Raw genomic sequence first — 113,604 nt, 5'->3', positions numbered from 1 at the left:
GTTGACTACCTATTTAGGCCGAGATTCGGCGACATGGATGGAATATGATGCCAGTATCTTGATGCGCCAGGCGACCCAATTGTACCGGCTCTGGTAGACCAAGGTGACGCTGATAACTTTCTTATTGAGCAGTTGAAGCCCGAAGTGCTCGAGGCTGCTGCTAAGGTTAAGGTTACCTCTAGAGCTTAATTATCGAGAGGTTATGATCATAGCTACTATTTCATCTCCAGCTTTATCGAAAACCATCTGCGTTTTCATGCCGAGCATCTGGGCAAGTAATTAAACTTAAACCAGTAACTTATTTTAACTAATAAGATCTGACTGAAAAGGTTGTCATTTGTGGCGAGACCTTTTTTTTTGGGTACCTATCTTTATTACAAATGGGTAAAAGTCATTTGTTATTTTACCCGATTACCATCTAAGTCAATATCAATAATAGCCGCAACAAATCATTATTTCTATCAAAGCAGCGGACTTATTCTGTCGAACATTTTAAATTTAAGGCTTATATTATGAGTTGGATCTTTCTATTACTAGGTGTCATGGCTGAAGCCTTATCTCATGTGGCGCTTAAGGCGACGATGGTTTCACGCGACCACTCCCTGCTGTCATGGTGATTTTGGGGCATTTGACGGCTTTTATTTTCTTGGGCCAGGCGATGAAGGGAATGCCTGTCGGCGTAGTACATGCGCTCTGGGCTGGAATGGCTATTGTTACAGTGACACTTCTGTCAGCACTCTTCTATCGTCAGCATCTGGACATGACAGCTTGGATTGGCATGCTGTTGGTTGCCCTTGGTGTGATAATGATCAACCTATCTCAGGGGCATAGCCACTAATCCATATACCCATCTCATAAAAAACCTATTATCCGTTTAGATAATAGGTTCCGTTTTAATCAAAAATGTCATTTATCAAAAAGATGTTACTCACATTTACAGCTGGACAATGTGCTAACTCAGTTCAGAAATATATGGCTAGGCTTATAAATCGTAACGCATACCTACATTAACTATCGGTGCTTTTCAAGATAGCTGCCACTCTTTGCTTAAATATTAAGCTGTATTTATAACGTCTTCGGTTGAAGCTTTATCTGGGTTTAACGTCATCGGTCCCACCGCCTGGCGTTGTTGAACAAATCCTTGAACTAATCGGTGTTGCCATGATCAGAGCTCCTGACTCACCTTCAGGACGGCAACATGGGCAAACCAATACGTAAAATTGTTAATTGGAAGCAATGCAACCAAGCGTTAGTGAACCGTGGTTCGCTCACCTTCAGGGTGGATGAAGCTGCAGTAAACGCGTGGTACTGCCATGAACATCATGGCGGGCGTGGACGCGGGTTTAGCTATAGTGATGTGACGATTGAAACCGCGTTGATGGTCAAATGCATCTTTAATTTATCGTTGCGTGCGCTAGAAGGCTTTCTCCAACGCTTTGTTTACGTTGATGAGTGTGCGACTTAAATCCCCCGATTACACTTCTATCAGTAAACGCGCTAAGACAGTCAATGTTCAGTACCGCAACCCCAGTCGCAATCCCATAACGCATGTGGTTGTCGATGCTACAGGACTAAAAGTGTTTGGTGAAGGCGAATGGAAAACCCGCAAGCATGGCAGCGAAAAACGCCGCACATGGCGTAAGTTGCACTTAGCCATCGATGCAAGCACTCACGAAGTCGTTGCCGCTGAAGTCAGTCTTGTGTCAGTAGGCGATAATGAAGTACTGCCGACCTTACTCAATCCTTTACGGCGAAAGATAATGCAGGTATCGGCAGATGGGGCTTATGATACAAAGGGTTGTTATCAATTACTGCGACGTAAAGGCTGCAAAGCTACCATCCCACCGCGCTCAAATGCGGGTTATGGGAAAAGGGGCATCCACGCAATGAAGCGGTAGAAGCACTGAAAGCGGGTCAGCTGAAACAATGGAAAATCGATAATGGCTATCACCAGCGCTCTCTAGCAGAGACCGCCATGGGCCGATATAAACAGTTGAATAGTCCAATGCTGAGTTTACGTGATTACAATGGGCAAGTCGCAGAGGTATTGGCCGGTGTGAAGGCGATGAACAAAGTCATTAGACTGGGTATGCCCATTCGTCAGCAAGTTGCTTAATCAGCCAGAAGCCTTGGAACGATTACGTTCTATGAAATGATTTAATCAACAACGCCGTGTTTATACAGTATTATTGAGCTTTTGTGACACATAGTAGAAATCAAGCCTGTTCAGTTCACGAGGTACTATTAAGAATAAGAAACAATATGCTAAATTCAATCAACTAAAATCGTTTTTGCACAGCTTCAGGAGATACGAGGGAACCAAAGTATGCATTCTCGTTTTGATAAAAGGTGAATTGAGGATGATGGTTAAAAACTGTTGTGGATTAAACAATTATCATTATACGTTTTACTGATCTAACCTGAATAAACGCGCAAGACGTGTATACAAAGCTTAGAGTTCTTCAAGATTTATTATCACAATTTGGAGTATATATATGCCCTATGAGTTGGGTAGCAGGTTAGTTATTGGCTGTAGTGGTTGAGTGCGCTATATCGCCATCATTTTGATGGTTTGGCAGAGAAGGTTGTTTCGGTGTCCGTTCAATATCAAGTTGACACCATTACTCAAGAATTAATCGATTTACTTGAAGCGGGAAGTGAACAATGAAACCTCTTTTATTGTTAGTTAGTGTTTTGGTGTTATTTGGTTGTGCTGAACGATCTAAAGAGCCGGTGTCATATAAAGGTGTATATACATACGGCTTTGAAGTCAGCGTGTTCTCACCAGATAAAGAAGCTAAAGAGTATTGGCTATATTCTGAAAACCAATCGCTCGAAGAAGTACAAAACATGTTGACGAATACCATCATTGAAGCAAATGGCGATAATCCATACCCAAGTGTCCACATTGAGTTTTATGGGGTTGACGAGGGACAGCCCTCAATAAATGATGGTGAAATCCCTTCTTCTTATGATGCGTTAATGAACGTATCAAAAGTCGTTAACATAGGAAAAATTTAACGATTTGGTTAGTACCAAGGTCAGTGCTTTTTAGGGGACTGTCGCAAAGCAGACGAAGTAAACTAAAGTGTTGATGATGTGCAGGCATTAATTTGGAGCATGCCACGGCATGACACTTCCCATCAGATATCATCATGCAAGCGCTACGATATTACCTAGCCAATAAACTTAGTTACCGTGAAATTGAGGAAATGTTCGCGGAGCGAAACATTCATTTTGACCACTCAACCTTGAACCGCTGGGTTATCAAATATGCACCGCAGTTCGAAGCCATATTCAGGAAGACAAAGCGTCGAGTATCTGGCTCGTGGCGAATGGATGAAACTGTTCTGGTCTAATCCCATCGGACACTTAATTTTGAGACAGTAGGGTCAATAAATTAAGAGGTCTATATGAGTCTGAAGAAATCACATAAGAGTTATCCGCAGGCATTTAAAGATGAAGCTGTCTTGATGGTGCTAGAACAAGGTTATAGCGTTGCCGATGCGGCAAAGTCTCTTGGAGTTAGCACGAGCCTGCTTTACAGGCTGGAAGGAAAAACACCAAGCCCTGTAACAAGGTATCACCTTAGAAGAGTCTGAGTGTGATGAGCTAAAGAGATTGCGTAGAGAAAACAGAGAATTACGCATGGAGAAAGAAATTCTAAAAATACCCAAGGGGCACGCCGAGGCAAGCGCCTTCTTTGCGAGAGAAATGAAGTAAGATTTCGTTTCATCAAACTGCAATCTCAACTGTTTCCCATAGCACTGTTATGTCGAGTAATGAGTGTCAGTAAGTCAGGCTATTACGATTGGCATAAACGCCCTGCAAACGTGATAAGCGTTGAAACACTGAAGCTTTATCGCCTTGTTCGACAGCTATTTAAACAAAGTCGAGGCAGCTTAGGTGTAGCGGCTTGCACACATAATCCCTTCGGCGCGATTACATCCGCCAAACTGGGTTCACATTAATTGATAATAAGCGGTGCCGCCGACTCACATTAACTGCCAATGGGGGCAGATTAACTAACAACGGGCTTGCATTCATCTAGGCGGACTCACATTAATTGCCACTAAACTGCCATGAGCCAACAAGCTCGTAGAGAGTCGAGATATGCTGTATCAGCGGACAAGCAACAAGGCCTTAATGTAGGTTAACTTTACATTTTTGGCGCGTTGGGCAAATTCGGTATAATTAAAACTGCTCCCTGAAGCCTTCGGCTATTTTCTCCAGTTGGTTCATTAAGCCGGTATCACGATCAGTATTATCGACATCATTCGGCTTGTTCTTATCCCAATGTTTAATGATGGCTATCAGTAGGTAACAATGACTGTTGAAGAAACCAGGGCAATACACCAGCACATAACCGCTGGTCCGTTTGAACTGCACAAGCTTGAGCGGAAAACCTGCAGCTTTGAAATGCAGATGTTGTAATTCAAGATAAGAGCGGTTATGGGTAAACAGGTAGAAACCATTGACAATCCAGGGCGAGAGTGGTTTATTTTTAAACGCTATGTATAGAAGATAATCCACTCTATATACTACAAAGCGATTCCTGTTTATTTAACACTCAATTGCCGTCTATTTTGCGAACGAGTTTAGATTGTAAAACGTTCACGCTCTTACCCTAATTGACAACCATGGTTTCCATACTATTATAATTTAAAATCTGACATTTTGGATTCTATTAGCGATATCCATTATTATGCCTGTGGAGCAAACTCTGCTGCAGCTTTACGGTGAGCGGTATAAACGGCTTCGCCATCACTTTCAGCATCAAAGATAACCGTCACATCTGGTGAGAAAATAATAACATCGCCTACTTCGGCAACATATTTATTACCTTGCTGGTCTCGCATAATAATTTTACCTTTCGTCACAACTTTATATTCTACAGAATCATAGATGTATTCAAATTCGACGCCTGGTTGCATGATGAAGTGACCAATTGTCAGTGCGTTTGAATTATTGGTAACAGCAACTTCAGCCATTTGGCTTCGCAAGCCTTCAATTTTAATAATTTCATTTAGTTCATTCAATTTTAATGAGCCTGCTTTAAATAGCGATATCCCAGGCTTATCTGTCAATGTGGTCATATGTTGTTTTTCCATTTAATTTAACATAACCCACCAATAAGGGTGCTTTATGCATTATTTGTGTTTGTTTTGCATTTACATACAGGCTATTAAAAGTAGCAATTATATATTCAAGGCTTTCTTTAATTCTTTCAATGCTAATTTCGCACCTATAAATTTAATTTCGTTCCATCAATGTATATATCGATCATGGCTACCGCTAAAATCTGACATAAAAAGTGTCGTAACAATTTTTTATTAAATCCTGTACCTCCCAGAACGGCAGGGCGAGGGCGTGAGTGGTTGATTTTTAAACGCGATGTATAGAAGATAATCCTATCTACATATTACAAAGCGATTCCTGTTTATTTAACACTCAACTACCGTCTATTTTGCGAACGAGTTTAGATTGTAAAACGTTCACGCTCTTGCCCTGCCCAGAACGGGAATTGATTGATGAAACAGAAACGAACTTAGCCGTTATTCGCTATATGAGTAGCGATGGCATCCATCAATACAGGAGATAAGCAGTCGTAAGGTTCCAGTCCCAACTCTTTAAGGGTGTTACGTACATCCCCCATGGATTCAGGCGCTGCGCCCGACTCGATGATCGATGACACAAACGCCGCAAACTCTGGTGCAGACCAACCTTGTTCTGAAGATAGTTCCGTATGGACGAAATCTAAACCATGGAAGGGGTGGCCCGTGTTTTCGATGCGGCCAAACATATGCGTGCCGCACTCTTTGCAGGCATAACGCTGAATAGTTGCCGATTCGTCGATAATGATCAATTTGTGAGAATTTTCAGTGACGCTCACCTTGTCACGTGCGACAACGGCGACTTGAGAAAACAAGGCTCCTTCTGGCTTCCAACATTTGCTACAACCGCAAACATGATTGTGGGCAGTCTGAGCACCAACGGTAACTTCAACGGGCTTACTGCTGCACTTACAGAATAAATAACCGCCAGAAAAGCCATCACGACCGGCAACAATACCGTTATCGACTTGAGGGTGAATTAAAGTTTTAATAGTGATTACTCCATGGATATTTAGTTAAGACAACCTCCACCTGAGGCTGTTTGGTTTGAATTACATAGCTTTCTTGAAAATATTAATAATATCTTCAGTGGTTGCCTTTCTTGGATTTGTTAAGGAACAGGCATCATTCAGGGCGTTGATTGCCATAAGCTCAAGCTTGCCCTCCTTAACACCAAGATCAGACAGTTTCTGATCTGTGCCAACCGAAGCAGATAGTTTCTCGATAGCAAGGATGCCAGCTTCAGCTGCATCGACTAACGTCATGCCCACAGTATTTACACCCATTGCTTTCGCCACTTCGGCAAAACGCTCCACTTTTTCAACCGCGTTAAAACGTGACACTATCGGTAACAAGATGGCGTTACAGAGGCCGTGCACCAGATCATAGACACCACCGAGTTGGTGAGCCATCGAGTGTACATAACCTAATGAAGCATTAGAGAATGCCATACCTGCAAGGTACTCACCGTATTGCATAGCCTCACGAGCCTCACGATTTTCACCATTGTTAACTGCCGCCTTCAGGTTTTGGGCAATAAGCTCAATAGCTTTAACTGCTGAGGCATCGGTTATTGGCGTTGCTGCCGTCGACACATAAGCTTCTATCGCATGAGTCAATGCATCCATGCCTGTCGCTGCCGTGAGGAACTTAGGCATTGCAACCATCAACTCTGAGTCGTTTACTGCAATTATTGGAGTTAGGTTTTTATCTACAATCGGGTATTTAGTTTCATCTTCCTCATTGGTCACGATGGCAAATATCGTCATCTCTGCTGCAGTACCAGCTGTAGTATTCACAGTCACCAGAGGTAGTTGTGGCTTAGCCGACAGATGAACCCCTTTAGAGTAATCACGAATGTGGCCGCCGTTGGCTGCGACCAATGCGATGCCTTTAGCACAGTCGTGTGAAGAACCTCCGCCGAACGAAATAACGAAGTCACATTTTTGCGCTTCGAGCAGAGCCAAACCCTGTTCAATATTTTTTTCTGTCGGGTTCGGCTTAACGCCATCAAAAATTACGAATGCGATATCGTGAGCAGATAACTGATCTGTCAGCTTATCCACCAACTTGATATCTACTAATGCCTTATCTGTAACAATCAGTGCCTTGTTGAAGTTTCTTGCCTGCAGTTCTGTGCCTAACAATTTGATAGCATGTTGTCCCATCAGAGACATTGGAGGCATATAAAATGTAGTACTCATTTGTCTTTCCTCGTATTGAATAAAAAAGGGTAAATTTGCTAATGGGTCAGTAGTTTTGAGGCGATAAACTGGCCTGGGTTGATGTCAAAGCCTGAAGATCTTCGCCTGTATTACTTGGATAACGAGGATTATATTCCACTCAAAAGTAATGATAATCCCATAATTTCGGAAATATCTTTTCCTTCTCAGTAACAATTTTGAATGTGAAAAGCGCTACCCCTATGTGGTGTGAGAACAAAATGAAATTCACTCTTATTTAGGATACAAATTGCATCCACAATATTTTTGACGATAATGAGTATTATTGAAGACCTATAATTACTGGGAAGCAACAATGTTTAATTGGGAAGGCGTTAGCGAATTTGTAGCCGTTGCAGAGGCAGAGAGCTTTACCAAGGCCGCAAAACAGCTTGGGATATCTACCGCGCAAGTCAGCAGGCAGGTCAGCGCATTAGAAACCCGAATGGCTACTAAGCTGTTTCACCGCACCACACGTAAAGTGTCGGTGAGCGAAGTGGGTCGGATCTATTATCAACACTGCAGGCAAGTGCTGAATGGATTAGAAGAGGCCGAGCGCGCGATTACCAATTTACAGAGTACACCGAGAGGGCTGTTAAAAATTACCGCTCCAGTAACTTATGGTGAAAAAACGCTTGCGCCGCTGGTGAACGATTTTATCGCTAAATACCCAGAGCTTGAAGTAAAGATAAATCTGACGAATCAGAATGTCGACTTAATCGATGATGGGTACGATCTCGCCATTCGACTCGGACAGCTTAAAGACTCGAGTATTATGGCCAAAAGACTAGGCTCAAGAACTCAATATGTTTGCGCCTCCCCAGATTATGTTTCAACTTTTGGAATACCTCACTCACTGTCTGAGCTGGAACAGCATAACTGTCTGTTGGGAACATTAGATTACTGGCGATTTCAGGAAAATGGAAAGACGAGAAATGTCAGGGTTAAGGGTAATTTGACCTGTAACAGTGGCTATGCACTCGTTGATGCCGCGATAAAAGGCATAGGCATCATTCAGCTACCTGAGTACTATGTATTGCCTTTTTTAGAAGATGGACAGCTTGTTCCACTGTTGGAGCAAAATCGTCAACCTAAAGAGGGGATCTGGGCACTCTATCCTCACAACCGGCACTTATCACCTAAAGTGCGCATGCTACTTGATTATCTGAGTGAAGCTCTGAGTTAAGTTCTGAGTCCGTGGGAACTTGAGCATCCACAGCATGACACTCAACTTTGCTACAGAACCCCTATTTCGCCCCGTATCTTCCTTCCAGCGGGGCATGTTTTTGCCTTAGAATGAATCAAATCTTTAGAGAATTGATTCATCGGTTTTTAGCTCATTCAACTTAGCTGCTTTGGCAATGGTAGAACGACTGCATTTAAGCAGACTCTGCACTTGTGACCAGCTTTTCCCTTCATCGAGTAGTAACCGAATATTTTGCCTTAATCCATGGTCAGGCTGACGTCCAAGGTATTTGCCTAAGGTTTTGGCCTTTTCGATGCCTTGCGCTTGTTGCTTTCTTCTTGTCTCGTAATCATCTCTGGCCATTGCCGCGGCTAAATCAATCATGAACTCAGTTAGTACCTTTGCGATCATGGTATGTTCTTCTGTGCCACTTAAGATCCCATGTGTCATTGGCTGGTCAACGACCACAATATGAATATTGGCTTTTACCAATTTACTTTTTAGGACCTTCCATTGCTCGAAGGGGAGGCGAGACAATCTATCGACTTTTTCTATGAGTAAAACATCGCCAGGGTGAGAGTCTATGATTAAGCGCCCAAGTTCAGGCCGTTCAATTTTCGTCCCTGATTGCGTCTCAGTATAAAAACTGGCAATGCGAACATTTTTACTGTCTGAAAACTGAACCAACTCATTTCTGGCTCGATTGGCATCTTGTTCATCTGTTGATGCGCGTAGGTAGGCCCGCCCGAATAAACATTTTGCCTCATTTGGTGTTTTTAGGATGTGGTTTACGATGCTAGTGCGAGTAGGGTTTTAAATCAATATATAGCGAACCAATTGGCAATGTGATGTAGCTAGTTTGCTTGGGGTATACCCTAAGTGAGCTAGTCTCATTATCATATTGAGCCAATGTAGACTTAATTAAGGGGAGGACATATTTAGTTTGTATTATTTTGGCTTGGTAAGTGTTAAGGAGGTCATCCTAAGCCATTTCTGCCCCATTCCTTCTTTCAGTTCGTTAGATCAATCGAAAATTCCCATTCCTGTTGCCATAAAAATTCTTATGTATTTACCTATGTTTTGCCTTACCAGAAATCAACTAACAATGTATGGGTATACAGTCGTATTTAAATTTAGGTGTTTTGGTATGATTTTCAGACAAAATTAGTGCCATTAACTCCATCTGCAAAAAATAAAACTCTATAAAATCAGGTGACTATAGTAGCTGACTTTTAGTTAATAGGTTTGGAAAACGCGCATGCGCGTTTTTCCAGATGGTGTATTTGGCAGAAAGCTGATAAGTTCTTTGCATACAGATAGTTAACCGTGCGCGTTTTCACTGGTCTAACGAGGTAAACACGCATGCGCACGAATAAAATGTTACATTCACAAGGTCTGTCGCACATGGTAATTAAAGTAAAATATTTAAGTGGTGTAATAGCTTGTTTGTTATTAACTGCCTGCTCAGTTTCTTCAAGTATTCAAAGGGCAGAAAAAAGTAAATCAGGTTTTGATGGCGCAGTATATGAAGGTGAGGAAACGATAATCCGTAACGACATCCCTGACTCAGAAGCATATAGAATTTTTCATCAAGGAGCTACAGGATTTGTATCTGTTCAATCTGTACGAAATAGTGCGGAAAATAGAGCTGAGAGTTTCTGTGAAAATAAAGGGCTCCGTTATGAATTGCTTCGAGAAAGAGTTTCTGTAGGAGCGCATGTTGCTGGTAACTTTCCTAGATCAGAGTTGGTATTTACTTGTGTTGCTATTAAGAAAGAACAGAGCGCTCAAAATAGCCCAACGACACCAACAAATAAATATGATGAATTAAGAGAGTTAAAGTCATTACTTGATGACGGAATTATATCCCAAGAAGAATATGAACAGGAAAAGGAAAAAATTCTCCAAAAGTGAATGTAACAAGTTGCTTAAATGGACAAAAAACAGTTGGCTTTTGCTCGTTCCTCGCTTATTTTAGCCAACAATTTTTCGCGCGCTTAGCAAGGCGTTAACCCATAGAAATTTTTATCCGAAACTGACGAGTTAGAGTTAAGGCTTTATCTCGGAAATGTCCAAAAATGAGCCATTGAATCACTCTAAGACAGAGTGATTCAACGAATCAGACTTGGCTAGTCTGATTCATGCATACAATCCTGCCATTTTTCGCTTGCGCTATTTTTCATTATTTGATGCTTTCGCTCCTTAAATACGATTACAGTGAGTAATCGTAATGCTTTAATTGGATTAAGGTGGGTGATTATTGCTCATCATCGTGAACTAACTTGGTATTGCTGTGAACTAACTTTGTTTTTAATTGCTATTTAATTAGACAGTAAAAACATAAGTTTAAAGGATTTAAATCATTTTTACTCTCTAGAAAGACATTGCGTCCAGTTATAGACATCTTTAATCATTTACTCAATGATGCACTTATTGGGGACACTTAGAGGTTTATATCATGGGCATAGTTTTGAAATATCTTGATGAGTTTATAACTCTTCTTGAGAGGCTAGCAAAGATTCATAAGGAACTGATTTTATTATTAATAACAGTCATTGCATTGGTCAGTGGATATGGTGTTGAGTTTATTGGTTCAATATTAGGAAAACTCTAAATATGCCAACTTTACTGTGGGTTAAAATGCCTTCGGATTGGCTTGGTAAAGGAATACTTCGTGAACACTTTAGTTCACGAAGAGAGAAAGATATTTCCGGTGAAATTTCAGCACTAAAAATTTATATCTGTTTGTGCTTATATAGTGACCGAAAAATGATTCCGTACCCGCCAATATTACAGGTTCACTTGAAAGTGTTGAGGGAAAGGGAGTTGATTGGGTCTAGTTTGACGTATGATCAACTTTCAGAATACTGCTCTTTAAGTCGGGTTTTAGTGTCAAGGGGCCTTAAGAAGTTAATCTCTTGCGGCTTAATTCATAAACAAGGTACTACAAGGAAGGTAGTATATGAGATTGTAGGCTTATCAATTTCAGGATGGTGTAAGTTACCTTGCCGAGCGTTATTAGGTCCAAACGGTCGTGTGGTTTCCTTTACAGGGTTGAAGAATCGATACCCATCAGAAAGAGATGCGTTAAAGTTGTTTCTCTATCTTTTGTCTATACGCCAAAATAGCCTCAGTGAAGTATCAGTCTCCAGAGGGAAAATATCTCAAACTACAGGACTAAGTGTATACGATATCGATTCTTCTATAGGAGTGTTACGAGCAATAGAACTTATTGAAGATGTAAAAAGTTTGGGGTACAAAATGAACACAAGTTCTCTTCCTCAAGAAAGTGATAGGCTCGCTCAGTACTTAGTTAAAGGAGGTAAAAGTTTAAACCTAAAAAAATAATATTTTGATGGTTTACTCTAGCTGTATAAAGACAATCTAAAAGATGAGCGTACTAATCTAGATAAAGATTCGGACATTAAAATTGAGCCCGCGAATCACTCTACCCCAGAGTGATTCAACGAATCAGACTTGCCTAGTCTGGTTCACGTGCTAAAACCCCGCGCATTTTTGCGCTGGCTTCGGGCTAGCGCGCTTTGGTTCAAACTCGTGTCAGGCCGATCAGTTCTGGCACGTTTATGCCCCAAAACAACTCAGCTCTTTAGCTCTATAAAGTCTTGGTTGTTCGTTTACCGATATTTTTGCTAATGATTGCAGATATTCTGGGGAATTAGTGAGCACTACCGATTGCTCTCACCTCCCTATAAGATTGTCGAACATTAGATGTTAAAACCATTGATTAAAAACACAAATGTATAACTTCAACCTGTTAAGTTGGCGAAAAACCCTATAGAATTTAATTATTTATCGATAGGAAAGTATATGCATGAGTTTTTAGCTTGGTATACCAGTCCTCTAGGGACGACAATTGCTTGGTTTTGCACGGTTGTTGGTTTCATTTTTTCGCTATCACAACGAAACGAAAAGAAGAAGCTTAAAGTTCAGTGTGAAAGCTATCAAGCCAGTAACTATGAATTTAAGGTTAAGTGCGAAAAGCTTGAAGCGAATAACTACGAACTACAACAGCAGATTATTAGCATCAAAAACAACAGCACCCATGACAACCAACAAGATGTCAAGCAAGAAGGTACTACCAACATCAATACAGGTGTATTGAATGGTAACTTCAATCTCAATCAATGAGATAGGTAAAGTAAAGGTATGACAGGAACGTTAGTTCAAATCCAAGAGGTGAACGGTGACTTCAATAACTCGGAGCCACCAGAGTCTAAGGTTGACTCTATCATCAATGACGTCATTAGCGAGCTCTCACAAGTTCAAGTTACTATAGACATCAAGGATCGTACATTTCCCTCTAAAGTCTCTAAGAAGATCAAACATAATCAGTTGAGGAACAATAGAAGCATTGTTCTAAAGTACAAGAGCTATTCATCACATATTGAGTCTGCGTATGGTACGGTTGAGAAGAACATTGTTAATGGTAAACAAACGGCTTTGCTGATTCTTCATGATATGTATGAAAAAGCACTACATAAGTTCAACATCGATGTTTGGGAACCTGACATGGACGCTATTAAGCAACATGCAGACGGAATAATAGATGATATCAGAACTCAACTAACAAAATTCCTGTACAAGTCTTCAAACATCAATTTCACCAAAGAACAGATGGCTCTTGGAGTTGACATAGTAATTGCTCATGCTTTTGTTGAGTGTTACGTGTTGGAGAACCCTAATGATACTGACTAAAGGTGCTAATCCAGAAATCAACGTTGTCTATATTGGAGCATTCGTAATAAAACGACTTCAAGAGTCAAGAGGTCGTAAAATGAAGATTACTCGCCTAATGAAGCTGGGAGAAAGTGAGCTTTCTATTTCCATCGACCATATGATCCTAACTCTTGACTGGCTATACACTATTTCTGCTATTAAACAAAATAACAATGAGGTTTCCATCAATGAAACTGCTCAAATTAACGACAAAGGTTGATGGATGTATAATTCGAGAGATCGAATTCAAAGATACTCTAAATATCATCACCAATAAGAGAGATTCGAGTTTATCAGGTAACCAGATCGGTAAGTCTGTGCCTGGTCGTATCATCGATTTCTTGTTAGACGGTTCTATTGGCCCTATTTATATTGATGAAGAATTCGACACAGCTGAACCGCACATTCATAAGTTATTTAATGAACACAATGTGACCTGTACCCTTGCGTATATTGGGTTGGACGGTAACATCGCTGAGATCAAACGAAACCTTGCCATTGAAAGTACTGACAGATCTTATTATGTTAACGATGAAGTTAAGAGCAAAAAAGAGTACAACAATCATATATTGAATACTATGTTCAATGTATATTCTGACAAGCCTACCCTTAGAAAGCTAGCTCCAAAGTTTCTGAGAACAGATACTCATCGAATGACAAAGACAGTCAAGTTCAATGATGATAAGTTTAAGATATCTCAAGCAGATAGAAATACTCTGTTCTTGTACCTATTTAACTTTGGTGATACTGAAATTCTGAGTGCAATTCAGAGTATTAAAACCTTCCTTAGTAACTATGATAATAAGTTAAAATCATTTAATGGCATTATAAAGGATGATAAAATCCTTAGTACTATTAATAGCACTCAAAAAGAGCTCCGAAAGCTAGAAAGATCACTACTACTGAGCGAAAACAATATAGATAAGCTAGCGATAATCGGTGAAATTAATCACATCGATAATGAACAAAATAAATTATCTGACCAGATTCTATCGTTAGATCTAAAAGTAAATAATATAAAGAAGACTCAAAAACTACTTGAAAGCAACAAAAACCATCAACTACTTAGTGAACTCGAGACTATCTATGGCTATGCATCTGTTAAGCTAGGGGCTGTTATTAATGACTATGATAATGTGCTTAAATTTCATAATTATTTGGTCGAGACGAAAACAGAATTTGTTACTGATGGTCTTGATAAGCTTGAAGATCAACTTCTTGATAATACTCTTAAACTCAAGGCTTTAGAGCAAAATAAATCTTCGCTTTACCATGAACTGAAGTCTAAGAAGAAAATTGAAGAGATCTCAGAGTCCGTCAAGACTATTGGTGAGCTAAATAAAACGCTAATTGAGCTAAATGCTATTGTCGAGAAGAAGAATAGTATAGAAGACAGATTAAAAAAAGAGACTGAAAGACTAGAAGGGCTTTCAGGAAGGCTCGCTGCTGAACTTCAAAATGTTCACATATTCGAAACCGAGTTTAAAAAACACTTTAAGGCTTACACCAATACCTTCTATGGGGTCGAATATAACTTCAATCTGAACTTAGATGCTACAAATGGCAATTGCCAACCAACTGTAGATGATATCCAGTCAAACAATGATGGAGGATTGAAACGTCTTGAAGTAATCACTTTTGACTTGTCCTATATAAAAACAGTTGATTCACTTGGTCTTAAAAGACCAACGTTTGTTGTACACGACTCTATAGACGAAGTTGACATTAAGCATATACGTCAATTGTTCGATGAGTCGATAAAACTGTCTGGCCAGCAGGTCGTATCGATGTTGGTGAGTCAACTCGAAGATAATGATTATGAGAAGTACAAAAATTATATAGTTCTAGAGCTATCTCAGGAGGACAAGTATTTCAAAGTCTAGGTTAATGTATAGAAAGTCTTGTTTTTTTGCTTTGTATATTTCCCCATACTTGAAGTAATCCATCGATAGTTAATTTAGTAAGGCCGATAACTCATTCCTGTCCAAAAATGAGTAGATGAATCAGATTTACCTCGTTTGGTTCATATGCAGAAGCTAACCTTTTTAGTTTGTTGTGAGCCAACTCGCATTCGCACTAATGAAATGTAAGGCAATAATAATGAAGCTAGAAACTCAGGTAACTGGAAATATAGGAATGTATTACGCGTGCTATAAGCTTTCTTGCATGGGTTGGAATGTTATGCCAACAGCAAGAAATGCTAGAGGCATAGACATTATTGCTTACAACAAATCAGGTACCAAATTTATTGGAGTTCAGGTCAAATCACTTACCAAAAGAAATCCAGTACCACTAGGAAATTCTCTTGAAAAAATTATGGGAGATTTTTGGCTAATAATAAACAATGTTGGTAAGGAACCAAATGTTTTTGTAATGTTTCCTGAGGAAATTAGAAACTTAGCTCATCGTGGCGAGAAAAATGGGATTGTTTCATATTGGTTGCAGCCAACATCATATGACTCTTCAAATTTTAAAGAAGCCTGGCATAGAATTGGCTTTGGGCATGAGCATCAAGAATAAAATGCGTTTAAGAGCTATTCCGAAACGCTTGCCAGATTCGCTTCGTAGTATGGTAAGCATTGCGTCATACCTTAGTGTGTCGTTATTTTTTACAAGGAGATATGAAAATGTCGAGTGATAACTTATTGATGAAAAAACAGCAAATAGATCCGTTTTCAGCGTCATTTTCATCCTTGTTAGTAATTGTATTTTCTAAAAGTAATTCGAAAAACTTTCCTTTAGCACTGAACATTGCTCAAGGAGCAGAAAAATTCGTAGAGACCACAGTGTCAGGAAAAACAACATATAGCGTTTGTTTTGGTGGCAATCAGGTAGATGCAGCAAGGGCAATCGCATTTTTAGACTATGCAGCTTCTTGGAAAGGAGTCCAAATTTTCTCACAAGGAAAATTAATTCCATCAAGTTATCATATTGTTGAAGTTCTGAATTGCTACCTGAAATCACAATCTTGTAGGGATTATAAAGCTCATTGCCAAACCGTCATTGATGATCCATTTAATACCGAAATTGAAAAAATTGGTGGTATCGCATTTGTAATAAAAATCACAGAGACGCCAACTATTAAGCAAGAAATAGAAATAGACCGGTATGCATTTCCTTGTAAACATATATTCCATAGATTTAGGTTTCAATGTGATCATCCTTCTTGTCCAGAAGATCAAATTCAAGCTAAAGCTGTTGACCTAGGTTGTGATTGGTGTCCAAATTTTGATGCTGATAGCTGGAAAAAAATTGGTACCAAAACGGTATTGAAAGAGTTTTTTGAGCAAATAAAGGCAAACGTGACTGCTACGCAGTCCCATAAGTAAAAGTTAATCCATCAAAATTGTTATCCGAAACTCACTACCAAAGTTGAACTTCTAACAAGTTTCTGTCAAAAGTGAGCCATTTAATCACTCTACTGCAGGCTTTGCCTAGTCTGGTTCACAAGCTAGCATATGCAATATTATGGTAAGGCAGTGGCTATATTCAGTTGGTCACGACATCATTTTTGAATAAATGAATCAATCACTTATTGCAAGTAGTGCTCATGTCTTTGAAGGTTGATATGTAGTTTTCTAGTTTTCTCGCGAAAGTATAAGGAATTTCTTCCGTGTCTATTTGGCTATCATTATCATCAAAGTTACAGACAAAGAAGAATCGCACTTTCTGCGGTGCTTGAGCTTTTTCCTTGATATCAGCTACGATAGAGTGAAACTGAGTTAGCTTATCTTCACAGGAGTTGTATAGTTGCAAAAACAACTTGTTAGCTACATCTCTATAATTTTTAATGTGGGGCATTAAATCAAACATGTCTTCCATTCTATTAAGCGCCTCCAAGCCATGAGTTTTCCACTCATATCCCCCTTTAAGAAGCTTATTTTTTGCAATTGATACAGTTAAAACAGGTTGCTCACCTGAAATATAATCGATAGCTAATTTATTAGACGGTATTCCGTAATGCTGCGCATAGTTCCTTAATTCATAACAAAACCTGTAACTAACACTTGCCTTGTGCAGTTGCTTTCTTAGGCATTCGAATTCTTGGTACTCTTCCGAATTTTCTCCGAATTGATCTTTAACTAATTGCCTAGCTTTTAATAAAAATAAACTTTGTGAGGTAAGTATATTGAGTAGGCATCGATTTAACTCCACCATCAATTCAATGGCTTGGTCATATGGGTCGAGGGTAATTAATGGCTTGCTTGATTGTAAGTCCAACTCTCGTTGAGCACGATCTACAATATTATCAAGTTCTTCATAATTTGAGCTCACTACCTTATGTATTAGATACAGAGGATATAAGAAATCAGTTAATATATGACTATTGTCGTCATAGACTCTCGAAACGTCCTTACTAATTGCAGCTTTTGCAACATGAAAATCTACATTACCGTCGTCTTTAGAAGTAACAAAGGCTAGTTTTCTACTCATTTTATTCCTTTAATAATATAGGCTTACCATTCAATCTACCAAAAAAGTGAGGTCAGTGTTCTTTTCGACGCTTAACTAACAGTCAGAAAGTCTCATGTCTCCATAAATTTGTGAGAGCCTTAGGGCCAGTTCTTGTACTTGGTAAGACAAAAGAGGGCGTAAGAGATTATGGTTTTAAAATAAATTTTCGTACTTTGTCTAATCCAAAACAGATTAACTAGATTCAATACTCTAACGCAATTATGTCCATTAAAATGACACGAAGATATTCACTCTTAATAGTCATTTGTTTCTTTTGTCGTCTCTTGGCGTTTATAAAGATGGAACGCCCCCTTGCGGGGGCTGGCTGTCTAGGAGTTGTTCACCGTGGATCTAGACAGTTGGCATGAGATTACCAAGTATTCTGCAACAAGTGGTCAATAATCTGTGGGTATTGACCAGATTTATGTAATAAAAGCGGCTGTCAGAAATTGTTTACCGGTTTTCCATCACTTATTACCATTTCAAGCGAAAAGCCACTCGCCACCGAACCCTGATTTTTTGTGGATAACACCGCAAAGAACGCGGTGATTACCCACCGAAAAAAGTCAGGAACCGGCAGCAGGATCGAAATTTTAGATTTTTATTTTTTTACTGCTATTATTACTGATTATTTATACAGTGGTTTAGTGATATGAAACTCATCACATGCAATGCGAGTGCGGGAATTTCGGGGTTTCCAAGCCCTGCGGCTGATTACGTAGAATTACCCCTTAGTCTTGATCAACTGCTGGTTGAGCATCCTAGTTCTACGTGGTTTGGCCGCGCAGCGGGCCGTTCGATGGAGGGGGTAGGCATTTTTCATGGTGACATTTTAGTGATAGACCGCGCCGCTCAACGTAGCAACATGGCTATCGTCGTGGCGAGTTATAACGGTGAATTTACTGTAAAGCTCCTCGATGAAAAACGCCGTTTACTTGTGTCTATCGATCAACTGCAAAACATGACGTCCGTTGCTATAGATGATGCCGATACATTCTCGGTTGAAGGGGTGATCATCAAGTCAATCCGACTTCATGAGCATTCAAGCTTACTTGAACAATATCTGAGTCAATCATGTACGGACTGATTGATGCTAATTCATTTTATGTGTCGTGCGAAATGGTGTTTAGACCCGACTTGCGCCGACTTCCCGCGATTGTACTCAGCAACAACGACGGTTGTTGTGTGGCAATCAATCGAGCGGCTAAGTCCGTTGGCGTGAAAAAATTTGTCCCTTACTTTGAGCAGCAACATTTGTGCAGACAACATAATGTGCAGGTGTTTTCATCTAATTATGAATTGTACGCAGATCTTTCTGCAAAAATGATGCAAGTGATCGGGCGATTCGCACCCGAGCAATACGTGTACTCCATCGATGAGTCTTTTGTGTCGTTTAAAGGCTGTGCTGCAATTGCTGACTTAACGGCTCATTGTGCTCAGCTGCGCCGAATAGTTTGGCGTGAGTGCCGTTTGCCGGTGTGTGTGGGGGTTGGTGAGACATTAACTTTGGCTAAGTTGGCTAATCATGCCGCGAAACAATTGGCTCAATATAAAGGTGTTTGCGTTATTGATAATGATGCGCAGCGTATTGAGATTTTAAAATCGATGCCAGTTGATGAAGTTTGGGGAATTGGCCGCAAACTAACGGTCAAACTGGGATTACTGGGTGTGCATACTGCCTATGATTTGGCACAACTGGCGCCGAAAGTGGCGCGACAACATTTTTCCATCGATGTAGAGCGAACTGTGCGAGAACTCAATGGGCAGATCTGTAAAACGTGGGATGTCACCAAAGCAGATAAGCAGCAAATATTTTCCACCCGCAGCCTAGGCGAACGAATATGTACCCGGGAACATTTACACCAAGCGTTAGCAAAGCATGCCGCAATTGCCGGTGCGAAGGTTCGAGAACAAGGCTCATTGTGTAAAGCAATGGTCGTGTTTGCCGCCAACTCGCCACATGATCCACAGCCTGTGTATTTTAAAAGGCTTGTTCAGTTTACTTGTGCCACTGATGACAGTCGTGAACTGTGCGCCGCGGTTAGCAGCGAGCTATCAAACCTTTATCGCCCAGGTGTGCGCTATTACCGAATTGGTGTAGGCCTGATTGATCTTTGCCCTAAAACGTCAGTGCAATATGACTTATTTAATGCGCCAAAGAGCGATCCTAACTTAATGAAAATCTTTGATAGTCTGAATAATCGCTATGGCCGTGATGTGTTGTATATTGCTGCACAGGGGAGTGATCAGCATTGGACTATGCGCCGTCAGTTTTTATCGCCGCAGTACACCACCCGTTGGTCCGATATTCCGATGATTAAAGCGTAATAGGATTTTATGCTGCTTTATCCAGGCCTTATTCAACGTATACAAACCTAAAACGTCTGTCATAGGTTACAATTTTTGAGAATAATGGGAAAAATCAAATGTCTAGGAACTTAGAAGTTAAAAAGCAACAAGCGCTAATGGTTAAAGAGCAAGTGGACATTATTTTATGAGTGATGCTGACAAGGACAAAATAGCAAAGGATGTTGCTGATGTTATCTTGACTGCTTGGGATCTACAACTCAGTGATTTGAGCTTTGGTAATACTTGGTGTAAACCTGAAATTTAACACTAAACAGTATTAAATATTTCTCTAGGTCGGCGTTGCGTACATCGTTCTAACATCACGGAGACTTGGTTAAAAGGAGTTTCAAATGGGAAAGGCAAAACCAGTAACAATAGCAGGCAAGTTATATCAAACTAAAGGTGAGGCTTCTAACTATTTTAAAAGTCAAAAATCGAGTCAATATGCACAAGGAAAAATAGTCTCTGGTGAATTATTTAATGCACTTAAAGAACTCTTTGAACGTTACTGTGAAAACGAAAATGGATGGGATTTGAATGGTCGCCTAGTTGTCTCTTTTGTTGTTGAAAATGAAAAACGCTTTGTCGAACAGATCTGGGTTACAACTGCTTGCTATAAAGTCCACTTGTCTAACGGTGAACTACGCCCCTTCTCAATTGATAAAGCCCTTACATCCATTACCAAAAATACATAGAACGGAATTTAATTGCACAGAACGTCGAATTACATCTAGAGCTACATCTATATAAGGTATAAACAATGAGAACAAAAGAAGATTTTTTCTTTGGTAAGGCGTATCAAGGAAGCAAAGGTATAACACTTCAATTGAGTGATATGGAGTCTCTTGCGGAAAAAGTGTCAGATAATTTCTTTACTGCACAACTGAATCGAATGCTGCAGGAGCATGGGGGACGGTTGACGATAGCAGATGAATCCTCCCTTCCTCATTTTTGGGGCCTCATCGATAAAATTGACATTGAGCAAGTGGGGTTCGTGGAGATTTATGCTCGCTATGACGTCAACGATAGTGTTAACGCTACGCTTGCCTGTGACATTGTGTTGTTACATGGTGTTATATCTATTAAGACGCATTGGTGCGCGTACAAGGAGATTAGGGTTGGTGAGATTATATCTACATTACTTGTGCCTTTACATCTTAAAGCTCTTCAGAACAAAACTCATATACGCTGGGATAATGGGACAACAGAACCACTGTTGTGGAATGATGATTATCAAACCGAACTAGAAAATGTGTTTCTGCTTGCCAATTACCCATCCGCCATTAATCGTGATAGGTCGTATAAAGTTGATCTAGAGTGTGCTACAGATGTCGGTAGGCGTGGTTTTTCGTCAGAACAGGCATGGGATGCTTATCATGAGCTACGAACAGAACGATGTGCTGGAAACTCATTGTAATAGAGGTTTGGATTATGAAAGTAAAGTTGACAAAAGACGATATAGAGTTAATAAGCAAGGCGTTAATTAGGCTTCGTTGGGATATTGAAAAAAGTGAAGGTCAAAACGCAGAATTTCAAAAGTGTGCATCTTTGGCTGATCGTTTGGCTTGTAATCACGACGGAGGAGAACTGAATTTTCTGTCGCCACCTAAAACAGATTGAAAGCGGCATTAACAAATAAAAACGGAAATGGCAAAGGTGGAAGCCAATTGAAACTAAAAACGTACTACGTTTACCCAAGTGCGGTTATTACCACTATGACGGGCGTAAGCCCTTCCTCCCTCGGGTGGACGTTCCAGCCACCCAAGGGGGCTGCATTGAGCAAGAAACTTTTACGGGGTAAAACCCTGTCCGAGCTTTATGCTGCAATGGAAAGCCACGGTATTACTGTTGACGATCGCTGTGAGGAATCAGAGTTCGTCAACCCGTGCCCGAGTAAGTTGACCATTACCGCCGATGCCGTTACGGCTCGAATCATCATAGTAGATGATCACGGCGCTAGGAGTATGCCAGCGATTAGGTTTGAGTTTACCGCTGATAGTATTCCCTCATTCACTGGTGCCGTAAAAGGGGCACTAAAGGTCTTGGACATTGAGCAGATGAACAATCGTTTAAACCAGCTTGTTAAATACCTCGGCGACCGACAGAATTAAAAGCCGATGCTGTGAAGCGCTTGAGCAGGAATACAGTGGTAGTTAATTAACGGAACGGAAAATTGTAGGAGTATTTTTAATGGCTGATTTAAAGAAAGGACAAAGAGTAACCCATCCAAGTGTGAATGCCGTATTGATAGTTAATAGTCCTGCTTCAATAGGGGGGATGCGAACCAGCAACGGTATTTATAAAACAGCGACTAGAAAAGGTCACACAAATTGTAAATATCAAGCTAATGGTCGGATGTCTCAAGCTGATTTTCCCACTAATGAGTTAGTGCCAGTTGCAGATGTTTAGATTCGTTCGCTTATTTATGCATGTCCACAACGTTTTAGAACAAGCAGTTTTAAAGTTAATGGATAGAGGTATAGAGCAGGATAAATCCATTGAAAGGGTTAGGCATAATTTTCGCGTTTAAATAGCTCTAACTTATTAGTTACTTTAGAGGCTCTTTGCTCTGAGAACCCATTTGATCAAGATTGGAATTGAGCTAGTCAAGGCTGTCACTACAGAACGGAAACTCACGAATGTTCAATTTCTTAAGAAGAAAACCGAAGATATCAATTCCCACTATAGATAGGGTTTCAGAAGAGATTCAAGGTTATCTTCCTGACTACCAAGGCCCGACTATAAATTATCGTTTTTTCTCCAATTCAAAATGTATCGGTTCAGTGAAAACTGAGTTATGGAAAGAGGATAATCTCTTATTGGTTCATGATATTAGGGCTTCCACTACAGGGGTAAAAAATGGCACTGCTATGGTCAGTTGGTTGGTGGCTAACTCTTCTGAAATGATACAACCCGTTCATGTTATCAATAATGGTTTAGGTTTCTGGTTTCAGTTGAAGAAGATTTGGCCTGAACGCATTATTGACCTCGATTTGCGAGCTAGTTAATATTGGGATTTGCTTGAAAAAAGGAAAGATATTTGAATCGTTTTTTAATTTCTATCATTGCGGTAATTCCCCTTTTTGCTGTTGCTTCCAATACGACGAATCAGTCGTTTAATCTGGCTAAAAAACAGCTGTTATCAGTCTATCAAGACCATCGTGAAACCCTTTATTGCGGTGCTGCATTTGACGCAAAAGGGCAGGTAATATCTCCGCCAGGATTTACTACTAAAACGCATTTAGCGCGCGCTAAAAAAATCGAATGGGAACACGTTGTACCCGCCGAAAATTTTGGCAAAGCATTTACTGAGTGGCGTGATGGCCATGGGCAATGTGTCGATAGCAAAGGTAAGTCGTTCAAGGGCCGCAAGTGTGCCGAAAAAATGAATATTGAGTATCGATACATGCAAGCTGATATGCACAATCTATTTCCGGCCATTGGCGCTGTGAATGCGCTGCGCAGTAATTACAATTTTGCCCTGTTACCGTCGGCTAAATCGGATTTTGGTGCTTGTGATATGCGTATTGAGGGCAGCAAAGCTCAACCTCCCGAAGCCGCTAGAGGGCGCATTGCTCGGTCCTATCTGTATATGAACCAAAGTTATCCTAAATATTCGATGAGTAAGTCGCAGCGCCAGCTTATGAGTGCGTGGGATAAGCAATATCCGGTGAATGTCCAAGAGTGCCAGCGGGCTAAAAAAATTGCCGCCATTCAGCTCAATGATAATGAAATCGTCAAAAGTCGCTGTCAGCAAGCCAATATTTGGTAAATATACGAGAAGCTATGAATTATATTGATAATAACACCTTGTCAGAGTTGGATTTGGTTTGGCTGCGTAAGTTTAAAGCCAGTAAGAATTTAGATACGCTATTAATCCAAGTGACCGGCGCTGAGCGTAAAATCGATCAAGATCCTGCGCTCACTCAACGTGAGAAGTTTGATAATCTAACGTCGATTAATACGGCGTTTTGTCTTCGCGAAACGGAAGTAAAACAGCTCACCGGAGATTGGTCTTAAACTGGGCGTTCCCTTCGGTCGGGCTTTTCGCTTCGCTCCCCGCGATAACGTGATCCACTGATGGCAAGCAAGCTTGCCGTGGCTCTACGTTCCTGCTTGCCAATCCCTAACGCAACCACCAAGCCCCAAACCAAAGCAAACATCAACGTCCTAAAGCACTGTCCGGTTCATTGCCGGCTAAAGTGTGAGTAAGCGTGCGCTTCTCTATCGCTTATCATCGTTTCCCTGTCAATACCGTTCACGTCTGCGCTGTCACTTCTTATCTGTCTCATTTCACAACCTGCCCGCCAAGGGAGGCTTCGCCGCTGCGCGCCCTTGTCTGTCAGAACGTGAAATGAGTCAGGAAGTTAGGCGAAGACGAGAACGATATTTAAACGACAGGAAAACAAGCAATGACAAACTCAATTCAAGCGCAAGCAACTCACACTAAAGCCACCACTATACCTGCCAGCCCAAAGACTCAAGCAGGCTCTCACAAGCCCGATATTGCTCAAAAATCGGCAACAGCGGCTAACGCTGTGGTGGCATTGGCCTCAACAGCAAAGCCAGTGTTACTGCAATTGCAGATTAACCAGTTGGTGTTGTCTGAGAAGAACGTGCGTAAAGAAAATGCGTCCAAGGCTGACGATGAACAGTTGTATGCCTCCATTTTGGCGCATGGCATTTTACAAAATTTGATCGTCGAGCCCATGAACGCGCAAGGCTTATACCCAGTTTTGGGCGGTGGCCGTAGACTGAGACAGCTCATTAAAGCGGTCAAAAATAATAAGCTGAAACCGAAAACGCTTGTGCCTGTTAAGTTGCTGACAGCCGAAGAAGTAGCCAACTATGCCACCGAGCTATCAATGACTGAAAACTTCACACGCGCAAAGATGCACCCAGTCGATGAATTTCACGCTTTTGCTGACATGGTGAATAAGGGCGCGAGCATTGCTGATGTTGCGGCGCGGTTTGGCGTAACAGCGAAATTCGTGCAGCAGCGCATGAAGTTAAGCATGGTCGCCCCTGTTGTGCTCGATGCGTACAAAGCGGGGAACGTGTCGCTTGATGTCGTGATGATATTCACGATTGCCAGTGTCGAAAAACAAGTCGAAGTGTGGGAGCTGGCAGGCGATAGACGTTACAACGAAAACCAGTTCCGCAATATGCTTAAAGATGCCGCGGTGAATGCTGATCACTATTTGGCTCAGTTTGTTGGCCAAGAAGAATACGAAAAAGCGGGCGGGGTTGTGACCTCAGACTTGTTCAGTGACGAAGTCTATCTTGATGATAAAGCCCTGCTCGAATCATTAGCGACCGCAAAATTGGAAATCGAAGCAGCAAAGTTAATCGCGCGTGGCTGGAAGTGGACACAGATAAAGTTAGTTTCTGAATACGATGAACTTGCAGGGTTTGGGCTTCTAGACTCAAAAGAGGGTGAGTATGATCCCGCTGAAATGGCGCTAGCGGGGTGTATGCTCGTGTTAAAAAGTTATGGTGAGCCTGTCAGTATCTATATTGGGTTAGTGCATAAGGACGATAAAAAGGCACTGGCACAATTAAAAGCCAGTGTGCAATCAGACCCACTCAACGTGGGTGACGTGAAAAAAATTGAAGAAAAGGATACTAGCGGTTATTCCGCTGCGCTTAATGACGACTTACGGGCGCAGCGTTTGATTATCACGAAACATGCGTTAATGAGTGCGCCAAGCGTTGCGCTTGATACGTTGCATTTCTCTGTCTGTGTAAGCGCGTTCACTGATTCACATTATGGCAGCCGTCCACTGCATATCAGCGTTAACGACACCACTTGCCATCCTAAAACGGGAGCGCTCACGGATAACAAAGCGGTGCAGTTAATCGAGGGTGTAAAAGCCAGCCTAAATTTAGCGTGGGTTGGTCTGCCAACGGTCGCTGAACGCTTTAACGCTTTTTGCGCCCTCGATGTAAAAGAGAAAGAAAAGCAGGTGGCTTACGCCACGGCTTCCATGTTCGAGGCGTCAATTGATAATAGCCATTGTGCCGCTGAGGCCGTTATTTCGAGCCTCGATGTGAAATGGTCTAACTACTGGCGACCTACGGCGGAAACCTTCTTTAAGCGCGTGAGTTTGTCTTGTTTAATTGATATGGCTCAGCCTGTCATGGGGGAGCAGTGGGCATTACAAGCCGCCGCACTCAAGAAAAAGGATTTAGCAAATCAGGTTGATAGCTTAGTGAACGGGGAGCGAAAAGGGCTAGATGATGCACAAAAAGCCTACTTTGATGCGTTGATGCCCGCTGGATTTTAAACCGCATACTGATGCAGATTTACCCTGTTAATTCAGGGTGAATCTGAGCAAAAATTAACTAAATAAATTGAGTTGTGTGTATGCGTGTGTATAATGGTTCAACGGTTAACGCAGAGGTTTTACCATGCTATTTATGGTCGGGATCGAAAGCCCTGCTGATGAAATGCAGGCGTTTGGTATCGTTATCCCCGTGTTTGAAAAATTAGGCTATGGCTGTTTTTCGGCGGCGGATAGCCAAGAAGAAATCTTGTTTAAGGCTAAAGAAGCCATTTTATTAATGGCTGAGGAAGTGATCAACGATGGTCATTTAGTCGATAGCTTGAATGAAGGTTATCGCGACTATCAGGCATTACATCCCACGTTCGACCAATGGCTGGCCTTAGAGGTGCCACTAGAGGCGCTTAAAGCCAAACAAAAACGCCTCAATATCACATTGTCAGAATCGCAGATTGTACGTATCGATAGCTTTGTGGCGTTTCACCGCGAGTTCAAAGACCGTTCGGACTTCTTAGCCAAGGCAGCTGATAAGTTAATGAACAGCGCAGACTCAGTAAGATCGTGTTCAAAAGTGGGAGATTGATATGGGCAAAGTAACCGGTATTCCATTTTCAGAGGTGAAAGCGCAGCTTATGGACAATCCCGAGGTTGTCGCAGCCTATGAGCAAGCCGTACAAGCCGATGAACCGATCCACATTATTCCAGTGCAACACAGTGAGGGCGTTATCATGCCAATCAACAATATCGTGAGTTGTACTCGTGAAGGTCATCATGTTTATTTTTCCTTTGTGAATCTGTTTGGTGGCCATCACTATCCAGTGACGATGATTTTTATGCCCTCTGGCACGGTGAATGTCGTTGTCGGTGGGGCGCGGTATCGATGCCAAGCCAATCAAGTGCAGCGCGTGATTGATGAGTCTGGGCTTGAGCATGAGGGCTTAGCGTGTTTGAAGTATTTGATTGAGGCGGGGAGTTGAATTTTCACATCCCCGCAGATGTTCACGAGCAGCTTAAAGTGCATCCAGAGTTTCAAAAATACCGCCTCATCGAGTGGGAAGATGAAGAAATGTGAGTGTTGCGATAACGACAAGAAGGATTAGGCATGTCTCAACGTGCGATAGAGATTGTAAAGATAAGTGATCTCAAGTCCGTCAAACAGGGTGAAGTGTTTGAGTGGTGTATTGATTATGAAGAATTTCAATGGCGCAAGGGAGATGACTTTCTAAGGAGTCGAACAGGCGTCGATTCTCCTTGGGAAATTTGGCCGTTGACTGATAACACCAAAACCGCTGCTAATCGCAAAGTCTTTAAGCTGATAAAATGAAAGGACAAAATGATGATGGCTTTATTGAATAATTTACTATTGGTGATTTGTTGGCTGTTCATTGCCATTTCTGTCCTTTATTTCGGCGCCGCCGCATTCAGGCTCGTTTTTATTGGCCGCCGATAGTCGCTATTCCCTGTTAGTTCCCCGCAAAACGCGAAACAAGCGGCGGCTGCGCCGCCCTTTTCCGTTTATCTGACAATACCCCTTGGTGTGCTTTGAAACGTGCCTCGGTGGTTAATCTATTTACTCTGAGTGTCTATTGGCTGCTGTCGCGCTATGTCATCTAAATACCACTGATGAACTTGGGCGTTCCCTTCGGTCGGGCTTTTCGCTTCGCTCCCCGCGATAACGTGATCCACTGATGGCAAGCAAGCTTGCCGTGGCTCTACGTTCCTGCTTGCCAATCCCTAACGCAACCACCAAACCGTCAAGCACTGTCCTACTCACTGCGCGGCAAGTGTGGCTAAGCTGGTCGTTTCATTCGGCATCATGGCCGCTCCTGGTGCTATCCCTTTCGTTTACGCTTCCGTCTTATCTGTCGCTCACCACAACCCGCTTGCCAAGGGTTCGCTTCGCCGCTGCGCGCCCTTGTCAATCAGAACGATGGCGAGCGAGCAGGACGTCAGGCGAAAACGAAGATGATAGACCCCAAACGGAGCAAGCAGCCATGACACACTCAATCACTACCCCAGCAAGCCACACTAAGCCTTTCAGCGAGCAAGCCAGCTTACAAGCGACAAGCAGGCTCTCCAAAGACGATATTCAACAGCAAAAAAGGGGCGAGTTAACGATCATTGTTTTAACTGAAATGAATTTCTTTCACTTCTGCGGCCTCGGACTTGAGGGCGTGGCTAATGAGGCATGGTATCCCTATTCACAAGGGTTATTGTTTGAAGCGGTCGAGCGGTACTTAGTCGCGGCAAAAGTGGCTCAAAATGTCGTATCAATCGATCAACCTCGACGCAATGGCGCAAGTATTGATTATCGCGTGCGTTTTAATGTGTTTAGCACTGACAAAAAACGGGTTTCGGTTCGTTTTCCTGTGATGATTAAGAATTTTGGCAACGATACGCAATGCCTCTCACTTGATGAACTAACGAGGGCGTTAAGTCTGAACTATCGAAATAAGCACGTTTCAATCATGTGGTCTTTACCCTCGGGGATCATATCAACGGTTTATGTGTCGGTGGCGGCTGACGGGGGGATAAGCGATTGCTATACACATCATGCCCTTTGGTTTGTGATGGAAGGGGGCTGCATTGAGTTGGCCACTAACACGGGGGCGGTATGATATGTGCAAACCCTCAGTGACGTTTGAAGAAATGAACACCTATTTACAAGGGCAATATAAACATGAACGTTTATATGGTCGCACCCCTGCAACGGGTTGGCCTGCGGACTATGCAACATCGGTTGTCAGTAGCCACATGGCTGATTTGAATGCTAACGGGATCGGGTACATTGGCCATCACGAATCCGCGACAGGTCAGGCGATCCGTTATACCGTGGACGAGGTTAAATATTCCCCTCGCTTTTTTATTGTTGGCTATGACTCCGAAAACGATATTGCCCAAAAACAATGCTATTTTATTGATTCAGCGATCAATATCGAAAGGGCTCGCGCTAAATGCTTAGAGAGTGCTAATCGCTATCCGATAGTGAGAATTAAGGATCTACAAGGGCAGTTTGTGTAAACAGCCTGAACGTCTTACAGGGGAACATGCGTTCCCCTTTCTCGTTAATTCACATCATGACCCACTTCGTTTTTTTCGTCTTAAGTTCAAACCGTTCGATAGGTTAAGTCTCGAAAATATCCTTTTTGCAACTATATATAGTTGCACTTTTTGCGGTTGATTTGGTATAATGATCCCCTATATAGCAGGGGCATTATGACGAAAACGGATAAATTATTAGCAAAGCTCAAATCGTCCAAAACACTGACTTGGAATGAATTAGCGGGGCGTTAAAAGTGCTCGGCTATCAACAAGTCGAGGGTGATGGTTCGAGGGTTAAGTTTGATAATGGCATTCCGAAGGAGTTAATCAACCTGCATAAACCGCATCCTAAAAATGAATTAAAGGCTTACGCATTGCGCCAAGTGAGAGACAAATTAACCGAATGGGGGAAACTATGATGCAAAATACAATGACATATAAGGGTTTTCACGGCTCTGTAGAAATCAGCCCAGAGGATAATATTCTGTTTGGGCAGGTGCTATTCATTTCACCGTTGATCAACTATGAGGCCGAAACAGCCAAAGGGTTAGAGCAAGCCTTTCAAGAGGCGATTAACGCTTATCTTGCTGACTGTGCTCAACAGGACATTCAACCAGAGAAGCCTTGCAAGGGATCGCTTAATGTCAGATTAGGCCATGACTTGCATTTGGCTGCGTCTATCGCGGCATTTCAGGCATCGACTAGCACGAATGAGTTTATCAAAAGGGCAGTTCAAAAAAGCGTGGGTTTGTAGGCTGCAAATCGTTGTCGAGCAATGATATCAGCCTGAGCCATGTGATCTACTTAAACTGAACATTACCCCTGATAGCTCCCCGCAAAACGCGAAACAAGCGGCGGCTGCGCCGCCCTTTTCCGTTTATCTGACAATACCCCTTGGTGTGCTTTGAAACGTGCCTCGGTGGTTAATCTATTTACTCTGAGTGTCTATTGGCTGCTGTCGCGCTATGTCATCTAAATACCACTGATGAACTTGGGCGTTCCCTTCGGTCGGGCTTTTCGCTTCGCTCCCCGCGATAACGTGATCCACTGATGGCAAGCAAGCTTGCCGTGGCTCTACGTTCCTGCTTGCCAATCCCTAACGCAACTACCAAACCGCCAAGCACACTCCTACTCACTGCGCGGCAAGTGTGGCTAAGCTGGTCGTTTCATTCGGCATCACGGCCGCTCCTGGTTCTATCCCTTTCGTTTACGCTTCCGTCTTAATCTGTCGCTCACCACAACCCGCTTGCCAAGGGTTCGCTTCGCCGCTGCGCGCCCTTGTCAATCAGAACGATGGCGAGCGAGCAGGACGTCAGGCGAAAACGAAGATGATAGAACCCAAACGGAGCAAGCAGCCATGACACACTCAATCACTACCCCAGCAAGCCACACTAAGCCTTTCAGCGAGCAAGCCAGCTTACAAGCGACAAGCAGGCTCTCCAAAGACGATATCTCAAAAAGCAAAACAAAAAGTAAAAGTGCAAAAGCATTTAAAAAAGTAGATATGTATCAGGTCGTCACTGATCAAATCATTGCGGCATTAGATAAAGGCGTAAAGCCTTGGGTGTGTCCGTGGCAGAGAAATTCAATCGGTGCAGGTTTGCCGATTAATTTCGATACTAAAAAAGCCTATAGCGGTATTAATGTTTTGTTGTTATGGGCGGCGGCATTTGATGCGGGATTTTCATCAAATCAATTTTTAACCTATAACCAAGCGAATAATTTAGGCGGTCAAGTTCGCAAAGGCGAGAAGGGCACCTCAATTATTTTTTATAAGAGTTGGGAAAAAGAAAATGAACAAGGTGAAAAAGAAGTTATTCCCATGCTTAAAAGTTTCACTGTCTTTAACGTTGAGCAAATCGACGGGTTAAATGTTGAGGAAGTGAAAGGTTTCAACGTAAACAACTCATTTGATGCAATTGATCATGTTGAAAGCTTCATTAATAAAACAGGTGCGAATATTGTAGAGCAAGGAGATAAAGCATTTTTTAGACCCTCTACCGATAACATCGTTTTACCCACTCGCGAACGTTTCTCAAATAGCCTTGATTTTTATTGTACGGCATTGCATGAGTTAACGCATTGGACAGGCGCAAAAAGCCGATTAGACAGAATAAAGGGATCTCGGTTTGGTTCGGATGATTACGCCTTTGAAGAATTGATCGCTGAATTAGGCGCAAGTTTTTTAATGGCCGAGTTAAATATTAGCGGTGACGTTCAGCATGAGTCTTATATCGCAAGTTGGTTAACGCAGTTAAAGAATGATAAGCGCTATATTTTTAAAGCCGCCAGTGCCGCGTCTAAGGCTCATCAGTATTTAATGCAAGTCACATGCGAACAGTTAAAGGCCGCTTGATTTTATAGGCTTAGTTTTCACTAAGCCTTTTATTAGATAGGAATAGATATGTCGGATAAAACAATAGAAGATAAATTGAAGTGGCTTGGTGCATTATATACATCTAAAGGGATAAATGAATTGGTCAAAAACGGCCATGGTAATGGTTTAGCGTTAGCGTCTTTGTTCTATCGTCACGCGATCGGAGATTGGGGAGATTTAGAGAATGAAGATTACCAGCTTAATAATGAGATGTTAATTAAGGGCGGTCGTATCCTTTCAGCTTATCAGTTTGAAGGTGTAGAAATATGGATCATCACCGAGGCAGACAGAGCACGAACCACCGCATTATTGCCAAGCGAATATTAAGCCGCCACGCTTGCAGAAAACGCACTCATTGAGTGCGTTTTTTTGGCCTGAAAATCCCCCGATACCTTTGCCGCTTCATACGGCAGCAGCCTAGCAAAAATCGAAAATTCCCAAAAAATCCCCAAAAAATGAAAAGTGCAAAATCCTGGCGAAATAGTGAAGTTGGAACCTTGAGAAAAGAACCACACCCCACGCCCCAAGGTAATGGTTGTTTGTTGAATTTAGTGTATTGATTTTAATGTGTTTTGTTGGTTTTCGCTCAGTGAAATTTAATGCGTTTTTTACGTGTTTTTAGCCCGAAAATGGTTCGAAAACACCTCATAAATGCCACCTTACTGAACGAGGAAAACCTATGCCGAGTATTAAACTGCAACAGTCAATGATTGATAATTTACCCACACCACAGAAAATAACGGTGTTTTACGATAAATATTTTCCCGCTTTTTTTATGCGAGCCTATCCCTCTGGTATTCGGTGTTATTACGTTCGCTTCCAGTATCAAGGCTTGCGGCAACTTCATGTTATCGGCAATGCAAATGATATCACGCTTGATGATGCGCGACTTGAGGCAAGAAAGCACATCGATGCGTTACGTTATGGGGTGGTGCGTGAACCTGCGCCCTCCCTTACGCTCTGTGCGTTCGCAGAAGAGTTTTTTCCAAGATATGCCCGTCATTGGAAGCCCTCAACATTACTCAATAGCCAGCGTGGTTTTACGCGGCATATCGCCCCTGTGTTGGGTGATGTTCCGCTTGCAGCGTTGACACGACAACACATAGAACAGTGGTTTGATGGTATGCATGCCTCGAAAGGCATGGCTAATCGCTTGTTGCCGTTGTTGTCGGTAATGATGCAGCAAGCCGAAGTATATGAGTATCGTCCAGCGCAAAGTAACCCTTGCAAAGGCTTTAAGCGGTATAAGTCTACGCACAGTGAGCGTTATTTATCTGAGGAAGAACTCAAGCGGTTATGGTTGGCTTTAGATAGCCACGAAAAAGCGTCACCCGTTGCGGTGATGGTTTTACGGTTATTAATCTTAACGGGCTGTCGCTGTAACGAAGTTTGCTCTGTTAAATGGACTGATTATCGGCAAGGGCATTGGTATTTGCCCGACAGTAAAACAGGCGCGAAAACGGTGTTTCTGTCTTCCTTTGCGCGGGAGTTGCTGAGTGATTGGCCACAAGTCAGCGAGCATCTTTTTTGGCATCAATCACCTTCACAGCCTTTTACCCCTGCTTGTTTAGACCGATTTTGGCGGCCATTGCGCGAGACAATTCATCTTAATGATGTTCGCATTCATGACTTACGCCACACCTACGCCAGTATCGCAGTAAAGCACAATATCAACATCCTCACTATTGGCCGCTTATTAGGGCATGCCTTGCCTGAAACAACCTTAAAGTACACACACCTTGCTAAACGTGATGTTCAACAGGCGGCAAATGTCGTTTCTCAACTCATTGCAGGGGAGATGCAACGATGAAAACAGTGAAATTAACACAAGTGTTTATTCGGTCATTAGCCCGTCAAACACGCGCCTACACCATTCAAGACAGTCTCTGTCATGGCCTTGGCGTTAAAGTGATGCCCGATAAACCGATGCAGTACGTTATTAGCCGCCTTATTGATAATCGGACACGCACACGCATTCTTGCGCCAGTTAGTGCGCTAACGGTTAAAGCGGCACGGGAGAAAGCAACAGAACAACTTCAAGCATGGCGAGAGGAGTACACTCAACCGAGCATGAGTGCTTCATCTCGTTTTGATGTGTTTGTTGAACAAACATGGAAGCCGATGATTTTTGAACACTGGAAACCCAGTACAAAACTGTCCGTATTGCCTGCGCTGAATAGACGCTTGTTAGCTCATTTTGGCCGTTACCCGTTGCACATGATTAACCATAAAATGGTGCAAGCATGGTTTGATGAGATAAGTAAAACGCGCAAAGGTGCCGCTAACCGTAACCTTGATACATTACAATCCGTCTTCAAGTTAGCATTGAGGCAGGGGCATTGCCTGACGAACCCCTGTATTGGTATTCGGCAAAACAAAAGGCGGGTATTAAATCGCTTTTTGAGTGTTGCAGAAATGCAGCGTTTATCTGTGGCGCTTGATAAATGTGAAGAGGTCGGCGGCAGTATTGCTCAATGTGCTGATATTTTGCGGCTGTTATTGCTAACGGGCTGCCGATTATCGGAAATCACTTTTTTAAAAGGGGAGTACGTGCGCGGCAATGAATTGCATTTACCTGATAGTAAAACAGGGGCAAAAGTGCTTTATATTGGTCAAGCCGCAGTTGACATATTAAGTCGCTATCACTGTAAGGCCAATACAGAACTTTTTCCGATGAAACAAGGCGCTTCCACTTCATTGGTACAGTCGCTATGGCTAAGGTTGCGAAAACAGATAGGGATTGAAGATGTGAGATTGCATGATTTAAGGCATACCTTTGCAAGTTATGCCGTCATGGACGGATGCAGTATTCCGATGGTGGCCTCTTTACTGGGGCATAAAAAAGTCACAATGACGTTACGATATACCCATGTTGGGGATGATAGCGTAGAGCAAGCCGCTGAGGTTATAGGGGCTGTCTTCAAAGGCATTTTCACTCAGCTTTACCCCCTCAAGCCCTATATACCTCAAACTAATGAGGCTCCAACGCTAGCCGTAAAAGTAAAGCAAAAGCGTCTGCCAGAAAGAAAACCAACAGCGAAGCCAAAGCCCAAAGCGGTGAAGAAAGTGAAGCAGGTTAAACCATTACAGATACTGCCCACTTTAACGAAAGAGGAGAGCCGAGCGGTACAACGATTTAGGGATAGTCAGTTATTTTTGTAGGTTTAAACGTTGTTAAATGATCATAAAATAAACTTAGTTTTGTATATTTTCTAGTTAGATATTTATCCCTAATTTGCGGGTTTGTTGTGCAGGCGAAGCCGCAACGGAAAGTTAACGCTGTGATTGGCATTTTTAGGCAATTTAATCTTGCTCTACTTCTCAAAACTATTTTCTATTTATCCCTAGCTCAGGTTATTTAGTTAATTCGTTTAGTTACCTCCTCAAATGTTTTTTTCATCTTTTCCTGTTTTGGCTTTATTGTTGGTTGTAAAGCTCTTTGTTACCCCTGAATTTAGATAACAACTGTGACATTTTACTCGTATCGAGGTGTAGAAGAAGCCAACGACTGAAAAGTAGTGCGCTTTATCTTGCCAACGTAATGGTTTTTTAAAAAAGCGGCTGTATTTATTGATAGATAAATTGCAGTTCACTATTCCAACCCAATGTTAGGTGGGCTTTGTTTCCTAAAAGCACAAATAACTACAGAGTGCTTCCTGAGCGCCAGCATGGCGCTTAAAACCCTTGTTTCATCGTCAGTCGTTTATCTGTAATCAGAATATTATTTTGATTTAAACCCAAAAAACATTGGATTTCACTATTAGGAAACAAAGCCTGTTAGGTGTTCTAAATGAACGCACTCTGTGCGGAGCTGCATGCAAGATTGTGTGGAGTCGATATTCCTCCAGTGAGCCAATTGCAGGATTGGTACTTATAGTCTGTGGACTTATAGTCCCCTATAGCTAATCATAATTCCATGAAAAATATTATTAACACCTCTATTACAATCACATTCGGCACTAAGATTCGAGAGCTAAGAAAATCAAGAGGGCTTTCTCAAGAGTCACTTGCTGATCTTGCTGAACTTGACCGTAGCTATATCGGTGGAGTAGAGCGCGGCGATAGAAATATCAGCTTGATCAATATCCAAAAATTATCAATCGCGCTAAATGTTAATATTGCTGAATTTTTTAAGGAACTAAATGACTAATTTATCCGATACGTTTAAGTATATCTCTCATTTTCGTCATGCAGGACATCAAGTCGGTCGGAAAGTGGGTGACATGTTAGAAGTACTTACGTATGCAGCTATCGCCAGAGATGATGAAATGCTTGCACGCCTACAGGTTGAGCCTAAGTTACATGGATTCTCTGGTGCTGGTCACAAGGTAGAATTTATTTTACTGTCTACCACTAACTTTGATGAACAGAACAATCCTCAAGTTATTAATGGAGGTGAAATTACAGACCCTTCAGAAGTTATTAGTTTCATAGAATGCAAAAAGGTTGGGGTAGAGCAAACTGTAAACGGGAGATTTAAAAAAATGTTCCCTAAGAATGGAAACAATAAGGGTTATAAAGTGCTATTTGATAACACCTTTCCAATCTCTTTTGCCCCAAGAGGAGGCGAACGGCATACTTATAGCGTGACTTTCACGCCTAATCGAAAAGTTAGAATAACAAAAGCTGAAGATACAAATTTTCTTTTTGAAGAGAACTTGGTAGACGAAGGTAGGATCATTTTCACTCTGTGTACAAATGGGCTTTCCGAAATAATAGGTAACAATAGAAGTTTAAGAGATTATGAGCCTACTTTAGCACACTGCCGGATTTTAGAAATAATTTCAATTAGCGACGCTGGGGTAATAGCTCTGTTGAACGATTGTCTGTCAGGCCCTCAAACTCCCGAAAAAGCTAAACAATCTTCTTTTGTTGCACTGGATGTAAGAAAAAATAGATTCAACAGTTTTGACAAAAGAGAACCAGAGACAGAGATGGTTAGTGTGTTGGTCCTAACAGAATTCTCTCACTGGGAAGAAAAAAGTCAGAATATGATAAAATCATGCATTGATAAAAACTTTGTTGTTAGCGACGATATTATAGTTGAAGCATTTGAGGCCTTTGAGGATCACTTTGGTGAGTCTTTTTACGACAAAATAACTAAAGAAAATTTTGAAAATGATGCTGATGTACGAAGAATAGCTTTTGAAATCGTAAATCAGCATGATGGTAAAATATTTTTAGATATCAAAGATCAAACATATAAAAAATTTCTTGTAAGAGATAATCTTTTTATTACTTTGTAAATATTATTATACCGTCTTTCTTTTCTTCTTGATCGCCGTGATAGTCTGCACGGTGATTATAGGCATATTTACCTAGGCCATAATGAGTTGTCCTATAATTTATTTCTTTCAGTTTGTAGCCGATAGACACAATAATTTCGATCGATTTATCAACTACTGGGACTAATTGACCATTCCTTGTGCAATCCCCTATCACTACGGCCAAAACACCTCCCTCCTCCTGAATTTTGAAGATTTCTTCATAACAAATTTTTAAATGATTAAAATATTTTTCTGTAATACTTTCATTGGCAGGATGTGCTTTCATTTCAGTTTTATATAGCTTGCTGTTTCCCTGCGTATATTCATCTTCGAAGACGTTACCCCAATAAAATTCTAAGTTAAATACAGCAGCATAGTTAAAACTATTAAGATATGGAGGATGGCTTATAGCTAAATAGCATTTCCCATCATTAAACTGCTTAGGTAAATGTAGGTTATCGGCTAAGATGCACTCAGAAGTAATATCTGTAATGTTATGTTGAAATTTATCATGATCGTTACACATGTCATTTACCTTCTTAGAAAAGGCAGAAATGACGTCTCGTTGTTTTTTCTTTTTATTAATATGCGGTCTTACTTCACCATCATGTGCTTTTGATACCCTTCTAACTATACCTATAAAAGCAATGATTAAAAAATTTCGTATGTGGGAATCAGTTAGATTTAGAAGATAAGTCTGTATAACCAATAAATCCCTTGCTGTACTAGAATCAAACCATTTTTTAGAGAAAACATCATTTGGCTCACTAAATGAACCATTATTTTTTTCAAACCATAGAACTAAGTTGTTAAGTTCTTTTTTTAAAGCATTAAGATCTAAAACCGTAACTTTTACATTTGAGGCCAAGACTGATAGCCAGCTTATATCTACACCAAAAGACTTTATTCCTCTCAACTTAGCCTCAACCAAAGTTGTACCTGAACCACAAAAATTATCCAGAACATAATGATCTTTTGAAGGGGGTAAGTATTGTTCAAGGATTTGGCCAGCTACAGCAGAAGGGAATTTCCCATAGTATCGATAATGGCTGTGGACATAGTAAGACAGTTCTTTAATGGTATATGGAATATCCCATTCATTAATTATGGGTGAATTTTTATTGATTGGAGTAATTTTAGGAAGGTATTGTCTGAATATGGGTTCGTTTTTAGACAATAAATCAGAAGGTTCTGCTTGCTTGATCATATATATTCGACTTTAAGTTGTGGTACTTAAAGTAATCATAACATCATGAGTGATTTTGGCAATAGCAAACATGTGTATATTAAAAAATATAACGCCTCAGAATTTACGTGCAGTTTGCAGTGTGTAAATAGCTTGTTGAATTCGGGCTTATATAAATGGGTATGAATTATGCCGCGACTCTAACTTGATGATCTTATAGCCTTAGCTTATTTTGCATTGTCCATACTTTACACCGCTATAAAATTCAGTATTTTTGGGGGGGGATTGCCACCTTAAGAGAGGTTTTGTCTGTAAAGTTGGTTGCGGGAAACTACTTTTTTGCACAACTTTATTATTTATGCATGTTCTATGTATCTGATATAATTAGTTTAGTTTTAAATATATATTTGTAAAAAATTAATGAAAAAATGCCACCTTGGTATGTTCTATATTCTCCACACTTCACGCCGCTAAAAAATACAGTATTTTTTGGGGAAAAATTGCCACTTTAAGAGAAGTTTTGCCTGTAAATTTGATTGCGGGAAACTACTTTTTTGCACAGCTTTTATTTTTTATGCATGTTATATGTGTCTGATGTAATTAGTTTAGTTTCAAATATACATCTGTAAAAAATTAACGCAAAAATGCCATCTTAGCTCGTCTTGCATTGTCCACACTTCACGCACTCAAAGATCTTACGTTTTTTGCAGAAAATGACACAAAAATGCCACCTTAAAGAGGTTTTTTGCCCGAAAATTGGTTGCGTAGGACTACTTTTTTACACTACCCAAGCCCCTTCAAAGGGTTCTAAGTTGCTGATATACTTACCCTGAGCGGAAATAACTGAACACGTAAAATTAACGCAAAAATGCCACCTTGGCACGTCCTATATTCTCCACACCCCACGCAAGAATCGATAAATCAATTCTCATGGTTGTTTGTGGTGTAAGTGATTGAATTTAAAGTACGTAATTTAAGTTTTATATAAAAATTATTTTTTAAAAATTCGTTTGAAATTTACCATAAAGTGTATTTCTCGCGTATCGCTTGTCAGGTGCATGTGTATTAGAACCCTATTCACGTTGGGTTGCAGAGGTGTGTATTTCACTTGTATTGCAAATTGGCGGGTTTTATAAGTCACTGTTTTAAAATTAATTATTGTTTTGGTGTATTACTCGTGAAATACTTGGAAATAGAGCGCAATACATGTGAGATACACTCTTTATTGTGAAGAATCATTGTGTATTGCCGTTGTATCGTAGTTTTTTTCCTATTGAGGTATGAATAATGGCTAGAAATAAAGTGATCCAAGTAGCGTGTCCTCCTGATCTATATTCAAAAGTCCAAGATTACAAAGGGCTAAAAATCTGGCGAGTGATGCAGATGCAATGAGGGAGTTAACCTTGTTTGCTCTGCGGGTCATTGAGCATTCAAGTGACGAAGATGAGGGGATTTCAACAAGGGAATTGCTCGAAGTTCTTCTTGGTAATGTGATAAAAATCCATCATCAAACCTCTATCAACTACTATCAAAATTTCAACGAAGAACAATACAATAATAATATGAAAGAGCCTGATGTTGTTCCCTCATATAAAAGGTTAATGGCTAAGGCTGAGGAAAGAACACAACAAATATTGGAGGGTGATAAAAATTAGAAATATATCGTGCGACAATTAAAAAAGGAGGTTAACACCTCCATTTTTATTTACATTGTTTTTTCCCCAATATCCAATTTAGGATTGTCGATGTTGGGGGAGTATTCTTTCGTCGTTGAACGGTGGCTATCCATTGCTAAATGTTGATAGTGTTCATCGTGCTTTATTTTATTCATCGCTACGTTAGTGCTGTCATCTTTCATCGTGATATTTTTTGTGCCTGCAATATCATGACTCAATGATTGAATGGCTTTAGATAGTGTATTGTCTTTTGTCGTTATGCTATAGACCGCTTCATTGACTAATTGCTTTGTCGTTTCGACTTTGTTTAAGCCGTCAGGTATCAGGCTGGGTTCAATAATAACCGCATGTATATTTTCCTTACTGAATTTTTCCGTAAGGTCATAAGCCAGTTTTGCAGTGTCTTGTGAATTATTAGTATCAAGTACCACTATCACGTTTTCGCGCAATTCATTTGTATTAAATGTTTTAGTGTCATTATTATTGTTTAGCGCAATAACATCAGCCCCGTTTTTATTGTCAGCATTTATCTTAAGCGCATTCTCTACGCCGACAGCGACAATACTATAGTCTGAATTATTGCCTTTGTTGATCGTCGTGCTGTTCCCCGATTTAGAGCCGAGTATGCGCTTATTTATTTTTAGCGCTGCAATGTCACCGCTGGATTTATCAAGGTAAGTGATTTCTACTGCCTTGGTTTCACTCTTGTCATTGGTGATATTCGCGATTAATGCGGGGAAGGTTCCACGTTTTTCTGACGAATAAACGGCATCGTGAAACCGTAAGTTTTCATGCTTCGTAACCTCGATTCCTTGCTTGGCTAAATAGGTTTGTGCGAGTGAGTTTTCTATAGGTTTAGCTTCGTTAAAGTATTGCTTCGCGCGCGCTTCTAATTGGCTTTGCTTAACCGGAATGGCATGTGTTAATTCATCATGCTGTGGGTTTTTTACCAGATTATATTTATCGGGTTCGTTCATCATTTTATCGGCTTTATAAAGTGCATCTTTATAACTGCACTTTTCAGCGACCATAATCAGGTTAATTAAGGTGCCTTTATCGCCGGTTTTCCAGTCTTTAAAATAGCCGCGATATTGGCCCGTTGTGGTCAATGTTATGCTCCCCTCTTTGCCAAATGTCAGGTTATCTTTGTCTGATTTATCGCGGTTCGGCTCACCTAAAAGCTGCGTTGCCAGTGATTCACTGTAGGCCGGAAGCTTGGCATTTAGCTCGGTGGCCATCAGTTTTAGATCCACATATCCATTTACATCGAGGTACTTTGGGTTTTCCTGCGGCAAGGGTTTGTCATTAAATAGCGGGGTATGTTCAGGGTAATACTTATCTCTTGTCTCAAGTGCAGAGACTTTATTGGGATCGTTATTGACCCATGAGAGCATCATTTTTTGCGGGTTATCGGTGATGATTTTTACGTGCTTACTGGCACGGGTGATATCGATATACGCGCGCCTTACGTTAGTTAATGCACCTTGGCCCTTAATCGCGGTAATGACATTCTCATAGGTTGCCCCTTGCGCCATATCGGCGGTGCGGGTGTATGCGTAATCCCAATGAGCATCTTTCAAATCTTTGGTTGAGAGCGTTAATGTGTGGTTATCCGTGGATTTGAGCTGCATTTGTTTATCGTCAATGCTGCTAACGGTATAGGTTTTGTTGCCCAGCATTTCACGGTCAATATCGCTTTTGCGGAGCATGATACTGTCGCCTTCTGCGAGAGGTTGCTCACTCTTAGCCCAAAGGTTCGTGAATTTGTGGCCATGATTTTTGGGGAAGAAATGCTTTTCCTCGCCGGTTTTCATATCCGCGAGGGTGAGCATGTTATTGAGCTTATCAACCTTCATAATTTCAAAATAACTGTCTTTACCGGTCGTCAGGATTAACCCCTGCTGATAGGGCAACATGGTCGCCAGTTCCGCCTTACTGGCATGAACTCCGCGTAATCGCGGCACGGTGAATTGCTCGGTACTGAGGCTTTTTTGTTGCTGTAACCCTTGGCGAATTTCGTGGGTAATGTCGTCGCGTTCCTTGTTGGTGTACGCAATGATAAGGGTATTTTCACGCGCTTTAGGTGTTCTGGCCAAGTATTCCAGTGCCACCGTGGCGGGCAGGGCTTCGGTCGCCAGTTGCTGGTTTTTCTTCGGGTTATCGGTTATCGACTGCAAAGTTGAAATGATATTCAAGCTTTGATTGATGTTAGCGGTAGCCTGCTTTTCGGACGTTACCGCGTCGTTCGCGGTGGGCGCGGTGTATTGGTCAAAGGGTAATTGTTGCTGAATTTTATCAATAGCGCTTTCGCCTTGGCGATCGACAATATTGTGTACTGCACTCAGTAGCGTGCTGTTCTGTTGGCGCACAATGTCTTTCATGGTGACGCTATTGATTGCGCCTTTGTTTAACGCGAGTTCAAAAGGTTTACCCGCTTCTTGGGACGTTAACTGTTTAGTGTCACCCAAGAACACGGCGCGCGCGCCTGTTGTCTCAATCAAATGGGTAAATTTATCCATTTGGGCGTTACTGGTCATCGAGGATTCATCGAGCAAGAACACGGTGTTGGCGTATTGGTCAGGTTTCGCATCTTGGCTTAAAAAGTTGCTTAGGAGTGATTGCACCGTTTGGCTTTCGACGTTCTTGTCTTTGAGTTCGTTAACGGCGGCGTGTGTCGGCGCTAGACCGATGAATTGTGTCGGTGTCTTATTGGGTTGTGTGTTGAGAATGGATTCGCTTTGTTTAACAAGATCGATACCCGTTTCAAGCATGGTCGATTTACCCGTACCCGCTAACCCTTGAACACCCACAAATCGGTCTTTGGTGGTGGTGATAAGCAAGGTCGCGTCTTTTTGGCCATCGGTCAGGTTTTGATTTTGACTGAGTACCTGCGCGGCGTGTTCAACGCTGGTAAGGGGCGCAAGTTGATCTTTGCCCGCTTGTAGTCTGTCTAAAATACGTACTTCGGTATCGATGGCGGCTTGGGTGGTCCAGCGGGTGCCGTCGTGATATTCGGCGCTCAGGAGTGAGGGCGCGCCTTTATCCGTGCTGTTCGTGGCCATGTGTTGCAGGGTGTTGATGATTTCATGTTGGGTAATGCTGGTGCCTTTTTCCTCAAAGGCGTACTTGATCGCATTAACAATCAGCTCTTTTTGTGAGTAACCGGCTTCTTTCTCGCTAATGTGCTGGATGGCAAAATCTACGGCATTGTGAATAAGCCCTTTGTCTTGATGCTGGGCACCAATGGCATTCAGTGCTGCGGTCACATCTTGGGTGAGCAGGGCCGTGGTTTGGCGATTCACGAACTTTTCTGGCATATCAGCGGCTTGCATGATGCGCGAAATACTAGATGGTTTCACCTCACTTTTTTCTAATCGGTCATCAAATTGTTGTGCCTTGTCGGTGAATATATCAATGTGTTTGATGCCTTGTGTCAGCGTGTCATGTAACCACTCTTTTGAGGCGCTATAGGCTTTAATATTGACGATGTGGTGACTTGCATTAGGGCTGGCATTGCTTGGCGTGGTGGCGTAACCATGATTGAGCGGCGCATGGTGCAATGCACTGGCTTTAACGCTGTGCTGTTTGCCGCTTTCGTCTTTGAGCGTGACCCATTCTTTGGACAGGGCGTTGATCGTATAAATTTGTTTGCTCAAACCACTGTCTTGATGGTTTGTGGCCATGATGAGTTTGTCGCCGTTGGCGATATGTAAATTGTCCGGTTTAGCGATCGCGTACTCTGCGGCTTTAAAGGCTTTGCTGCTGGGGTTAATCTCAGATGCTTTACCGTTTTTGTCTATCAGCGTGAGGGTGTTGTTATCACGGTTAACGCTGTCCACCGTCAATTGCTGCTGTTGATTGCGGCCGCCGACTTTTTGCCATTGGGTGAGTACCATGCCCTTGGTGTACTGGCCGACGACTTCCCGTTGCTGCGCGGATAAGAACACGGGATTAAGGGTAGGGATGTTGAGCCCAAGGCGCGATACATCACCTTGATTTTGCAGTTCTGCGCGAATGGCGCTGTTGAGTTGCTTCACATCTTTATGGGTGCCCGCAATAACTTGGGTGTGTTGCTTCTCGGGCAGTTGCGCGTAAGTTTTTGCAATCAGGTTAACCCTGTCACTGTCTTTGCTTTCATGCAGTCGCATGGCTGTGTTGCTTTGTTTGGTGGCGACCCAGTTGCTTTCGTTTACGTTGCCTTTTTTAAGTACCTCGATAGCGTTACCGGCTTTCATGCCTTGCTTGGCATTGGCGTGATTGAGCAAAATCACTTTACTGTTGCCCGCTTTGGCTTGTGCGAGCAGGGAATTAAAGTCGTTGAGTCCGAGTTTATTGGCGTTCTCAACCACTAAAATATCGCGGTTAGTGTTGTTGGCCGTTTTAGTAAAGCTGCTGAGTGTATGGGTGTGGTCAGGTTTGAAGTGGTTCATTATCCACTTCACCACGGTCGATGAATCGCGTTGCACTCGTGCACTGGTTTGCAGTTTGCTTTTCATGTCAGGGGTAATGATGTGAATACGTTTACCGTTGGCTTCACCGACATTGAGCAGGGCTGTGGCGAGTTGTTCGCTACTGCCAAAGACGTTCACTAGGTTAACTTGTTTCGTACTGGCGAACAGTTCAGAGACTTTCTTTTGGTTGTCCGCATTTAAGCCTTTGCCTTGAAGCGTGTTGGTATCGACCACTTGGCGCATGTTGGCCGTTTTTGGCTTGATGCTCTCTAGCAGGTTGGTTTCGGCTTTGATGTGGGCGGCGCTGGTAAAGGTCGCAGACTCTTTATCAAGCGGAATGAGTGCGCCATCTTCAATGTGCTTATCGAGTGCCAATTTAATATCGAGCGCATCGAGCTTCTGGCCGCGCGTAAATTCAAGCGTGGCTGATTCCACTAATTTCGCGTAATTAAAACGGTTTTGGGTGTTACTGGCGTGCTCAATCGCACGACTCACCGCATCGATAGCGGCGGGTTTGAGCGCTAACGCATTGAGTGATGTTTCTCGTGACATGCTGTCCGTCACGAAGCTTGTCAGGTTAAAGCCGCTGTTATTGGCTTTGTTTTTCCATTGCTCAAACAAGGTGGCTTCGCTGGTATAGGCTTTACTCTTGCGGGTGTCCTTTGCGGCCACATCCCGCGCCGCTTGGGAGTCTAAACCTAAGCTTTGGGTTTGTTCGTTGATTTGCTGGCTACGGGTTGAAAAGGTATCGAGTAAGGACTGCGGGACACCTTCCACTTCAAACAAATTATTACCCAGTGAACGAGTTTGATAACCCGCTTGTTCAACACTGCGGGCTAAGGCGCTTTGATAGATCGAGGTATAGTATTTTTGATGGTTATAAACCCGCTCACCCGTGCCATTGATGATGCCGCCTTTTTGTTTAAAGCTGCTTGCCAGCGCGCGCAATGTGCCCTCGCTGTCCTTGGTCATGTTGGCGGTGAGTGAGTGGGTGTGCAGCTGCGGATCTTCTTCACGGCTGGTTTTGTGACGCACCATTGCAAACAGCAAATTGCCCGTGTTTTCAAAAGAGGTCGCTTTGGTATCAGGGTTGGTTTGTCTGGCCTGCGCCGCATCTTTCTCGATATGCGATAACGCGAATTTTACCGCGTCATCGTGCGCTGTCATTAAGCGTTTATCGCCGCCCACGAGTGCAAGTAAACTGACGGATTTAGGCGCCGAAAAGGTAAAGTCAAAACCGTTGCGGGCGTTGCTGTTTTGGGTTTTAAGCGTTTGGTCGTTCAGGCTACCGGCTAACACCTCTTTGAGTTGATGTTCTTCAACGGGCTTACCTAACATTCCCTCTTGCTCTGCCAGTTTGCCAAACCATTGGGTATTGGGCTCGGCGCTCTGCTCTTTCAAGTAATAGTTGGTTTCCCCTTCTTTGGCGTCCGCTGCTTTTTCTAACGACACGTCAGGCAAATTGAGGTTCTTTTCTTCACTGAGGTAGTAGCTGGCCGCGCCGCCAGCGCTCGACGCAATGGGACTGATGGAAAGCATAATGATATTCCTTTAGAGGGACCTCGCGCGGGGCGCGAGGTGAACTAATCCGGTAGGTTTATTCTGAGTCGAGTTGGGCTTTGATTTCGCCAGACGTGAAGCCCAGCGCTTTGAGTTCCGCGATGGCTTCAATTCGACGCATGACATTCATCCGTTCATGGTCATTTTTAGAGGCTTTACGTGAGGGCTTTTTCGCCGACAATTCGGGCGCTCGTGTCGTGGCGTTGAATGAGGTCATCGTTTTAGCTCCTTTCGTTTAGCGATTTCGCCGTAGGGCGGGGATATCAGGAATTTCTCTAGCTCTGCTTTAGCGGCTACAACCTCGCTTTCCCAAAACGAGAGGTCATTGAGGGACACTACCGATGAACCATCAGCCAATTTTCGACTGACGCTATCGTGCTTTGCTTGGGCGGCCTCACGTCGAAGCAGTGCCTTTTTCACCTCAGGATGTTCAAGCTGACTTAGATAGGCTTCTTCAAGTGCTGTTATGGGATTAATTACCGTCGCATTCATACGTTTTTCCTTTTTGTTTGAGACCTGTTAACCAATTTCTGCGTCTTCTACAGACACGATTTGCAGCTCTTCAAGTCGCTGTGCATCCTCAATGTGCTGGTCATTGGCCTTTTGTTTTTCAGCGGCTTTTTTCTTCTGCGCATCCTTGAGTGCTAACTCAGTCGGCTTGGCCTTTTTCGCATCGATGAGGCTTTGGGCGACCGCATCGGTTTTTTCAGCAAGTTTGGTCATGCGCTGCGCTTCCGCGCTGCGTTCATCATTGTTTTCATCCCCTTCATACATGGTGTCATGAATGCTTTGGAGCTTGGTTTTATCCGCTTTATCGACGTGTTGAACCGCACTGAACTGGTGATAGTTCAGACTCCATTCAATCTGCTTTATGTTTTCAGACGGGGTGTAGTTACGTTTGATAAACGGGGCGCACAGTGAGCGCATTTGGTTAAACTCTAAATCCACTCTTACCACGGGATAATTGCCAGGCGTGCGCAGCCAAAATTGTAAATCTTCAAGCTGCATGATTTCAGAGGGCGTGACCACAGGGCGGGTAATGGTTTGATGGCCCAGTGATACGCCATCCCTGATTTCATTTGCGCCGTAGCTGTATTGCTCTTTAGAGACATCAACTTCTTGCTCGCCTAAATCGTGAGACGAGATTTTGGCCATTTCGTTAGAGGGTGAGCGGAAAAATAAGCGAGTGTTGAGCAAGTCGAACATTTCAAGTGCCGCATTTTCGCCATAGACTTTTTTAAGCTGCGCGAATGACTGAATGCCTATGACATAACAGCCGCCGAACTTACGCACTTCTGCGATTGTTTCGGCAAGTTCAGGTAACTTGTGCAAGCTTGGTGCTTCATCCATCAACACCCAAATTCTGCGGTCCGGATCTTCGTCTTGTTCTAAAATGGCGGTCGATGCAATGGATAACCACATTGAGATCAAGGGGCGCAATGATGCATGTTGCTGTGCGTTACTGGATAGAAATAGAAAGCCATTTTCGGCATCGTTTTTCACCCACTCACGAATTGAAAATTTGCGGCGAAGGAGTTTTCCCTGTTCGTTCTTCTCATCAAGTCCGGCAAGGAATCGCAGTGATTTGATGTAGGCCGCGAGGACCGATTTAATCGATATCGCCGTTTTTTGGATTTTATCTGATACCAGTGAAGCCGATTCGGTCCCTTTTAAGTATTCACTTAAGGACTCAAGCTCGCTAGTCAGCATGAGTTCAAGCAGTCGTTCTGTGGTTTGGTTCTTTTTAGGTTCATCTTGCATCTTAAATGCAGTAGATGAAAAAATGGTGCGAGCAGATTGCACCCAAAATGGATCGCCCTCGCCATGTTGAGGAATGAGCGCGCTTGCCATGTTCTCAAAATCTGATGGTTCATGCGCATCACACCACACATCCCAGTAAGCACAGCGTTCATCAAACGGGTTTAGTAGTACGTCCGTTGCCGGATTATAGAACTTGCTGACAAAGGTACAGCCTTTGTCATAGATAATGGCTTTGTCGCCCCGTTCACGTATCCACGTTAAAAACTTACGCAGCGCCACGGACTTTCCCGCGCCCGTGGTGCCATCGAGTAACAAGTGCTGTACTTCAAAGCGTTCTTTGAAAATACCGATGCCATCGAGCTTGAAATCGGACTGGCGCTTGTCCTTTTTAAGCTGTTTTGCTAATTCCTTCGGCGTGGCTTTTTGCATCCCCCGAATAAAGTGTTCCTCGGTTTGCTCGTCCCCTTTTTTCTTGAAATACCACATGGCCACGGACAGAAAAACGATGCCAATCACACAGCTTATAAGGAGATAAATTTGTGTCCACAACCAAAAGCGGCTGTTGGCCGCAATCAGTATTGGGTTTTGCAATTGAGACCCTAACGTACTGGTATAGACAGTGCCTTGCCATTCAGTTTGCATGACATGGCTTTCTGGTCTAAACACGCTAACCGTTTGGTTTATCCAATAATAATAAGCGCTCGTTAAGGTGTCTTTATCAAGGAAGAGATAGCATAGCAGCGCTGTTAAGATGAGCACGCCATAACACGTCCAGCGGATAAGCACGGCGTTAATCTGCAGAAACATCCGCAAATTGTGAAATAAAATCTGGCCACCACGGGTGTAGTTACTGCCTTTAGTACGTTTGGGGTTTAAGGTCATGATTAAGGTTCCTTACCTACTACCAGCGACTGTCGTTTTCACAAGGAATGCCGTTATTGTCGCCATCCATTTTGGTGTTGGGACAATGGTTAATGAAATACACTGCTTCTGCTCTTGAGTTCATTTGGCTGCAATGTGTGCGGCCATCACAATGAAAGGCGGTTTGCTTTGGCGTCGAGGTAAGGGGTGTTTGTGTGACGAGGTGCTTGGTGGCAAAAGTGGTGAGCACGGGTGGGTAGCTCGGTTGCCACACCGTCGTCAACGTGGAGTAAAAGGCAAGCAATAAACCAACTGATACAAGGGTGCGATTCTGTATCGATAATGGTTTTCCTTTAACTCGAAAGCGTGGATCGGTCGCCATGAAAATCAACCCTAGGGTGGTGCAAGCCCCGAAGATGATGGCAAACCATGTGGTGAATAAGGTAAACATATCCGTCAAGACGGAGTTATGTACTTGCTCGCCTAGCGTGCTGGTGTATATCACGCCTTGCCAGTGTGTTTGCACCATCGTTGCGGCTGGCTGCAATAACGCGCGTCCACTATATAGTGCGTAATAATACGCCCCCAGTAAGGTGTCTTTACCAAGGAGTAGCCAACACAACAGTGCTGTCATCACCATAATGCCAAGTATCGTCCAATGGATAATAGATCGATTGGCGCGGTAAATGGTTTTTACCCCCCCTTGAGTGGGGGGAGTGTCATGTTTTAAGGTCACGTCTAGGGTTCCTTTTTCGGTTTGTTGGCTTCGAGGGCTTTCTTTTCAGCGAGGCGTTTTTGGGCGGCGGCGTGATACTTAAGATCGGTAAAGTCTAAGTAAGTGCCGTAATAGCTGTATTCCAGTAGCACATGGGTGGTGTCATTTTGAAACTCGGCTTTATCGAGGCGTAATGGCTCCGATACGAAGGGGGCCATTTTTATGCGTGGGTATTGGCGGCTAAGTTGTTCTTCTAGCGCCTTATACTTTTCTAAGGAGCTCGGGAAGGTAAACCGGATGGTTCCTAATGTTTGAGCGTCATCAAAATAGAGGGTGGCATGCTTAAGCAGCGGCTCATTAAACTGCTTGCCATCAACCCGATAATAATTCCAGCTATCAGGTAAACTTGATTGGGTATTTTTGTATTGGAGGGTGTAGGTTTGCTCAACCTCTTGCCTCGTGGATTTGCCCAAGGTGAGGCCAAACAGGGTGGTTTCAGCCTGCGCCAAGGGGCTTAATAAGCACAGCAACAGTGCACCTGTTTTAATGATGTTCATGAGATTATCTCTTTGTGATTGAAAGTCATGGCTATTATCACATTTTTGGTCCTGTATTAAAGGGACTTGATTGACGCACTGTTTCGGCCATTTTTTCATCGTCACTTCGATTATCCTGTGGTATTTGAACAAGGGCGTGTGCCGCTTCGGCTTCGGCTCGCGCTTGCTCTCTATCGATGGTGGGCAGATTGGCGGGAACGTGTTTACTCTCTGCACTCCAGACGTCTTGCATGATTTCCGTGTTGCCTTGTGCGGCATGGCCTTGGATGCGCTCAAATTCACCCGTTTGATAGAGGCTGTCATTGAGCGGCGCAGGGGCATACTGTGGTGATTGCTGTTTATTGACATCAATGTCAGCGGCGTAACGCTCCTGAGTCTGAATAATGTCATCGCGGTTTTGCGGTAATTCATGGTTTTTGTATTGCTCTACCATCGCTTTGACTTCGGGACTGTTAACAAACTCGGCTGCGAGTTGGTTACGCTCTTGCTGCATTTCTGGTGTTTGCCCCTTGATCACGTCCATGGCATCACCTTCTTGCTTTCTTGCATTTCCTACGTAATCAACAAAGTCTTGATTAAAGTCACGCCCAATACTGATTGAGCCACTTTTGACATTATTGGCGAGGTCGGTATAACTTTGGGCTTCGGTGAGCTGGGCGTGTTGGGTTTTGGCAAGGGATTCAGATTGATTAATGCTATCAACGAAACTTTGCATTTCACTGTCCGATTTTGCGTGCGTATTACTGCTTTGCTCACCTGAGCTGTAGCTCTTCACTTTATCGATATTGCTACTAAACTGCTCTTGATAGCTTTGTAGGCGACTCACGCGTTCACTGTCACTTAGGCGAGTGCTGTTTGATTCATCGGCAGACGCTGACGTCCCTGTGCTGGCTTCCGCAGAAGCGCCAGAGCCAAACAATCCTTTGCCCGGCGTGCCTACAGTGACCCCCATTTTGGCATCGGCGTTCATCCGTATTGCATCATTCCATGCCTCATCTTTAGTTCTGCCAAATTCTTTGCCGTAAGACTCGACAAGGCTACTGAGATCCGCAACGGATTTACGGTGGTTGCCAGCCTCGCTGGTACTGCTGTTGCTGCCATAGCTGCTGGTTTTATTCAATCCATGACTTAAGTTACTGCTCTGGTTTTGGATTGCGCTTGTGGTTTGGTTGAGTTGTTCTCCGGTAGATTGACTGGCACTGATCGCGTTTGAGGCAGATTGCGAGGCCGAGTTTGTCACCACGTCACTGCCGCTGATGTTCACCGGCAAGCTACGACTTAAAGCATTTTGGCCACTAATGACTTGTTTGCCATCATCAAAGGTCGTGGTTTCATAACCGGTTGCATCTTGCTTGGTGTTGCCGTGAATACGTTCAACGCCAGTGGTGTCGATTTTATTGCCGTTGGTGTTGTTGTAGCTGTAGTTATCCACCTGAGCGTTACCCAAATTGATATCACCACTTGCCGCACTCGCAGAGGTGCGCGCGTTAACACTGCTCATCATGCCCGCGAACTGATGCGACATACTGCTCATTACTGACGCGCCGCCTTTCATAATGAGCGGGACAATTAATGTCGGTACGCTCATCATTAAAAAGCCTGTCATGGCGGCATAGCGGGAGTGCATTTCTTGTAAGGGATCAACGTTGCTTAACGTGATACCGCCATAAATGTTAGTGATTTCGGTGGCATTAAGGGATAAGCGCGTGGTCATGATGAAGTTAATGAGGGCAAACATCACCGGCCATGTGCCAAGGTAGATAAAGCCTTTGAAATAGTTGCCGAGCACTTGAAACGTGAGTGAGGGGATCATGGCAATCGCCACCACTAAAAAGGCGACAGAGCTAAACAGCAAAAACAAAATCGATTGCAGCATGGGCAAAAATTCGCGCGCCTGCAGAGCCATTCCCGCCCACATCGATGTGGTTTGCATTTTGTTTTGCGTATAGGCGTAGTTGAATGCGGCGGCGGTGTTGTTGCTCACCGCTGCATCATCTGCAAGGCCATTTCGCAGGGCGTTAATCGTCATGTTTTGCAGCGTGATTTGCGACGCGCTTTGACTGATATTGGCGTACTTTTGATAACCACTGCTGATGCTGGTATTCAAAAAGCTTTGTTGGCTTGTAGCCTTTTCACCATAAATCCAACTGCCCAGTAACTTGATGCTTTTTGCGCTGTCTGCTTGGAATAGCAGCTTGAGGCGCGGAAGGGCTTCTTTGCAGGTAGGATAGTCATTAGGACCCATTTGAATCGCCCGTAGCGGCGAAGGGTTGTGAGTCGCTAGAAAGTCCCAAATATCCGGCGCACTGGCTAAATCTCGCCATGTGTATTTATTATTGAGTAGCATATCTCCGCGAATACAACTGCTGATGTAGTGCTGCCAATAGCCTTTAAGTTGGGTGTTTTCTATCTCGCTTTGTCTGGATAACTTGTACAGTTCAGAGCCAAACATCATGCCTGTTTTACTGTATTGTTGATCATCCGGTACGTGAAAAATATCTTCCACCGTTTGGGTGGTGGCATACATATAATGCGATGCCCATGAGGCCGGAAACGCCACAATCGCGGGCACATTGTCCACGCGATAGTTACCCGTCGGATTGGTTAAATCGGTAATTTGCACTGTGGCGGTGGTGTTCATGGCAAGCAATGGCACGGCAAAGTAAACCGCGCACCATTTCATAATCGCGTTATGGTCACGCTTGATGAAAAAGTGCAGCGCGGTGGCCACAACGGCAAACAGTGCACAGATGCTTATCATGCTGGCAAATGAATCGGACTTGAACAGCACGGCAATGGCATTCATCACTTGCTTGGCCACGTCACCGTTGCTGTAGGTGAAAATCTCAACTGCCATGGTTATCGCTCCCCAAAATTCAAGTTGGCCTTAGCTTTAGCGCTCATGGCGCCCGTTATTTGCTGTTTGATTTGCTGGTTTTGCATAATGAGCTGGTGCTGCGATACGGCCTCATTTTGAGCTTTAGCGGTGAGTCCTTCTAAAAAGCGGTTGGCGTTGATAATGTCTCGCTCGATACGATCAATGTCTTTGGGATCATTGTTCGTGGCAGTGATAGAGGATTTTACAATCGACAGCATGTTTTGCAGATAGAGGGTAATAAACTGTACGCTGATGATTTTGGCGTAAGTATTGGTTTGGGGCGCAAGTCCTGCCTCCAATTCGGTACGTAAAAAGGTCATGATGGGCAGTGTGGTGTATTCGAGCAGCGACTTGTCGTTATCTGTGAGTGGCTGGTCGTTTTGCATCTTGCTGGCGATACCTCTGAGTAAGGTTTCAACGCGGTATTGCAGGCCGTGGTTACTTTGGATCGTGATCGTTTGTTGTGTCGGTGCAAGACATTGGTCAATCGCTTTATTGGTGCACTGATAGGTTTCGGCTTTGCCGCCTTCTAATAGACTATTAATCAGGTTATTGTTGTCGGTCAGCAGTGAGCCATAGCCGCGCGCATTGCCGGTCGCGTCATAAATATACGTGCCTGAAATCGACATGAGAAATTCTGCCAAGGTGGGATCGCTGGCAAGGAAGGTGTTTTTTAAAATGGCGGCCCAGACGATGTTGGTGTTTTTGCGCACCATGTCTTTTAGTGCGGGATCTTTCTTGGCGTTATCGAGCTGCTTATTAGCTTGGCCGCCCGCGCCGCATTCTTGCTGGCCAGAGACCCAATCTGCAAAGGCATTATTTTGTGTTCCCATAGTGGCACAAATGTATTTTTGACTGCCTACACCCGCAAACCCCGCCAGCGCCGAGACGCCCGCTTGGGCACTCTCGCAAGAATTGATCGACTGATTGAGGTACTTATCAGCAATGGCCGTTAGCGTGTCCTTAATCTGTTTGATTTGTGGCGCCCACGTCTGCAGGGCTAAATCGACGGCGAACGGTGCGGCGTTGGCGATGATGGCTTTACCTTGTTGCACCAGCGCGTCAGAGTTAATGTGGCTGAATCCCCCCATAAACATATCAATACCGCCACAGCCTGCGGCAATGCTGGGCATTTGCACACTCACCAGTTGTGCGTCGCGAATGGGGCTACGCACAAAGAGATTGCCGCCGCTGTAGTAGTTGGCGCTTTGGCCTTTGAATGAGCCCGGATTGGTCACGTTCGTGCCATAGCCTAGGCCATTGAAGAAATCGTTTAGCGAACCAGAAACCCCCGCACTATGCGCGTGGGTTGTCAGCAAGCATGAAATAGTGACGCCCAGTAGTGTGCGTGTCAGTGCTAAGCGTTTCATGATTTACTCCCTGTATTGCCGCTTATGCTGCCGCTTATGTTGCCGTTATGGCGCGGGTTTAGTGCGCGTAGCGCACGCAAGCAAACGGCACTTAACAATGCATGCACGGGGACGAGTACGAATTTATAAATGGCTAAGGCCAGTAAAATATTGATGATTAACATCGTGTCCATGAGATTGCTCCTAACGCATGCTTGCAATGACTTGTGGGTCATTGAGGGATTGAAGGTAACTTTGTTGAAGCTGCGAGGGCGTCACATCACCGACGGTTAAACGGACAAACTTACGGGTATTGACGTTGATTAAAAATGTGGCAGGCACTGTCACGCTGCGCGGATTCTCAAAGAAGGTGGCGGCAATGTCTGGCGTGGAAGGAATAGGCACTTCAAAGCCTGCTATCCCTTGGTTGTCGAGCGAAAAGGCATAGGTATAGGTGCCTGTTTGCGCCGCAAGCTGTTTCAGTTTCGGGGCGAACTTGTGGCAAAACGGGCAATCAGAGCGAAAGAAAAACACTAACGCGTAATCATTCGGATTGGCGGCAACAGCCGCCCCCATGGGGGTCGCCTTTGCGTTGAAAGAGAATAGAAGAGTCATTAACATTACAGTGATGATGCGTTTCATGGGTATTTTTCCGTTTAAAAGTCAGGGGCGAAATCGGTGGCCACGTTCAGGAAGCGGCCAAGTAAATCGTCTTGAGAGATAAAGCCATAAGCGAGCGGTTTCATTTCCCCCGTGCCAGGATTAACTAACACGAGTGCGGGACTAAACGGGACGTTTATGTGCTGGTCGTTTTGGCGGTTCTGCACGATGGCTGGCAGTGCGACACCATCGAGCGTGACGCCAAGTAGCTCAATGCCATGTTGCGTTGCGAACTGCTGCACGCTGGGCGCTAGCGCAATATCAATTTCTTCTTGGCCTTTGTAGACAAAGAACAGCCCCCATCCCGCATCGGCAAGGCTGCGTACTGCGCGCATCTTCTTGTTGCGCTCTAATGATAAATAGGTGCTTCTTGCCGCTTGTTCCGTTGGCCTGTCTTTGGTGTAAGACAGCTCAGGGTTATCTAGCAGGACCTTTTTAAAGGTCATTCCAAACTCTGAGGATTTATTACTGACGTACTGATTAAGCAGCATGGCCTTTTCCACTTTCGTGCTGTCTTGGCTGTTTATCGCGGCGTCATTGAGCGTGTCTTGGTAGTAGCTGTGAAACCAATCCATCTGCTCGGTGGGCGTCAGCGTTTTGGTGCGCGTGAGTGTGACGCTTGGCGTTTCGGCCTTTTTAGGTGCTTGCTTCTTGGGGGCGGTCGGTTCGTTATACCAGCGCCAGCCTTGTGCATCCGTGGCGTTTGCGCCGAGGCAAAACGTTGTCAGCATAAGGAGCACTAACGCGCTGCGCTTGTTGACCACCGCATCCCCTTTTTTTGTGGACAACCACGCCAACGGCGCGTGGCTTGACCACCGAAAAAAAGGAGATGCTGCGGCATGTTGTAAGCGGTTATTTAACAACGTCCTCATGGTTTGGTTCCTCCAACCGACTGTTGTAAGCGTTTTTGAATTTCGTCTGTGCTGGGCAGTTCGATGGCGTCGTACATGTCTTCATAAAAATCAGAAAAGTCCATTGACGACATATCAATGCGTTGCAGTTCGTTAGGTGAAAAGGCGCTGCAATCAGGATTTTTAGCGCTGCCGAAGTTTTTGCCCAATTGCGCGCGGCCTTCAACTTGCACAATGCGCGCGAGTTTGCTATCAAACGCGCAATAGGCTTTTTTCTTGCGGATACACACGCCAAGCACTTTCTCAGCACAGTATTGGCCAAGTGATACGGTGAGCTTGTCCTCTTTTGCGGTACCCAGCGCTTTTTCTTCTTCACTGCAGGACGTTAAGCCGATGCCGTTACCCCAACCGCTGTCCTGACAACAATTGCTTATCCCCAGCGCTTTATCGCTGCATTCCATGATGTTGCCTTTGAAAATGATGGCGCTGTTTTCGTTGATGTTGGCTTTGTCTTTCACATCACCGGCTGCGTCACTGACGGCGGCCAGTCCTGCCGCAGCATGGTTAAAGTCAGTGCTGCGAGTGGCCGCAGGATCGTAATAGTCACCACTGAGCGCAAAGCTGTCTGCACCGCAGATAAGGCCCGTATCGCGGCATTGCTGTTTATCACATAGGCGTTGTTGTTTATCTTTAATGCAAACGCCGCCAAGTTGGGTGTCACAGCTGGTTGATTGAATGCTGCAATCTGCGAGGGTGGTGCAGGTATTGGGAAAGGCACATTGATAGGTGGTTTGTTCTTTCCAGCAATCCAATGTCACGCTGATCCCATTAATCATGCGTGTTTCTTTACCTTCAATACATTGAGATTGGACTTGTTGGCACTCGGGGAGGACTGCGCCGCAACTGTTGTTGTAGCCAATTTCAACGTCGCTTTCTGTTGTCACGAATGTGATCGGTAGATTTTCGATTGGGAGGTAAAAAGCCCAATCCCATGTACCACCCAGAATAGTGCCAATATTGACTGTAAGTGGTGATGTACCGCCTTGATAGTTATCAGTGCTTAAGGTGGCGTTGACACTTGAGGGACAAAAGCCATTTACAATGCAGTCACCAGCGGCGCGTTGTGAAGGAATGTGGCCGATATAGATGTCATTAAGTTTGATTTCAAGTTTTGTCGCGCCACCCCAACTTGAGTAATCGCCGTTGAATCGTATCCGTTTAATTTCAGCGTTGGGATTAGGCAGTGTAATGGTAAATGGCGGCTTACCTGACAACCGGAATGAGTGCTCTTTTTCACGCGTTGACGTGCTTTTGACAAAGGGTGTTAGGTAGCATTGCACCGGATTATTGGTGGGCAACGTGCAAGAACGTGGCTGAGAATCGACTTCACAAACGAGCCCTTTTTCACAGTCATGATATTTAGATGAAATGCCGTGGCTGATATTGTAAGCATCATTTTGATAGCCAACGGCGGTATGGTATGCCGGATCGTTTTCATCGATAGTCGGGCGTCCCTTGTTAAAGCCGCTCGTCACGGCTTGGGCTTGACCATCCGTGCTCATGCCTTGCATTTTGGCACTGTCCATGGCGCTTGGGTTGTTGTAGTAACGGCTTTCGCTCGGATTGGCGACTTCTTGCTGACATGTCGCATCTTTGCATAAGCTGTTAACGTCAAAATCGGTGTAACCCGCTTTGTTCTGATTCTGCTTGATACTGTCTTTGGCCCACTGCACATTGTTGCGATAGTCTTTTTCGCTGTTTGTCGCAACAACTGGCAAGGCGGCGCTCAATGTGAGGATGGCACTTAGGATTAAGGCATTATTCAACTGAGTCATTTCGCCCCCTTTGCTAATGTCTTTGCTGCCACATCGGGAATGCTGCCGTGTTGTGCAAGTAAGTTCAGCGCGTCATACAACGAAACGTTGCCGTAAATCACGTCAAAGTCATCGGTACTGCAGGGCTGTTTTGCCTGACATTTGTTGGGTCTTACCGCAACAAAGGCGGGTACTTGGGTAATGCCGAATTGCGTAAACCACTGGGGATTGATGGCAAACCCGCTCTGTATGGTTTTACCTTTGTTATCGATGAGGTGATTCATCTGTTTAACAGTGGCGGTAAAGCCTTGTGGCAGTACACCGCGCACAATGAGTGGCACTTGTAAGTCTGCGCTTTGCATGAGCAATTGCTGCAAACTGGTGGCAGGCATACCCAATGACACAAATACCATCACACCATTAGCATCGGCACTGGGGTTGGGCTTTGCATCGAGCAATGGTGATAGCGCGTTGTCTAATTGGCCTTTGCTTTGCGCTTCGAACTGACGAGCTTTATCAAACAGTGCGGCTTGGTCTACGTTCAGTGGGGGTAATGTGTGGCGTTCTCGCATCGACAGCGCTTTTAATTCGTCAATACTGTAATCCGTTTGGGCGAACACCTGTGAAATTGATCCAAGGCACCATAAACTCACGAGCAGGGCTAAGCCTTTAAATGAATGTGAAAATAGGCTGTTATCCACAATTTTTGTGCATAAAGCGGTATATGTTGTTGGTAATTTGGTCTCAAACTTTTTCATCGAAAATCCCTCTCCTTATTGGTCACAAAAACACGCAATTGCGTTTTTTGAAGTTGATAAAACCAAAGTTGTCACCCGACACAGGGTTGTCGTGGCCACTTTCCCAGATCACCGTTGTGGTGGTGTACGGGTGTCCCCAAAGCGCATCGGGTATGGTGTTGGTCATTTGATAGCGATAGCGGGATTTGGGCATGAGGGGCATCGGCGTTTGATAACAAATCGCGCCATCTTCACCGTGGGATTCCCAAACGATGCCTTGGCGATGCAATTTGTAGTTCAGGCGCTCTAAAATCAACGTACCCGCCTGAATGGGCGTGTCGCGGTAATTGGTGGTGCCAGTCAGGGGGTAGGCACTGCCTTGTGAGCCCATACACCAAAACAGAAAATCAAAAGGCAATATGCTGTTAGTTGAGGTGGCCACGGCTTCGGTTGCACAGGCGAGTTGTGACACTAAATTGCCAAATAAAATGGCTTCGGGATTGAGGATAAAAGACAACTCATCGTCATCCCACAGTGGATCTATCTCTGTTAAATAGGCGATATCAAAATTGTCCGTGGCCATACAGGCTGCGCTTTGCATAATTTGCAGCCAATAGATCACAGGGTATTTGTACCAGTGCCCATGATAAAACGCGCCATCACTGGCATCGTTATCGCGACTTGTGACGCGACCGCCAATTTGGGGGGAATTACTCATGTCGAGTTTCATGCCCATGTTGACCATGCAGTAAGGGACGCGCGTCACGTCCACTAAGGTATCAGGCTCCCAGTAGCCGATATTCAAGCCAATTTGCATAAAAATAGGCGGCGGTTTGGGACAAAATGAAATGGGTGATACGGGGTTGCGCGTATCGGGTAGGCTCCCAGGAATAATAGGCACACTGCCAATGGTCATCGGGAAGATACACGACCAACAAATGTCGGTCATCGGGTTAACGAACGTGCCCGTACAGGCGGCCTGTGCGTTGGCTTGTGCGGGAATTAGACCCATCAATAAAGATAGCCACGCGAGTTTAATGTGTCGCATTGTTTGTTTCCTCCATGAATACAGGGAAATTGGACACATCCACTTCGCGCACTTGCCACATCACGCCCTCTTGCTTCACGACACTTGGAACGCGCTTAAGTGTTAAGGCGCGGCTGAGGTTTCCTTGCTGGTCAAAGTAAACGCGCGCATCTAATTGGGCATGCAGTGTTTCGGGTTCGCCGCCCGTTAAAATCCATTTGATGTGTTGCTTTTCATGGGTTGTTGCAAACTCTTTGGCCCATAACACTTGCTGCACATCATCCCCATCAAAAAACACCAGCGTTTTACTGAACTCAAACTTGCCGACGTTTGCTTTTTGTAGGGCGGGCCATGTCTTGGTATCAAATGGATTAACCCGTGTGCCTTTGGGATAAATCAGATTGCCATTAGCATCATTGATATCTTTGGCCAGCGTTAAGGTGGGATCGACTAAAAACACCTCTGGGGTTTTAGTGGTAATGAGCCCCACCGGACGAGGGCGCTTTACACCCGCTTTGACATTCTCTTGGAATTGCTCGCGCATACTGTCTAGCTCACCCGTTTTTTCAAAGGTTTGCAGACGGTTTTCAATCCACTGCAGCATGTCAATTTCAGCAATGGGGAACACTTGCCCCACGGTGCCGATAGACGCAGCCTTGAGCGGCAATAGTGGGCATAGCGTCAGCATCAGTAGCGCGAATTTATTCATTTAGGCGTGACCTCGCTCGCTTGGGCGCGGTTCGCCTTGTTTTGCGCATGAAGGGTTTGCAGTAGTGACTGCTGAATTTCTTGAGTGACATTCACGGCGCCACTGACGACGGCGGGGCTGACTAACACTACTACATGGTTATCAATGGCGTATTGCTGCACCACATCGTCCAGAGTTTGGGTAAATCGAGTGATTTCTTTTTCGCGTTGTTCGTCGGATAGCTCGCTTTGACCGATAGATTGGTGAAAGCTGGCCACGGTTTCGTTAATGTCATACTCGACAACTCTGGGTTCGCGCGTCACCCATAGGGTGATCATGACGCCCAGCGTCACCAGCCATAAAAAGGCTTGAATAAGGTTTTTTTCCATTTTATGCGGCCTCTTTGTGGGTTGCTGCTGCGGACAAAATGGCATCAAAACGGGCCATATCATCGGGATAGAAATGTTGGGCTGTCAGTTCAATGGCATCGAGTAACGGCATGCCGCCTTTAATAAGGTTCTCACAATGCTCAAATTCTTTCGGCTCGGTTGAGAGCATGGCGCGCGACCATGGATCGGCAAAAATCCGGTGAAAGGACACTAGCCCGCCCGCTTTGAGCATGACGCAGGAATGACCCGCATCATTGGCGCGGGGGAATGACTTGATCATGTGTTGCTCGAAGGGCGAGAAGTGGTCAGGATGCTTGTTCAAGAAATCCCCAAAGCCATCACCTTGTCGTAATGTGATATGAATATCTGAACTGTTCAGTGCCGCTTCGGCCTCGGCGTTGGCAAAGAAGTCGTTCATGCCTTGCGTTACTGTGGCAAAGCTGCCGCCGAACTTACGCACTGTGCGATAACCTTCGTTGATGAAATCCTTACTTTGCGCATTCGCGCCGCTCATGAGCGACCACGCTTCTTCAATCACACAGATTTTCGGAATAGAACGTTGGCCCGATAAGTACATTTGTTGGCTAATCGTCACCATCAACGCGAAAATCACTGGACGTTGTAGCTCGCCTTTAAATCCATCGAGTTCAAGCGTGGTGATATCGATATTGGGATCGAGCATCGAGGGCTTATTGAAAATCGCGCCATGAATACCGCTTGAACAGAACTTGTTTAATTGCGCAGCGATATCACTGATACGGGTATCGTCATTTTTTTGCGCGGCAATGTCATAGAGTGCCTTTTGCACATCGTCAATCAGCGTGTCGTTACCGCATTTTTGCCATGCCAGCAAAATAGCATCGCCGAGTAATGCCGTCTGAAATCCGGTGAGCTTTTCATCAGGTGATGCCATGGTGGCGATAAGCGCGGTGATGTTTCCCAACACTTCGGTGATGGGATCAATGGCTTGACCTTCATCATCGAGGATTGGGCCAAAAGTACCCGCATCCCGCACGCTTAAAACTTTGCCTAAGTGGGTAAACGGGTTTAGGAAAATCTGCGAACTATCGAGATAGACGCCGCCTAATGTTTGAGTGAGTTTTTTGTAACTCTGACCCTTGTCAAGAATCCATGCCTTGCCCCCTTTGGCAAAAATCGATTTTACTAAGGCTTGCATGAAGAATGACTTCCCTGCCCCTGAGCCGCCCGTAATCGCCATGTTGTAGTTATCACTGCCGCAGTTAAACGGATCGAAATAGCTAATTTGATGGCGCATTGTTGGCAAGAGTAACCCTGCTGATAAGCGTTTGTAGTCTGCAACAATCGGTAAGAAATTCACCAAGTTTGAGGTTTTCATCATGAAACACAGGCCCGCTTTTTGGCTGTCTTTCATAAAGCCTTCGCTCATTGAGAACGGGAGGGTGGACAGTGTGCACATGCCTTGCAGTTTATTGTTTCGGATTAAATCAATGCCTGCCGTGCGAAATGTCGCAATCGCCTTTGAGGTGTCGTGGCGGTGCTTCTCTTCTGTCGTATACAGGGTGACATTCAATGTCATGGTGGTGATTTTAAAAGCGTGTGAGCTGAGTCCTTTTTGTATCTCCTTGCGTTCAGCCAGTTCATCCGCGGCACTGGGGATCAACAACCGCATAGGGGAGTTGACCGTTTTGGTTAGTGAGCCAATTTTGCTGTCGTTACGGGTTGTTTGCTCACCCGTTTTATTAATATAAAACGACACGCTGACACGGTAAGGGCATTGAACACTGTTCATGGTGTAACTGAGTGATGCAATACAGTTGGGAAACGCATATAGCCTAAAGTCGTTCGGCAGCCCTTTAAGCCCTAGATTGATTAGGGTGGTATCGACACTGTTGTCGGATTGCATCGGTGTGTGACGGATATTGACCGAATCACGATTAATGATGAACTCACTGTCAGGGCTGAGAATTTGGGTGTTGAGAGGTTGATACTCGTTATATTTAGCGGGCGTGACGCGATCTTGTTGATGCGAAAAATTTAAGTGTTCGCGGCAATGCTCAATCAGATCGTCAGCGCCTAAGCGGCGAATGTGCATGCCTGTTTGCGCCAGTTCTGACTCAACGCCAAGACGCATATCCAGCAGTGCAGGCATGTCCTCGGTGGTTGAAACAAAGAAAAACCCTTTGGTGTTCTTTAAATCGTAGTGGTATGCGCTGCTGAGCTTGGTGCCAAAGCCTTTGGTCGAACTGTGTTTGGCATAGATAGCTTCATTATTAGCAAATTTATCGCAAATGGCATTGCGACCACTGAGCAGCGCTTGATTTTGCTCGATGAGTTCACCGACTTGGTTGTTACCCACCATGACGAATTGATAGTGCCATTTGTCGCCCTCTGGCAGTGTGCACACCAAGGCGTTCATGGTTTTGATCAAGTCGTCATTAGCCCCGCCAAACAGCGAAATGGCAAAGCCAAAACCAAGCGTATTGGCATTTTCAAATACTTGTTCGGCATCATCATAAATGCGATAGGGCAATTCATGATGCAGATGGTTGTGCTGCTGTTTGCTGCTGGCATAGAGTGCGCCGAGATCGTCTTTAATACGTTGTTTCATGGCTTAATCCTGCTTGATGTATTTGGCAGGTCTACCCGTCCAACGGCTCTTATCGACCACGATGTAGACATCGCTGGTATCAACGTAATCACCTTGCTCATTGAGATACGGGAAGATGGTTACTTTTTGGACTGACTCAGAGGTGCGCAGCGGTACACCGTGGCGGTCGCGGCGTGGCAATGGGATAAAGTCTTGTTGTTGGCTCGCGAGCTTGGGAAGTGCAGTTGTGCTTTGGCCGCTTAAGGCCGTCACCGCAGGGCTTTGTGCTTGTGGCTGATTGAACACACCACTGTCGGTAAGTTGCCTCACTTCCATCATATTGGTACAGCCATTGATGCCACCCACCTTATCGCAGGAATAGTCACCATCCAGCCCTGCTGCACAGCCACTTAATAGCCATGAAGCCAGTGCGATAATACCGGTGTTACGTAATGCATTTTTGCTCATGATTGGGTTCAAAATGTCACTCCTTAAATGAATTAATTCGCACGGCCAAAGGCTGAGTTAACTGGGGGGCGTTGGCCTTGTTGGTTATATTGCTGCTGTGGTGTAGGCGTGTTTGCGCCTTGGGCCTGCGGCTTAATATTCCCTGGCATCTGTTCTAAAAGTGGGTTGCTGATAGTGTTGAGGATTTGCGCTGTGGCACTGACAGGATTTTGGGCTTGTTGCGCTAACGCTTCTTCGTATTCTTGAATGCCAACCGGATCGAGTGGGAAGCCTTTCAAAAACACGATGTTGACGGTATTGCCCGGATTTAGCTCAATAATCGGGTGGTATTGCTCAGCTAATTTGATGTAGTAATCAGCAAGCTTGCTACCCACGCTTGAACTGGCACTGCCAGCTAAGTTGAGCAGTGCATCGGCCCCATTGACGCTTGAAGTTGACCCTAGCGCGGAGTTCGATGTGGTTTGGCTCAGTGCTTTACCTGTCTCACCAATGCCCGTCAAAATGCCGCTAATGCCCGCCATTTGAACGATTTTGCCGTTCTTCATAATGGCAGTACCGCGAATGCCATTGCGGCCATAGTTAAATACGGTCGCCTCGACTGGAATGTCGATGATTTCATCTTCAAAAATACAGCTGAGGCGAGTGGTGCGCACAATGCCGCGACTCGATGAGATTTCCCCGTAAGCTGCACCGAGAACCGTGCAGTTATTGAGCTTTGAGGGCTTGCCGTTAGGCAGTACACCTTGGTTAGTGGTTTGGAATACCATCGGCACCGTATCGCCTTGGCCATTCACTCCCGCATTGGCATCTGCGCCGCCCGTAACCACAGCCGTTACAAACGTACCTGCAGGAACATAGTTCTCAGGGGTGCGTTTTTTTGGCAGGTTTTCTTCTGGCGTTTCCCAATTTAATGCAAAGGAATCGATGCCATTTTGGGTTGCAGGTGGCGGGATAGCGCCGCCTTGATAGGGGGCAGCATACCCGCTTTGTCCGTCACCCACGCTCGGGCGTGGCGGCAGCGTTTGTTCACCTAAGTAGCGTGTGCTTTGCCTAACGGGATAGGCAGATGCATCGATGCCCTCTGTCGAAAATTCATCGGTGACATTGCTATGCTGCATTGCATTTGCGGTAGCGGCATTAATCTTATCATCAATTCTTTCAGTGATGGTTAGTTGGAATGTCTCTAAATTACGTTTTAAATCAAGGCGATTAGCTTCATTATTGCGCTCAATGGCTTGCATGCTGCTCAGTATTTTATCAATCGCTTTCTGCTGCTTATCTAAGGCAATTTGTTGTGCGGTGAGCGCAGACTGATTGTCTTTCTCGGTGAAATCTTTATCAATCACGGCACCAAAATCGATAGGATTGCCCGCTGCGGTTTCGGGGGCACGTTTAGGGGCAGACATATAGGCGTCGCCCGCTAAATAGAGGGCACCGAGTACCGTTGCCCCCACACCTGCAATCACCCAATTGCGTTTTTTATTGGCTTCATTTAACGCACTGCCTTGCTCAAAGTCGGCTTCGGGGTCCTTTTTGAAGTAGTCTAGGAGTTGCTTCATTGCATGCTCTCCCCGCCCGAGACAACAAACAGGTGGCCTGTTTGTTGTGGTGCTAATTCATAGGTTGATAAGGCTGCGGCTCGCGTCGTTGGTGAGTAGAACTGCGCTGTGGTGAGGGTGACTGGGAGTGCTGCGTGGTTTGTTACGCGATAAATGATGCCGTTGAAATGCTTACCAGTGAACACGAAAGCAGGTTCTGTTGTTAGTCCTGCTGGTTTAGGCATTTGTTGCTCATTTAAGCGAGTAAACATCGCGTCATCGATAGATGTTTCCGTGCCTCTCGGCTCACTGTCTACCGTGGTGCGTTCAAGGTCATCATTGACGACATGCACACGATAACCGTCAATCGGTTTGCCTGTGGCGAGGTAGCGGATCATTTGCGCGGTGAACTCGGTCATCATGGTTGGATAAGGGGTTTTCTTATCGAAAACGGAGGGTTGTTCTTCGCGATAATGTTCTGCAGTGAAGATAGAGGTCACGGCAGGAATGGCTTTAGGGCTGATGAATAAGCCGAAATGTCTGCCCTTTTCTGTTGATACATAGGCTGTGAATGGCATGGCCAAATTGAGGTTAACGCGCGCTGCACCGGATTTATCCGATTTCGTGCCAGTGACAACGCAAAATCCTTCTGGACAATCAATCGAGGTGATTTTGTCACCTTCAACGACTAAGCGGTTGATATCAACACTCGACAGCTCAATAGGAACCGTTTCACTGTCATTGAATCCGTAGTGTTTTGGGGGCGTATTTGCCGCTAACACGCTCATAGGAAAAAGCGCGCAGGCTGCGAAAACAAGTGGGTTAGCAATCTTCATTATTTAACGTCCTTTTGCACTTTCTTAATGGCTTTGAGCGACAGTTGGCCATGGTCATAATTCATGGCAATGATGTAGCTAATGGTTTCGGGTTCTAGCGCGCGTTTGCCCACATATTTGTTTAACGTGCCCGTTATTTTGACGAGACGATCATCAAGGGCTATTTGGGTTTCATTGATGGTGAAGTGACTGCTGATGTTTTGTTTTTTAATCATGGCTGCATCTTCAACCAGTAAAGGTTGCATCTGATGCCAATCAGCTTCATCGATATACGTTGCTAGCTGTTTGTACTGATGGTCTACCGAAGCGGGCGTGACATTGAGTTTTAGAAAGGCAAAGTATTCGGCCATTTGCTGTAAATACGGTTCGTCTATAGAGGTGTCTGATACGGTAAAGGCTGCGCTGATGGTCGGTGGCACAACGGTGCGGCTTTTATTGAAGTAGGCCTTCCATACAATACTTGCTAGGACCGTGTTACTGATCATGGCTATGGTAAAGCCGATTAACAGAAGTGTGTTGAGGGATTTGGCAATGCGAATAAAGTCGATCTTGTTCTTTTGTAACATGGGGCATCCTTAGGGGGATTGGCCCCCTAATTCACATCATTTAACGTAACCAGTAGCGGCGACATGCCGCAGGTGTTCGTTTTAAAAATGAAGCGCTAAATTCTGCAGGGGCGTACCAATAAGCGGTGAGGCGTAATACGCTCATGCCGTATTGCGATTTCATTCTGCGCATCCCTAAAAACCATGAAGAGGCTAGTACCATGCCAATGAGCGCGTGATTCATCATGAATAACACGGCAAAAAACACTAAGGCAGGAACAAGTTCATCCATCGCAAACCCTAATAACGTAGGGGTGTTGTTGAGGTGTTTAGGGATGCTAAAAAACTGAGTGGGGTTATCCACGGTCTATAGACCTACAACCTTTAAGGCTACGTTGACGAAGATCATACCAACGACAAAAGCCCCAATAGCGGCTCCCCAGTTTTTGGTTAAAAAGCCAGTAATCGCAGCGGCACATAAACCCACTACGAGAATGGCGAACTGTGCAGTTGAGCCGGTGCCAACGGTATCAACAATTTCAGATTTAGCCGGTGCAAAAGGATCTGCAGCATGCACATCCCAAGACATAATCAAAGTAGCAACCACACAAACGATAAATATGCCGACGACGCGCATAACGTTAATGGTTCTATTACTAGGTATATGTTTTGCGAGTCTTAGGATCTCTGCGTTTACTTCAGTTTGTTGTGCGCTAGGTTGTTTCTGAGTCAGAGTTGTCATATAACACTTCCTTTGTATATATTTAGGTGAGGCTTATGTAATTAATTATAATTACTTGTTTGATCATTGTTGTTTAATTGGTTTGGGCGGAGCATCAACAAAACTTAATAAACTATGCTCAATTCGAAGCTGTATTTCGGCTCGTTTGCTACGTGCTGAACGTTCACATGAATTAACTAATTTATTGTGATATTCACCTGTTAAAATAATTGTTATTCTTGAGTGATTTTTGTTAATTTTTCCATCGGACATGTAATCCTCATTTATATCTAGTTGTGCGACTATCGCGGCGAAGATAATAAGTGAAAACAGATACCGTTATTAGTTAGGAAATTCCTAACTTGAAATGAAACTTAAATTGAGTTACGTAATACTTGTATTAATAGTTTATTTAAAAAGATAGTTCTAATTTCATTAGATGACGTGCATCCAAATTCTGCTCTGAGATCGGCAAGGTGCCTTTCAATTGCCGTGCGCGAGCAGTCTGCTTTGGCTTGTAATTGAGATGGTGTCATTCCTAGTGAAAAATCCTTCATTACTTCTAGCTGCCGTTGCGTAAGAGTTGGGAACAACTCACGGAAAATAGTGATCTCGCTTTTATTTAGAGGCATATTTTTTTACTTCTTTATTGAAAAATCGATATGTTCTATCATGAATAAAATTACAAGATTACTGTATTACAGTAAACTTACTGTATTACAGTAAGGTGGTCAATACAAAATGAATTATTATGAAAAAAAATTATAACCCTCCTACTTCGTCTAAAACTGAGCTTGTGACGTTTAGGTGCCCAAAGAAGCTTAAGGAATTGATGGACCAAGCTGTAAAAGATGGTAAATATCAAACAATTACAGCTTTAACTGTTGAGGCTGTTAAGGATAAATTGCAATTCGACCCCGATTCAGATGCATAGTTGATCTGTTTTGCATTGGCCTTGCAATTTTTTTGATGAGCTATTAAAATACGAAGTAGATTTTGAAGCAAAAGTGCATTACATAGCACGCTACTACATAGTTTTCTATGTAGTGTATTTTTCAAAATTAGAGTGTGTTGGGGGTGGTTCCCTAACGTGAAGCATTCGACAACGAAGCCGACTTACCACATGGGTCGGCTTTTTTGTGCCTAAAATTCAAGCCATTGAAAGATCGTTGATCTTTGCGATCGATAAGATTATAGTGATCAGCAATGTTTGAACTAACCATTCAAACAGCCCTAAAACATGTGGAATCAATATAATGCCTAATTATTTCAATGGCTGCGTACCTTTGCAGCACCAAAATTTAAGACACTTAAACCCCATATGCCAGCGTCAGTTGATCTTGAGATCATCTTTTCGTGAGTGCATTGTGGTAGTGTCTCATGCAAAAATCTAACGCAGATAAAGCACGTCAGAAGCGTCAGAGACTACGCAACGAAAAACGCGCAGCTGCTCTTCATGTAAAAAATAATAAGCATGATGTGGGCTCTAATGCCTATAAAGCTAGTCTTGACGGTTTTAAGCTTAAAGGTAGCCGTTTACCTCGATATTTTAATGTGGTGATCAACAATGCGCGCCGGCTGATTTATAGCCGAAAGTTAGACGTTGATAATGGTGGCGTATCACGAACTATGTCTGAACGTACTAAGCGAAAGCTATTTGAGATATCAGTTACATTGATAACTACATGCGATCTTATGAGCGGCCAAGTGGGTAAAGCTAAAAACATAGGGTTCGATCCTACCAGCCATGATGCACTCATGCTTGCTCACGCTAAGCGCTGGGGTGAAGCGATACCAAGCTCAACTTGGTATCGCTTTATCGATATGCTTAAACTTGCAGGCGTCTACCTGGTTCAAGAAGTTAAAAAAGCTGACGAAGAAGGTACTATTCGTTCTCGCGCTGCTTATAAGTGGCTATCACCTCAATTTTTACAATCGATTGGTGTTTATTCCGATGATATAAGAGCGCAAATTAAGTTTTCGTATCAGAAAGCTCTTGATAATGGTTTATCGTTTACGTGGCGCTGCTTCAAGCGTCAGCTGCCATTGAGGCAACGATTTACAGCGGATATGTTTTTCTCCTCTAACGTTAATCCCCCCAGTACGCATTAATCGCTATTTTAAGCTTACCGTCATATGGCGGCGCCCTTCCCTACCCCAACGATAAATAACAGCTAATTTTGCTAGTTAAAGGCTTACATTTCACTAAATTTTCATCTCTCTCTGTTAGCGATTGACGTTAATTCGTATGTTTTTCTCATAGGTTCGTAGCTCTTGTGGATAAGGTATGTATATCCTTATTAAATTGGGAGTAAGAAAAAGGAGTAAAATTCGGGAGTCCAAAAGCTTTTTTCTTTTAAGAGCTTACTTATTAGTAAAAGATAACTTATTAAAAGGAATCAAAAGCAGTGGATAAATCCACTAAATGCATAATGCCTCGCCAATTCCTAGCTAACGCTAGGGGCGATATCTAAAAACAGTGCTGTAAGTTAATTTTGTCTACGACCGTTAAAATTCAAACGCGCTGTATAGTAAGTCGCTAAAGAAAAAAGCGTCTAGCAGAAGGAATTTGCAAGCTAAGTGCCAAAGTGGCGAAGAAACGGAGTAAAACTGAGATTTCCAAAAGCAAGAGGAGTTGATCTTACAATAAAATGGTTGAACCATTTTATTGTAAGTTCACTTGAATATGAGCGAAGTAAGAAAGGTTAAAAATTTATAAAGGTATTTAGACCTAGCATTAAAGAGCAGGAACTTAATCCCTGCTCTCTATGGTTTATTGTTGAAGTGTTAGTTGTTTAAATACTCGCTGTTGTAACCAATCAGGTTTCGTTACTAACCATTGAATCAACAATCCCGATGGGATCATTGGTAAGTCGATTAGACGCGCTTTTTCAATTTGGTTATACTGAAATTGTGACATAAGTTTAGTTACCTTTATCCTAAGTTGTGGCACAGGCCAGTGATGATCTTGACCATCATCATTGGCCGTATTTTTATTCATCATTTCTCATTTCAATACCCTCAACTACCGTATTTTGTTGTTTGGCCACATTAACAGTCTGACCAAATTCGGGTACTTTTACCTTTAAAATAGAAATTCCATCGAATATAAGTATACACCTTAAATATTAAGGTATACACTTATATTTAATTATTTAAGGAGAATTTCATGGATAGCATGCAGGCTACAGAGACTTTTCAAGTGCTTAAAATGGGGGCTGATGCCTATATTAAGCGACGTAACCAACGGTTATTGTCAAATCACCGGAAAGAGTTGCGAAAATTTACGCGTGCGGAAGCCTTTACCTATTTGGACATTGACGCAAAAACACTTGATAAATATGTATCTACAGCAGATTTTGATCCAAGGCGGCATGAAGATTCTCAATGGCTAATCAACATAGAAGAAATGTATCAGTTACGAGATTTGCTGCCAGAAAACTTGCGTAAAGCATCTAAATTTAAGCGCAGTGATAACCAAAAAATGCAGGTTATTGTTATACAAAATCAAAAAGGTGGTGTTGGTAAAACCGTTTCTGCCGCAACAATCGCTTCAGGCTTGGCTACAGAGTTTCATCAAGAGTATCGGGTAGGCCTTATCGATATGGATGGTCAAGCTACTTTGTCCATGTATTACGCACCAGAAGCGGATCTAGAAGGTTGTTTATCTGTTGGCGATCTCATGATGAATAATTTTGATCTAGATGAAGGTGAGACTCTTGAACAAGTCGTTTCAAACGCATTCTTACCTACAACTATACCTAATCTCCGTATTTTGCCGGCATCACAAAGTGATAGAGCTATTGAAGGTTGGTTTCATGAACAAGTATTTGGTCAAAAGTTAAAGTCTCCTTACTCTCTTTTGAACACGATCATCAATGCTGTTCAAGATGAATTTGATATCATCATTATCGATACCCCTCCCTCATTAGGGTATGCAACTTATAATGCATATTTTGCCGCTACCAGTGTAGTTTTCCCGTTGTCCATCACAGAAAACGACATTGATGCTACTTGTTCCTATTTTAGTTATATCCCTCAAGTGTGGGCTTTATTGGCTAATGCTAATCATCATGGTTATGATTTTATGAAGATTTTAATTACAAATCATCGTGATAGCGCTACTACAACCGATCTAATGAATAGTTTATACGATCATTTTGCGCCTTATATGTACTCAAATGAATTTAAACATAGTGAAGCTATTCGTCAGTCATCTTCGTTGCTTTCTACCGTGTTTGATATGTCTAAGAGTGAATACCCTAAGAGTAAAGCGACTTTTCAAAGTGCACAGCAAAATTGTTATGAAGTAACCAGCCAAGTCCTAAGAGATATTGTGAACGTCTGGCGTGAACAGGAGCAAGCATAATGGCTAAAAAACGTGGGGTAATGAGCCCTCTAGGTAATGCAGTTGGTGCCGAAGAAGCACAAATAAATGCAGCCAAAGCTAATATTGAGTCTTTAAAACGCCAAATTACAACTGAAATAGAAAAAGTAAGTGAAGATGTTACGTTATCTCTTCAAAATCTATTTGGTCTTGAATCTGTAGGTAAAAGCTTCTTATGGCAATTAGCTTCTGGTGCTACCGCTACATTTACCGAAGCAACGTTATCATATGAACAAGTTCGCGATAGTACCTATGTGACTTTCGATGTTAACGGGCGTGACCAGGCATTATTAAATGCAGATTCTCTACAAGATCTCGACTCATTAGCCTTCCAGCAATTTTATCCAGCAGTCGCTAGAGAAGTGAATGGTAAACTCGATGTGCTAGATGGTTCTCGACGCAGAGCTTGGTTTTTACTGCAAAATGGTGAAGTTGATATATTTCGCATACTGGTAACTAAAGATGATATTTCACTTTCAGATGCTAAAGCTCTAGCTAAACAGCTCCAAACCGCAAAAGAACATAACCTACGTGAGATTGGCCAACAATGCTTATCTTTGGAAAAAGCGAATCCTAAGATTACACAGGCTGAAGTAGCTGCTCAACTTGGAATGAGTCAGGCTGGTGTGAGTAAAGCTTTAAAAGCCGCTAAGGTCGATGAACGTTTGGTAAAGCTTTTTCCTGTGGCTAATGACTTGTCACATACTGACTACGCTTTGCTGAATAACGTTATGGAAGTATATGAATTTGAAGATGAATTACTATTATTCATCAAGGATTTGACTAAAAAAGTTGTCATTATTCAGGCTGAATATTCAAGGGAAGAACGTAAATCAGCTATCATCAAAGCGATAAAAGCAGAACTTCAGATCGCTAAGGATATGAAGAATAAAGCACTGGTTAGTGTTACTAATCTTGCAACATTTGATAGTTCTGGCATTTATGCAAGAAAGCGTATTAAAGGGCGAAACTTTGCTTATGAATTTGGACGATTGTCTTTAGATATTCAACAGCAGTTAGATGTTGCTATTGCAGATGTTTTGAAAAAAAATAAATTTAACACAACATCTTAGATTATTGATTCGGTCTTGGTACGTAATACGTACAGTACACTTATTACATACTAAAACGCCTTAGCCACATTTTAAATATTGCCTATTTATAGCAGTAGATAACTTCAAATTATCTACTGCTATCGTTTTATTCGCGGTACATGACTTCAGATCGAGGTGTACATATAAGCTAGAAAGAATTGAAATTTTTCAGTGGTGAAAAATTCCAGAATCTCAGCTACCCATTTCTACATGGCTAAATTTGCCCAACGCGCCAAATATGTAAAGTTAGCTCGAAACGGGTTATCTCGAATTCGATAATTCCTCATACAGCTTGCTAGATAATTGCTGAGCCTCATTAAGCTGTTGAGTCGACAAGTTTTTAGCTGTTTCATCTCTATAATTAATAGACTCTACATCTCCTCCAGTTGCAGCAATAGAGAACCATGCATAGCCATTTTTAAAGTCCTGTTCGGTTCCTTGTCCAAGAACATAGAGAAATCCAAGTGCCTTTTGCGCTTCTAGATTTCCTTGTCTAGCTGATTTTAAATACCAAAAATGTGCTTTACTCCAATCTATTGGAACTCCATAGCCAAAGTTATAAGTATCGCCAACAATTTTTTCAGCGATATCACTTCCTTGCTCTGCTGCTTTTAGAAACCATGCTAAAGCACGTGTTTGATCTTTTTCCACACCAACAGCTGATGCATACATGGTTCCTATAGCTAACTGAGAGTAAATATTACCTTGCCCCGCGGCTTTTAAGTGCCATAAAAAAGATTTTGAAAAATCTCTCTCTATGCCATCACCAGCGGCATACATTCTGCCGACTATATTTTGTGCTTCTGGAAGTCCTTGTTGAGCGGCCTTTAAGTACCATTTAAAAGCCTGCCCTAAATTTTCAACTATTCCGTCGCCTGTTGCATATTTTGTTGCAACGATGATCTGAGCGTTCACATCACCTTTTTCAGCAGATATTAAATACCATTTAAATGCATTACTTAAATCTTGTTTTACCCCGTTACCCAATTCATAAGCTCGTCCAAGTATCAGTGAGGAAGTGGCATCCCCATTTTGTGCTGATTGGATGATATCTTTATTTAACTCGTTTCCAGTCAAAGCAAAAGAACTGCAACATAATACTAATAAAAATAGATAGTTGTGCTTTTCAAATTTCATAATCATTTCTGCTCTTCATATTAATTACTCTAAAAATCAACGCTTGGCGTCTCACTATCCGTCAAGGCTTGCTGCCAATATTCTGGTTCAGCATATCGAGCAACCAATGCATCGATATCTATTTTTGAGGTTGATGGACTAAACTCAAAATTGCCATACATATTGATGTGCTGCCATGCAACGGGCGAAATACTGTGAAGCTGAGCCAGTGCGTTTTGATCACCTACTTTTTGCTTCTGTTCATAGACACGAGATAGCAACACTGTGTTGTAGTAAATGACCGCGTTGGTGATGAGCCGAGAGCAATCATTCCAAATTTGTTGCTCCTCTTCCGTTTTTACTCTGAATTTTCCACCGTTAACAAATGCAACTGCTCGCCTGAGACGATGATAGGCTTCACCACGATTTAATGCTTTTTGTACACATTGACGTAAGCCAACATCGTCGACAAAATCGAGAATGTATAGCGTTCGGCATATGTTTTCCAACTCCCATAATGCTTTCTTGGTCTGATTCTGACGCGAATAACTCGAGAGTTTGCGAACAATCGTGGCTTGAGTAACATCTTTTTGAGCTAGCGATGCCATGATACGTTGAATATTGGGCCATTCACGTTCAATCAATTCATCGTTGGTTTTTCGGGCAGGCTTTATTAGCCAGTCACCACACTCATTGGGATGTTGTGAGCCGACTAACGTATCCATTTTCTTATGCAAATCACGATAACGAGGTGCAAAATGATATCCAAATGCATGCAAAATCCAAAAATTAACCTGATTGGTGCCATGGGTGTCAGTGGAATGCCGTTCTGGCTTTATATCAGAGGTATTGTTATGCAATAAATCGAAAACGTAATGGCTTTCATGTTCGTGAGTCCCAATAATCTTTGCATTTATAGGAACATGATTTGCGACCAACGTGTAGGCGCTGACACCTTTCTGTAAACCAAAATACTTAGGAGAATATCGAGCGTTAAGGGTGTTAATTTGCGTTTCCATCCGCTGGCCATCGCTACTTGAATGGAGCGAGTCCTGAATATCATAGAGATGAAATGCGGGTAGCTGGCTGGTTGCATTACTAATCGCATCATTAGCCGCTCGCAACGTCTCCAAGCGTAGATAATTTCTAGACGTCCCCGCCATTGATGCTGAGCTAAGGCCTGAAACCTCAGCCATTTTTGCTAACCCCATGTTTGTTCCCATCGCAACAATACAGGCGAAAATTTCACGGGGATCAGCTTCATGCTTTACATAACGATCTAATACATGGGTAAATGCATTTAAAAATCCAGTATTACCCGCAACAAACCACAGTAGATCCGCAATACCAATTCCTGGTAACTGGCTGTAAAAATCGCTATTAACGGATTCATCACTGCTCGGATAAAGCAGCTTCCAACGACGCTTTTCGGCAGCCCCAATTACTTTAATATGTTTGTTGACCCCATCAGAAATATGTTGGTTAATCGCACTATAACGTGCTGCTAGCATAGTATGAAATACAGCCAGAGTATCTTGGATAGGGGCCAATAAAATGGGTGCACCAATATCTTGCAATACTCGTTCTTTATCCTGCCATCTAAGATCGCTTATTAAGTCATCTTCAAAGCGGCGAAATTCATTACTATGTTTAACGTACACATCACCCGCTTCCAGTGAGTTGCGTAGTAGGCGATAGACCAAAAACTCATAGCGATCTACATCTAGCGTTTTAAATGTTTTACCCTCTTTACTAAACAAATATCGGCGTAAACCTTTAGGAATAATCTCAGTCGGAAATGCATTAGGATCAGTTTGCCTTGGTGATTTTTCTGTGCGTAACAAGTTTTGTAAAAAACCGATAGCTTCAAGCAAAGGAGAGTCTTCTACACGTCCGGCAAAATCCAGATCAGTAAAAAGTTGCCTTAAGTTACGTTTGAATGTGGCGGATAATTTTGTGTAATGTAACCATTCAAATGCCGTTTTGTCGAAAGCAATATTGCGTAAGTAATCAGCAACTAATGGGAATCTCTCTTGTTCAAGCAATGCATAGGCTTTTTCTTTAATAATGGAAAAAGGTGTGTCATCGGTGATGGTGTCATCCGTAAACAGGCTCAATACATGACCCGCAGCCTGTAAATTTTTCGCTGCATTGGTAACCGCATTATTCATTGCTTCTTCAGCGGCACGCTTGGCCTGTTTCTCGTATTGATCGACCCAATGGAGCAATGCTTCAATTAAGTTGTCATTAATTTGCTGAAACCGATGAAAAGCAAAAAACAGCAGATATAACTGAGCAGTCTCTTTTTTCATGCGTTGAAGTTTATAAGTGGTATAAAACTTAACCATAGAAGCATAATACTTGCCGCTTTCATTGGAGATCCCCGCTGTTATGAGGAACTGCTTGGCAAACTCATGTAGAGGCTGGAAAAACTGCCGCCGTGCGACTTCATGTCGCAATTCTTTATAACTGAAATCTTTAGCTTCATGTTTTAATGCGCTGACGCGAAATACTCCTGACTCAGCCCGAAGCAAAGCCGCTAATTGCTGATCGATAAGTGAAGTCATGCAAGTGCTAAGTAATCGAGCAATACGGGTGCGTTCATAAGCCACCACTCTACCAATCATCTCTTGCATATACCGATAACTGGGCATGACAATACGGTGTAATGCTAAGTATTGGGTTAATTCACGAAAGATAAAGATAGGTTGTGTCGATAGCATCGCAACCCGCTGTGCTTTATCTTCCAAATCAACTTTTACCTCATTATCACATTGTTTATACTGGAATAAATCAAGAATTGCTCGTTGTTGTTCAGCCCTAATCGGTCTTGAGGGACTTTTCAGCCTTGAAAGCGTTTTGGTGGGAAAGTACAGCGCGGCAATGTAATCCAAGTCATTTAGTACTGACGATTCTTGTTCATAACTGAAAAACTGCCGTTTGGCTTTGAAATAGCCCAGTTGCAATACTAAATGGGCTGCCACAGAAAACGTTCGGGTATTGTCGAATAGCTCGCGCTCTTTAGCACTTAAGTCAAAATATAATCGACGATCATCATCTGAGAAATGAGGTAATCCAAACAGTTCATCTATTTCATCAGTTGACAAAATAGATGGGGTCCGCTTGGAAAACGGAAAATATCCTACGCTAAGCCTGTTTTTTGTACAGACTACTATTCACTGAGCGTAATGCGCGGTATTTACCCTGTCCCAGTTTGAGGTTTGTTCTCCAGACGTAATCCCCGCTCAGGTTGATATGTTCCCATCCCAGCGGTGACAGATGGGTAATCAGTTGCTCATTAATCGCGATCCCTTTCCGTCTCAATGAATCTACCGCTCTTTCTATATAGACCGTATTCCACAGCGAGATCGCCGCAGTCAGCAATGTCAACCCACTTGCCCGGTAACTCTGGTTTTCCAGTCCCCGATCTCTGATTTCCCCCAGCCGGTGCATAAAGACTGCTCGCGCAAGGGCATTACGGGCCTCACCTTTATTCAACCCAGCCTGTACTCGTCGACGCAGCGAAGGATCCCGGAACCAGTCCAACATAAACAATGACCTTTCTATGCGGCCAACCTCCCTCAGAGCCTTTGCCAGACCATTCTGTTTAGGATAGCTGGCCAGCTTTTTCATCATCAGTGATGCTGTTACCGTTCCCTGCTTTATAGAACTTGCCAGACGCAGTACCTCATGCCAGTGGGTTTCAATTTCCTTCAGATTCAGGCTGGTTGAGGAGATGATTGACTGAAGCCCCGGATACAACTCAGCTTTCCCATGAATAAACAGCCGCTTGTCATGAAGATCCCGGATCCTTGGCGCAAAAGCGAATCCGAGCAGATGCATTAGCGCGAAAACATGCTCAGTGAAACCTGCGGTGTCAGTATAATGCTCTGTAATTTCCAGATCGGTTTCGTGATACAGCAGACCATCAAGTACGTGTGTTGAATCCCGAACACGGCTGATGACTTTGGTGTAAAACGGGCTGTACTGGTCCGAAATATGTGTATAAATTTGCACGCCTGGCTCCTGACCGTATTTCAGATTGACCTGACCCGCATAACGCCCGTGACTCCCCACCCGAAAGTTCTGTCCGTCAGACGATGACGTTGTTCCATCGCCCCAGAATGCTGCCAGAGGCCGCTTTTTCTGCGCATTAACCAACTCGGCCAGCGCGGCTGAATAGGTTTCATCCCTGATGTACCAGGCCTGAATGCCCTCGAGTGACGATTTTGTCGTTCCCGGACAGGATTCGGCCATTTTTGTCAGCCCAAGGTTGATCCCATCGGCAAGAATGGTGGTCAGTAACAACTTTCTGTCTTTAGGTCTGATGTGATTGTTCTTGAGATGGGTGAAATGGCGGGTAAAACCAGTCCAGCCGTCCACTTCATCCAGCATTTCAGTAATTTTAGGATGAGGTAGCATGCCGTAAACCAGATCGCCAAAAGGGGATGCTGTTGAAGGAACACTATTATCCAGCGGGGTAATTTTCACGCCTTTATCCGATATATCAACATCGGGTAAATCACCGGCCAGCGCCATTGCATTAACTTCCTCCAGGCGCGATGCCAGAAGCGTCAAACGGCTCTCAATGTATTCATGGCAATCGCCCGGAACAGCAAGGGGTAACTGGTTATCCTTGAGTGATTTTTCAAAATCGCCGGACGGGATCAGATAATCATCGAAATTCCTGTAACGGCGTGATCCCTTTACCCAGATATCGCCAGAACGTAATGCTCCCTTCAGCTCATTCAGCACGCAAAATTCGTAATATTTTCGGTCAATGCCGGTGGGGGTAATCACAACTTTTCTCCAGCTTTCCGGGATGAAACCGATTGGTGCGGAAGGTGGTACTTTTCGGAGTTGCTTTCGATACATCTCTTTGACGGTATCCAGCGCGTCACCGAGCTGCATTGCAGCGGGAGCAGCCCTGAACTGCAACGCTGACAGCATCCGGGGCGCGTATTTACGCAGCGTACTGTATTTTTCTGTGATCAGATGCAACGGATCGAAGTTGTCCTTACGTGACAGGAACCGCGTCTCTTCCACGCTGTTGATGAATTCCTGCCAGGGAAGCACGTCTTCTATTGCGGCCCAGGGATCTTCCCCAGACTCTCTGGCGTTAAGTAAGGCCTGCCCGACGGTAACGTATTGCTTCAGTTTACTCTGAATCAGCTTTCCCGTTTGCTGGAGCCGCTCGGCCTGAGTGCGTTTTGCCCTGCTGAACAGACTGCCCAGAATACGCTCGTGCAGATCAATAACTTCATCAGTCAGGGTGGCTCTGGCTTCCGATATGATACAAACCAGCGAGGCATAACGGCGAACATCCGTGAATTTTGCCAGGTCCCGGCTACTCATTTTCCTGCCTTCGCGTGCGAGTTTCAGGAGCCGGTTCTGATGCACGGAAAGCGCAATACCGTCAGGCAGTGCCAGCGACTCTATCGCATTTAACCTGTCGATATGTTGCAGGACATTTTTGCCGTTTATTTTTCCCGGAGGCTGAAGCAACCAGGCCAGCCGTGAAGGTTGTTCACCCTCAGATACCAGCAGGCGGTCCAGTGCCGCTTTTTGCCCCGGTTCAAGCTGCTCGGTCAGCGCAGAAAAAACCGCTCTGTCAGCAAGCGTTGTTGCTTCAGCAAGGGTTCGTTCGATCACCTCAACAGAGGGGAAAATAATCTTATTACTGTGGAGCCAGGAGAGCATTTCTTCCGCAAGTAAAAAACCTCTGTCTGTCCGCATGGCGTGGGGATAAAGGTGGCGAATACAGTTTTTTTGCAGCGCCCGGCTGAAGGGGGATAATTCAAGGTAGCGGTAGAGTTCAGCCAGATGTTCCCAGCGGGTGACCTCTCTTGATGCATACTCTGCCCACAGATCAGGCTGAAGTTTCAAATGAGCCGCAAGCCGGGAAACAACCCCGTAGTGAGGGGACTCATTATTGTCGGGTGGAAATCCTGGCCCTCGCAAATAGCAAAGTAAAACAGCAAAGCCCAGGCGGTTAGCTGGTCTGCGATGTTTATTAATAAGCGCGAGGTCATGTTCGTTCAAAAAGCACATGCGCGTCAGAAGAACGTCATCTTCCGGCACAACCAACAAGCGTTCTTTTTCTTCACTACTGAGTATTTGTCTCCGTGGCATAAATGCTTCCTCTGCATATAGTTTATTTACGTTATTTCTTGCCCTGACCGAAACCGGTCGGTTTCGTACACTACTCTGCAAATCTGTCCGAAAGTAAGTGAAATTCATTTCGTACATGCGTTATGATTCGTACATCCATTTCGTACATAAAATATCACTATGTCACGTGTTTTTGCTTACTGCCGGGTCTCTACCCTGGATCAGACCACCGAAAATCAGAGCAGAGAAATCGAGGCTGCCGGTTTTACCGTCCGGCCCCAGCGACTGATTGAAGAACATATCAGCGGTTCGGTTGCCGCCGGTGAACGACCAGGCTTCACCCGACTGCTTGATCGCATGGAAAATGGCGACGTGCTGATTGTCACCAAGCTGGACCGTCTTGGGCGTAATGCCATGGATATAAGAAAAACAGTTGAGCAACTGGCTGCGTCAGATATTCGAGTTCACTGCCTTGCGCTCGGAGGTGTTGATCTGACAAGTGCTGCCGGGAGAATGACTATGCAGGTTATTTCAGCGGTGGCGGAATTTGAGCGGGATCTGTTGCTTGAGCGCACACATTCAGGTATTGCGAGGGCAAAAGCGGCAGGAAAGCGGTTTGGCCGTCCTTCCACACTGAATGAAGAACAGCAACTTTCTGTGATTGAACGCATTAACACCGGGGTCAGTATCAGCGCCATTGCCCGGGAGTTTAATACCACCCGGCAAACAATTCTTCGGGTAAAGGCAGGTAAGCAATAATCCCAGACCCAAGATTCCAGCGTTGACAGTCTGCTCAGTGCCAGAAGCGGATATTACAATGTGCAGGTATTAAAGTCCGCTATTAGTCGTTAGCAGAACGTTAGTGTAAGGGCGATGAGCAGCGCAGCGGGTTATGGTCCCAGTATTCTGTGTAAATTATCTTGGCCGGTTTCAATATTATGCTGTAAAAATCATGGTAACAACAGAGTTTAAAATTAATCACTCATAGATAGTAATTTTTTGGTAATAGGTTTGCCAGACCTCACGCTAGTACAACCGAATAGGTATTACGACCACGTTGTTTACTTAAATACAGCTGCTGGTCTGCCAGTTCTATAATATTACTATCGTAGCCTTTCGCTTCATCGGCGACGGCAATGCCAACACTGATGCTCAGTTTGGTGGCGGGAGTTTGGGGGTGTGCGATATCTAATTCCAATACATGATGCAGCATCTTTTTTGCCACGGTTACTGCGCCATTTATATCGGTATCGGCTAGCAACACTACAAATTCTTCACCTCCATAGCGGGCGACCGTGTCAGCCTGTCGCCCGTTATGCTTTAGGGCACTGGCCACTTTACGTAAAGCATCATCTCCTGCTAAGTGGCCAAACGTATCGTTATATTTCTTAAAGTAGTCGATATCAATCATCAATACTGCAAGAGGACTCAGTTTACGTCTATGTTGGGCAAGTTGGATTGATAAAACGTTATCAAAATAGCGGCGGTTATAAATACCGGTTAACCCATCCAGATAAGCGAGAGAACGCAGTAAGTCAGCTTGTCTTTTCAGGGCTAAGTGAGCCTTTACCCGGTTACGTAATGTATTTGTATTAAATGGCTTTTGAATAAAATCGACGCCACCTGCATCCCAGCAGGCATCTTCATCCGTTTCATGCTGCAAGCCTGTGACGAATATGACCGGGATATCTGCCAGTTGTTTATCGGCTTTTAATTGCCTGCATGTTTCTAATCCATCCTGCTCAGGCATTACTACATCTAACAAAATGAGATCAGGCCGACTGTCGTGGCAAACTTTTATTGCCTGTTTGCCGCTTGTGGCCATCAGAATATTGTACTCGTTGCCTAAAACCTGAAAGACAATCTGAATATTAATAGGTTGATCATCGACAACTAAAATGGTTGCAGGGAATTGGCTGATAGCTACATTTGGTATAGTGTCAACTGACATATAAACTACTCTTTGAATTGACTTAACATTTTATCAACTATCACGACTGCTTGCTCAAAAGTCAAGTTGACTAGAGCCTCTTCAAGCTCTTTATTTAGTTCAGGTGTTTGAGCCTGCAGTGACGGTGCCAATTGCTGATAAAGTGGCAACGCTGCCATGTTGGCAAGATTGAGATGTTGCTTTAGCGTCATTAACTGAGCTGCCTGTTCCGTCCGGCTAACAGGGGCTTGTGCGGTAGCTATTTGCTGTTCCACTTGTAATAATTTCACCAAGTCTGTAGCGGTGTTAAGAGTTAACTTCAGTATATCCAGAACGTTGTTATCTACCTGATAACCGTCATCACTGTGCTCACGCAGCTCATCTTCCAAGCGGGCAGTAAGCTTTGCCAGATTGCTAAAGCCAAGTGTGCCTGCAGCACCTTTTAAACTATGAAACAACAATCGTGCATTACGACGGGTAAGTGTTTTATCCTCTAGTTGTTGTAATGCTTGCCTAAGGTCCTGCTCAAATTGCTTTAATACATTGACATAAATCGTCAGGGAATAACCAAGGCGCTGAACAGCAGCTTCGAGTTCAATATGATGCTGCTGGCAGAACGCTAACGCTGCCTGATCAAAATTCAGGTTTGATTTATTAACTTGTTTGACGTGAGGTGCTTTTTCTGCTTTATGATGGCTGAGAATTTTGGTCGTCAACTCGTTAAGATCAAAAGGTTTTGCGATGTGGTCTTGCATACCTGCTGCCAGGCAAGCGGCTATATCATCAGACATGGCGTGCGCTGTAATAGCAATAATCGGCAGCAACTGATGTCTAGGTAGCTTTCTAATCTCACGAGTGGTTTGATAGCCATCCATTCCCGGCATTTGTATGTCCATCAGTACCATATCAAAGTGCTCTGCCGTACTTTCCAGCATCTCTAACGCTTCCTCACCGCTGCTAGCAATTTTGATGGTCGCCCCTAGTTGCTGCAGTAACTCACTGGCAACCAGCTGGTTCGTCAAATTATCTTCTACCAGCAGTAAGGATATTCCCTGCAATGGCAGCTCGTGCGGGAGCGACAGGTCGAGATCGCCAAAAACAACACTCTTTACTGCCTGTAACATCATATTTTTTGTAACAGGTTTAATTAAAAATCCATCCAGATAGCGCTCATAATCGTTATTTTGCTCATCGAGCAGTTCTTTTCCATGAGCGGTAATCATTACAATCAGTGAAACCACGCTACTATGCAATTCCCGTAGCTCGCGAGCGAAGGTTAGGCCATCTTTACCCGGCATACGCCAGTCTACGAAAACGACATCATAGCGAGTACTATCGCGGTGGGCTTGCTTGACTAATAGTGACGCCTCTTGCGCATCGGACGCAATCTTTGCCTGCCATCCCAACGAGACCGCAATACCTTGTAAAATTATTCGCGCACTGTCGTTGTCATCGACAATCAACACGCTCAACTTTTCATTACTACGAGTAAACGTTTGAGAGTTTTGGATCGCCCTCTTCTCCGCATTGCGTACGACGACGTTAAAGCTAAAGGTACTTCCACAACCAAATTCACTCTCTACGCCGATTTCACCACCCATCAAATTCACCAAGCGCTTACTGATGGCTAAACCTAAACCTGTCCCGCCATAGCGACGACTTATTGAAGAATCTGCTTGTTGAAAACCGGAAAAAAGAGCGTTCTGTTGCTCCAGCGTGATACCGATCCCAGTATCTTTAATACTGAAAGACAAGTTAATCTCGCCCTCTGGCAGTGATTGAGACCTAATTGAGATGAGTATTTCACCCTTATCAGTAAATTTTATGGCATTGCCGACCAGATTTATCAGGACTTGTTTAATACGGAAACTATCACCTAACAAATGCTCAGGCACATCCGCTGTGACATCGTATAGCACTTCCAATCCTTTTTGCTCTGCACTAGATGAAAAAACAAGGCCGATATCCTGCAGCAAATCCGTCAAACTAAATGGATGCGGGTCTAGCTCCAACTTACCGGCTTCAATTTTTGAGAAATCCAGAATATCATTTAACAAGGTAAGCAAAGACTTAGCTGCACTATAGGCTTTTTCTATATAGTCGGCCTGGCGTTGATCCAGCGTGCTGTTGGCTACCAATTGTAATAATCCCAGAACTCCATTCATCGGCGTGCGGATCTCGTGGCTCATATTTGCCAAAAACTCAGATTTTGCTTTATTAGCAGACTCAGCTTGTTCTTTTGCTTGTGCCAGTTCCGCTTCGTATTTAAGTTGTTTAGTTAAATCAAACGCGATACCAAGAAAGCCTGCTAGCTGACCTTGCTCATCTTTTAGTGCACTGCGATTTAGTTTTACTTGCACCTGTTCACCGGTTTTTGTCAGGTAGGTCCAGCGCACATTATCCGTTTGCCCCAGACGCGCTTTCGCTACAAGGGTTTCAAAACCGACCGCGATGTTGCTACCGAGCTCAGTGGTCAGCTTAGCGGCATGGTGCTCCACTTCTGCGGGCAGATGAAAAATAGACGGGGTTTGTTGGAAAAGGACCTCCTCTGCGCGATAGCCTAAGAGTTTTTCTGCTGCTGGATTAAAGGCCGTAATAATGCCTTCTTCATCGGTAGCGATAATTGCGTAGCCCGCGCTGCTAAGAATACTGCGCTGCAAGATATTAACACGTGAAATCTCCGCCGTTCGCAGTGCGACCTGCTGTTCAAGCTCAGCATTCGCTTTTAGTAAAGTTTGCTCTGCAATACTTGCCAGCTCCTGCTTATGACGGATTAACTGACTTCTGCGCATTAACATAAGTTGCAGTAGATACACGCCAAAGGCCAGGATGGTACTGACTGCCATTACTTCAAAAAATAAGCTGGTGCCAGAGCGCAGTTGCAGTTCATTAATAAAGCGATTGGTTGGCGTAAGCGACAGCTGCCATTGGCGGCCAAATACAGAGAGATTTAATTTATGTTGTAGAGCAGCGTCGTAAGTGTCTTTCACTTCTTGGCTGAAGAACTCGATTGGCGTTTGTTCGGTAATGTCACTGATTTGCAGAAAGACATCGTTTTCCAGACCAGCAACTGAATTAAGGACGTCGTTAATCAGGATTGGGGCGTAACTCCAGCCAAATAAATGTTCAAGCCGTTGCCGACTATCTTGTGGCACGGTTGTTGTTTTATATACCGGCATTAACATTAAAAAACCCTGTTGAGCTCGCTCATTTGCTTGTACTAAGGTAATGGGCGCTGTTAACCTCACATCGTTATTGAACGCCGCATCTAATGCTGCCTTGCGGCGCATTGCTTCGGAACCAATATCAACCCCCACGGCCTCTCGGTTGTTTTGCTCAGGTTCAATATAGGTGATCACAAAAAGGCTATCTTGGTGTGGCGTAAGCTGCCTGATTTGGAAGTTGTAGCTTGGTCGCTCGGCAGCCATCCGGTCTAGAAATGCCGCAGTTTGGTTTGGTTCAACTTTGATGATTAAACCAAAACCATGAGCCCCTGGAAACTCCCTTTTATAGTCTCGCACTTGCGTATAGACCTGCATATCGTTGTAATCAAAATGCTCAGGGGATAGCGACATTACTGCACCACGGGTGCCGCGCAAACCATATTGATACAGCGTGACCTTTTCCTGAACCCCTTCTGCAATTAGATTTAACCTGACAGTAACCGCATCACTAATTCGCTTTGCTTGGGTTTGTTGTTGCTGATCTACCATGGATGTTGCCACAAAGTAGCCAATAACTAATAACCCTAACGGTAGCCATAATAACCCTAACGGTAGCCATAATGACATTAACCAACTGCGTAATGAAAATTTGGGAACAGAGATAAGTGACTTCATTTAATGCTCAGGAGGCTCCGATTGATATAAAAAGGGTAGGGCCGATAATTTAGATGGAAAACCAAAATCAAATTCAGAAACAATCCAGCAACTGATTTGCCTGTAGGACTCGCTCATTATGAAACAGTCGCACCAGCGCGCCGTGTTTTTAAAACAAGTTGAGCCAACCAGTAAATTAGAAACTTATTAAAAATATCAATCTAAGCTCAAAAAGCAAAACTTTCAAGTTGCATTGAGCTTATGTCGATATGAATAGTCATATTTAATCTACAGAGCAAGGACAAATTAGCGCCCCCTAACATTGTCAATCCAACTTAATTGCGTGATCTACGGAAATCAATAGAAGCAGATCGCTTTGAAGATGATTGTTGTAGTAAAAAGTTAGCTTGCCTTACTGAGAAGCACGATCCGAGTGACAATCAACTCGACGAATGGATGCTGGACACTGTGGTTGAGACACATGCCATTTTGCGGTTAAAAGTCCGTCCAACTTCAGGCGTTAATGTCCGCTCTATCAAGCAAAGCATACTTTCGCATGAGTACTATGATGCGGAGAGAAATTTCTGCTTTTCGCTCAGAGCTGCCTGTCATGTCTGCTTAAGAAACGGCCTTAACGTAGGATATTTTCCGTTTTCCAAGCGGACCCCTAGATAGCCGCCGAACGTCATTTTTCATGGTGAACCCCCTATTTCACTACATCAAATAATTTCCCGCTCCGCGAGATGTGCAAGTGGAACCATACTTTTATGTAAGATCCCAAATACAACGAATTGATGCTCATGTTGGATGTAATAGATGACATGACTTGAATAAGGGAAGCTAAACACATTCATGCGTACCTCGGGTCTATTTTTCCCAAGGCTGGGTGTTTCAGCCAGCAGCAGAATCGTTTGTCTAAGTCCTGATAAATATGTCTTCGACTGAGTCGTTCCCCATTGGGCTAACGTAAAGCGGTGAATACCTATCAGATCAGATTGTGCATCGGGCGTTAAATGATAAGTTACCGGCATTAGTCATACTGCCCTGCGGCCAGCTCATCAAAAAAGGTATTACCATCAACCAAATTGCCCATTTTGATGTCAGTCATGGCTTTCACCGCTTTGGATTGAAGCAAATGTAATTTTAGTGTCTCGATACTTTGGTATGCATCAGCTGAAATAACAACGGCCACAGGCTTGCCATTTTTATTAATTTGGATTGGAGCTTGCTGAGCTTTGAGCAACAAATCTCCAAAGTGAATTTTTGCTTCATTGGCTGAAAGAGTGTTCATTTATCACCTTTAAACGAATCGTTCGATTCGCTCAATTTACACCAGTTGGACGATAAAAGTCAAAAATGCACCTTATCAAAATGTATACTATTTGATAGCTCTGGTTATTGCCTATCAAAACTACTATCATAAGTGCATTATCAAAACCTTTAAAGAGATATGGTAATTTATGTCCAAAGTTGGTTATGCTCGAGTGAGTTCCACGGGTCAAAGCTTAGAAGTGCAACTGGGCAAGTTACATCGAGCTGAGTGCAATAAGATATATCAAGAAAAACGCAGTGGGAGGACGGCTGAACGGTCTGAATTTCAATCTTGCATGAGTTATTTACGTGAAGGGGATACCCTAGTGGTCACCCGACTCGATCGTCTTGCTCGCTCAGTCGTCCACTTAGCCCAGATTGCTTCGCGTTTTCAAAGTGAAGGTATTGATTTGCTCGTTATCGATCAGAACATCGATACGAGCACTTCGACAGGGCGACTCATGTTCAATATGTTGGCAGCTATTGCTGAGTTTGAAAATGACTTGCGGACAGAGAGACAAGCTGAAGGTATCGCAAAAGCACATGAAAATGGAGTTAAATTTGGTAGGCCTGTAAAACTTACAGACACCTTAAAACAAGCTATTTATGATAAAAGAGCTGAGGGGGCCACTATTGGTCAGCTTGCCAAGGAGTATCACCTTGGAGAAGCTTCTATTTATCGGGCTATAAATTCAGTTAAGCAATCAATTGTTTCCCCTACTCGATAGATATTAAAGAGCTGCGAGATTATGGAAAATTCAAAGCGCCAAATTCCTATTGTTATTGATACCGAGCGTAATGAGCCCATTTGGGTTGCATCATTAAGTTGGATCTATGAGCAGCATGAACTACAAGAAATACGTCAAGCCAACATAAAACACCATCGTTTCGTCTGCCAAAACTGTAAACAACTGGTGTATCTTCATGCAAAACGAGATGACGATAGCCGGCACGGGCATCAATATTACTTTAGTCATCCAGAAGGGATCGATTGCGATTGGAAGTCTGATAGTAAATCTCGTGCGGAAATTTACGCTGGAGTAAGTGAGGGAGATAAACATTGGCAAATGAAAGAGCTACTCGCTAAGACACTTATTAACCTCCCCAATTGGGAAGTGGTGGATGTCGATACACAGTTTGTTTTTAGCCTAGACAAACTCAAACGTGCAAAACCCGATCTCCATGCTCGTTATTTCGGTACAGATGTTGCGTTTGAAATCCAACTTCGTAGTGAATCCCCAAAAGTCATCCTTGACCGACAACATTTCTATCAGGAAAAAGAATGGCCATTGATTTGGCTAAGTGCCGAGAATGAAGATCAGATCCTTGATTTTTTTGATAAAGAAAGAATTGCGGTAAAACAAGTCCAGAAGGATATTGCCTTTTGTAACCGAGGGAACTGGTTCATTTTCAATAAATTCTTAGCTTCCCAATCACTCGAAAAAAAGCAGCTTACGATATTAACGAAAGTGTGGGAACCCAGCTTAGCTGGTAAAAAGATTTATTATGATTGGTGCCAATATAGTGTTACCTACGACCAACTCACCCATCACGATGGTGAAACTTTTTATAGGGACTTTTACGCTTTAGATCGTGCGCTAAAAGCTGATTTGGTTGAACAAGGGAAGTTAAGAGTTTTAGCAAATATTGACCATTTCAAAAACCAAGAATACCGCGATTGGAGCCAATTTTTAGTTGCTGCCAAGATATGCTGGCCAACTCTCGATATGAGCAGCGATGCTGATTGGCTGCATTCTGTGTTTAAAGAAGACTATTATCGACGTGTACTGCAAGTAAAAAGCACTGTGCTAACTATCATTCGATATTACTCATCAGACATGCCTAGTTCATATAAGCGTTGGGAACAATTTGCACTAAAGTTGAGTCATTTATACTTTGGTTTCCACAAAAATATGAGCTTAAGTGTGCTCGAAAAAATTATGTTAATCCTTGGGTATGATCTTTCAACTAAGTTGGGTAGAAGACAAAAATCCTATGCGCGAGCTGTTCATAACTTTTTCGACTATGAAGCATTTAAACCATACCAAGCACTTTGCTTACGTGCTATCGAACTTAGCGAACATAAAGAAGAGCTTTTACATACGCCTAATGTCCTGGCACGATTAAACGATCCTATGAAAAAATCCATCGAAATAAATTCAAGTTTAGATGATTTTCTAGAATGGTTTGCTTCTGATCCTATCTGTGAGCAAAGAGGGTTGTAGCGTTGTTTTGCTAACTTTACATTTTTGGCGCGTTGGGCAAATTTAGCCATATACCAATGCTTCGGTCTGATGCCGACGCCATTCGATGAACACCATAGTTTGCTCCGTTACCAAAGATACAGGCAAGAAGATCATTATGATCTGCTTCCAGATTATTTTTTCTGGATGATACGGCATTAAATACTGACAAAAATCCGGTCTCATTGTTTACATACTTCATTACATCGACTATCCCAGTATTTTTTATTTGAGTGTAAATTGGATTATCAACGCTTGTCTTCCATTTTTTACTGGCCAGACTCCACTGCAACCTGTTCGATTGTGGCTGCTTTTTTACGAATTCATTAGCATCTGAGTTTATGCCTATGCTTACACGATCCAGTTTCTCGTTAAAGCTATTCTCAAGATCGGATAGTGTCTGCCCTATTGGGGTTGTCAGTCGTTCAAGTCCAGTCTTCTTTATCAAAGCTGATTTATTCTCATCCCAGAATCTGGCCTCTATAAGGTCATCTTCCAGTCGTCTGTTTTGCTCGCTCTCCGAAGCATAAAAGAGACCATTTTCCAGATGGTTAGATATTCTGCTGTACATATGAAACTCAAATCGTTGAGCGTTAACCTCTCCTTCTTTTACAATGTAATCTTTCTCTGATGGGCGGATTACTCTCTGGTCTTTAGCATCCAGCTTGCCTTTTTCTTTAAGGTCATTTCTGGTAGCAGCAATCTGTTGGCCGATAACTGACTTTTCTTTGTCATATACAATATCTATAGCCATAAAAAGCTTTCTGATTGAATTCGCCACCTTAAGATGGTTACAGTCAATATACTGCCATTGATATTCAATTACATCGATTTTATTTTTGTCAAAGAATTTACTGACAAGGTGTATATCATCCTTCGATATAAGCGCAAAAACTTTTTTGCGAACATCACCAAAGGGTATGTTGTCATCAATACTGCCATCAATGAAGAGATTAAATACCTCACTCGCAAACTTAAGCTTTTTATTTATTAGATCTATTTCCTCAGTTGCCCGTGCTTTCGCTAACAAAACCGAAGCGTCTTTGTGTTTTTTAACTAGGTATCGGAAGGCTGTAATTATCTTGTCATTTATCTCCCGGTATCTGAAATACAAATAACAGCATAAATAAAGTACTCCCTGCCATTTAGGATGCCGCTTAAGACTGAATGTTGTGCTATGTTTTACTATTGTGGCATAGTATTCCATGTTTCCTTGAGATATGCTTAATTCATTGATAGTGTCTTTTATTTCATAATAGATACTGCTTATCATATTATGTGAATTTAATTCACGGTCTATTTCTGACGCTGAAAAATCTCTCGCGCCACCATTATACCCCCTGATTGCATTCAAATTACCTTCATCATGAAGAATTGAAATAATTTGTTGTGCTGTAGGAGGGCTCATCATTTTTGACAGAATGTTAATTGTCCTTTTTCTTTCGAAGTTTAATGCTTCTGAAACCAGTTTCTGGACAGTGCTGTAGCCGGGGAGTGCGATGCGCCTCTGCCCCAGAAAAGCAAGTAGCTCATCAAAAATATATTTTGGTTCCATACATATGGTAGCCACGTCATTCAGACGATCAGTTAACTCATTTTTAATGGATGATGTCAGCTGTTCAAATCCAAGAGTAGAAAGCATTCGGTTGACAAGGCGGGACTTTGTACTTTTAGGTATGTCTATGTTTAAATTAGTACGTTCATTTTTATAGTAAGTCTGGATGATATATTTTATATCACCCATTACGTTTTTTGATATAAACTCAGGAAGTACTGGTTTATACCTGAAATACCCTATAATCAATATCAGATATACTCTGCTTTCTATATTTATTGTTTTATTAATTTCTTTTCGAAGGTTAATATCTAATGCAAAATATTCTGCCCTCTCAACAGAATTAAAGGAAGGTACCTGATATAATTCATTTACTTCACTTTTTGTTAAAATACTAATTCTTTTCTTATGCTTCTGCATGTACTCACCTGAATGTTAAATGTTTGTCAAATGCAAAGAGGTATCAAATATTAAGATATTTGATACCTATCTAAAACAGTTCGAAAGTAGGTTTCAAAAGTCGTATTTCGTGCATTATGATACCACGCAGTATCAAAAACGATAAGTGAGACCAAAAATGGCATTACTGGGGTATGCACGGGTATCAACCAGCCATCAAAAATTAACGCATCAGATTATTGAGCTGAAAAGTGCAGGTATCCGCGAGGACCGCATTTTTACAGATATGATGACGGGGGCAACGGATGAGCGGGAGGGGTTACAACGCTTGTTGGCCCGTGCAGAGAAAGATGATGTCATCATCTGCACAAAAATGGATCGTCTTGGACGTAACACCGCCGACATGATCCGTGTTGTTGATCACTGCTACAAAAAAGGGATAGCAATCCGCTTCCTAGAGAATGGCCTCAGTACCGAAGGTACTATGGGGAAAATGGTTATCCAGATCCTAGCCGCAGTGGCAGAAGCTGAGCGTGAACGCATCCTGGAGCGGACTAATGACGGTAGAATAGTAGCCCTGGCAGCAGGCGTAAAATTTGGCCGTAAGATTCATCCCCAGACACCGGCAGCTCTGACCTTGATTTTGCAGGGTGAAACGGTGAACAGTGTGACAGAAAAAACAGGGGTTTCGCGAGCGACATACTTTCGGCTGAAAATAAAAATTAAAAATGATGTTAAAAACCAACAACTTTCTCATTTAAATTCAAAGTGATATGACGTGAAGGTGGGACTTTTGGAGGAAATGTGCGCGGAACCCCTATAATACGTCGCTTTCTTGATGTAAATCCGTTCTCTGCAACAGGAAAATCACTACTTAGAAACACATTCATCGATGCCGCACTGATTAAGGAAGATGTCGCTGATATTATCAATGTGGGCATTGAAGCGCTGATACGCCACCGCTATGAATTACCCGCCTTTGATTCTCTGGTACGGACTGCCCGCTCAGCGCGAGCAGAAGCTAATCAAGCACTGTATTCGCAGGTGCAGACTGCTGTGGGTGATGAAGGGGCTGCCTTTCTTGACGTTCTGTTTATCGTCGGGGACGATCCCAGGCGGGTTAGTGCCTGGAATGACCTGAAGCAGGACCCAGCCAAGCCTACCGTTTATGGTATGAGGGATTTGTTGGCTCGCTTTAAGCTTTTAACTGATCTGGCTGGTTACAACCTAGCGCTTAAAACCATTCCCGTCATCAAAGTTAGCCAGTGGGCGCTGGAAGGCAATGCGCTCGATGCTGCCAGTATGGCAGATCTGGTGCCTGCAAGACGGTACGCGATAACACTGGCGGTGATCCAGCAACGTCTCGGCGTGGTAACGGATGACTTATGCGATATTTTTTGTAAACAAATGAATAAGGTATCCCGTTCAGCAGAGGCTGAACTACAACAGTATCTTGATGATAATCAGGGGAAAACTGACGAAATTGTCCGCCGCTATGCTTTATTTAACACAGTACTTCATTCGACTGAATCTGCAGATAATCAGTTAAAGATAATTCGTGAAACAGTATCTTCTCGCCCTGACTTGTATGAATTTTCACGCCTTCATATTGAGTTTGGCGGCAAGAACGAATGTCGGTTTATGCTGAAAGCGTTCAGTCAGCGCCGGGCTGAATTATTACGCATTCTGTCTACGCTGAATTTTGTTTCAACCAGCCAGGATAAGAGCTTCGAACGGGCTTTGGCATTGATACTGTTGCAACGCAAATATCGCAGTGAGTGGATCACTCTAAAAAAAGGAACAGAAAGCGATCTCAGTTTATCCGACCTTTCGTGGGTTCCGGATAAATGGTGGAAATTAATCACGGGCGATCAGCAAAGAAAAGCACCTGAACAGCTTTCTCGCCAGCAATTTGAGGTCTGTGTTTGTACGCAGATGGTCCGAGAATTGAAATCAGGTGATCTGTGTGTAACAGGCGCAAACATTTACTCCGATTACCGTGATGAGCTGCTCCCTCTGACGGAATGTGCTAAAACCCTGGATACCTATGGTCAGGAAGTGGGCCTGCCTCTTGAAACCGACGCCTTCATTGACCATGTTCAAGGGCTCCTGACCACCGCGGCTCAAAAAGCAGATGATTTCTATCCGGATAATTCCTTTTTCCAGATTATTAATGGGCGCCCCAAGCTGGCTACATTAAAGAAAAAGCCCATTCCTGATGGGTTTAAGGCGCTGGATGCCGCTGTCGGAAAAAAACTTAATAAACTGGGACTGTCTTTGCTGGATATCATTTCTGATAAGGGTTCTCTGACTAAAAGAACGGTTTGTCACCACGTTCCTCTGTAACCCTTGCTATCACTAGGCTGTAGCCAAAAAATCGATTTTAAAAATACTCACCTGAAAATAGCTAACCAACTGAATTAATGACAAATATTGAGAACCTGTAAATTCATATTTTTTATTCCCCTAGAAATCACATAAATTGTTCTCACAAACGAGCGTTTTTGAGAACAATTTGAAAAACAATATCGATCATCGACTTTATTGACTCCCTGGCTCTCACAAACCCATCTTGAAACTAATTTCTCATTTATGCACTCTTTAATGAGTTTTGATAATTTCTGAGTGATTATGCAAATAGGTTACAAGTAACACCTCTGATGAACTTGTTTGGTTATAAATTTATGCCTCGATTTACCCAAATAGCAGAAACGGCAAATAACAGGTTAGTTGGCTTTAATAACGTGTCGAGTTACGAGAAATATATACTCAAACCGAGCAAACAAGTGGATAAGGCCCTGATCATTAAAGAGTGGGATAACATCCTGCGGATCGTAGTGTCTCTGGCTTTAAAGCAAACCACGCAAAGTCAGGTTGTGCGTAAATTATCATCATTTAAAACCAATGCAACACTTAAGGCCCTCATCGCTTTAGATCAAATAATGATGTCTGATTATTTGCTGGACTACATTGATAGCCAAGAGATGCGCTCGGTGGTGCAAGCTTCTCTATGCCGCGGTGAATCCTATCACCAGTTAAGTGGCACAATAGCCAAGGTCAGTGGTGGAAAATCCCTTAGAGGTAAGAATGAAATAGAATTGGATATTGCAGCAGAGTCGATCCGGTTAATCGCCAATGCGGTCATTTTCTATAATGCGACGTTACTGTCTTACCTTTATCAATTTTATCTTAAAGCAGAACCAGATAAAGCGAATAAAATCAGCCGATTATCACCAATAGCATGGCAGCACATCAGCTTCATTGGGAAATATGAATTTTACAACCGAAGAGTTTCTATTAATATTCAAGAGGTTATCGATTATTTTATGAGTGATTCTGAAATCGATTTTTTGGCTGTAGCCTAGTGATATCAAGGGTTACAGAGGAGCGTGGTGACAAACCGTTCTTTTAGTCAGAGAACCCTTGATACAACCCAGTGGCTTCACTGGGATAAACATATTGGCCCACTGAGTGGACATAAGGGAAAATTAAAAAAATCGACACGCAGAAAAATCATCACAACCTTTGCTTATGCCACTGGCCTTGGTCCAATGCAGACATCCCGCACTATCGCCGATATCAGTGCTCGGCAAATTTCGTTTGTTAACCATAGGCAAGTGACGACGGAAAAGCTGGAAGCAGCCACCGTTGACATCATTAATGGTTATAACCAGTTCCAGTTGCCCCTGTATTGGGGAGAGACAAAACGGGCAGCAGCAGATGGAACTCAGTGGGATCTGTATGAAAACAACCTGTTATCCGAACGGCATATTCGCTACGGAGGTTATGGAGGTATTGCTTATTACCACGTCAGTGATACCTATATAGCGTTATTTTCACATTTTATTCCGTGCGGTGCGTGGGAAGCAATCTACATTCTGGATGGGCTTAGCAAAAATAAATCAGATATTCAGCCCAATATTTTACACGGTGATACGCAGGCACAAAGCGCCCCCGTTTACGGGCTAGCTTTCCTGTTAGGAATTAAACTGATGCCCAGAGTCAGAAACTGGAAAGATCTGAAATGGTTTAAAGCTACACCAGATGAAATCTATCAGAATATTGAAATGCTGTTCAGTAAAGAGGCCATAGACTGGGCGCTGATCTCCTGCCACTTACCTGATATGTTGCAGGTTGTCCAATCCATCAGAGCCGGGCGGCTTTCACCTTCAACTATTCTGCGAAAATTAGGCACAGCCAGTCGGAAAAATAAACTGTACTTTGCATTCCGCGAACTGGGTCGAGTGATAAGAACGCAGTTCTTGCTGGAATATATTGGCGATGATGAACTACGTCGTGTTATTCAGGCAGCGCAAAATAAGTGTGAAGGTTTTAATCAGTTCACTCAATGGGTTCACTTTGGTGCTGATAAAATCACGGATAACGTACGTGATGAACAACTCAAGGTAATAAAATACAATCATTTAGTTGCTAATCTTGTGATTTTTCACAATTGCCAAACGCTGACTCAGGTCTTAAAAGAGCTGGAAGCAGAGGGGATGGCTTTAACTCCCGAACTTCTGAGCACGTTTAGTCCGTACCGTACTCATCATATCAATCGCTTTGGTTTATCCGAGGTAAAAGAGCGTCATCCCCCACCTGTTAGCTATGACATTAAATTCTGACAGAGCAGATGTGGCAAGGGTTAGGAGGCGATCTTACACATTTACGCACGAATCCTTACGCCTAGCCGTAATGGCTAAGTCGCTAAACACTTGAGGGCGACCTTTCTTGGGCTGCTCGACTTTGGCTTTCCACTTAGCAATTGCATCCTCATCGATCCAGAAGGTAAGTGAACCGCGGTTGATTAAGGCTTGGTTGTATTGCTTCCAGTTGGTTGTTTTATAGCGAGGTTTTGACACGGTTGATGGGTAAGTTGATAGGCGATGCCGATCAGATCTGCGGCTAAGGTTTTAGTTCAACCTATTTAGGAAACAAAGCCAATCGGGGGATTTAAGTGGCACACTCATCAACGTAAACAAAGCGTTGAGAAAGCCTTCTAGCGCACGCAACGATAAATTAAAGATGCATTTGACCATCAACGCGGTTTCAATCGCCACATCACTATAGCTAAACCCGCGTCCACGCCCGCCATGATGTTCATGGCAGTACCACGCGTTTACTGCAGCTTCATCCACCCAGAAGGTGAGCGAGCCACGGCTCACTAACGCTTGGTTGTATATTGATTTGCCCATGTTGCCGTCCTGAAGGTGAGTCAGGAGATCTGATCATGGCAACACCGATTAGTTCACTGATTTGTTCAACAAATTCCCCTACCACAACTTAAGTTGTGGGCGCAGCCAGCTTTGCATGCCATTGAGTCCTATCAGTAACAAGCCCTTTATCGGGCCATGCAGGGCGAGCATATGCCTGCGATATAAGGAAGCATAGACAAAGCGGGCCAGACATCCTTTAATGGCTATTCCCCCGCCGATAAATGAAAGCATATTGCCAACAGTGTAAAACTTAGACATGTTAACAAATCCTCCCAGATCCTTATAAAGATACTCTTTGAGCTCGGCATCCTTATCCTTTAATATGCGAATCAGGTTGTCACCGACCAGCAGTGCCATCTGACGGGCTGTCTGGCCTCGGGCAGGCGTGAAAGAGCCATCCGGCTGTGGGCAGGCGGCACAGTCACCGAAGGAAAAAATACGCTCGTCAGTAGTAGTTCGGCAATTGGCGAAAACCATGAGCTGGTTCATCTTGTTAACTTCGAGTCCCAGGGTGCCCAGAACGTCAGGGCCTTTTACTCCCGCCGCCCAAATCATCATATCTGATTTAATGAACAGCCCCTCTTTAGTGTACATTCCCTCCGGCGTTACTTGAGTAACACTAGTATTGGTCATAATGTTCACGCCCAGAGCGCGTAGCTGTTTATCTACGGCCCCGTACAGGCACTCCTTCTTCAGGCCCGGCATCACGCGATCGGCAGCTTCAATCAGGTTAACCCTCAACAGATCTTCTGCGATCTCGTATCCATAACCTCTCAGAGTGTCGGCAATGTGGTGCATCTCGGCAGCCATCTCAGTGCCTGTTGCGCCAGCCCCTACGATGGTAATATCGAAATGACCATGCTCAGGATTCTTGGCATGCTGCAGGAATCTGTTGAGGATTTTCTGACGTATATTCATGGCCTGTTCGGTCAAGTCTAAAAAATCACAGTGTTCACGAACACCAGGAATAGCGAAATCATTGGTGATCGCCCCTATGCCTATCACTAGATAGTCGTAATCAACATGACGCGCAGGGAGAATTTCATTGCCTTGCAGATCTTTCATCGCGGCTAGGGTGATATTTCGATTTTCACGGTCGATGCCAGTCAGGGCACCCTGCTCAAAGTTATAACTATTTTGAGCGGCTTGAACGCGATAATCGACGGCATTTATCCCTTCATCCAGACTACCAGCCGCCAGTTCATGTAAGAGCGGTTTCCAGATGTGGTGGCTGCTGATATCTACTAGAGTAATATTGGCTTTGCCACGCTTACCCAGTTTTTTGCTGATCTTACCCAGCAACTCCATACCACCGGCGCCGCCACCGATCACAACAATATTGGTCATTACAAACTCCAAATACATAGCTAAATTGTCCCGGGCATTTAGCCCCACAGAACCTCTCAGGCTTGCGCCTATTTGTTTTCGTTTCGAATGTAAAAAGACCAAATTCTGAGCATTGTTGCTTTAATTAAGCGACTCTCGATTGTTCTTTTTTGGCAAGCTGGCTAATCAAGAATTAGATATCGGCATCAGACCAAGTAGCACTTGGGGTAAATCACATTCACTTTGATGGTGTATTATATTCATATACAGAAAAAGCGTATTCCTTTTGTTTGGCAAATTACTTTTACTAATGTGTAATAATGTAGATGATGAAATACAGGCATGACAATATTAGCTTGGAAAAGGATCGTTAAGTATTAACCCAAATGCAATGGATTTACTCTTCAGATGAGCGGTTTATTATTGTTGGGGGTAAGAGTGAATTACCGTTAAGGGGATTGTTATTGTGATTTGAGTAGATAAAATTGCTCGCTTAAATCTCTTTGAGCTCCGGGTTACTGCCAGGGCAAGAATTATGCAGTCGATCACACCGGACAAAGGCTTTACCAAGCAGATGTTGACTCAGGCGAAACAGTATAAGCAGCATCTTAGCCAGCAGGCGTTATCCGAATCTGAGAAAACCCTCTTTCAAAATCTGGCCCGAGAGTCATTGCGAAAGCAGCAAGCGTTAGAGCTAAATGAGGAAAATACGTTTAAACACTTTCTCAAGACTTACCTTGTGGCGTAAGCCCTAAATGAATCCGATGACACATTCTGAGTGATTGACTTCAAGCGACTCTAAGCTTGATTAGTTAGTAATGGGTAGAAGAATCTAATGACTGGTGGTGGGTCGAAATAATGGCGTTTGGATGACGGTGCAAGATCAAATTGATAAATATATTTACATAACAAGTAAGTTTTAAAAAATAGGAGGCTGAATGGCAGGTGGTTGGTCTAAAGACGGCGCGGCACAAGATCAAATAGACAACAGTGTTAAAGATGGCGTAGCCAAAGCTAGGAGTCAATTACTAGTCGGTCAAAGTCTACTTTTTTGTGAGGAATGTAAATGTCCAATTCCTGAGGCTCGAAGAAAAGCCGTTGCAGGTGTTCGACTCTGTGTTGGCTGCAAAAGTAAGTCGGATATAAGACAAAAAAGAGGTAAGCAAGGTTAATTGCTGTGCCAGTAAAGATAGTCAGTTGAGGTAAGTTCTGAATTTAAAAATCATTGAACATGAGGTTCAATACTTACCTAGGGTCTGTTGATCTTTCGAGAGTAATTTTTAGACAGCATGGCAAGACGTTATAATTTGCTTCGCCAAAAGTAACCATAACCTCAAGCCATGCCAAGACTTATGCTAACCGATGCACGCTGGGAAAAGCTATTTCATTTAATGAAAAGCACAGGCCGTGTTTATGACAAACCTGAACATAGACAAACATTCGAAGGTATTCTTTACCGCCTTAGAACAGGTATCCCTTGGCGAGATTTACCTAAAGAGTTCGGTCATTGGAGCACGGTCTTTAGACGGTTTCATTTATGGTCTAAGAAAGACGTTCTAGCACATTTATTCAAGGCATTAGCCAACCTTGCTGATATAGAATGGGTCTTTATTGATGGCTCGATAGTGCGGGCTCACCAGCACAGTGCAGGTGCAGCGACGCTAAATAATGAGAGTATTGGTAAAAGTCGAGGCGGTAATTCAACCAAAATTTACTTAGCCGTCGACAGCGGAGGATTACCGATTTATTTCGAATTATCAGAAGGCCAAAAACACGATATTACACACGCCCCCAGCTTAATTGAGCACCTGAAGCAGGTTGATACCGTCATTGCAGATAAAGGTTATGACAGCGATGCTTTTTGTGAACTTATCGCAAATAAAGGCGGTAAATCTGTTATTCCAAGGCGCCGCTATAAGAATACACCTCAAGAAAGAGTCGATTGGTGCTTATATCGGTATCGACATTTAGTGGAGAATGCTTTTGAAAGAATTAAGCACTATCGAGCAATATCAACAAGATATGACAAGCTAGCAAGAAATTACGCCAGTATGGTGTCACTGGCGTTTATGTTAATGTGGCTGCCGATGTGTTGCTGAACAACATTTGTACAGCAAAGATCAACAGACCCTAGTTAATGTTTGGCTTATTTGTTATCTAAAACCAGATGCTTAGGTCTGCCATGCCATTACTTATTGCAAAGAAGGCAACAATCAATTATTACCCTCTAGCAAAAGTAATTTTCATAATGGAGGGATTATTAATCTCGGAGCGCTAGTTATAATAGTTGTATATTAACCATGGCGCTTATTCGGTAAGACCGCTATTCAAATATTATCAATTTAGGATATTAAGATGACAGCACAAATACTTAAATCTAAAGCTGCAGTCGCCTGGGCTGTAGGCGAGCCACTATCGATCGAAATCGTCGATGTTATGCCACCACAGAAGGGTGAAGTACGTGTCAAGATGATCGCGACTGGCGTTTGTCATACCGATGCCTTTACTCTTTCTGGCGATGATCCAGAGGGTATCTTCCCTTGTATCCTTGGCCATGAAGGCGGCGGTATCGTCGAGTCCATTGGTGAGGGCGTGACAAGTGTTCAAGTAGGTGACCATGTTATTCCACTCTACACGCCTGAGTGTGGCGAATGTAAATTCTGTAAGTCTGGCAAGACTAACCTTTGTCAGAAGATCCGTGAAACCCAAGGTAAAGGTTTGATGCCAGACGGAACTAGCCGTTTTTCGAAAGATGGCCAGATAATCTACCACTACATGGGAACCTCGACCTTCTCTGAATACACAGTATTACCTGAGATTTCACTAGCGAAAGTGAACCCTGATGCGCCACTTGAAGAAGTATGCTTGTTGGGTTGTGGTGTGACTACCGGTATGGGTGCGGTAATGAATACTGCTAAAGTTGAAGAGGGTGCTACGGTTGCTATCTTCGGTATGGGTGGTATAGGGCTATCGGCAGTTATCGGTGCGACTATGGCTAAGGCGTCTCGCATCATAGTTATTGACATTAACGAAAGTAAGTTTGAATTAGCCGGTAAACTGGGTGCTACGGATTTTATTAACCCGAAAGACTACGACAAGCCAATTCAAGACGTGATTGTTAAGTTGACCGACGGCGGCGTCGATTACTCGTTTGAGTGTATCGGTAACGTTAATGTGATGCGCTCTGCACTTGAGTGCTGCCATAAAGGTTGGGGTGAGTCAGTGGTTATTGGTGTTGCAGGTGCAGGTCAAGAGATTTCGACTCGTCCATTCCAGTTAGTCACGGGTCGTGTATGGAAAGGCAGTGCATTTGGTGGTGTTAAAGGTCGCTCTGAACTACCAGAATATGTCGAACGTTACCTGGCAGGTGAGTTTAAGTTGAGTGACTTCATCACTCACACCATGAGTCTTGAGCAGGTCAATGATGCATTTGATCTTATGCACCAAGGTAAGAGTATCCGTACTGTTATTCATTTTGATAAGTAATACTCATCGATAAGATACTCATCCTGCAGCTTTGGCTTAGTCAGTGTTATCACAGGCTAAGTCGGAGCGATTAAGGAGGCTCAAGCGTGACAATTGAAAATATTAGTGTTAGTAAGAGTTTTGGTGGTTGGCATAAACAGTATTGTCATCACTCCCAAACGTTAAATTGTGGAATGCGATTCGCTATCTATCTGCCACCACAAGCATCAAGTGGCAAGAAGGTCCCAGTTCTGTACTGGCTTTCAGGTTTGACTTGTACCGATGAAAATTTTATGCAGAAAGCGGGGGCACAAGCACTGGCTGCAGAGCTTGGTATTGCTATCGTCGCACCGGACACCAGCCCCAGAGGCGAGAATGTCGCCGATGATGAAGGCTACGATCTTGGTAAAGGGGCGGGCTTTTATGTCAATGCGACACAGGCACCGTGGAATCGCCATTATCGAATGTACGATTACGTCGTCGATGAACTGCCAAAACTGATTGAATCTATGTTCCCTGTCAGTGATAAACGTTCTATTGCGGGCCACTCAATGGGCGGGCATGGTGCGTTAGTTGTCGCGCTGCGTAACCCTGATACATACCAGTCAGTATCGGCCTTTAGCCCAATCAGTAACCCGATTAATTGTCCTTGGGGCAAGAAGGCGTTGACTACCTATTTAGGCCGAGATTCGGCGACATGGATGGAATATGATGCCAGTATCTTGATGCGCCAGGCGACCCAATTTGTACCGGCTCTGGTAGACCAAGGTGACGCTGATAACTTTCTTATTGAGCAGTTGAAGCCCGAAGTGCTCGAGGCTGCTGCTAAGGTTAAGGGTTACCCTCTAGAGCTTAATTATCGAGAAGGTTATGATCATAGCTACTATTTCATCTCCAGCTTTATCGAAAACCATCTGCGTTTTCATGCCGAGCATCTGGGCAAGTAATTAAACTTAAACCAGTAACTTATTTTAACTAATAAGATCTGACTGAAAAGGTGTTGTCATTTGTGGCGAGACCTTTTTATTTTTGGGTACCTATCTTTATTACAAATGGGTAAAAGTCATTTGTTATTTTACCCGATTACCATCTAAGTCAATATCAATATAATAGCCGCAACAAATCATTATTTCTATCAAAGCAGCGGACTTATTCTGTCGAACATTTTAAATTTAAGGCTTATATTATGAGTTGGATCTTTCTATTACTAGGTGTCATGGCTGAAGCCTTATCTCATGTGGCGCTTAAGGCGACCGATGGTTTCACGCGACCACTCCCTGCTGTCATGGTGATTTTGGGGCATTTGACGGCTTTTATTTTCTTGGGCCAGGCGATGAAGGGAATGCCTGTCGGCGTAGTACATGCGCTCTGGGCTGGAATGGCTATTGTTACAGTGACACTTCTGTCAGCACTCTTCTATCGTCAGCATCTGGACATGACAGCTTGGATTGGCATGCTGTTGGTTGCCCTTGGTGTGATAATGATCAACCTATCTCAGGGGCATAGCCACTAATCCATATACCCATCTCATAAAAAACCTATTATCCGTTTAGATAATAGGTTCCGTTTTAATCAAAAATGTCATTTATCAAAAAGATGTTACTCACATTTACAGCTGGACAATGTGCTAACTCAGTTCAGAAATATATGGCTAGGCTTATAAATCGTAACGCATACCTACATTAACTATCGGTGCTTTTCAAGATAGCTGCCACTCTTTGCTTAAATATTAAGCTGTATTTATAACGTCTTCGGTTGAAGCTTTATCTGGGTTTAACGTCATCGGTCCCACCGCCTGGCGTTGTTGAACAAATCCTTGAACTAATCGGTGTTGCCATGATCAGAGCTCCTGACTCACCTTCAGGACGGCAACATGGGCAAACCAATACGTAAAATTGTTAATTGGAAGCAATGCAACCAAGCGTTAGTGAACCGTGGTTCGCTCACCTTCAGGGTGGATGAAGCTGCAGTAAACGCGTGGTACTGCCATGAACATCATGGCGGGCGTGGACGCGGGTTTAGCTATAGTGATGTGACGATTGAAACCGCGTTGATGGTCAAATGCATCTTTAATTTATCGTTGCGTGCGCTAGAAGGCTTTCTCAACGCTTTGTTTACGTTGATGAGTGTGCGACTTAAATCCCCCGATTACACTTCTATCAGTAAACGCGCTAAGACAGTCAATGTTCAGTACCGCAACCCCAGTCGCAATCCCATAACGCATGTGGTTGTCGATGCTACAGGACTAAAAGTGTTTGGTGAAGGCGAATGGAAAACCCGCAAGCATGGCAGCGAAAAACGCCGCACATGGCGTAAGTTGCACTTAGCCATCGATGCAAGCACTCACGAAGTCGTTGCCGCTGAAGTCAGTCTTGTGTCAGTAGGCGATAATGAAGTACTGCCGACCTTACTCAATCCTTTACGGCGAAAGATAATGCAGGTATCGGCAGATGGGGCTTATGATACAAAGGGTTGTTATCAATTACTGCGACGTAAAGGCTGCAAAGCTACCATCCCACCGCGCTCAAATGCGGGGTTATGGGAAAAGGGGCATCCACGCAATGAAGCGGTAGAAGCACTGAAAGCGGGTCAGCTGAAACAATGGAAAATCGATAATGGCTATCACCAGCGCTCTCTAGCAGAGACCGCCATGGGCCGATATAAACAGTTGAATAGTCCAATGCTGAGTTTACGTGATTACAATGGGCAAGTCGCAGAGGTATTGGCCGGTGTGAAGGCGATGAACAAAGTCATTAGACTGGGTATGCCCATTCGTCAGCAAGTTGCTTAATCAGCCAGAAGCCTTGGAACGATTACGTTCTATGAAATGATTTAATCAACAACGCCGTGTTTATACAGTATTATTGAGCTTTTGTGACACATAGTAGAAATCAAGCCTGTTCAGTTCACGAGGTACTATTAAGAATAAGAAACAATATGCTAAATTCAATCAACTAAAATCGTTTTTGCACAGCTTCAGGAGATACGAGGGAACCAAAGTATGCATTCTCGTTTTGATAAAAGGTGAATTGAGGATGATGGTTAAAAACTGTTGTGGATTAAACAATTATCATTATACGTTTTACTGATCTAACCTGAATAAACGCGCAAGACGTGTATACAAAGCTTAGAGTTCTTCAAGATTTATTATCACAATTTGGAGTATATATATGCCCTATGAGTTGGGTAGCAGGTTAGTTATTGGCTGTAGTGGTTGAGTGCGCTATATCGCCATCATTTTGATGGTTTGGCAGAGAAGGTTGTTTCGGTGTCCGTTCAATATCAAGTTGACACCATTACTCAAGAATTAATCGATTTACTTGAAGCGGGAAGTGAACAATGAAACCTCTTTTATTGTTAGTTAGTGTTTTGGTGTTATTTGGTTGTGCTGAACGATCTAAAGAGCCGGTGTCATATAAAGGTGTATATACATACGGCTTTGAAGTCAGCGTGTTCTCACCAGATAAAGAAGCTAAAGAGTATTGGCTATATTCTGAAAACCAATCGCTCGAAGAAGTACAAAACATGTTGACGAATACCATCATTGAAGCAAATGGCGATAATCCATACCCAAGTGTCCACATTGAGTTTTATGGGGTTGACGAGGGACAGCCCTCAATAAATGATGGTGAAATCCCTTCTTCTTATGATGCGTTAATGAACGTATCAAAAGTCGTTAACATAGGAAAAATTTAACGATTTGGTTAGTACCAAGGTCAGTGCTTTTTAGGGGACTGTCGCAAAGCAGACGAAGTAAACTAAAGTGTTGATGATGTGCAGGCATTAATTTGGAGCATGCCACGGCATGACACTTCCCATCAGATATCATCATGCAAGCGCTACGATATTACCTAGCCAATAAACTTAGTTACCGTGAAATTGAGGAAATGTTCGCGGAGCGAAACATTCATTTTGACCACTCAACCTTGAACCGCTGGGTTATCAAATATGCACCGCAGTTCGAAGCCATATTCAGGAAGACAAAGCGTCGAGTATCTGGCTCGTGGCGAATGGATGAAACTGTTCTGGTCTAATCCCATCGGACACTTAATTTTGAGACAGTAGGGTCAATAAATTAAGAGGTCTATATGAGTCTGAAGAAATCACATAAGAGTTATCCGCAGGCATTTAAAGATGAAGCTGTCTTGATGGTGCTAGAACAAGGTTATAGCGTTGCCGATGCGGCAAAGTCTCTTGGAGTTAGCACGAGCCTGCTTTACAGGCTGGAAGGAAAAACACCAAGCCCTGTAACAAGGTATCACCTTAGAAGAGTCTGAGTGTGATGAGCTAAAGAGATTGCGTAGAGAAAACAGAGAATTACGCATGGAGAAAGAAATTCTAAAAATACCCAAGGGCACGCCGAGGCAAGCGCCTTCTTTGCGAGAGAAATGAAGTAAGATTTCGTTTCATCAAACTGCAATCTCAACTGTTTCCCATAGCACTGTTATGTCGAGTAATGAGTGTCAGTAAGTCAGGCTATTACGATTGGCATAAACGCCCTGCAAACGTGATAAGCGTTGAAACACTGAAGCTTTATCGCCTTGTTCGACAGCTATTTAAACAAAGTCGAGGCAGCTTAGGTGTAGCGGCTTGCACACATAATCCCTTCGGCGCGATTACATCCGCCAAACTGGGTTCACATTAATTGATAATAAGCGGTGCCGCCGACTCACATTAACTGCCAATGGGGCAGATTAACTAACAACGGGCTTGCATTCATCTAGGCGGACTCACATTAATTGCCACTAAACTGCCATGAGCCAACAAGCTCGTAGAGAGTCGAGATATGCTGTATCAGCGGACAAGCAACAAGGCCTTAATGTAGGTTAACTTTACATTTTTGGCGCGTTGGGCAAATTCGGTATAATTAAAACTGCTCCCTGAAGCCTTCGGCTATTTTCTCCAGTTGGTTCATTAAGCCGGTATCACGATCAGTATTATCGACATCATTCGGCTTGTTCTTATCCCAATGTTTAATGATGGCTATCAGTAGGTAACAATGACTGTTGAAGAAACCAGGGCAATACACCAGCACATAACCGCTGGTCCGTTTGAACTGCACAAGCTTGAGCGGAAAACCTGCAGCTTTGAAATGCAGATGTTGTAATTCAAGATAAGAGCGGTTATGGGTAAACAGGTAGAAACCATTGACAATCCAGGGCGAGAGTGGTTTATTTTTAAACGCTATGTATAGAAGATAATCCACTCTATATACTACAAAGCGATTCCTGTTTATTTAACACTCAATTGCCGTCTATTTTGCGAACGAGTTTAGATTGTAAAACGTTCACGCTCTTACCCTAATTGACAACCATGGTTTCCATACTATTATAATTTAAAATCTGACATTTTGGATTCTATTAGCGATATCCATTATTATGCCTGTGGAGCAAACTCTGCTGCAGCTTTACGGTGAGCGTATAAACGGCTTCGCCATCACTTTCAGCATCAAAGATAACCGTCACATCTGGTGAGAAAATAATAACATCGCCTACTTCGGCAACATATTTATTACCTTGCTGGTCTCGCATAATAATTTTACCTTTCGTCACAACTTTATATTCTACAGAATCATAGATGTATTCAAATTCGACGCCTGGTTGCATGATGAAGTGACCAATTGTCAGTGCGTTTGAATTATTGGTAACAGCAACTTCAGCCATTTGGCTTCGCAAGCTTCAATTTTAATAATTTCATTTAGTTCATTCAATTTTAATGAGCCTGCTTTAAATAGCGATATCCCAGGCTTATCTGTCAATGTGGTCATATGTTGTTTTTCCATTTAATTTAACATAACCACCAATAAGGGTGCTTTATGCATTATTTGTGTTTGTTTTGCATTTACATACAGGCTATTAAAAGTAGCAATTATATATTCAAGGCTTTCTTTAATTCTTTCAATGCTAATTTCGCACCTATAAATTTAATTTCGTTCCATCAATGTATATATCGATCATGGCTACCGCTAAAATCTGACATAAAAAGTGTCGTAACAATTTTTTATTAAATCCTGTACCTCCCAGAACGGCAGGGCGAGGGCGTGAGTGGTTGATTTTTAAACGCGATGTATAGAAGATAATCCTATCTACATATTACAAAGCGATTCCTGTTTATTTAACACTCAACTACCGTCTATTTTGCGAACGAGTTTAGATTGTAAAACGTTCACGCTCTTGCCCTGCCCAGAACGGGAATTGATTGATGAAACAGAAACGAACTTAGCCGTTATTCGCTATATGAGTAGCGATGGCATCCATCAATACAGGAGATAAGCAGTCGTAAGGTTCCAGTCCCAACTCTTTAAGGGTGTTACGTACATCCCCCATGGATTCAGGCGCTGCGCCCGACTCGATGATCGATGACACAAACGCCGCAAACTCTGGTGCAGACCAACCTTGTTCTGAAGATAGTTCCGTATGGACGAAATCTAAACCATGGAAGGGGTGGCCCGTGTTTTCGATGCGGCCAAACATATGCGTGCCGCACTCTTTGCAGGCATAACGCTGAATAGTTGCCGATTCGTCGATAATGATCAATTTGTGAGAATTTTCAGTGACGCTCACCTTGTCACGTGCGACAACGGCGACTGAGAAACAAGGCTCCTTCTGGCTTCCAACATTTGCTACAACCGCAAACATGATTGTGGGCAGTCTGAGCACCAACGGTAACTTCAACGGCTTACTGCTGCACTTACAGAATAAATAACCGCCAGAAAAGCCATCACGACCGGCAACAATACCGTTATCGACTTGAGGGTGAATTAAAGTTTTAATAGTGATTACTCCATGGATATTTAGTTAAGACAACCTCCACCTGAGGCTGTTTGGTTTGAATTACATAGCTTTCTTGAAATATATTAATAATATCTTCAGTGGTTGCCTTTCTTGGATTTGTTAAGGAACAGGCATCATTCAGGGCGTTGATTGCCATAAGCTCAAGCTTGCCCTCCTTAACACCAAGATCAGACAGTTTCTGATCTGTGCCAACCGAAGCAGATAGTTTCTCGATAGCAAGGATGCCAGCTTCAGCTGCATCGACTAACGTCATGCCACAGTATTTACACCCATTGCTTTCGCCACTTCGGCAAAACGCTCCACTTTTCAACCGCGTTAAAACGTGACACTATCGGTAACAAGATGGCGTTACAGAGGCCGTGCACCAGATCATAGACACCACCGAGTTGGTGAGCCATCGAGTGTACATAACCTAATGAAGCATTAGAGAATGCCATACCTGCAAGGTACTCACCGTATTGCATAGCCTCACGAGCCTCACGATTTTCACCATTGTTAACTGCCGCCTTCAGGTTTTGGCAATAAGCTCAATAGCTTTAACTGCTGAGGCATCGGTTATTGGCGTTGCTGCCGTCGACACATAAGCTTCTATCGCATGAGTCAATGCATCCATGCCTGTCGCTGCCGTGAGGAACTTAGGCATTGCAACCATCAACTCTGAGTCGTTTACTGCAATTATTGGAGTTAGGTTTTTATCTACAATCGGGTATTTAGTTTCATCTTCCTCATTGGTCACGATGCAAATATCGTCATCTCTGCTGCAGTACCAGCTGTAGTATTCACAGTCACCAGAGGTAGTTGTGGCTTAGCCGACAGATGAACCCTTTAGAGTAATCACGAATGTGGCCGCCGTTGGCTGCGACCAATGCGATGCCTTTAGCACAGTCGTGTGAAGAACCTCCGCCGAACGAAATAACGAAGTCACATTTTTGCGCTTCGAGCAGAGCCAAACCCTGTTCAATATTTTTTCTGTCGGGTTCGGCTTAACGCCATCAAAAATTACGAATGCGATATCGTGAGCAGATAACTGATCTGTCAGCTTATCCACCAACTTGATATCTACTAATGCCTTATCTGTAACAATCAGTGCCTTGTTGAAGTTTCTTGCCTGCAGTTCTGTGCCTAACAATTTGATAGCATGTTGTCCCATCAGAGACATTGGAGGCATATAAATGTAGTACTCATTTGTCTTTCCTCGTATTGAATAAAAAAGGGTAAATTTGCTAATGGGTCAGTAGTTTTTGAGGCGATAAACTGGCCTGGGTTGATGTCAAAGCCTGAAGATCTTCGCCTGTATTAACTTGGATAACGAGGATTATATTCCACTCAAAAGTAATGATAATCCCATAATTTCGGAAATATCTTTTCCTTCTCAGTAACAATTTTGAATGTGAAAAGCGCTACCCCTATGTGGTGTGAGAAACAAAATGAAATTCACTCTTATTTAGGATACAAATTGCATCCACAATATTTTTGACGATAATGAGTATTATTGAAGACCTATAATTACTGGGAAGCAACAATGTTTAATTGGGAAGGCGTTAGCGAATTTGTAGCCGTTGCAGAGGCAGAGAGCTTTACCAAGGCCGCAAAACAGCTTGGGATATCTACCGCGCAAGTCAGCAGGCAGGTCAGCGCATTAGAAACCCGAATGGCTACTAAGCTGTTTCACCGCACCACACGTAAAGTGTCGGTGAGCGAAGTGGGTCGGATCTATTATCAACACTGCAGGCAAGTGCTGAATGGATTAGAAGAGGCCGAGCGCGCGATTACCAATTTACAGAGTACACCGAGAGGGCTGTTAAAAATTACCGCTCCAGTAACTTATGGTGAAAAAACGCTTGCGCCGCTGGTGAACGATTTTATCGCTAAATACCCAGAGCTTGAAGTAAAGATAAATCTGACGAATCAGAATGTCGACTTAATCGATGATGGGTACGATCTCGCCATTCGACTCGGACAGCTTAAAGACTCGAGTATTATGGCCAAAAGACTAGGCTCAAGAACTCAATATGTTTGCGCCTCCCCAGATTATGTTTCAACTTTTGGAATACCTCACTCACTGTCTGAGCTGGAACAGCATAACTGTCTGTTGGGAACATTAGATTACTGGCGATTTCAGGAAAATGGAAAGACGAGAAATGTCAGGGTTAAGGGTAATTTGACCTGTAACAGTGGCTATGCACTCGTTGATGCCGCGATAAAAGGCATAGGCATCATTCAGCTACCTGAGTACTATGTATTGCCTTTTTTAGAAGATGGACAGCTTGTTCCACTGTTGGAGCAAAATCGTCAACCTAAAGAGGGGATCTGGGCACTCTATCCTCACAACCGGCACTTATCACCTAAAGTGCGCATGCTACTTGATTATCTGAGTGAAGCTCTGAGTTAAGTTCTGAGTCCGTGGGAACTTGAGCATCCACAGCATGACACTCAACTTTGCTACAGAACCCCTATTTCGCCCGTATCTTCCTTCCAGCGGGGCATGTTTTTGCCTTAGAATGAATCAAATCTTTAGAGAATTGATTCATCGGTTTTTAGCTCATTCAACTTAGCTGCTTTGGCAATGGTAGAACGACTGCATTTAAGCAGACTCTGCACTTGTGACCAGCTTTTCCCTTCATCGAGTAGTAACCGAATATTTTGCCTTAATCCATGGTCAGGCTGACGTCCAAGGTATTTGCCTAAGGTTTTGGCCTTTTCGATGCCTTGCGCTTGTTGCTTTCTTCTTGTCTCGTAATCATCTCTGGCCATTGCCGCGGCTAAATCAATCATGAACTCAGTTAGTACCTTTGCGATCATGGTATGTTCTTCTGTGCCACTTAAGATCCCATGTGTCATTGGCTGGTCAACGACCACAATATGAATATTGGCTTTTACCAATTTACTTTTTAGGACCTTCCATTGCTCGAAGGGGAGGCGAGACAATCTATCGACTTTTTCTATGAGTAAAACATCGCCAGGGTGAGAGTCTATGATTAAGCGCCCAAGTTCAGGCCGTTCAATTTTCGTCCCTGATTGCGTCTCAGTATAAAAACTGGCAATGCGAACATTTTTACTGTCTGAAAACTGAACCAACTCATTTCTGGCTCGATTGGCATCTTGTTCATCTGTTGATGCGCGTAGGTAGGCCGCCCGAATAAACATTTTGCCTCATTTGGTGTTTTTAGGATGTGGTTTACGATGCTAGTGCGAGTAGGGTTTTAAATCAATATAGCGAACCAATTGGCAATGTGATGTAGCTAGTTTGCTTGGGGTATACCCTAAGTGAGCTAGTCTCATTATCATATTGAGCCAATGTAGACTTAATTAAGGGGAGGACATATTTAGTTTGTATTATTTTGGCTTGGTAAGTGTTAAGGAGGTCATCCTAAGCCATTTCTGCCCCATTCCTTCTTTCAGTTCGTTAGATCAATCGAAAATTCCCATTCCTGTTGCCATAAAAATTCTTATGTATTTACCTATGTTTTGCCTTACCAGAAATCAACTAACAATGTATGGGTATACAGTCGTATTTAAATTTAGGTGTTTTGGTATGATTTTCAGACAAAATTAGTGCCATTAACTCCATCTGCAAAAAATAAAACTCTATAAAATCAGGTGACTATAGTAGCTGACTTTTAGTTAATAGGTTTGGAAAACGCGCATGCGCGTTTTTCCAGATGGTGTATTTGGCAGAAAGCTGATAAGTTCTTTGCATACAGATAGTTAACCGTGCGCGTTTTCACTGGTCTAACGAGGTAAACACGCATGCGCACGAATAAAATGTTACATTCACAAGGTCTGTCGCGCACATGGTAATTAAAGTAAAATATTTAAGTGGTGTAATAGCTTGTTTGTTATTAACTGCCTGCTCAGTTTCTTCAAGTATTCAAAGGGCAGAAAAAAGTAAATCAGGTTTTGATGGCGCAGTATATGAAGGTGAGGAAACGATAATCCGTAACGACATCCCTGACTCAGAAGCATATAGAATTTTTCATCAAGGAGCTACAGGATTTGTATCTGTTCAATCTGTACGAAATAGTGCGGAAAATAGAGCTGAGAGTTTCTGTGAAAATAAAGGGCTCCGTTATGAATTGCTTCGAGAAAGAGTTTCTGTAGGAGCGCATGTTGCTGGTAACTTTCCTAGATCAGAGTTGGTATTTACTTGTGTTGCTATTAAGAAAGAACAGAGCGCTCAAAATAGCCCAACGACACCAACAAAATATGATGAATTAAGAGAGTTAAAGTCATTACTTGATGACGGAATTATATCCCAAGAAGAATATGAACAGGAAAAGGAAAAAATTCTCCAAAAGTGAATGTAACAAGTTGCTTAAATGGACAAAAAACGTTGGCTTTTGCTCGTTCCTCGCTTATTTTAGCCAACAATTTTTCGCGCGCTTAGCAAGGCGTTAACCCATAGAAATTTTTATCCGAAACTGACGAGTTAGAGTTAAGGCTTTATCTCGGAAATGTCCAAAAATGAGCCATTGAATCACTCTAAGACAGAGTGATTCAACGAATCAGACTTGGCTAGTCTGATTCATGCATACAATCCTGCCATTTTTCGCTTGCGCTATTTTTCATTATTTGATGCTTTCGCTCCTTAAATACGATTACAGTGAGTAATCGTAATGCTTTAATTGGATTAAGGTGGGTGATTATTGCTCATCATCGTGAACTAACTTGGTATTGCTGTGAACTAACTTTGTTTTTAATTGCTATTTAATTAGACAGTAAAACATAAGTTTAAAGGATTTAAATCATTTTTTACTCTCTAGAAAGACATTGCGTCCAGTTATAGACATCTTTAATCATTTACTCAATGATGCACTTATTGGGACACTTAGAGGTTTATATCATGGGCATAGTTTTGAAATATCTTGATGAGTTTATAACTCTTCTTGAGAGGCTAGCAAAGATTCATAAGGAACTGATTTTTATTATTAATAACAGTCATTGCATTGGTCAGTGGATATGGTGTTGAGTTTATGGTTCAATATTAGGAAAACTCTAAATATGCCAACTTTACTGTGGGTTAAAATGCCTTCGGATTGGCTTGGTAAAGGAATACTTCGTGAACACTTTAGTTCACGAAGAGAGAAAGATATTTCCGGTGAAATTTCAGCACTAAAAATTTATATCTGTTTGTGCTTATATAGTGACCGAAAAATGATTCCGTACCCGCCAATATTACAGGTTCACTTGAAAGTGTTGAGGGAAAGGGAGTTGATTGGGTCTAGTTTGACGTATGATCAACTTTCAGAATACTGCTCTTTAAGTCGGGTTTTAGTGTCAAGGGGCCTTAAGAAGTTAATCTCTTGCGGCTTAATTCATAAACAAGGTACTACAAGGAAGGTAGTATATGAGATTGTAGGCTTATCAATTTCAGGATGGTGTAAGTTACCTTGCGAGCGTTATTAGGTCCAAACGGTCGTGTGGTTTCCTTTACAGGGTTGAAGAATCGATACCCATCAGAAAGAGATGCGTTAAAGTTGTTTCTCTATCTTTTGTCTATACGCCAAAATAGCCTCAGTGAAGTATCAGTCTCCAGAGGGAAAATATCTCAAACTACAGGACTAAGTGTATACGATATCGATTCTTCTATAGGAGTGTTACGAGCAATAGAACTTATTGAAGATGTAAAAAGTTTGGGGTACAAAATGAACACAAGTTCTCTTCCTCAAGAAAGTGATAGGCTCGCTCAGTACTTAGTTAAAGGAGGTAAAAGTTAAACCTAAAAAAAATAATATTTGATGGTTTACTCTAGCTGTATAAGACAATCTAAAAGATGAGCGTACTAATCTAGATAAAGATTCGGACATTAAAATTGAGCCGCGAATCACTCTACCCAGAGTGATTCAACGAATCAGACTTGCCTAGTCTGGTTCACGTGCTAAAACCCCGCGCATTTTTGCGCTGGCTTCGGCTAGCGCGCTTTGGTTCAAACTCGTGTCAGGCCGATCAGTTCTGGCACGTTTATGCCC

At 43.3% G+C, this 113,604-nt stretch carries 100 protein-coding genes and 15 pseudogenes; 66 read left to right on the top strand and 49 right to left on the bottom strand.

What is annotated here, in order from left to right; genetic code table 11:
* Window positions 1-4 precede the first annotated feature (4 nt).
* From C9I43_RS18985 to C9I43_RS00560, 7 genes and pseudogenes are all read left to right on the top strand, one after another.
* A pseudogene (locus tag C9I43_RS18985) lies at window positions 5-279 on the top strand (alpha/beta hydrolase-fold protein); the annotation flags it as partial.
* Window positions 280-512: 233 nt separating this feature from the next.
* Window positions 513-838, top strand: a pseudogene (locus C9I43_RS00580) (DMT family transporter).
* A gap of 360 nt (window positions 839-1,198) precedes the next feature.
* Window positions 1,199-2,116, top strand: a pseudogene (locus C9I43_RS00575) (IS5 family transposase).
* 423 nt (window positions 2,117-2,539) lie between these two features.
* A complete protein-coding gene (locus tag C9I43_RS18980; protein WP_258191661.1) occupies window positions 2,540-2,668 on the top strand; it encodes a hypothetical protein in 129 nt (42 codons plus the stop codon).
* On the top strand, window positions 2,665-3,021 hold the full coding sequence (locus C9I43_RS00570) for a hypothetical protein (RefSeq protein WP_107881324.1): 357 nt from the start codon (window positions 2,665-2,667) through the stop codon (window positions 3,019-3,021). The genes C9I43_RS18980 and C9I43_RS00570 overlap by 4 nt, the downstream gene beginning before the upstream one ends.
* A 134-nt stretch (window positions 3,022-3,155) precedes the next feature.
* Window positions 3,156-3,353: pseudogene (locus C9I43_RS00565) on the top strand (IS6 family transposase); the annotation flags it as partial.
* Window positions 3,354-3,413: 60 nt separating this feature from the next.
* Window positions 3,414-3,908 (top strand): annotated as a pseudogene (locus tag C9I43_RS00560) (transposase); the annotation flags it as partial.
* 286 nt (window positions 3,909-4,194) lie between these two features.
* Here the strand turns inward: C9I43_RS00560 and C9I43_RS00555 are convergent.
* From C9I43_RS00555 to C9I43_RS00540, 4 genes are all read right to left on the bottom strand, one after another.
* Window positions 4,195-4,533 (bottom strand): type II toxin-antitoxin system YafO family toxin, encoded by a 339-nt coding sequence (locus tag C9I43_RS00555; protein WP_246611776.1) that lies wholly within the window; start codon window positions 4,531-4,533, stop codon window positions 4,195-4,197.
* 170 nt (window positions 4,534-4,703) lie between these two features.
* Window positions 4,704-5,096: a cupin domain-containing protein gene (locus tag C9I43_RS00550; protein WP_107881435.1), complete on the bottom strand. Its 393-nt coding sequence runs from the start codon at window positions 5,094-5,096 to the stop codon at window positions 4,704-4,706.
* Between the two features lie 452 nt (window positions 5,097-5,548).
* Window positions 5,549-6,106 (bottom strand): S-(hydroxymethyl)glutathione synthase, encoded by a 558-nt coding sequence (gene gfa / locus C9I43_RS00545; protein WP_107881433.1) that lies wholly within the window; start codon window positions 6,104-6,106, stop codon window positions 5,549-5,551.
* A 60-nt stretch (window positions 6,107-6,166) separates the two neighbouring features.
* Window positions 6,167-7,318, bottom strand: a complete 1,152-nt coding sequence (locus tag C9I43_RS00540; RefSeq protein WP_107881431.1) for an iron-containing alcohol dehydrogenase — start codon at window positions 7,316-7,318, stop codon at window positions 6,167-6,169.
* A 334-nt stretch (window positions 7,319-7,652) separates the two neighbouring features.
* Here C9I43_RS00540 and C9I43_RS00535 point away from each other — a divergent pair, with 334 nt between their 5' ends.
* Entirely contained in the window at window positions 7,653-8,522 is an 870-nt protein-coding gene (locus tag C9I43_RS00535) for a LysR family transcriptional regulator (protein WP_107881320.1), read from the top strand.
* Between the two features lie 123 nt (window positions 8,523-8,645).
* Here C9I43_RS00535 and C9I43_RS00530 read toward each other — a convergent pair whose 3' ends face one another.
* On the bottom strand, window positions 8,646-9,305 hold the full coding sequence (locus C9I43_RS00530) for a recombinase family protein (protein WP_107881429.1): 660 nt from the start codon (window positions 9,303-9,305) through the stop codon (window positions 8,646-8,648).
* Between the two features lie 621 nt (window positions 9,306-9,926).
* Between C9I43_RS00530 and C9I43_RS00525 the strand changes: the two genes are divergently transcribed.
* From C9I43_RS00525 to C9I43_RS00490, 9 genes are all read left to right on the top strand, one after another.
* Entirely contained in the window at window positions 9,927-10,436 is a 510-nt protein-coding gene (locus tag C9I43_RS00525) for an SHOCT domain-containing protein (RefSeq protein ID WP_258191660.1), read from the top strand.
* A 544-nt stretch (window positions 10,437-10,980) separates the two neighbouring features.
* On the top strand, window positions 10,981-11,136 hold the full coding sequence (locus C9I43_RS18850; protein WP_157037386.1) for a hypothetical protein: 156 nt from the start codon (window positions 10,981-10,983) through the stop codon (window positions 11,134-11,136).
* 2 nt (window positions 11,137-11,138) lie between these two features.
* Entirely contained in the window at window positions 11,139-11,870 is a 732-nt protein-coding gene (locus C9I43_RS00520) for a helix-turn-helix domain-containing protein (protein ID WP_011787750.1), read from the top strand.
* Between the two features lie 480 nt (window positions 11,871-12,350).
* Window positions 12,351-12,671 carry a hypothetical protein gene (locus C9I43_RS00515; RefSeq protein WP_107881425.1) on the top strand — a complete coding sequence of 107 codons (321 nt, stop codon included), beginning with the start codon at window positions 12,351-12,353 and terminating at the stop codon, window positions 12,669-12,671.
* Between the two features lie 18 nt (window positions 12,672-12,689).
* Complete coding sequence (locus C9I43_RS00510) at window positions 12,690-13,238, top strand: hypothetical protein (RefSeq protein ID WP_011787755.1); 549 nt, start codon at window positions 12,690-12,692, stop codon at window positions 13,236-13,238.
* Window positions 13,225-13,479 (top strand): ABC-three component system middle component 6, encoded by a 255-nt coding sequence (locus tag C9I43_RS00505; RefSeq protein WP_041407895.1) that lies wholly within the window; start codon window positions 13,225-13,227, stop codon window positions 13,477-13,479. Before C9I43_RS00510 ends, C9I43_RS00505 begins: the two co-directional genes overlap by 14 nt.
* On the top strand, window positions 13,448-15,142 hold the full coding sequence (locus tag C9I43_RS00500) for a DUF2326 domain-containing protein (protein WP_107881423.1): 1,695 nt from the start codon (window positions 13,448-13,450) through the stop codon (window positions 15,140-15,142). Before C9I43_RS00505 ends, C9I43_RS00500 begins: the two co-directional genes overlap by 32 nt.
* Before the next feature lie 217 nt (window positions 15,143-15,359).
* The gene (locus C9I43_RS00495) at window positions 15,360-15,779 is read left to right on the top strand and encodes a hypothetical protein (protein ID WP_107881421.1); all 420 of its coding nucleotides are present in this window, start codon (window positions 15,360-15,362) and stop codon (window positions 15,777-15,779) included.
* A 107-nt stretch (window positions 15,780-15,886) separates the two neighbouring features.
* A complete protein-coding gene (locus C9I43_RS00490; RefSeq protein ID WP_107881419.1) occupies window positions 15,887-16,588 on the top strand; it encodes a hypothetical protein in 702 nt (233 codons plus the stop codon).
* A gap of 199 nt (window positions 16,589-16,787) precedes the next feature.
* On the opposite strand, the gene C9I43_RS00485 is transcribed toward C9I43_RS00490, so the two are convergent.
* Window positions 16,788-17,693: a hypothetical protein gene (locus C9I43_RS00485; protein WP_011787761.1), complete on the bottom strand. Its 906-nt coding sequence runs from the start codon at window positions 17,691-17,693 to the stop codon at window positions 16,788-16,790.
* Between the two features lie 673 nt (window positions 17,694-18,366).
* Between C9I43_RS00485 and C9I43_RS00480 the strand changes: the two genes are divergently transcribed.
* The 24 genes and pseudogenes from C9I43_RS00480 (at window position 18,367) to C9I43_RS00340 (ending at window position 37,012) form a co-directional block, all read left to right on the top strand.
* Window positions 18,367-18,801 carry a S24 family peptidase gene (locus C9I43_RS00480; RefSeq protein WP_107881417.1) on the top strand — a complete coding sequence of 145 codons (435 nt, stop codon included), beginning with the start codon at window positions 18,367-18,369 and terminating at the stop codon, window positions 18,799-18,801.
* Entirely contained in the window at window positions 18,789-20,042 is a 1,254-nt protein-coding gene (locus tag C9I43_RS00475) for a Y-family DNA polymerase (RefSeq protein ID WP_107881415.1), read from the top strand. Before C9I43_RS00480 ends, C9I43_RS00475 begins: the two co-directional genes overlap by 13 nt.
* A gap of 371 nt (window positions 20,043-20,413) precedes the next feature.
* Window positions 20,414-20,758 carry a hypothetical protein gene (locus C9I43_RS00470; RefSeq protein WP_107881413.1) on the top strand — a complete coding sequence of 115 codons (345 nt, stop codon included), beginning with the start codon at window positions 20,414-20,416 and terminating at the stop codon, window positions 20,756-20,758.
* 65 nt (window positions 20,759-20,823) lie between these two features.
* Complete coding sequence (locus C9I43_RS00465) at window positions 20,824-21,480, top strand: hypothetical protein (protein ID WP_107881410.1); 657 nt, start codon at window positions 20,824-20,826, stop codon at window positions 21,478-21,480.
* 14 nt (window positions 21,481-21,494) lie between these two features.
* Complete coding sequence (locus C9I43_RS00460) at window positions 21,495-21,683, top strand: hypothetical protein (RefSeq protein ID WP_146157127.1); 189 nt, start codon at window positions 21,495-21,497, stop codon at window positions 21,681-21,683.
* Between the two features lie 47 nt (window positions 21,684-21,730).
* Window positions 21,731-22,174, top strand: coding sequence for a hypothetical protein (locus tag C9I43_RS00455; RefSeq protein WP_146157126.1), 444 nt, complete (start codon window positions 21,731-21,733; stop codon window positions 22,172-22,174).
* A 79-nt stretch (window positions 22,175-22,253) separates the two neighbouring features.
* On the top strand, window positions 22,254-22,472 hold the full coding sequence (locus tag C9I43_RS00450; RefSeq protein WP_107881404.1) for a hypothetical protein: 219 nt from the start codon (window positions 22,254-22,256) through the stop codon (window positions 22,470-22,472).
* Between the two features lie 230 nt (window positions 22,473-22,702).
* Complete coding sequence (locus C9I43_RS00445; RefSeq protein ID WP_107881402.1) at window positions 22,703-23,071, top strand: hypothetical protein; 369 nt, start codon at window positions 22,703-22,705, stop codon at window positions 23,069-23,071.
* 32 nt (window positions 23,072-23,103) lie between these two features.
* Window positions 23,104-23,835 (top strand): endonuclease, encoded by a 732-nt coding sequence (locus tag C9I43_RS00440; protein WP_107881400.1) that lies wholly within the window; start codon window positions 23,104-23,106, stop codon window positions 23,833-23,835.
* Window positions 23,836-23,849: 14 nt separating this feature from the next.
* A complete protein-coding gene (locus C9I43_RS00435) occupies window positions 23,850-24,083 on the top strand; it encodes a hypothetical protein (RefSeq protein WP_006087359.1) in 234 nt (77 codons plus the stop codon).
* Window positions 24,084-24,475: 392 nt separating this feature from the next.
* Window positions 24,476-26,350: a ParB/RepB/Spo0J family partition protein gene (locus C9I43_RS00425; RefSeq protein WP_107881395.1), complete on the top strand. Its 1,875-nt coding sequence runs from the start codon at window positions 24,476-24,478 to the stop codon at window positions 26,348-26,350.
* A 124-nt stretch (window positions 26,351-26,474) separates the two neighbouring features.
* On the top strand, window positions 26,475-26,930 hold the full coding sequence (locus tag C9I43_RS00420) for a type II toxin-antitoxin system HicB family antitoxin (RefSeq protein ID WP_063883646.1): 456 nt from the start codon (window positions 26,475-26,477) through the stop codon (window positions 26,928-26,930).
* A gap of 1 nt (window position 26,931) precedes the next feature.
* Entirely contained in the window at window positions 26,932-27,324 is a 393-nt protein-coding gene (locus C9I43_RS00415; protein ID WP_258191659.1) for a hypothetical protein, read from the top strand.
* A gap of 125 nt (window positions 27,325-27,449) precedes the next feature.
* A complete protein-coding gene (locus tag C9I43_RS00410) occupies window positions 27,450-27,671 on the top strand; it encodes a hypothetical protein (protein ID WP_107881394.1) in 222 nt (73 codons plus the stop codon).
* Between the two features lie 670 nt (window positions 27,672-28,341).
* On the top strand, window positions 28,342-28,965 hold the full coding sequence (locus C9I43_RS00395) for a hypothetical protein (protein ID WP_107881393.1): 624 nt from the start codon (window positions 28,342-28,344) through the stop codon (window positions 28,963-28,965).
* Window position 28,966: 1 nt separating this feature from the next.
* Entirely contained in the window at window positions 28,967-29,368 is a 402-nt protein-coding gene (locus tag C9I43_RS00390; protein ID WP_011979512.1) for a hypothetical protein, read from the top strand.
* Window positions 29,369-29,563: 195 nt separating this feature from the next.
* Window positions 29,564-29,808 (top strand): annotated as a pseudogene (locus tag C9I43_RS00385) (type II toxin-antitoxin system HicA family toxin).
* Window positions 29,808-30,143: a type II toxin-antitoxin system HicB family antitoxin gene (locus C9I43_RS00380; RefSeq protein ID WP_107881437.1), complete on the top strand. Its 336-nt coding sequence runs from the start codon at window positions 29,808-29,810 to the stop codon at window positions 30,141-30,143. The pseudogene C9I43_RS00385 and the gene C9I43_RS00380 overlap by 1 nt, the downstream one beginning before the upstream one ends.
* Window positions 30,144-30,746: 603 nt before the next feature.
* Complete coding sequence (locus C9I43_RS00370; RefSeq protein WP_048908709.1) at window positions 30,747-31,745, top strand: ArdC family protein; 999 nt, start codon at window positions 30,747-30,749, stop codon at window positions 31,743-31,745.
* Window positions 31,746-31,793: 48 nt separating this feature from the next.
* Window positions 31,794-32,093 (top strand): hypothetical protein, encoded by a 300-nt coding sequence (locus C9I43_RS00365; RefSeq protein ID WP_012197944.1) that lies wholly within the window; start codon window positions 31,794-31,796, stop codon window positions 32,091-32,093.
* Window positions 32,094-32,445: 352 nt separating this feature from the next.
* Complete coding sequence (locus C9I43_RS00355) at window positions 32,446-33,576, top strand: tyrosine-type recombinase/integrase (protein ID WP_107881391.1); 1,131 nt, start codon at window positions 32,446-32,448, stop codon at window positions 33,574-33,576.
* Complete coding sequence (locus C9I43_RS00350; protein ID WP_107881389.1) at window positions 33,573-34,928, top strand: site-specific integrase; 1,356 nt, start codon at window positions 33,573-33,575, stop codon at window positions 34,926-34,928. The genes C9I43_RS00355 and C9I43_RS00350 overlap by 4 nt, the downstream gene beginning before the upstream one ends.
* Before the next feature lie 754 nt (window positions 34,929-35,682).
* Window positions 35,683-35,916 carry a helix-turn-helix domain-containing protein gene (locus C9I43_RS00345; protein ID WP_107881387.1) on the top strand — a complete coding sequence of 78 codons (234 nt, stop codon included), beginning with the start codon at window positions 35,683-35,685 and terminating at the stop codon, window positions 35,914-35,916.
* Entirely contained in the window at window positions 35,909-37,012 is a 1,104-nt protein-coding gene (locus C9I43_RS00340; RefSeq protein ID WP_107881386.1) for a hypothetical protein, read from the top strand. Before C9I43_RS00345 ends, C9I43_RS00340 begins: the two co-directional genes overlap by 8 nt.
* Here C9I43_RS00340 and C9I43_RS00335 read toward each other — a convergent pair.
* A complete protein-coding gene (locus C9I43_RS00335; protein WP_107881383.1) occupies window positions 37,002-38,240 on the bottom strand; it encodes a DNA methyltransferase in 1,239 nt (412 codons plus the stop codon). The two genes, C9I43_RS00340 and C9I43_RS00335, sit on opposite strands and share 11 nt — an antisense overlap.
* A 1,367-nt stretch (window positions 38,241-39,607) precedes the next feature.
* Here C9I43_RS00335 and C9I43_RS00330 point away from each other — a divergent pair.
* On the top strand, window positions 39,608-39,874 hold the full coding sequence (locus tag C9I43_RS00330) for a hypothetical protein (protein WP_258191658.1): 267 nt from the start codon (window positions 39,608-39,610) through the stop codon (window positions 39,872-39,874).
* Window positions 39,875-39,924: 50 nt separating this feature from the next.
* Here C9I43_RS00330 and traI read toward each other — a convergent pair whose 3' ends face one another.
* The 25 genes from traI to C9I43_RS00210 all read right to left on the bottom strand — a co-directional run bounded on the left by traI (window position 39,925) and on the right by C9I43_RS00210 (window position 67,502).
* The gene (traI, locus tag C9I43_RS00325; RefSeq protein ID WP_107881381.1) at window positions 39,925-45,885 is read right to left on the bottom strand and encodes a conjugative transfer relaxase/helicase TraI; all 5,961 of its coding nucleotides are present in this window, start codon (window positions 45,883-45,885) and stop codon (window positions 39,925-39,927) included.
* 58 nt (window positions 45,886-45,943) lie between these two features.
* A complete protein-coding gene (locus tag C9I43_RS00320) occupies window positions 45,944-46,123 on the bottom strand; it encodes a thyroid hormone receptor interactor 11-like protein (protein WP_107881379.1) in 180 nt (59 codons plus the stop codon).
* Window positions 46,120-46,398 carry a hypothetical protein gene (locus C9I43_RS00315; protein WP_107881377.1) on the bottom strand — a complete coding sequence of 93 codons (279 nt, stop codon included), beginning with the start codon at window positions 46,396-46,398 and terminating at the stop codon, window positions 46,120-46,122. The genes C9I43_RS00320 and C9I43_RS00315 overlap by 4 nt, the downstream gene beginning before the upstream one ends.
* Window positions 46,399-46,425: 27 nt before the next feature.
* Window positions 46,426-48,549, bottom strand: a complete 2,124-nt coding sequence (traD, locus tag C9I43_RS00310) for a type IV conjugative transfer system coupling protein TraD (protein WP_107881375.1) — start codon at window positions 48,547-48,549, stop codon at window positions 46,426-46,428.
* A 19-nt stretch (window positions 48,550-48,568) separates the two neighbouring features.
* Window positions 48,569-49,264, bottom strand: coding sequence for an excalibur calcium-binding domain-containing protein (locus C9I43_RS00305; RefSeq protein ID WP_107881373.1), 696 nt, complete (start codon window positions 49,262-49,264; stop codon window positions 48,569-48,571).
* Window positions 49,265-49,266: 2 nt separating this feature from the next.
* Window positions 49,267-49,800: a hypothetical protein gene (locus C9I43_RS00300; RefSeq protein ID WP_012197959.1), complete on the bottom strand. Its 534-nt coding sequence runs from the start codon at window positions 49,798-49,800 to the stop codon at window positions 49,267-49,269.
* 37 nt (window positions 49,801-49,837) lie between these two features.
* A complete protein-coding gene (gene traG / locus C9I43_RS00295; protein ID WP_107881371.1) occupies window positions 49,838-52,657 on the bottom strand; it encodes a conjugal transfer mating-pair stabilization protein TraG in 2,820 nt (939 codons plus the stop codon).
* Between the two features lie 2 nt (window positions 52,658-52,659).
* Window positions 52,660-54,048 carry a conjugal transfer protein TraH gene (locus C9I43_RS00290; RefSeq protein ID WP_107881369.1) on the bottom strand — a complete coding sequence of 463 codons (1,389 nt, stop codon included), beginning with the start codon at window positions 54,046-54,048 and terminating at the stop codon, window positions 52,660-52,662.
* Window positions 54,045-54,221 (bottom strand): hypothetical protein, encoded by a 177-nt coding sequence (locus C9I43_RS18845; RefSeq protein WP_181317828.1) that lies wholly within the window; start codon window positions 54,219-54,221, stop codon window positions 54,045-54,047. Before C9I43_RS18845 ends, C9I43_RS00290 begins: the two co-directional genes overlap by 4 nt.
* 10 nt (window positions 54,222-54,231) lie before the next feature.
* Window positions 54,232-54,669, bottom strand: coding sequence for a type-F conjugative transfer system pilin assembly thiol-disulfide isomerase TrbB (gene trbB, locus C9I43_RS00285; RefSeq protein WP_012197893.1), 438 nt, complete (start codon window positions 54,667-54,669; stop codon window positions 54,232-54,234).
* A 14-nt stretch (window positions 54,670-54,683) separates the two neighbouring features.
* On the bottom strand, window positions 54,684-55,559 hold the full coding sequence (traF, locus tag C9I43_RS00280) for a type-F conjugative transfer system pilin assembly protein TraF (RefSeq protein ID WP_107881367.1): 876 nt from the start codon (window positions 55,557-55,559) through the stop codon (window positions 54,684-54,686).
* Window positions 55,556-57,373: a type-F conjugative transfer system mating-pair stabilization protein TraN gene (traN, locus tag C9I43_RS00275; protein ID WP_107881365.1), complete on the bottom strand. Its 1,818-nt coding sequence runs from the start codon at window positions 57,371-57,373 to the stop codon at window positions 55,556-55,558. Before traN ends, traF begins: the two co-directional genes overlap by 4 nt.
* On the bottom strand, window positions 57,370-58,110 hold the full coding sequence (gene trbC, locus C9I43_RS00270; protein WP_012197896.1) for a type-F conjugative transfer system pilin assembly protein TrbC: 741 nt from the start codon (window positions 58,108-58,110) through the stop codon (window positions 57,370-57,372). The genes traN and trbC overlap by 4 nt, the downstream gene beginning before the upstream one ends.
* Window positions 58,111-58,132: 22 nt before the next feature.
* Entirely contained in the window at window positions 58,133-59,137 is a 1,005-nt protein-coding gene (gene traU / locus C9I43_RS00265) for a conjugal transfer pilus assembly protein TraU (protein ID WP_107881363.1), read from the bottom strand.
* On the bottom strand, window positions 59,124-59,825 hold the full coding sequence (gene traW / locus C9I43_RS00260; RefSeq protein WP_107881361.1) for a type-F conjugative transfer system protein TraW: 702 nt from the start codon (window positions 59,823-59,825) through the stop codon (window positions 59,124-59,126). The genes traU and traW overlap by 14 nt, the downstream gene beginning before the upstream one ends.
* Entirely contained in the window at window positions 59,822-60,193 is a 372-nt protein-coding gene (locus tag C9I43_RS00255; protein ID WP_107881359.1) for a TrbI F-type domain-containing protein, read from the bottom strand. The genes traW and C9I43_RS00255 overlap by 4 nt, the downstream gene beginning before the upstream one ends.
* Before the next feature lies 1 nt (window position 60,194).
* Window positions 60,195-62,783: a type IV secretion system protein TraC gene (gene traC / locus C9I43_RS00250; RefSeq protein ID WP_012197900.1), complete on the bottom strand. Its 2,589-nt coding sequence runs from the start codon at window positions 62,781-62,783 to the stop codon at window positions 60,195-60,197.
* Between the two features lie 3 nt (window positions 62,784-62,786).
* Window positions 62,787-63,242: a type IV conjugative transfer system lipoprotein TraV gene (gene traV / locus C9I43_RS00245; protein WP_048908698.1), complete on the bottom strand. Its 456-nt coding sequence runs from the start codon at window positions 63,240-63,242 to the stop codon at window positions 62,787-62,789.
* Window positions 63,243-63,262: 20 nt separating this feature from the next.
* Window positions 63,263-64,789, bottom strand: a complete 1,527-nt coding sequence (locus tag C9I43_RS00240) for a TrbI/VirB10 family protein (protein WP_107881357.1) — start codon at window positions 64,787-64,789, stop codon at window positions 63,263-63,265.
* Window positions 64,786-65,604, bottom strand: coding sequence for a type-F conjugative transfer system secretin TraK (traK, locus tag C9I43_RS00235; RefSeq protein WP_006087324.1), 819 nt, complete (start codon window positions 65,602-65,604; stop codon window positions 64,786-64,788). The genes C9I43_RS00240 and traK overlap by 4 nt, the downstream gene beginning before the upstream one ends.
* Window positions 65,604-66,170 (bottom strand): type IV conjugative transfer system protein TraE, encoded by a 567-nt coding sequence (gene traE, locus C9I43_RS00230; RefSeq protein ID WP_012197903.1) that lies wholly within the window; start codon window positions 66,168-66,170, stop codon window positions 65,604-65,606. Before traE ends, traK begins: the two co-directional genes overlap by 1 nt.
* A 40-nt stretch (window positions 66,171-66,210) precedes the next feature.
* Window positions 66,211-66,513 (bottom strand): type IV conjugative transfer system protein TraL, encoded by a 303-nt coding sequence (gene traL, locus C9I43_RS00225; RefSeq protein WP_006087326.1) that lies wholly within the window; start codon window positions 66,511-66,513, stop codon window positions 66,211-66,213.
* Window positions 66,514-66,516: 3 nt separating this feature from the next.
* Entirely contained in the window at window positions 66,517-66,891 is a 375-nt protein-coding gene (locus C9I43_RS00220; protein WP_012197904.1) for a hypothetical protein, read from the bottom strand.
* Between the two features lie 63 nt (window positions 66,892-66,954).
* Entirely contained in the window at window positions 66,955-67,143 is a 189-nt protein-coding gene (locus tag C9I43_RS00215; protein ID WP_012588990.1) for a TraY domain-containing protein, read from the bottom strand.
* Window positions 67,144-67,244: 101 nt separating this feature from the next.
* Complete coding sequence (locus C9I43_RS00210; RefSeq protein WP_012197905.1) at window positions 67,245-67,502, bottom strand: hypothetical protein; 258 nt, start codon at window positions 67,500-67,502, stop codon at window positions 67,245-67,247.
* A gap of 119 nt (window positions 67,503-67,621) precedes the next feature.
* On the opposite strand from C9I43_RS00210, the gene C9I43_RS00205 reads away from it, so the two are divergent.
* Both C9I43_RS00205 and C9I43_RS00195 read left to right on the top strand, forming a co-directional pair.
* Window positions 67,622-67,804, top strand: coding sequence for a ribbon-helix-helix domain-containing protein (locus C9I43_RS00205; RefSeq protein WP_012197906.1), 183 nt, complete (start codon window positions 67,622-67,624; stop codon window positions 67,802-67,804).
* Window positions 67,805-68,250: 446 nt separating this feature from the next.
* Entirely contained in the window at window positions 68,251-68,982 is a 732-nt protein-coding gene (locus C9I43_RS00195) for a hypothetical protein (RefSeq protein WP_012197907.1), read from the top strand.
* 661 nt (window positions 68,983-69,643) lie between these two features.
* On the opposite strand, the gene C9I43_RS00190 is transcribed toward C9I43_RS00195, so the two are convergent.
* Window positions 69,644-69,874 carry a hypothetical protein gene (locus C9I43_RS00190; protein WP_011979537.1) on the bottom strand — a complete coding sequence of 77 codons (231 nt, stop codon included), beginning with the start codon at window positions 69,872-69,874 and terminating at the stop codon, window positions 69,644-69,646.
* A gap of 165 nt (window positions 69,875-70,039) precedes the next feature.
* Between C9I43_RS00190 and C9I43_RS00185 the strand changes: the two genes are divergently transcribed.
* Entirely contained in the window at window positions 70,040-71,239 is a 1,200-nt protein-coding gene (locus C9I43_RS00185) for a ParA family protein (RefSeq protein ID WP_107881355.1), read from the top strand.
* Entirely contained in the window at window positions 71,239-72,330 is a 1,092-nt protein-coding gene (locus C9I43_RS00180) for a ParB family protein (RefSeq protein WP_107881353.1), read from the top strand. The genes C9I43_RS00185 and C9I43_RS00180 overlap by 1 nt, the downstream gene beginning before the upstream one ends.
* A gap of 282 nt (window positions 72,331-72,612) precedes the next feature.
* Here the strand turns inward: C9I43_RS00180 and C9I43_RS00175 are convergent, their stop codons facing one another.
* From C9I43_RS00175 to C9I43_RS00165, 3 genes are read right to left on the bottom strand one after another with little or no spacing between them, the layout of a single operon-like run.
* Entirely contained in the window at window positions 72,613-73,488 is an 876-nt protein-coding gene (locus C9I43_RS00175) for a tetratricopeptide repeat protein (protein ID WP_181317832.1), read from the bottom strand.
* 29 nt (window positions 73,489-73,517) lie between these two features.
* On the bottom strand, window positions 73,518-76,577 hold the full coding sequence (locus C9I43_RS00170) for a Tn3 family transposase (protein WP_107881351.1): 3,060 nt from the start codon (window positions 76,575-76,577) through the stop codon (window positions 73,518-73,520).
* A 37-nt stretch (window positions 76,578-76,614) separates the two neighbouring features.
* A complete protein-coding gene (locus C9I43_RS00165; protein ID WP_043495657.1) occupies window positions 76,615-79,599 on the bottom strand; it encodes a Tn3 family transposase in 2,985 nt (994 codons plus the stop codon).
* 159 nt (window positions 79,600-79,758) lie between these two features.
* Here C9I43_RS00165 and C9I43_RS00160 point away from each other — a divergent pair, with 159 nt between their 5' ends.
* Window positions 79,759-80,337, top strand: coding sequence for a recombinase family protein (locus C9I43_RS00160; protein ID WP_086903633.1), 579 nt, complete (start codon window positions 79,759-79,761; stop codon window positions 80,335-80,337).
* A gap of 262 nt (window positions 80,338-80,599) precedes the next feature.
* Here C9I43_RS00160 and C9I43_RS00155 read toward each other — a convergent pair whose 3' ends face one another.
* The 4 genes from C9I43_RS00155 to C9I43_RS00140 form a co-directional block, all read right to left on the bottom strand.
* Window positions 80,600-81,529 (bottom strand): diguanylate cyclase, encoded by a 930-nt coding sequence (locus tag C9I43_RS00155; protein WP_107881349.1) that lies wholly within the window; start codon window positions 81,527-81,529, stop codon window positions 80,600-80,602.
* A gap of 5 nt (window positions 81,530-81,534) precedes the next feature.
* On the bottom strand, window positions 81,535-85,347 hold the full coding sequence (locus C9I43_RS00150) for a CHASE domain-containing protein (protein ID WP_107881347.1): 3,813 nt from the start codon (window positions 85,345-85,347) through the stop codon (window positions 81,535-81,537).
* Between the two features lie 698 nt (window positions 85,348-86,045).
* A complete protein-coding gene (locus tag C9I43_RS00145) occupies window positions 86,046-86,357 on the bottom strand; it encodes a type II toxin-antitoxin system RelE/ParE family toxin (RefSeq protein WP_107881346.1) in 312 nt (103 codons plus the stop codon).
* Window positions 86,357-86,617 carry a type II toxin-antitoxin system Phd/YefM family antitoxin gene (locus tag C9I43_RS00140; RefSeq protein WP_011638898.1) on the bottom strand — a complete coding sequence of 87 codons (261 nt, stop codon included), beginning with the start codon at window positions 86,615-86,617 and terminating at the stop codon, window positions 86,357-86,359. Before C9I43_RS00140 ends, C9I43_RS00145 begins: the two co-directional genes overlap by 1 nt.
* A gap of 169 nt (window positions 86,618-86,786) precedes the next feature.
* Between C9I43_RS00140 and C9I43_RS00135 the strand changes: the two genes are divergently transcribed.
* On the top strand, window positions 86,787-87,365 hold the full coding sequence (locus tag C9I43_RS00135; RefSeq protein WP_107881344.1) for a recombinase family protein: 579 nt from the start codon (window positions 86,787-86,789) through the stop codon (window positions 87,363-87,365).
* 21 nt (window positions 87,366-87,386) lie between these two features.
* Window positions 87,387-88,862: a DUF6035 family protein gene (locus C9I43_RS00130; protein ID WP_107881342.1), complete on the top strand. Its 1,476-nt coding sequence runs from the start codon at window positions 87,387-87,389 to the stop codon at window positions 88,860-88,862.
* Between the two features lie 16 nt (window positions 88,863-88,878).
* On the opposite strand, the gene C9I43_RS00125 is transcribed toward C9I43_RS00130, so the two are convergent.
* Window positions 88,879-90,855 carry a DUF4158 domain-containing protein gene (locus C9I43_RS00125; RefSeq protein ID WP_258191663.1) on the bottom strand — a complete coding sequence of 659 codons (1,977 nt, stop codon included), beginning with the start codon at window positions 90,853-90,855 and terminating at the stop codon, window positions 88,879-88,881.
* A gap of 157 nt (window positions 90,856-91,012) precedes the next feature.
* Here C9I43_RS00125 and C9I43_RS00120 point away from each other — a divergent pair, with 157 nt between their 5' ends.
* The 4 genes and pseudogenes from C9I43_RS00120 to C9I43_RS00105 all read left to right on the top strand — a co-directional run.
* Window positions 91,013-91,606: a recombinase family protein gene (locus C9I43_RS00120; protein ID WP_107881340.1), complete on the top strand. Its 594-nt coding sequence runs from the start codon at window positions 91,013-91,015 to the stop codon at window positions 91,604-91,606.
* A gap of 50 nt (window positions 91,607-91,656) precedes the next feature.
* Window positions 91,657-93,132: pseudogene (locus C9I43_RS00115) on the top strand (DUF4158 domain-containing protein); the annotation flags it as partial.
* 362 nt (window positions 93,133-93,494) lie between these two features.
* Complete coding sequence (locus tag C9I43_RS00110) at window positions 93,495-94,199, top strand: Tn3 family transposase (protein ID WP_107881338.1); 705 nt, start codon at window positions 93,495-93,497, stop codon at window positions 94,197-94,199.
* Between the two features lie 60 nt (window positions 94,200-94,259).
* Window positions 94,260-95,459, top strand: a pseudogene (locus tag C9I43_RS00105) (Tn3 family transposase); the annotation flags it as partial.
* Window positions 95,460-95,525: 66 nt separating this feature from the next.
* On the opposite strand, the pseudogene C9I43_RS00100 reads toward C9I43_RS00105, so the two are convergent.
* The 3 genes and pseudogenes from C9I43_RS00100 to C9I43_RS00090 form a co-directional block, all read right to left on the bottom strand.
* Window positions 95,526-95,696, bottom strand: a pseudogene (locus tag C9I43_RS00100) (transposase); the annotation flags it as partial.
* 60 nt (window positions 95,697-95,756) lie between these two features.
* A pseudogene (locus C9I43_RS00095) lies at window positions 95,757-96,029 on the bottom strand (transposase); the annotation flags it as partial.
* A gap of 78 nt (window positions 96,030-96,107) precedes the next feature.
* Window positions 96,108-97,397: an NAD(P)/FAD-dependent oxidoreductase gene (locus C9I43_RS00090; protein ID WP_107881336.1), complete on the bottom strand. Its 1,290-nt coding sequence runs from the start codon at window positions 97,395-97,397 to the stop codon at window positions 96,108-96,110.
* A gap of 514 nt (window positions 97,398-97,911) precedes the next feature.
* On the opposite strand from C9I43_RS00090, the gene C9I43_RS00085 reads away from it, so the two are divergent.
* From C9I43_RS00085 to C9I43_RS00040, 11 genes and pseudogenes are all read left to right on the top strand, one after another.
* The gene (locus tag C9I43_RS00085; protein ID WP_181317829.1) at window positions 97,912-98,124 is read left to right on the top strand and encodes a hypothetical protein; all 213 of its coding nucleotides are present in this window, start codon (window positions 97,912-97,914) and stop codon (window positions 98,122-98,124) included.
* A gap of 190 nt (window positions 98,125-98,314) precedes the next feature.
* Window positions 98,315-98,582: pseudogene (locus C9I43_RS00080) on the top strand (DksA/TraR family C4-type zinc finger protein).
* Window positions 98,583-98,716: 134 nt separating this feature from the next.
* Window positions 98,717-99,475, top strand: a complete 759-nt coding sequence (locus C9I43_RS00075; RefSeq protein WP_107881334.1) for an IS5 family transposase — start codon at window positions 98,717-98,719, stop codon at window positions 99,473-99,475.
* A 256-nt stretch (window positions 99,476-99,731) separates the two neighbouring features.
* Complete coding sequence (locus C9I43_RS00070; protein ID WP_107881332.1) at window positions 99,732-100,862, top strand: S-(hydroxymethyl)glutathione dehydrogenase/class III alcohol dehydrogenase; 1,131 nt, start codon at window positions 99,732-99,734, stop codon at window positions 100,860-100,862.
* 86 nt (window positions 100,863-100,948) lie between these two features.
* The gene (gene fghA, locus C9I43_RS00065; RefSeq protein ID WP_107881330.1) at window positions 100,949-101,788 is read left to right on the top strand and encodes an S-formylglutathione hydrolase; all 840 of its coding nucleotides are present in this window, start codon (window positions 100,949-100,951) and stop codon (window positions 101,786-101,788) included.
* Between the two features lie 239 nt (window positions 101,789-102,027).
* Complete coding sequence (locus C9I43_RS00060) at window positions 102,028-102,354, top strand: DMT family transporter (protein WP_107881328.1); 327 nt, start codon at window positions 102,028-102,030, stop codon at window positions 102,352-102,354.
* Between the two features lie 360 nt (window positions 102,355-102,714).
* Window positions 102,715-103,632 (top strand): IS5 family transposase, encoded by a 918-nt coding sequence (locus C9I43_RS00055; protein WP_107881326.1) that lies wholly within the window; start codon window positions 102,715-102,717, stop codon window positions 103,630-103,632.
* Between the two features lie 423 nt (window positions 103,633-104,055).
* Window positions 104,056-104,184: a hypothetical protein gene (locus C9I43_RS18975; RefSeq protein WP_258191661.1), complete on the top strand. Its 129-nt coding sequence runs from the start codon at window positions 104,056-104,058 to the stop codon at window positions 104,182-104,184.
* The gene (locus tag C9I43_RS00050; RefSeq protein ID WP_107881324.1) at window positions 104,181-104,537 is read left to right on the top strand and encodes a hypothetical protein; all 357 of its coding nucleotides are present in this window, start codon (window positions 104,181-104,183) and stop codon (window positions 104,535-104,537) included. The genes C9I43_RS18975 and C9I43_RS00050 overlap by 4 nt, the downstream gene beginning before the upstream one ends.
* A 134-nt stretch (window positions 104,538-104,671) precedes the next feature.
* Window positions 104,672-104,869: pseudogene (locus C9I43_RS00045) on the top strand (IS6 family transposase); the annotation flags it as partial.
* A 60-nt stretch (window positions 104,870-104,929) separates the two neighbouring features.
* Window positions 104,930-105,423, top strand: a pseudogene (locus C9I43_RS00040) (transposase); the annotation flags it as partial.
* Between the two features lie 285 nt (window positions 105,424-105,708).
* On the opposite strand, the gene C9I43_RS00035 reads toward C9I43_RS00040, so the two are convergent.
* From C9I43_RS00035 to C9I43_RS00020, 4 genes and pseudogenes are all read right to left on the bottom strand, one after another.
* Window positions 105,709-106,047: a type II toxin-antitoxin system YafO family toxin gene (locus tag C9I43_RS00035; RefSeq protein ID WP_246611776.1), complete on the bottom strand. Its 339-nt coding sequence runs from the start codon at window positions 106,045-106,047 to the stop codon at window positions 105,709-105,711.
* Between the two features lie 170 nt (window positions 106,048-106,217).
* A pseudogene (locus C9I43_RS00030) lies at window positions 106,218-106,608 on the bottom strand (cupin domain-containing protein).
* 451 nt (window positions 106,609-107,059) lie between these two features.
* Window positions 107,060-107,602 (bottom strand): S-(hydroxymethyl)glutathione synthase, encoded by a 543-nt coding sequence (gene gfa / locus C9I43_RS00025; RefSeq protein ID WP_373455333.1) that lies wholly within the window; start codon window positions 107,600-107,602, stop codon window positions 107,060-107,062.
* Window positions 107,603-107,678: 76 nt separating this feature from the next.
* Window positions 107,679-108,820 (bottom strand): annotated as a pseudogene (locus tag C9I43_RS00020) (iron-containing alcohol dehydrogenase); the annotation flags it as partial.
* Between the two features lie 337 nt (window positions 108,821-109,157).
* On the opposite strand from C9I43_RS00020, the gene C9I43_RS00015 reads away from it, so the two are divergent.
* A complete protein-coding gene (locus C9I43_RS00015; RefSeq protein ID WP_107881320.1) occupies window positions 109,158-110,027 on the top strand; it encodes a LysR family transcriptional regulator in 870 nt (289 codons plus the stop codon).
* Between the two features lie 122 nt (window positions 110,028-110,149).
* On the opposite strand, the gene C9I43_RS00010 is transcribed toward C9I43_RS00015, so the two are convergent.
* Window positions 110,150-110,782 (bottom strand): recombinase family protein, encoded by a 633-nt coding sequence (locus tag C9I43_RS00010; protein WP_107881318.1) that lies wholly within the window; start codon window positions 110,780-110,782, stop codon window positions 110,150-110,152.
* 647 nt (window positions 110,783-111,429) lie between these two features.
* Here C9I43_RS00010 and C9I43_RS00005 point away from each other — a divergent pair.
* Window positions 111,430-111,936 carry an SHOCT domain-containing protein gene (locus C9I43_RS00005; RefSeq protein WP_107881316.1) on the top strand — a complete coding sequence of 169 codons (507 nt, stop codon included), beginning with the start codon at window positions 111,430-111,432 and terminating at the stop codon, window positions 111,934-111,936.
* Window positions 111,937-113,604: the final 1,668 nt, after the last annotated feature.

This window comes from Shewanella morhuae (genome assembly GCF_003028295.1).
GTDB lineage: Bacteria > Pseudomonadota > Gammaproteobacteria > Enterobacterales > Shewanellaceae > Shewanella > Shewanella morhuae.
The sequence above is the reverse complement of the archived record's forward strand: the minus strand, read 5'-3'. Positions and strand labels throughout refer to the sequence as shown.

Bases quoted from the DNA above. Each gene is read 5' to 3' on its own strand.
- C9I43_RS00570 (WP_107881324.1), top strand. From the start codon at position 2,665: ATGAAACCTCTTTTATTGTTAGTTAGTGTTTTGGTGTTATTTGGTTGT.
- C9I43_RS00550 (WP_107881435.1), bottom strand. From the start codon at position 5,096: ATGACCACATTGACAGATAAGCCTGGGATATCGCTATTTAAAGCAGGC.
- C9I43_RS00540 (WP_107881431.1), bottom strand. From the start codon at position 7,318: ATGAGTACTACATTTTATATGCCTCCAATGTCTCTGATGGGACAACAT.
- C9I43_RS00535 (WP_107881320.1), top strand. From the start codon at position 7,653: ATGTTTAATTGGGAAGGCGTTAGCGAATTTGTAGCCGTTGCAGAGGCA.
- C9I43_RS00525 (WP_258191660.1), top strand. From the start codon at position 9,927: ATGGTAATTAAAGTAAAATATTTAAGTGGTGTAATAGCTTGTTTGTTA.
- C9I43_RS18850 (WP_157037386.1), top strand. From the start codon at position 10,981: ATGGGCATAGTTTTGAAATATCTTGATGAGTTTATAACTCTTCTTGAG.
- C9I43_RS00520 (WP_011787750.1), top strand. From the start codon at position 11,139: ATGCCAACTTTACTGTGGGTTAAAATGCCTTCGGATTGGCTTGGTAAA.
- C9I43_RS00515 (WP_107881425.1), top strand. From the start codon at position 12,351: ATGCATGAGTTTTTAGCTTGGTATACCAGTCCTCTAGGGACGACAATT.
- C9I43_RS00510 (WP_011787755.1), top strand. From the start codon at position 12,690: ATGACAGGAACGTTAGTTCAAATCCAAGAGGTGAACGGTGACTTCAAT.
- C9I43_RS00505 (WP_041407895.1), top strand. From the start codon at position 13,225: ATGATACTGACTAAAGGTGCTAATCCAGAAATCAACGTTGTCTATATT.
- C9I43_RS00500 (WP_107881423.1), top strand. From the start codon at position 13,448: ATGAAACTGCTCAAATTAACGACAAAGGTTGATGGATGTATAATTCGA.
- C9I43_RS00495 (WP_107881421.1), top strand. From the start codon at position 15,360: ATGAAGCTAGAAACTCAGGTAACTGGAAATATAGGAATGTATTACGCG.
- C9I43_RS00490 (WP_107881419.1), top strand. From the start codon at position 15,887: ATGTCGAGTGATAACTTATTGATGAAAAAACAGCAAATAGATCCGTTT.
- C9I43_RS00485 (WP_011787761.1), bottom strand. From the start codon at position 17,693: ATGAGTAGAAAACTAGCCTTTGTTACTTCTAAAGACGACGGTAATGTA.
- C9I43_RS00480 (WP_107881417.1), top strand. From the start codon at position 18,367: ATGAAACTCATCACATGCAATGCGAGTGCGGGAATTTCGGGGTTTCCA.
- C9I43_RS00475 (WP_107881415.1), top strand. From the start codon at position 18,789: ATGTACGGACTGATTGATGCTAATTCATTTTATGTGTCGTGCGAAATG.
- C9I43_RS00470 (WP_107881413.1), top strand. From the start codon at position 20,414: ATGGGAAAGGCAAAACCAGTAACAATAGCAGGCAAGTTATATCAAACT.
- C9I43_RS00465 (WP_107881410.1), top strand. From the start codon at position 20,824: ATGAGAACAAAAGAAGATTTTTTCTTTGGTAAGGCGTATCAAGGAAGC.
- C9I43_RS00460 (WP_146157127.1), top strand. From the start codon at position 21,495: ATGAAAGTAAAGTTGACAAAAGACGATATAGAGTTAATAAGCAAGGCG.
- C9I43_RS00450 (WP_107881404.1), top strand. From the start codon at position 22,254: ATGGCTGATTTAAAGAAAGGACAAAGAGTAACCCATCCAAGTGTGAAT.
- C9I43_RS00445 (WP_107881402.1), top strand. From the start codon at position 22,703: ATGTTCAATTTCTTAAGAAGAAAACCGAAGATATCAATTCCCACTATA.
- C9I43_RS00435 (WP_006087359.1), top strand. From the start codon at position 23,850: ATGAATTATATTGATAATAACACCTTGTCAGAGTTGGATTTGGTTTGG.
- C9I43_RS00425 (WP_107881395.1), top strand. From the start codon at position 24,476: ATGACAAACTCAATTCAAGCGCAAGCAACTCACACTAAAGCCACCACT.
- C9I43_RS00420 (WP_063883646.1), top strand. From the start codon at position 26,475: ATGCTATTTATGGTCGGGATCGAAAGCCCTGCTGATGAAATGCAGGCG.
- C9I43_RS00415 (WP_258191659.1), top strand. From the start codon at position 26,932: ATGGGCAAAGTAACCGGTATTCCATTTTCAGAGGTGAAAGCGCAGCTT.
- C9I43_RS00410 (WP_107881394.1), top strand. From the start codon at position 27,450: ATGTCTCAACGTGCGATAGAGATTGTAAAGATAAGTGATCTCAAGTCC.
- C9I43_RS00395 (WP_107881393.1), top strand. From the start codon at position 28,342: ATGACACACTCAATCACTACCCCAGCAAGCCACACTAAGCCTTTCAGC.
- C9I43_RS00390 (WP_011979512.1), top strand. From the start codon at position 28,967: ATGTGCAAACCCTCAGTGACGTTTGAAGAAATGAACACCTATTTACAA.
- C9I43_RS00380 (WP_107881437.1), top strand. From the start codon at position 29,808: ATGCAAAATACAATGACATATAAGGGTTTTCACGGCTCTGTAGAAATC.
- C9I43_RS00370 (WP_048908709.1), top strand. From the start codon at position 30,747: ATGACACACTCAATCACTACCCCAGCAAGCCACACTAAGCCTTTCAGC.
- C9I43_RS00365 (WP_012197944.1), top strand. From the start codon at position 31,794: ATGTCGGATAAAACAATAGAAGATAAATTGAAGTGGCTTGGTGCATTA.
- C9I43_RS00355 (WP_107881391.1), top strand. From the start codon at position 32,446: ATGCCGAGTATTAAACTGCAACAGTCAATGATTGATAATTTACCCACA.
- C9I43_RS00350 (WP_107881389.1), top strand. From the start codon at position 33,573: ATGAAAACAGTGAAATTAACACAAGTGTTTATTCGGTCATTAGCCCGT.
- C9I43_RS00345 (WP_107881387.1), top strand. From the start codon at position 35,683: ATGAAAAATATTATTAACACCTCTATTACAATCACATTCGGCACTAAG.
- C9I43_RS00340 (WP_107881386.1), top strand. From the start codon at position 35,909: ATGACTAATTTATCCGATACGTTTAAGTATATCTCTCATTTTCGTCAT.
- C9I43_RS00335 (WP_107881383.1), bottom strand. From the start codon at position 38,240: ATGATCAAGCAAGCAGAACCTTCTGATTTATTGTCTAAAAACGAACCC.
- C9I43_RS00330 (WP_258191658.1), top strand. From the start codon at position 39,608: ATGAGGGAGTTAACCTTGTTTGCTCTGCGGGTCATTGAGCATTCAAGT.
- traI (WP_107881381.1), bottom strand. From the start codon at position 45,885: ATGCTTTCCATCAGTCCCATTGCGTCGAGCGCTGGCGGCGCGGCCAGC.
- C9I43_RS00320 (WP_107881379.1), bottom strand. From the start codon at position 46,123: ATGACCTCATTCAACGCCACGACACGAGCGCCCGAATTGTCGGCGAAA.
- C9I43_RS00315 (WP_107881377.1), bottom strand. From the start codon at position 46,398: ATGAATGCGACGGTAATTAATCCCATAACAGCACTTGAAGAAGCCTAT.
- traD (WP_107881375.1), bottom strand. From the start codon at position 48,549: ATGACCTTAAACCCCAAACGTACTAAAGGCAGTAACTACACCCGTGGT.
- C9I43_RS00300 (WP_012197959.1), bottom strand. From the start codon at position 49,800: ATGAACATCATTAAAACAGGTGCACTGTTGCTGTGCTTATTAAGCCCC.
- traG (WP_107881371.1), bottom strand. From the start codon at position 52,657: ATGGCAGTTGAGATTTTCACCTACAGCAACGGTGACGTGGCCAAGCAA.
- C9I43_RS00290 (WP_107881369.1), bottom strand. From the start codon at position 54,048: ATGAAACGCTTAGCACTGACACGCACACTACTGGGCGTCACTATTTCA.
- C9I43_RS18845 (WP_181317828.1), bottom strand. From the start codon at position 54,221: ATGGACACGATGTTAATCATCAATATTTTACTGGCCTTAGCCATTTAT.
- trbB (WP_012197893.1), bottom strand. From the start codon at position 54,669: ATGAAACGCATCATCACTGTAATGTTAATGACTCTTCTATTCTCTTTC.
- traF (WP_107881367.1), bottom strand. From the start codon at position 55,559: ATGAGGACGTTGTTAAATAACCGCTTACAACATGCCGCAGCATCTCCT.
- traN (WP_107881365.1), bottom strand. From the start codon at position 57,373: ATGACTCAGTTGAATAATGCCTTAATCCTAAGTGCCATCCTCACATTG.
- trbC (WP_012197896.1), bottom strand. From the start codon at position 58,110: ATGAAAAAGTTTGAGACCAAATTACCAACAACATATACCGCTTTATGC.
- traU (WP_107881363.1), bottom strand. From the start codon at position 59,137: ATGCGACACATTAAACTCGCGTGGCTATCTTTATTGATGGGTCTAATT.
- traW (WP_107881361.1), bottom strand. From the start codon at position 59,825: ATGAATAAATTCGCGCTACTGATGCTGACGCTATGCCCACTATTGCCG.
- C9I43_RS00255 (WP_107881359.1), bottom strand. From the start codon at position 60,193: ATGGAAAAAAACCTTATTCAAGCCTTTTTATGGCTGGTGACGCTGGGC.
- traC (WP_012197900.1), bottom strand. From the start codon at position 62,783: ATGAAACAACGTATTAAAGACGATCTCGGCGCACTCTATGCCAGCAGC.
- C9I43_RS00240 (WP_107881357.1), bottom strand. From the start codon at position 64,789: ATGAAGCAACTCCTAGACTACTTCAAAAAGGACCCCGAAGCCGACTTT.
- traK (WP_006087324.1), bottom strand. From the start codon at position 65,604: ATGAAGATTGCTAACCCACTTGTTTTCGCAGCCTGCGCGCTTTTTCCT.
- traE (WP_012197903.1), bottom strand. From the start codon at position 66,170: ATGTTACAAAAGAACAAGATCGACTTTATTCGCATTGCCAAATCCCTC.
- C9I43_RS00220 (WP_012197904.1), bottom strand. From the start codon at position 66,891: ATGACAACTCTGACTCAGAAACAACCTAGCGCACAACAAACTGAAGTA.
- C9I43_RS00215 (WP_012588990.1), bottom strand. From the start codon at position 67,143: ATGTCCGATGGAAAAATTAACAAAAATCACTCAAGAATAACAATTATT.
- C9I43_RS00210 (WP_012197905.1), bottom strand. From the start codon at position 67,502: ATGCCTCTAAATAAAAGCGAGATCACTATTTTCCGTGAGTTGTTCCCA.
- C9I43_RS00205 (WP_012197906.1), top strand. From the start codon at position 67,622: ATGAAAAAAAATTATAACCCTCCTACTTCGTCTAAAACTGAGCTTGTG.
- C9I43_RS00195 (WP_012197907.1), top strand. From the start codon at position 68,251: ATGCAAAAATCTAACGCAGATAAAGCACGTCAGAAGCGTCAGAGACTA.
- C9I43_RS00190 (WP_011979537.1), bottom strand. From the start codon at position 69,874: ATGATGAATAAAAATACGGCCAATGATGATGGTCAAGATCATCACTGG.
- C9I43_RS00185 (WP_107881355.1), top strand. From the start codon at position 70,040: ATGGATAGCATGCAGGCTACAGAGACTTTTCAAGTGCTTAAAATGGGG.
- C9I43_RS00180 (WP_107881353.1), top strand. From the start codon at position 71,239: ATGGCTAAAAAACGTGGGGTAATGAGCCCTCTAGGTAATGCAGTTGGT.
- C9I43_RS00175 (WP_181317832.1), bottom strand. From the start codon at position 73,488: ATGAAATTTGAAAAGCACAACTATCTATTTTTATTAGTATTATGTTGC.
- C9I43_RS00165 (WP_043495657.1), bottom strand. From the start codon at position 79,599: ATGCCACGGAGACAAATACTCAGTAGTGAAGAAAAAGAACGCTTGTTG.
- C9I43_RS00160 (WP_086903633.1), top strand. From the start codon at position 79,759: ATGTCACGTGTTTTTGCTTACTGCCGGGTCTCTACCCTGGATCAGACC.
- C9I43_RS00155 (WP_107881349.1), bottom strand. From the start codon at position 81,529: ATGTCAGTTGACACTATACCAAATGTAGCTATCAGCCAATTCCCTGCA.
- C9I43_RS00150 (WP_107881347.1), bottom strand. From the start codon at position 85,347: ATGAAGTCACTTATCTCTGTTCCCAAATTTTCATTACGCAGTTGGTTA.
- C9I43_RS00145 (WP_107881346.1), bottom strand. From the start codon at position 86,357: ATGCCGGTAACTTATCATTTAACGCCCGATGCACAATCTGATCTGATA.
- C9I43_RS00140 (WP_011638898.1), bottom strand. From the start codon at position 86,617: ATGAACACTCTTTCAGCCAATGAAGCAAAAATTCACTTTGGAGATTTG.
- C9I43_RS00135 (WP_107881344.1), top strand. From the start codon at position 86,787: ATGTCCAAAGTTGGTTATGCTCGAGTGAGTTCCACGGGTCAAAGCTTA.
- C9I43_RS00130 (WP_107881342.1), top strand. From the start codon at position 87,387: ATGGAAAATTCAAAGCGCCAAATTCCTATTGTTATTGATACCGAGCGT.
- C9I43_RS00125 (WP_258191663.1), bottom strand. From the start codon at position 90,855: ATGCAGAAGCATAAGAAAAGAATTAGTATTTTAACAAAAAGTGAAGTA.
- C9I43_RS00120 (WP_107881340.1), top strand. From the start codon at position 91,013: ATGGCATTACTGGGGTATGCACGGGTATCAACCAGCCATCAAAAATTA.
- C9I43_RS00110 (WP_107881338.1), top strand. From the start codon at position 93,495: ATGAACTTGTTTGGTTATAAATTTATGCCTCGATTTACCCAAATAGCA.
- C9I43_RS00090 (WP_107881336.1), bottom strand. From the start codon at position 97,397: ATGACCAATATTGTTGTGATCGGTGGCGGCGCCGGTGGTATGGAGTTG.
- C9I43_RS00085 (WP_181317829.1), top strand. From the start codon at position 97,912: ATGCAGTCGATCACACCGGACAAAGGCTTTACCAAGCAGATGTTGACT.
- C9I43_RS00075 (WP_107881334.1), top strand. From the start codon at position 98,717: ATGCCAAGACTTATGCTAACCGATGCACGCTGGGAAAAGCTATTTCAT.
- C9I43_RS00070 (WP_107881332.1), top strand. From the start codon at position 99,732: ATGACAGCACAAATACTTAAATCTAAAGCTGCAGTCGCCTGGGCTGTA.
- C9I43_RS00060 (WP_107881328.1), top strand. From the start codon at position 102,028: ATGAGTTGGATCTTTCTATTACTAGGTGTCATGGCTGAAGCCTTATCT.
- C9I43_RS00055 (WP_107881326.1), top strand. From the start codon at position 102,715: ATGGGCAAACCAATACGTAAAATTGTTAATTGGAAGCAATGCAACCAA.
- C9I43_RS00050 (WP_107881324.1), top strand. From the start codon at position 104,181: ATGAAACCTCTTTTATTGTTAGTTAGTGTTTTGGTGTTATTTGGTTGT.
- C9I43_RS00015 (WP_107881320.1), top strand. From the start codon at position 109,158: ATGTTTAATTGGGAAGGCGTTAGCGAATTTGTAGCCGTTGCAGAGGCA.
- C9I43_RS00010 (WP_107881318.1), bottom strand. From the start codon at position 110,782: ATGTTTATTCGGGCGGCCTACCTACGCGCATCAACAGATGAACAAGAT.
- C9I43_RS00005 (WP_107881316.1), top strand. From the start codon at position 111,430: ATGGTAATTAAAGTAAAATATTTAAGTGGTGTAATAGCTTGTTTGTTA.